Annotated in this window: 113 protein-coding genes, 12 tRNA genes and 4 pseudogenes (1 of these 129 cut by a window edge); 55 read left to right on the top strand and 74 right to left on the bottom strand. The window is 71.8% G+C overall.

Annotated features, from left to right (window positions below; translation table 11 throughout):
* Both AB0M56_RS36320 and AB0M56_RS36315 read right to left on the bottom strand, forming a co-directional pair.
* Nucleotides 1-585: the 5' portion of an enoyl-CoA hydratase/isomerase family protein gene (locus tag AB0M56_RS36320; protein WP_364184811.1), read on the bottom strand. The gene continues 225 nt to the left of window position 1, outside the view; 585 of the gene's 810 nt are visible here — the first part of the coding sequence; it begins with the start codon at nt 583-585; its stop codon lies beyond the left edge, outside the window.
* Nucleotides 582-2,162, bottom strand: a complete 1,581-nt coding sequence (locus AB0M56_RS36315) for a carboxyl transferase domain-containing protein (RefSeq protein WP_364184810.1) — start codon at nt 2,160-2,162, stop codon at nt 582-584. The genes AB0M56_RS36320 and AB0M56_RS36315 overlap by 4 nt, the downstream gene beginning before the upstream one ends.
* A gap of 213 nt (nt 2,163-2,375) precedes the next feature.
* Here AB0M56_RS36315 and AB0M56_RS36310 point away from each other — a divergent pair, with 213 nt between their 5' ends.
* Entirely contained in the window at nt 2,376-4,136 is a 1,761-nt protein-coding gene (locus tag AB0M56_RS36310; protein WP_364184809.1) for a biotin carboxylase N-terminal domain-containing protein, read from the top strand.
* 9 nt (nt 4,137-4,145) lie between these two features.
* On the opposite strand, the gene AB0M56_RS36305 is transcribed toward AB0M56_RS36310, so the two are convergent.
* Genes AB0M56_RS36305 through AB0M56_RS36270 form a run of 8 tightly spaced genes read right to left on the bottom strand, consistent with a single transcriptional unit; the run spans nt 4,146 to nt 11,674 of the window.
* The gene (locus tag AB0M56_RS36305; RefSeq protein WP_364184808.1) at nt 4,146-4,946 is read right to left on the bottom strand and encodes an SDR family oxidoreductase; all 801 of its coding nucleotides are present in this window, start codon (nt 4,944-4,946) and stop codon (nt 4,146-4,148) included.
* A gap of 28 nt (nt 4,947-4,974) precedes the next feature.
* Nucleotides 4,975-5,736, bottom strand: coding sequence for an SDR family NAD(P)-dependent oxidoreductase (locus AB0M56_RS36300; RefSeq protein ID WP_364184807.1), 762 nt, complete (start codon nt 5,734-5,736; stop codon nt 4,975-4,977).
* Nucleotides 5,733-6,566, bottom strand: coding sequence for a mycofactocin-coupled SDR family oxidoreductase (locus AB0M56_RS36295; protein WP_364184806.1), 834 nt, complete (start codon nt 6,564-6,566; stop codon nt 5,733-5,735). Before AB0M56_RS36295 ends, AB0M56_RS36300 begins: the two co-directional genes overlap by 4 nt.
* Nucleotides 6,567-6,615: 49 nt before the next feature.
* Nucleotides 6,616-7,968: an FAD-dependent oxidoreductase gene (locus AB0M56_RS36290; protein ID WP_364184804.1), complete on the bottom strand. Its 1,353-nt coding sequence runs from the start codon at nt 7,966-7,968 to the stop codon at nt 6,616-6,618.
* 22 nt (nt 7,969-7,990) lie between these two features.
* A complete protein-coding gene (locus AB0M56_RS36285) occupies nt 7,991-8,443 on the bottom strand; it encodes a VOC family protein (protein ID WP_364184802.1) in 453 nt (150 codons plus the stop codon).
* On the bottom strand, nt 8,440-10,005 hold the full coding sequence (locus tag AB0M56_RS36280; RefSeq protein WP_364184800.1) for an AMP-binding protein: 1,566 nt from the start codon (nt 10,003-10,005) through the stop codon (nt 8,440-8,442). Before AB0M56_RS36280 ends, AB0M56_RS36285 begins: the two co-directional genes overlap by 4 nt.
* A 31-nt stretch (nt 10,006-10,036) precedes the next feature.
* Nucleotides 10,037-10,447 (bottom strand): nuclear transport factor 2 family protein, encoded by a 411-nt coding sequence (locus AB0M56_RS36275; RefSeq protein WP_364184798.1) that lies wholly within the window; start codon nt 10,445-10,447, stop codon nt 10,037-10,039.
* 12 nt (nt 10,448-10,459) lie between these two features.
* A complete protein-coding gene (locus AB0M56_RS36270) occupies nt 10,460-11,674 on the bottom strand; it encodes a cytochrome P450 (RefSeq protein ID WP_364184796.1) in 1,215 nt (404 codons plus the stop codon).
* A gap of 125 nt (nt 11,675-11,799) precedes the next feature.
* Here AB0M56_RS36270 and AB0M56_RS36265 point away from each other — a divergent pair, with 125 nt between their 5' ends.
* On the top strand, nt 11,800-13,002 hold the full coding sequence (locus tag AB0M56_RS36265) for a hypothetical protein (RefSeq protein WP_364184795.1): 1,203 nt from the start codon (nt 11,800-11,802) through the stop codon (nt 13,000-13,002).
* Here AB0M56_RS36265 and AB0M56_RS36260 read toward each other — a convergent pair.
* From AB0M56_RS36260 to AB0M56_RS36250, 3 genes are read right to left on the bottom strand one after another with little or no spacing between them, the layout of a single operon-like run.
* Nucleotides 12,997-13,368 (bottom strand): nuclear transport factor 2 family protein, encoded by a 372-nt coding sequence (locus tag AB0M56_RS36260; protein WP_364184793.1) that lies wholly within the window; start codon nt 13,366-13,368, stop codon nt 12,997-12,999. The two genes, AB0M56_RS36265 and AB0M56_RS36260, sit on opposite strands and share 6 nt — an antisense overlap.
* Complete coding sequence (locus AB0M56_RS36255) at nt 13,365-14,486, bottom strand: LLM class flavin-dependent oxidoreductase (protein ID WP_364184791.1); 1,122 nt, start codon at nt 14,484-14,486, stop codon at nt 13,365-13,367. Before AB0M56_RS36255 ends, AB0M56_RS36260 begins: the two co-directional genes overlap by 4 nt.
* The gene (locus AB0M56_RS36250; RefSeq protein ID WP_364184790.1) at nt 14,487-15,905 is read right to left on the bottom strand and encodes an FAD-dependent oxidoreductase; all 1,419 of its coding nucleotides are present in this window, start codon (nt 15,903-15,905) and stop codon (nt 14,487-14,489) included.
* Nucleotides 15,906-15,997: 92 nt separating this feature from the next.
* On the opposite strand from AB0M56_RS36250, the gene AB0M56_RS36245 reads away from it, so the two are divergent.
* Both AB0M56_RS36245 and AB0M56_RS36240 read left to right on the top strand, forming a co-directional pair.
* Entirely contained in the window at nt 15,998-17,488 is a 1,491-nt protein-coding gene (locus AB0M56_RS36245; RefSeq protein WP_364184788.1) for an AMP-binding protein, read from the top strand.
* A 16-nt stretch (nt 17,489-17,504) separates the two neighbouring features.
* The gene (locus tag AB0M56_RS36240; protein ID WP_364184786.1) at nt 17,505-19,124 is read left to right on the top strand and encodes an AMP-binding protein; all 1,620 of its coding nucleotides are present in this window, start codon (nt 17,505-17,507) and stop codon (nt 19,122-19,124) included.
* A gap of 3 nt (nt 19,125-19,127) precedes the next feature.
* Here AB0M56_RS36240 and AB0M56_RS36235 read toward each other — a convergent pair whose 3' ends face one another.
* On the bottom strand, nt 19,128-19,931 hold the full coding sequence (locus AB0M56_RS36235) for an Lrp/AsnC family transcriptional regulator (RefSeq protein ID WP_364184784.1): 804 nt from the start codon (nt 19,929-19,931) through the stop codon (nt 19,128-19,130).
* 238 nt (nt 19,932-20,169) lie between these two features.
* Between AB0M56_RS36235 and AB0M56_RS36230 the strand changes: the two are divergent.
* Together AB0M56_RS36230 and AB0M56_RS36225 are read left to right on the top strand one after the other, a co-directional pair.
* Nucleotides 20,170-20,427: pseudogene (locus tag AB0M56_RS36230) on the top strand (hypothetical protein); the annotation flags it as partial.
* Nucleotides 20,428-20,518: 91 nt separating this feature from the next.
* Nucleotides 20,519-20,989 (top strand): hypothetical protein, encoded by a 471-nt coding sequence (locus tag AB0M56_RS36225; RefSeq protein ID WP_364184871.1) that lies wholly within the window; start codon nt 20,519-20,521, stop codon nt 20,987-20,989.
* Here the strand turns inward: AB0M56_RS36225 and AB0M56_RS36220 are convergent.
* The gene (locus AB0M56_RS36220) at nt 20,946-21,680 is read right to left on the bottom strand and encodes a VIT1/CCC1 transporter family protein (protein WP_364184782.1); all 735 of its coding nucleotides are present in this window, start codon (nt 21,678-21,680) and stop codon (nt 20,946-20,948) included. The genes AB0M56_RS36225 and AB0M56_RS36220 overlap by 44 nt on opposite strands.
* 129 nt (nt 21,681-21,809) lie before the next feature.
* On the bottom strand, nt 21,810-22,241 hold the full coding sequence (locus tag AB0M56_RS36215; protein ID WP_364184781.1) for an OsmC family peroxiredoxin: 432 nt from the start codon (nt 22,239-22,241) through the stop codon (nt 21,810-21,812).
* A gap of 157 nt (nt 22,242-22,398) precedes the next feature.
* Between AB0M56_RS36215 and AB0M56_RS36210 the strand changes: the two genes are divergently transcribed.
* The 3 genes from AB0M56_RS36210 (at nt 22,399) to AB0M56_RS36200 (ending at nt 25,642) form a co-directional block, all read left to right on the top strand.
* On the top strand, nt 22,399-24,159 hold the full coding sequence (locus AB0M56_RS36210) for a sulfatase (RefSeq protein ID WP_364184779.1): 1,761 nt from the start codon (nt 22,399-22,401) through the stop codon (nt 24,157-24,159).
* 81 nt (nt 24,160-24,240) lie between these two features.
* Nucleotides 24,241-25,029, top strand: coding sequence for a hypothetical protein (locus AB0M56_RS36205; RefSeq protein ID WP_364184777.1), 789 nt, complete (start codon nt 24,241-24,243; stop codon nt 25,027-25,029).
* A complete protein-coding gene (locus AB0M56_RS36200; protein WP_364184776.1) occupies nt 25,004-25,642 on the top strand; it encodes a hypothetical protein in 639 nt (212 codons plus the stop codon). Before AB0M56_RS36205 ends, AB0M56_RS36200 begins: the two co-directional genes overlap by 26 nt.
* Nucleotides 25,643-25,687: 45 nt before the next feature.
* Here AB0M56_RS36200 and AB0M56_RS36195 read toward each other — a convergent pair whose 3' ends face one another.
* A complete protein-coding gene (locus AB0M56_RS36195) occupies nt 25,688-26,575 on the bottom strand; it encodes an alpha/beta hydrolase (protein ID WP_364184774.1) in 888 nt (295 codons plus the stop codon).
* Nucleotides 26,576-26,918: 343 nt separating this feature from the next.
* Here AB0M56_RS36195 and AB0M56_RS36190 point away from each other — a divergent pair, with 343 nt between their 5' ends.
* From AB0M56_RS36190 to AB0M56_RS36175, 4 genes and pseudogenes are all read left to right on the top strand, one after another.
* Nucleotides 26,919-27,074, top strand: coding sequence for a hypothetical protein (locus tag AB0M56_RS36190; RefSeq protein ID WP_364184772.1), 156 nt, complete (start codon nt 26,919-26,921; stop codon nt 27,072-27,074).
* A gap of 15 nt (nt 27,075-27,089) precedes the next feature.
* Nucleotides 27,090-27,206 (top strand): annotated as a pseudogene (locus AB0M56_RS36185) (hypothetical protein); the annotation flags it as partial.
* A 6-nt stretch (nt 27,207-27,212) separates the two neighbouring features.
* Complete coding sequence (locus AB0M56_RS36180; protein ID WP_364184770.1) at nt 27,213-27,368, top strand: hypothetical protein; 156 nt, start codon at nt 27,213-27,215, stop codon at nt 27,366-27,368.
* A 47-nt stretch (nt 27,369-27,415) separates the two neighbouring features.
* Nucleotides 27,416-28,327 (top strand): glutaminase, encoded by a 912-nt coding sequence (locus AB0M56_RS36175; protein WP_364184768.1) that lies wholly within the window; start codon nt 27,416-27,418, stop codon nt 28,325-28,327.
* 9 nt (nt 28,328-28,336) lie between these two features.
* On the opposite strand, the gene AB0M56_RS36170 is transcribed toward AB0M56_RS36175, so the two are convergent.
* The 16 genes from AB0M56_RS36170 to AB0M56_RS36095 form a co-directional block, all read right to left on the bottom strand.
* Entirely contained in the window at nt 28,337-28,921 is a 585-nt protein-coding gene (locus tag AB0M56_RS36170) for a uracil-DNA glycosylase family protein (protein ID WP_364184766.1), read from the bottom strand.
* A gap of 25 nt (nt 28,922-28,946) precedes the next feature.
* On the bottom strand, nt 28,947-29,327 hold the full coding sequence (locus AB0M56_RS36165) for a hypothetical protein (protein ID WP_364184764.1): 381 nt from the start codon (nt 29,325-29,327) through the stop codon (nt 28,947-28,949).
* Nucleotides 29,328-29,576: 249 nt separating this feature from the next.
* Nucleotides 29,577-29,648: transfer RNA gene (locus tag AB0M56_RS36160), tRNA-Arg, on the bottom strand.
* A gap of 26 nt (nt 29,649-29,674) precedes the next feature.
* Nucleotides 29,675-29,764, bottom strand: a tRNA-Ser gene (locus tag AB0M56_RS36155).
* A gap of 32 nt (nt 29,765-29,796) precedes the next feature.
* Nucleotides 29,797-29,886, bottom strand: a tRNA-Ser gene (locus tag AB0M56_RS36150).
* An 18-nt stretch (nt 29,887-29,904) separates the two neighbouring features.
* Nucleotides 29,905-29,976, bottom strand: a tRNA-Gln gene (locus tag AB0M56_RS36145).
* Between the two features lie 10 nt (nt 29,977-29,986).
* Nucleotides 29,987-30,058, bottom strand: a tRNA-Gln gene (locus tag AB0M56_RS36140).
* A gap of 5 nt (nt 30,059-30,063) precedes the next feature.
* Nucleotides 30,064-30,137 (bottom strand) — tRNA-Leu (locus AB0M56_RS36135).
* Nucleotides 30,138-30,177: 40 nt separating this feature from the next.
* Nucleotides 30,178-30,251: transfer RNA gene (locus AB0M56_RS36130), tRNA-Leu, on the bottom strand.
* A gap of 1 nt (nt 30,252) precedes the next feature.
* Nucleotides 30,253-30,324, bottom strand: a tRNA-Glu gene (locus tag AB0M56_RS36125).
* Between the two features lie 136 nt (nt 30,325-30,460).
* Nucleotides 30,461-30,533 (bottom strand) — tRNA-Asp (locus AB0M56_RS36120).
* Nucleotides 30,534-30,546: 13 nt separating this feature from the next.
* A tRNA-Arg gene (locus tag AB0M56_RS36115) sits at nt 30,547-30,620 on the bottom strand.
* A 1-nt stretch (nt 30,621) separates the two neighbouring features.
* Nucleotides 30,622-30,696, bottom strand: a tRNA-Glu gene (locus tag AB0M56_RS36110).
* Nucleotides 30,697-30,713: 17 nt separating this feature from the next.
* Nucleotides 30,714-30,798: transfer RNA gene (locus tag AB0M56_RS36105), tRNA-Tyr, on the bottom strand.
* Between the two features lie 202 nt (nt 30,799-31,000).
* Nucleotides 31,001-31,174, bottom strand: a complete 174-nt coding sequence (locus tag AB0M56_RS36100) for a hypothetical protein (protein ID WP_364184762.1) — start codon at nt 31,172-31,174, stop codon at nt 31,001-31,003.
* A 95-nt stretch (nt 31,175-31,269) separates the two neighbouring features.
* A complete protein-coding gene (locus AB0M56_RS36095) occupies nt 31,270-32,136 on the bottom strand; it encodes a LysR family transcriptional regulator (protein WP_364184760.1) in 867 nt (288 codons plus the stop codon).
* A gap of 60 nt (nt 32,137-32,196) precedes the next feature.
* Here AB0M56_RS36095 and AB0M56_RS36090 point away from each other — a divergent pair, with 60 nt between their 5' ends.
* Both AB0M56_RS36090 and AB0M56_RS36085 read left to right on the top strand, forming a co-directional pair.
* Nucleotides 32,197-33,270 (top strand): nitronate monooxygenase, encoded by a 1,074-nt coding sequence (locus AB0M56_RS36090; RefSeq protein WP_364184758.1) that lies wholly within the window; start codon nt 32,197-32,199, stop codon nt 33,268-33,270.
* Between the two features lie 103 nt (nt 33,271-33,373).
* On the top strand, nt 33,374-34,069 hold the full coding sequence (locus AB0M56_RS36085; protein ID WP_364184756.1) for a type 1 glutamine amidotransferase domain-containing protein: 696 nt from the start codon (nt 33,374-33,376) through the stop codon (nt 34,067-34,069).
* A gap of 25 nt (nt 34,070-34,094) precedes the next feature.
* On the opposite strand, the gene AB0M56_RS36080 is transcribed toward AB0M56_RS36085, so the two are convergent.
* The 7 genes from AB0M56_RS36080 to AB0M56_RS36050 all read right to left on the bottom strand — a co-directional run bounded on the left by AB0M56_RS36080 (nt 34,095) and on the right by AB0M56_RS36050 (nt 40,087).
* Entirely contained in the window at nt 34,095-34,277 is a 183-nt protein-coding gene (locus tag AB0M56_RS36080; protein ID WP_364184754.1) for a VOC family protein, read from the bottom strand.
* 218 nt (nt 34,278-34,495) lie between these two features.
* On the bottom strand, nt 34,496-35,113 hold the full coding sequence (locus AB0M56_RS36075) for a TetR/AcrR family transcriptional regulator (protein WP_364184753.1): 618 nt from the start codon (nt 35,111-35,113) through the stop codon (nt 34,496-34,498).
* A gap of 57 nt (nt 35,114-35,170) precedes the next feature.
* Nucleotides 35,171-36,349, bottom strand: a complete 1,179-nt coding sequence (locus tag AB0M56_RS36070) for a CoA transferase (protein WP_364184751.1) — start codon at nt 36,347-36,349, stop codon at nt 35,171-35,173.
* A gap of 40 nt (nt 36,350-36,389) precedes the next feature.
* Complete coding sequence (locus AB0M56_RS36065; protein WP_364184749.1) at nt 36,390-37,487, bottom strand: ABC transporter substrate-binding protein; 1,098 nt, start codon at nt 37,485-37,487, stop codon at nt 36,390-36,392.
* A 47-nt stretch (nt 37,488-37,534) separates the two neighbouring features.
* Complete coding sequence (locus AB0M56_RS36060; RefSeq protein ID WP_364184747.1) at nt 37,535-38,404, bottom strand: ABC transporter permease; 870 nt, start codon at nt 38,402-38,404, stop codon at nt 37,535-37,537.
* Nucleotides 38,379-39,167, bottom strand: coding sequence for an ABC transporter ATP-binding protein (locus tag AB0M56_RS36055; protein WP_220242138.1), 789 nt, complete (start codon nt 39,165-39,167; stop codon nt 38,379-38,381). Before AB0M56_RS36055 ends, AB0M56_RS36060 begins: the two co-directional genes overlap by 26 nt.
* Complete coding sequence (locus tag AB0M56_RS36050) at nt 39,152-40,087, bottom strand: dienelactone hydrolase family protein (RefSeq protein ID WP_364184745.1); 936 nt, start codon at nt 40,085-40,087, stop codon at nt 39,152-39,154. Before AB0M56_RS36050 ends, AB0M56_RS36055 begins: the two co-directional genes overlap by 16 nt.
* 212 nt (nt 40,088-40,299) lie before the next feature.
* On the opposite strand from AB0M56_RS36050, the gene ligD (AB0M56_RS36045) reads away from it, so the two are divergent.
* The 3 genes from ligD (AB0M56_RS36045) (at nt 40,300) to AB0M56_RS36035 (ending at nt 42,567) form a co-directional block, all read left to right on the top strand.
* Complete coding sequence (gene ligD, locus AB0M56_RS36045) at nt 40,300-41,244, top strand: non-homologous end-joining DNA ligase (protein WP_364184743.1); 945 nt, start codon at nt 40,300-40,302, stop codon at nt 41,242-41,244.
* The gene (ligD, locus tag AB0M56_RS36040) at nt 41,244-42,107 is read left to right on the top strand and encodes a non-homologous end-joining DNA ligase (RefSeq protein WP_364184868.1); all 864 of its coding nucleotides are present in this window, start codon (nt 41,244-41,246) and stop codon (nt 42,105-42,107) included. Before ligD (AB0M56_RS36045) ends, ligD (AB0M56_RS36040) begins: the two co-directional genes overlap by 1 nt.
* Before the next feature lie 91 nt (nt 42,108-42,198).
* Complete coding sequence (locus AB0M56_RS36035; RefSeq protein WP_364184741.1) at nt 42,199-42,567, top strand: DUF5313 family protein; 369 nt, start codon at nt 42,199-42,201, stop codon at nt 42,565-42,567.
* 151 nt (nt 42,568-42,718) lie between these two features.
* Here the strand turns inward: AB0M56_RS36035 and AB0M56_RS36030 are convergent, their stop codons facing one another.
* From AB0M56_RS36030 to AB0M56_RS36005, 6 genes are all read right to left on the bottom strand, one after another.
* Nucleotides 42,719-42,958 carry a hypothetical protein gene (locus tag AB0M56_RS36030; RefSeq protein ID WP_354869601.1) on the bottom strand — a complete coding sequence of 80 codons (240 nt, stop codon included), beginning with the start codon at nt 42,956-42,958 and terminating at the stop codon, nt 42,719-42,721.
* Nucleotides 42,959-42,978: 20 nt separating this feature from the next.
* Complete coding sequence (locus tag AB0M56_RS36025) at nt 42,979-43,344, bottom strand: hypothetical protein (RefSeq protein WP_364184739.1); 366 nt, start codon at nt 43,342-43,344, stop codon at nt 42,979-42,981.
* A gap of 72 nt (nt 43,345-43,416) precedes the next feature.
* Complete coding sequence (locus AB0M56_RS36020; protein WP_364184737.1) at nt 43,417-44,202, bottom strand: nucleotidyltransferase domain-containing protein; 786 nt, start codon at nt 44,200-44,202, stop codon at nt 43,417-43,419.
* A 73-nt stretch (nt 44,203-44,275) separates the two neighbouring features.
* Complete coding sequence (gene murC, locus AB0M56_RS36015) at nt 44,276-45,661, bottom strand: UDP-N-acetylmuramate--L-alanine ligase (protein WP_364184735.1); 1,386 nt, start codon at nt 45,659-45,661, stop codon at nt 44,276-44,278.
* Between the two features lie 117 nt (nt 45,662-45,778).
* Nucleotides 45,779-46,480 (bottom strand): phosphatase PAP2 family protein, encoded by a 702-nt coding sequence (locus tag AB0M56_RS36010; protein WP_364184733.1) that lies wholly within the window; start codon nt 46,478-46,480, stop codon nt 45,779-45,781.
* Between the two features lie 116 nt (nt 46,481-46,596).
* Nucleotides 46,597-47,622 carry a LacI family DNA-binding transcriptional regulator gene (locus AB0M56_RS36005; RefSeq protein ID WP_364184731.1) on the bottom strand — a complete coding sequence of 342 codons (1,026 nt, stop codon included), beginning with the start codon at nt 47,620-47,622 and terminating at the stop codon, nt 46,597-46,599.
* A gap of 88 nt (nt 47,623-47,710) precedes the next feature.
* Here AB0M56_RS36005 and AB0M56_RS36000 point away from each other — a divergent pair, with 88 nt between their 5' ends.
* Together AB0M56_RS36000 and AB0M56_RS35995 are read left to right on the top strand one after the other, a co-directional pair.
* Nucleotides 47,711-48,640, top strand: coding sequence for a dihydrodipicolinate synthase family protein (locus AB0M56_RS36000; RefSeq protein ID WP_364184729.1), 930 nt, complete (start codon nt 47,711-47,713; stop codon nt 48,638-48,640).
* 34 nt (nt 48,641-48,674) lie between these two features.
* Entirely contained in the window at nt 48,675-49,982 is a 1,308-nt protein-coding gene (locus AB0M56_RS35995; RefSeq protein ID WP_364184727.1) for an MFS transporter, read from the top strand.
* An 83-nt stretch (nt 49,983-50,065) separates the two neighbouring features.
* Here the strand turns inward: AB0M56_RS35995 and AB0M56_RS35990 are convergent, their stop codons facing one another.
* The 3 genes from AB0M56_RS35990 to AB0M56_RS35980 all read right to left on the bottom strand — a co-directional run bounded on the left by AB0M56_RS35990 (nt 50,066) and on the right by AB0M56_RS35980 (nt 51,878).
* Nucleotides 50,066-50,482 (bottom strand): hypothetical protein, encoded by a 417-nt coding sequence (locus AB0M56_RS35990; protein WP_364184725.1) that lies wholly within the window; start codon nt 50,480-50,482, stop codon nt 50,066-50,068.
* A gap of 272 nt (nt 50,483-50,754) precedes the next feature.
* Nucleotides 50,755-51,237 carry a hypothetical protein gene (locus tag AB0M56_RS35985; protein ID WP_364184723.1) on the bottom strand — a complete coding sequence of 161 codons (483 nt, stop codon included), beginning with the start codon at nt 51,235-51,237 and terminating at the stop codon, nt 50,755-50,757.
* Nucleotides 51,195-51,878 carry an FUSC family protein gene (locus tag AB0M56_RS35980; RefSeq protein WP_364184721.1) on the bottom strand — a complete coding sequence of 228 codons (684 nt, stop codon included), beginning with the start codon at nt 51,876-51,878 and terminating at the stop codon, nt 51,195-51,197. The genes AB0M56_RS35985 and AB0M56_RS35980 overlap by 43 nt, the downstream gene beginning before the upstream one ends.
* Between AB0M56_RS35980 and AB0M56_RS35975 the strand changes: the two genes are divergently transcribed.
* Nucleotides 51,847-52,551, top strand: a complete 705-nt coding sequence (locus AB0M56_RS35975) for a hypothetical protein (RefSeq protein ID WP_364184719.1) — start codon at nt 51,847-51,849, stop codon at nt 52,549-52,551. The genes AB0M56_RS35980 and AB0M56_RS35975 overlap by 32 nt on opposite strands.
* A gap of 28 nt (nt 52,552-52,579) precedes the next feature.
* On the opposite strand, the pseudogene AB0M56_RS35970 reads toward AB0M56_RS35975, so the two are convergent.
* A pseudogene (locus AB0M56_RS35970) lies at nt 52,580-56,044 on the bottom strand (indolepyruvate ferredoxin oxidoreductase family protein); the annotation flags it as partial.
* 169 nt (nt 56,045-56,213) lie between these two features.
* On the opposite strand from AB0M56_RS35970, the gene AB0M56_RS35965 reads away from it, so the two are divergent.
* Together AB0M56_RS35965 and AB0M56_RS35960 are read left to right on the top strand one after the other, a co-directional pair.
* Entirely contained in the window at nt 56,214-56,663 is a 450-nt protein-coding gene (locus tag AB0M56_RS35965) for an Lrp/AsnC family transcriptional regulator (RefSeq protein ID WP_364184717.1), read from the top strand.
* A 79-nt stretch (nt 56,664-56,742) separates the two neighbouring features.
* A complete protein-coding gene (locus AB0M56_RS35960) occupies nt 56,743-57,231 on the top strand; it encodes a GNAT family N-acetyltransferase (RefSeq protein WP_364184716.1) in 489 nt (162 codons plus the stop codon).
* On the opposite strand, the gene AB0M56_RS35955 is transcribed toward AB0M56_RS35960, so the two are convergent.
* Nucleotides 57,223-58,092, bottom strand: coding sequence for an SMP-30/gluconolactonase/LRE family protein (locus tag AB0M56_RS35955; protein ID WP_364184714.1), 870 nt, complete (start codon nt 58,090-58,092; stop codon nt 57,223-57,225). The two genes, AB0M56_RS35960 and AB0M56_RS35955, sit on opposite strands and share 9 nt — an antisense overlap.
* 60 nt (nt 58,093-58,152) lie before the next feature.
* On the opposite strand from AB0M56_RS35955, the gene AB0M56_RS35950 reads away from it, so the two are divergent.
* Complete coding sequence (locus tag AB0M56_RS35950; protein WP_364184712.1) at nt 58,153-58,509, top strand: hypothetical protein; 357 nt, start codon at nt 58,153-58,155, stop codon at nt 58,507-58,509.
* 175 nt (nt 58,510-58,684) lie between these two features.
* Here AB0M56_RS35950 and AB0M56_RS35945 read toward each other — a convergent pair whose 3' ends face one another.
* On the bottom strand, nt 58,685-59,461 hold the full coding sequence (locus AB0M56_RS35945) for a 5'/3'-nucleotidase SurE (protein WP_364184710.1): 777 nt from the start codon (nt 59,459-59,461) through the stop codon (nt 58,685-58,687).
* A gap of 192 nt (nt 59,462-59,653) precedes the next feature.
* Here AB0M56_RS35945 and AB0M56_RS35940 point away from each other — a divergent pair, with 192 nt between their 5' ends.
* The 3 genes from AB0M56_RS35940 (at nt 59,654) to AB0M56_RS35930 (ending at nt 62,812) form a co-directional block, all read left to right on the top strand.
* Nucleotides 59,654-59,842 (top strand): ferredoxin, encoded by a 189-nt coding sequence (locus AB0M56_RS35940; protein WP_364184708.1) that lies wholly within the window; start codon nt 59,654-59,656, stop codon nt 59,840-59,842.
* A gap of 3 nt (nt 59,843-59,845) precedes the next feature.
* Nucleotides 59,846-61,003: an FAD-dependent oxidoreductase gene (locus AB0M56_RS35935; protein WP_364184706.1), complete on the top strand. Its 1,158-nt coding sequence runs from the start codon at nt 59,846-59,848 to the stop codon at nt 61,001-61,003.
* Between the two features lie 69 nt (nt 61,004-61,072).
* Nucleotides 61,073-62,812, top strand: a complete 1,740-nt coding sequence (locus AB0M56_RS35930; protein WP_364184704.1) for a PEP-utilizing enzyme — start codon at nt 61,073-61,075, stop codon at nt 62,810-62,812.
* A gap of 74 nt (nt 62,813-62,886) precedes the next feature.
* On the opposite strand, the gene AB0M56_RS35925 is transcribed toward AB0M56_RS35930, so the two are convergent.
* Both AB0M56_RS35925 and AB0M56_RS35920 read right to left on the bottom strand, forming a co-directional pair.
* Entirely contained in the window at nt 62,887-63,507 is a 621-nt protein-coding gene (locus AB0M56_RS35925) for a MarR family transcriptional regulator (protein ID WP_364184702.1), read from the bottom strand.
* 3 nt (nt 63,508-63,510) lie between these two features.
* A complete protein-coding gene (locus tag AB0M56_RS35920; RefSeq protein ID WP_364184700.1) occupies nt 63,511-65,046 on the bottom strand; it encodes an AMP-binding protein in 1,536 nt (511 codons plus the stop codon).
* Between the two features lie 150 nt (nt 65,047-65,196).
* Here AB0M56_RS35920 and AB0M56_RS35915 point away from each other — a divergent pair, with 150 nt between their 5' ends.
* From AB0M56_RS35915 to AB0M56_RS35890, 6 genes are all read left to right on the top strand, one after another.
* Nucleotides 65,197-66,414, top strand: coding sequence for a cytochrome P450 (locus AB0M56_RS35915; protein WP_364184698.1), 1,218 nt, complete (start codon nt 65,197-65,199; stop codon nt 66,412-66,414).
* Nucleotides 66,407-67,828 carry an aldehyde dehydrogenase family protein gene (locus tag AB0M56_RS35910; RefSeq protein WP_364184696.1) on the top strand — a complete coding sequence of 474 codons (1,422 nt, stop codon included), beginning with the start codon at nt 66,407-66,409 and terminating at the stop codon, nt 67,826-67,828. The genes AB0M56_RS35915 and AB0M56_RS35910 overlap by 8 nt, the downstream gene beginning before the upstream one ends.
* On the top strand, nt 67,825-68,664 hold the full coding sequence (locus AB0M56_RS35905; protein ID WP_364184694.1) for an SDR family oxidoreductase: 840 nt from the start codon (nt 67,825-67,827) through the stop codon (nt 68,662-68,664). Before AB0M56_RS35910 ends, AB0M56_RS35905 begins: the two co-directional genes overlap by 4 nt.
* Nucleotides 68,661-70,154 carry a pyruvate, phosphate dikinase gene (locus AB0M56_RS35900; RefSeq protein ID WP_364184692.1) on the top strand — a complete coding sequence of 498 codons (1,494 nt, stop codon included), beginning with the start codon at nt 68,661-68,663 and terminating at the stop codon, nt 70,152-70,154. The genes AB0M56_RS35905 and AB0M56_RS35900 overlap by 4 nt, the downstream gene beginning before the upstream one ends.
* Before the next feature lie 117 nt (nt 70,155-70,271).
* Complete coding sequence (locus AB0M56_RS35895; RefSeq protein WP_364184690.1) at nt 70,272-70,985, top strand: TetR/AcrR family transcriptional regulator; 714 nt, start codon at nt 70,272-70,274, stop codon at nt 70,983-70,985.
* Between the two features lie 150 nt (nt 70,986-71,135).
* Complete coding sequence (locus AB0M56_RS35890; RefSeq protein WP_364184688.1) at nt 71,136-72,113, top strand: aromatic acid exporter family protein; 978 nt, start codon at nt 71,136-71,138, stop codon at nt 72,111-72,113.
* 273 nt (nt 72,114-72,386) lie between these two features.
* Here the strand turns inward: AB0M56_RS35890 and AB0M56_RS35885 are convergent, their stop codons facing one another.
* Complete coding sequence (locus tag AB0M56_RS35885; RefSeq protein ID WP_364184686.1) at nt 72,387-72,842, bottom strand: hypothetical protein; 456 nt, start codon at nt 72,840-72,842, stop codon at nt 72,387-72,389.
* Nucleotides 72,843-72,857: 15 nt separating this feature from the next.
* Nucleotides 72,858-73,322 (bottom strand): hypothetical protein, encoded by a 465-nt coding sequence (locus tag AB0M56_RS35880; RefSeq protein WP_364184684.1) that lies wholly within the window; start codon nt 73,320-73,322, stop codon nt 72,858-72,860.
* A 129-nt stretch (nt 73,323-73,451) separates the two neighbouring features.
* On the opposite strand from AB0M56_RS35880, the gene AB0M56_RS35875 reads away from it, so the two are divergent.
* The 8 genes from AB0M56_RS35875 to AB0M56_RS35840 all read left to right on the top strand — a co-directional run bounded on the left by AB0M56_RS35875 (nt 73,452) and on the right by AB0M56_RS35840 (nt 80,414).
* On the top strand, nt 73,452-74,645 hold the full coding sequence (locus tag AB0M56_RS35875; RefSeq protein WP_364184682.1) for a peptidase dimerization domain-containing protein: 1,194 nt from the start codon (nt 73,452-73,454) through the stop codon (nt 74,643-74,645).
* 28 nt (nt 74,646-74,673) lie between these two features.
* Entirely contained in the window at nt 74,674-75,774 is a 1,101-nt protein-coding gene (locus tag AB0M56_RS35870) for a glutamate--cysteine ligase (RefSeq protein ID WP_364184680.1), read from the top strand.
* A gap of 96 nt (nt 75,775-75,870) precedes the next feature.
* Nucleotides 75,871-76,521: a response regulator transcription factor gene (locus AB0M56_RS35865; RefSeq protein ID WP_364184678.1), complete on the top strand. Its 651-nt coding sequence runs from the start codon at nt 75,871-75,873 to the stop codon at nt 76,519-76,521.
* Nucleotides 76,522-76,592: 71 nt separating this feature from the next.
* A complete protein-coding gene (locus AB0M56_RS35860) occupies nt 76,593-76,982 on the top strand; it encodes an ATP-binding protein (RefSeq protein WP_364184676.1) in 390 nt (129 codons plus the stop codon).
* Nucleotides 76,983-77,025: 43 nt separating this feature from the next.
* A complete protein-coding gene (locus AB0M56_RS35855; protein ID WP_364184674.1) occupies nt 77,026-78,453 on the top strand; it encodes a PAS domain S-box protein in 1,428 nt (475 codons plus the stop codon).
* Nucleotides 78,450-78,824 carry a response regulator transcription factor gene (locus AB0M56_RS35850; RefSeq protein WP_364184672.1) on the top strand — a complete coding sequence of 125 codons (375 nt, stop codon included), beginning with the start codon at nt 78,450-78,452 and terminating at the stop codon, nt 78,822-78,824. Before AB0M56_RS35855 ends, AB0M56_RS35850 begins: the two co-directional genes overlap by 4 nt.
* A gap of 182 nt (nt 78,825-79,006) precedes the next feature.
* Complete coding sequence (locus tag AB0M56_RS35845) at nt 79,007-79,426, top strand: DUF6292 family protein (protein ID WP_364184670.1); 420 nt, start codon at nt 79,007-79,009, stop codon at nt 79,424-79,426.
* Nucleotides 79,427-79,487: 61 nt separating this feature from the next.
* On the top strand, nt 79,488-80,414 hold the full coding sequence (locus AB0M56_RS35840) for a Ku protein (RefSeq protein WP_364184668.1): 927 nt from the start codon (nt 79,488-79,490) through the stop codon (nt 80,412-80,414).
* A 23-nt stretch (nt 80,415-80,437) separates the two neighbouring features.
* Here AB0M56_RS35840 and AB0M56_RS35835 read toward each other — a convergent pair whose 3' ends face one another.
* Nucleotides 80,438-81,265: an alpha/beta hydrolase gene (locus AB0M56_RS35835; protein WP_364184666.1), complete on the bottom strand. Its 828-nt coding sequence runs from the start codon at nt 81,263-81,265 to the stop codon at nt 80,438-80,440.
* A gap of 63 nt (nt 81,266-81,328) precedes the next feature.
* Here AB0M56_RS35835 and AB0M56_RS35830 point away from each other — a divergent pair, with 63 nt between their 5' ends.
* Entirely contained in the window at nt 81,329-81,784 is a 456-nt protein-coding gene (locus AB0M56_RS35830; RefSeq protein ID WP_364184664.1) for a hypothetical protein, read from the top strand.
* 121 nt (nt 81,785-81,905) lie between these two features.
* Nucleotides 81,906-82,877: a pirin family protein gene (locus AB0M56_RS35825; RefSeq protein WP_364184662.1), complete on the top strand. Its 972-nt coding sequence runs from the start codon at nt 81,906-81,908 to the stop codon at nt 82,875-82,877.
* On the opposite strand, the gene AB0M56_RS35820 is transcribed toward AB0M56_RS35825, so the two are convergent.
* Nucleotides 82,855-84,246: a pyridoxal-dependent decarboxylase gene (locus AB0M56_RS35820; protein ID WP_364184660.1), complete on the bottom strand. Its 1,392-nt coding sequence runs from the start codon at nt 84,244-84,246 to the stop codon at nt 82,855-82,857. The genes AB0M56_RS35825 and AB0M56_RS35820 overlap by 23 nt on opposite strands.
* Nucleotides 84,247-84,319: 73 nt before the next feature.
* Entirely contained in the window at nt 84,320-85,225 is a 906-nt protein-coding gene (locus tag AB0M56_RS35815) for a phosphatase PAP2 family protein (protein WP_364184658.1), read from the bottom strand.
* Between the two features lie 111 nt (nt 85,226-85,336).
* Here AB0M56_RS35815 and AB0M56_RS35810 point away from each other — a divergent pair, with 111 nt between their 5' ends.
* From AB0M56_RS35810 to AB0M56_RS35800, 3 genes are read left to right on the top strand one after another with little or no spacing between them, the layout of a single operon-like run.
* Nucleotides 85,337-86,023, top strand: coding sequence for a response regulator transcription factor (locus AB0M56_RS35810; RefSeq protein WP_364184656.1), 687 nt, complete (start codon nt 85,337-85,339; stop codon nt 86,021-86,023).
* Nucleotides 86,020-87,450, top strand: a complete 1,431-nt coding sequence (locus tag AB0M56_RS35805; protein ID WP_364184654.1) for a HAMP domain-containing sensor histidine kinase — start codon at nt 86,020-86,022, stop codon at nt 87,448-87,450. Before AB0M56_RS35810 ends, AB0M56_RS35805 begins: the two co-directional genes overlap by 4 nt.
* Nucleotides 87,447-87,929, top strand: a complete 483-nt coding sequence (locus tag AB0M56_RS35800) for a hypothetical protein (protein ID WP_354869694.1) — start codon at nt 87,447-87,449, stop codon at nt 87,927-87,929. The genes AB0M56_RS35805 and AB0M56_RS35800 overlap by 4 nt, the downstream gene beginning before the upstream one ends.
* A gap of 18 nt (nt 87,930-87,947) precedes the next feature.
* Here the strand turns inward: AB0M56_RS35800 and AB0M56_RS35795 are convergent, their stop codons facing one another.
* On the bottom strand, nt 87,948-88,529 hold the full coding sequence (locus AB0M56_RS35795) for an NAD(P)H-dependent oxidoreductase (RefSeq protein WP_364184652.1): 582 nt from the start codon (nt 88,527-88,529) through the stop codon (nt 87,948-87,950).
* A 113-nt stretch (nt 88,530-88,642) separates the two neighbouring features.
* Between AB0M56_RS35795 and soxR the strand changes: the two genes are divergently transcribed.
* Nucleotides 88,643-89,110, top strand: coding sequence for a redox-sensitive transcriptional activator SoxR (gene soxR / locus AB0M56_RS35790; protein ID WP_220242179.1), 468 nt, complete (start codon nt 88,643-88,645; stop codon nt 89,108-89,110).
* Between the two features lie 14 nt (nt 89,111-89,124).
* On the opposite strand, the gene AB0M56_RS35785 is transcribed toward soxR, so the two are convergent.
* From AB0M56_RS35785 to AB0M56_RS35775, 3 genes are all read right to left on the bottom strand, one after another.
* The gene (locus AB0M56_RS35785; RefSeq protein ID WP_354869701.1) at nt 89,125-89,631 is read right to left on the bottom strand and encodes a DUF664 domain-containing protein; all 507 of its coding nucleotides are present in this window, start codon (nt 89,629-89,631) and stop codon (nt 89,125-89,127) included.
* A 117-nt stretch (nt 89,632-89,748) separates the two neighbouring features.
* On the bottom strand, nt 89,749-90,228 hold the full coding sequence (locus tag AB0M56_RS35780; RefSeq protein WP_364184650.1) for a hypothetical protein: 480 nt from the start codon (nt 90,226-90,228) through the stop codon (nt 89,749-89,751).
* Between the two features lies 1 nt (nt 90,229).
* Nucleotides 90,230-90,895, bottom strand: coding sequence for a hypothetical protein (locus AB0M56_RS35775; protein WP_364184648.1), 666 nt, complete (start codon nt 90,893-90,895; stop codon nt 90,230-90,232).
* 182 nt (nt 90,896-91,077) lie between these two features.
* On the opposite strand from AB0M56_RS35775, the gene AB0M56_RS35770 reads away from it, so the two are divergent.
* On the top strand, nt 91,078-91,245 hold the full coding sequence (locus AB0M56_RS35770; RefSeq protein ID WP_364184646.1) for a hypothetical protein: 168 nt from the start codon (nt 91,078-91,080) through the stop codon (nt 91,243-91,245).
* Between the two features lie 16 nt (nt 91,246-91,261).
* Here AB0M56_RS35770 and AB0M56_RS35765 read toward each other — a convergent pair whose 3' ends face one another.
* Together AB0M56_RS35765 and AB0M56_RS35760 are read right to left on the bottom strand one after the other, a co-directional pair.
* Nucleotides 91,262-91,645, bottom strand: coding sequence for a VOC family protein (locus AB0M56_RS35765; RefSeq protein WP_364184644.1), 384 nt, complete (start codon nt 91,643-91,645; stop codon nt 91,262-91,264).
* 25 nt (nt 91,646-91,670) lie between these two features.
* Nucleotides 91,671-92,096: a DUF6314 family protein gene (locus AB0M56_RS35760; RefSeq protein WP_364184642.1), complete on the bottom strand. Its 426-nt coding sequence runs from the start codon at nt 92,094-92,096 to the stop codon at nt 91,671-91,673.
* A 160-nt stretch (nt 92,097-92,256) separates the two neighbouring features.
* Here AB0M56_RS35760 and recQ point away from each other — a divergent pair, with 160 nt between their 5' ends.
* The gene (gene recQ, locus AB0M56_RS35755; RefSeq protein ID WP_364184640.1) at nt 92,257-94,092 is read left to right on the top strand and encodes a DNA helicase RecQ; all 1,836 of its coding nucleotides are present in this window, start codon (nt 92,257-92,259) and stop codon (nt 94,090-94,092) included.
* Nucleotides 94,093-94,386: 294 nt separating this feature from the next.
* Here recQ and AB0M56_RS35750 read toward each other — a convergent pair whose 3' ends face one another.
* Nucleotides 94,387-94,593 carry an antitoxin gene (locus AB0M56_RS35750; protein ID WP_364184867.1) on the bottom strand — a complete coding sequence of 69 codons (207 nt, stop codon included), beginning with the start codon at nt 94,591-94,593 and terminating at the stop codon, nt 94,387-94,389.
* Between the two features lie 137 nt (nt 94,594-94,730).
* On the opposite strand from AB0M56_RS35750, the gene add reads away from it, so the two are divergent.
* A complete protein-coding gene (gene add / locus AB0M56_RS35745; RefSeq protein ID WP_364184638.1) occupies nt 94,731-95,702 on the top strand; it encodes an adenosine deaminase in 972 nt (323 codons plus the stop codon).
* Here the strand turns inward: add and AB0M56_RS35740 are convergent.
* Nucleotides 95,680-97,062 (bottom strand): VWA domain-containing protein, encoded by a 1,383-nt coding sequence (locus AB0M56_RS35740; protein ID WP_364184636.1) that lies wholly within the window; start codon nt 97,060-97,062, stop codon nt 95,680-95,682. The two genes, add and AB0M56_RS35740, sit on opposite strands and share 23 nt — an antisense overlap.
* Nucleotides 97,059-97,940, bottom strand: a complete 882-nt coding sequence (locus AB0M56_RS35735) for a MoxR family ATPase (protein WP_364184634.1) — start codon at nt 97,938-97,940, stop codon at nt 97,059-97,061. The genes AB0M56_RS35740 and AB0M56_RS35735 overlap by 4 nt, the downstream gene beginning before the upstream one ends.
* 304 nt (nt 97,941-98,244) lie before the next feature.
* On the opposite strand from AB0M56_RS35735, the gene mgrA reads away from it, so the two are divergent.
* A complete protein-coding gene (gene mgrA, locus AB0M56_RS35730; RefSeq protein ID WP_364184632.1) occupies nt 98,245-99,273 on the top strand; it encodes an L-glyceraldehyde 3-phosphate reductase in 1,029 nt (342 codons plus the stop codon).
* Between the two features lie 63 nt (nt 99,274-99,336).
* Here mgrA and AB0M56_RS35725 read toward each other — a convergent pair whose 3' ends face one another.
* The 3 genes from AB0M56_RS35725 to AB0M56_RS35715 form a co-directional block, all read right to left on the bottom strand.
* Nucleotides 99,337-100,581, bottom strand: coding sequence for a helix-turn-helix domain-containing protein (locus AB0M56_RS35725; RefSeq protein ID WP_364184630.1), 1,245 nt, complete (start codon nt 100,579-100,581; stop codon nt 99,337-99,339).
* Nucleotides 100,582-100,761: 180 nt separating this feature from the next.
* The gene (locus AB0M56_RS35720) at nt 100,762-101,217 is read right to left on the bottom strand and encodes a (2Fe-2S)-binding protein (RefSeq protein WP_364184628.1); all 456 of its coding nucleotides are present in this window, start codon (nt 101,215-101,217) and stop codon (nt 100,762-100,764) included.
* 28 nt (nt 101,218-101,245) lie between these two features.
* Nucleotides 101,246-103,507 carry a molybdopterin cofactor-binding domain-containing protein gene (locus tag AB0M56_RS35715; RefSeq protein WP_364184626.1) on the bottom strand — a complete coding sequence of 754 codons (2,262 nt, stop codon included), beginning with the start codon at nt 103,505-103,507 and terminating at the stop codon, nt 101,246-101,248.
* 516 nt (nt 103,508-104,023) lie between these two features.
* Here AB0M56_RS35715 and AB0M56_RS35710 point away from each other — a divergent pair.
* Entirely contained in the window at nt 104,024-105,172 is a 1,149-nt protein-coding gene (locus AB0M56_RS35710; RefSeq protein ID WP_364184866.1) for an ROK family protein, read from the top strand.
* 3 nt (nt 105,173-105,175) lie between these two features.
* Here AB0M56_RS35710 and AB0M56_RS35705 read toward each other — a convergent pair whose 3' ends face one another.
* Nucleotides 105,176-105,664, bottom strand: a complete 489-nt coding sequence (locus tag AB0M56_RS35705) for a polyketide cyclase (RefSeq protein WP_364184624.1) — start codon at nt 105,662-105,664, stop codon at nt 105,176-105,178.
* Nucleotides 105,665-105,841: 177 nt separating this feature from the next.
* Between AB0M56_RS35705 and AB0M56_RS35700 the strand changes: the two genes are divergently transcribed.
* The 3 genes from AB0M56_RS35700 to AB0M56_RS35690 are packed head-to-tail and all read left to right on the top strand — an operon-like array spanning nt 105,842 to nt 109,330.
* Complete coding sequence (locus AB0M56_RS35700; RefSeq protein ID WP_364184864.1) at nt 105,842-106,210, top strand: metalloregulator ArsR/SmtB family transcription factor; 369 nt, start codon at nt 105,842-105,844, stop codon at nt 106,208-106,210.
* Between the two features lie 10 nt (nt 106,211-106,220).
* The gene (locus AB0M56_RS35695; RefSeq protein WP_364184622.1) at nt 106,221-106,952 is read left to right on the top strand and encodes a beta-phosphoglucomutase family hydrolase; all 732 of its coding nucleotides are present in this window, start codon (nt 106,221-106,223) and stop codon (nt 106,950-106,952) included.
* Nucleotides 106,949-109,330 (top strand): glycosyl hydrolase family 65 protein, encoded by a 2,382-nt coding sequence (locus AB0M56_RS35690; protein WP_364184620.1) that lies wholly within the window; start codon nt 106,949-106,951, stop codon nt 109,328-109,330. The genes AB0M56_RS35695 and AB0M56_RS35690 overlap by 4 nt, the downstream gene beginning before the upstream one ends.
* Nucleotides 109,331-109,451: 121 nt before the next feature.
* On the opposite strand, the gene AB0M56_RS35685 is transcribed toward AB0M56_RS35690, so the two are convergent.
* Together AB0M56_RS35685 and AB0M56_RS35680 are read right to left on the bottom strand one after the other, a co-directional pair.
* Complete coding sequence (locus AB0M56_RS35685) at nt 109,452-109,628, bottom strand: hypothetical protein (RefSeq protein WP_364184618.1); 177 nt, start codon at nt 109,626-109,628, stop codon at nt 109,452-109,454.
* A gap of 41 nt (nt 109,629-109,669) precedes the next feature.
* Nucleotides 109,670-109,921, bottom strand: a pseudogene (locus AB0M56_RS35680) (exopolyphosphatase); the annotation flags it as partial.

Raw genomic sequence — 109,921 nt, 5'->3', positions numbered from 1 at the left:
AACCACCTTTTGCGCCAAGCCGATCCGCAGCGCCGTGGGCGCGTCGACCCGCTCGCCGCCGAACATCATGAGCTTCGTCCAGTGCCGCCCGATCACCGACGGCGCGCGCAGCACCCCGAACCCCGGCACCAGCCCGACGCCGCACTCCGGCATCCCGAACGTCGCCGTGTCGGCGGCCACCACCACGTCGCACGCCAGAGCCAGCTCGCACCCGCCGCCGAGGGCGAACCCGTTCACGGCCGCGACGATCGGCAGCGGCGACTCCTCCACCGCGGCGAAGGTGCGCATGCAGTCCTGCTGGAACTCGCGTTTGGCGACGACGTCGGTGAGGTCGGCGAAACTCGCGATGTCGCCGCCGGCCGAGAACGCCTTGTCACCCGCGCCGGTGATGATCACGGCTCGGGTGCGACCGTCGGAAGCCAAGTGGGCCAACGCTTCCCGCAGCTCCGGCCAGAAGTCTCGGCCCATCGCGTTGAGCTTGCCCGGGGTGTCCAGGGTGAGCACCGCGACCGCGCCCGAGCCGTCGCCGGTGTCGTCGACCTCGATCCGCAAGGTGCGGGCCGCGGCGGGATTCCAGGTGCTCACGCAAGTCCTCCCGAGGCGATCTCGATGCTCGTCGCGATGACGTCCCGCGTGCGGGCGGGCTCGATCACGTCGTCCAGCGACAGGTGCGCGGCGGCCTCCCACGGCTCGGCCTCACTGATCCACTCCTCGGTCAGCTCGGCGACGAGCGCCGCGTGCGCCTCGGGGCCTTCCTCGGCCAGCACACGCTCCAGCCGGCGCCGGTGGATCGTGCGGATGCCGGTCTCGGGCGCCATGAACCCGAGCTCCGCACTGGGCCACGCGTAGAGGAAATCCGGTTTGGTGGGGCGCCCGCCCATCGCGAAGTGCCCGCCGCCGTAGGCCTTGCGCAGCACCACCCCGACCTTCGGCACGGTCGTCTCGGCGATCGCGGACACGAGCCCTTCGTAGCCATGCAGAATGCCGCCGCGCTCGGCCTGGGTGCCGATCATGAGACCGGGCACGTCGTGCAGGAACACCAGTGGCAGGCCGAACGTGTCGCACAGCTTCACGAACGTGCGCTCCTTCGCCAGCGTCGGCGGCTCCAGCGCCCCGGCGCGCACGATCGGCTGGTTGCCGATGAGCCCGACCGGCCGCCCTTCGATCCGGGCGAGGGCGCACAGGAGGCTCGGCCCCCAGCCGTCGGCCCAGGGCAGCACGCTCGCCTCGTCGGCGATGCACGCGAACACGTCGCGCATGTCGTAACCCGAGCGCGGGCCGAGCGGGACGATCGACTCGAGCTCACGCGGGTCCCGGGCCGGCGGGCGCGGCGGCGCGAGCGGCGGCTTCAGCGTCGAGTTCTGCGGCAGGTAGGACAGGAACGCGGCGATGGCGTCCATCGCATCGGCCTCGGTCTCCACGACGAGGTGCGCGTTGCCCGCTTCGGTCGCCGCGGCCGGGCCGCCGAGCTCGGTGTCGGTGACCTTCTCGCCGATCGCCGGCTCCACGACCGACGGACCTGAGAGCGCGATCGAACCGCTGCGCACCATCACGACGAAGTGCGCGGTCGACGCGTGCAGGGCGGAGTCGCCGTAGCTGGGACCGAGCACGGCCGCGGCTCTCGGCACCACCGGCTGACCGGGCGGCGGCTTGAGGAACGTGGTGAAGTCCAAGGGGAGACCGGAAAACCGCCAGCCGGAGACGTCCGGCATTCGGCCGCCGTCGGCGTCGCACAGCAGGACGAGGGGGAAACCGTGGCGTTGCGCGTGCTCGATGAGCCGGCCCTGCTTGCGCATGCTGATGGGGGCGGTCGTGCCGGCCACCACGGAGGAGTCGATGCCGATCACGCCGATGCGCCGGCCGTCGAGCAGGCCGAACCCGGTCACCACGGCGTCGCCGGGGATCGGCTTTTCACGGCGCAGCTCCGGCAGCGCGAGCGCGCCGATCTCGAACCACGAGCCGGAGTCGACGAGCAGCTCGATCCGCTCGCGCACGGGCAGCCGGCCGGATTCCCGGTGCCGGCGCAGGCCTTCCGGCCCGCCGCTGGCGTGGGCGGCCGCCTGCTTCTCGCGGAGAACGGCGAGCCGGTCGGCCATCGTGACCTCGGCCGGTTCGGCGGTGTCGTCACCCGAGTCGTCGCGCACGGTGCTCCTCGTCGTCACGGGACCTCCCCTGGCCGGATCGGGTCGCGGCTGCCGCAGTCGGCGGCAGTCACGTTCACGACGGTCGTGTTCACCGCGGTGGCCCGGCCCCGGAGCCGACCCTAGACTATCAGACGACTGGTTGGTAGACAGTTCTCCACCGGGTGCCCGTCGTCCGCGACGGAACCCCCAAGACGGGTGTGCAGCGACACCACGGACGTGAGGGAAACCGACATGCCAGAGGCGACCGTCCTGGTGGCGAACCGCGGCGAGATCGCCGTTCGCATCATCCGCGCGTGCCACGAACTCGGCCTGCGAGCCGCCGCCGTCCACAGCGACGCGGACGCCGGCGCACTGCACGTCCGGCTGGCCGACGAAGCCCACCGGATCGGGCCGCCGCCCGCGCGAGCGTCCTACCTGGACGTCGATGCGGTGCTGGGTGCGGCGAAGGCAGCCGGCGCGAGCCTCGTGCACCCGGGTTACGGCCTGCTGAGCGAGGACGCCGGGTTCGCCGAGGCGGTCACCGCGGCCGGGCTGACGTTCGTCGGGCCGTCCGCCGAGGTCATCGCGCGGATGGGCGACAAGGTCGCGGCGCGCGCGGTGGCCGACAAGTGCGGCGTGCCGGTGCCGCCCGGCACCGCGGACCTCACGGCCGAGCAAGCGGCGGCCGAGGCGGACCGGATCGGCTTTCCCTTGGTGGTCAAGGCTTCCTTTGGCGGGGGCGGGCGGGGCATGCGCGTCGTGACGTCAGCCGACGGGCTCGCCGAGGCGATGGCCGCGGCCGGGCGGGAAGCGGGCGCCGCGTTCGGACGGCCGGAGGTGCACCTCGAGCGCTACCTCCGGCCGGTGCGGCACGTCGAGGTGCAGGTGTTCGGTGACGCGCACGGCACGGTCGTCCACCTCGCCGACCGGGACTGCTCGGTGCAGCGCCGGCACCAGAAGCTGATCGAGGAGGCGCCGGCGTTCGGCCTGCCGGATCGGGTGCGCGCCGCGCTGCGGGAAGCGGCCGTGACCCTGGCGCGCGAGGTCGGCTACGTCGGCGCGGGCACGGTCGAGTTCCTCGTGCTGCCGGAGACCGGCGAGTTCTTCTTCCTGGAGATGAACACCCGCCTGCAGGTCGAGCACGGCGTGACCGAGCTGGTCACCGGCCTCGACCTCGTCGCGGCGCAGCTGCGGGTCGCACTCGGTGAGCCGCTGCCGTTCACGCAGGACGACGTGGTGGTGCGCGGGCACGCGATCCAGGCCCGCATCGCGGCCGAGGATCCGTCGGCGGGTTTCCGCCCGGCGCCGGGCACGGTGACCGGCCTGACGCTGCCGCTGGGGCCGGGGATCCGCAACGACTTCGGGGTCGAGGCCGGCGACGTGGTGCCGACGATGTACGACTCGCTCTTCGGCAAAGTTCTCGCCCACGGCGCCGACCGCGACACCGCACGACGCCGGCTCGTGGGCGCATTGGGCGAACTGCGGGTCGCCGGTCCGCCGACGACCGCGCCGTACCTGCGCACGATCCTCGGATCGGCGTCGTTCACGGAAGGCAGGCACGACACGGGATCCGTCGAACGGGAGTGGGCGCCGGAACCGGCCGCGGCTCCCGCCGCTCCCCCCACCCCGCGCACCTCGGGCACGAACGCCGTGCCTGCCCGGCTGGTCCGGATCGCCACGGACCGCGGACCGGTCGAGATCGCGGTTTACGGACGCGCTCAGCGGCCCGGGGTGGTTGCCGCGCCGTCGGAACGCCCGTCGCGCGACAGCGGATCAGGCAGCACCACGGGCACGACCGCCGGTGGACCGCCGACCGCGCCGATGGACGCCACCGTGGTCGCGGTCCGGGTCGAGCCCGGGCAGGAGGTCGCCGCGGGTGACGTCGTCGCGGTGCTGGAGGCGATGAAGATGGAGATGCAGGTGCGCACGGAGGTCGGCGGGGTCGTCGGGACCGTCCTCGTCTCCCCCGGTACCTCCGTCGCCGCCGGGGCTCCGCTGATCACGCTCGGCTGAGCCCGGCGGTCACGCCTCCGGCGCCGCCACGATCGGGATGTCCGGCCCGCCGCCGTCGACGAGAATGCGTTGCGCCGTCAGGTAACCCGCGCCGGCGGAGGCGAGGAACGCCACGACGCCGGCCACGTCCTCGGGCCGCGCCACGCGGCCGAAGGGGTAGCGCGCGTCGAGGTCGGCGATCGCCCGCGCACCGGACGCCGCGGCGAGCCGCTCGCCCATGTCGGTGACCACCAGGCCGGGCGCGACGATGTTGACGCGCACGCCGTGCGGCCGTTCCTCGTACGCCAGGGTCCGCGCGGCGGCCTCCATCGCGGCCTTCGCCATCGTGTACGCGGCGCCACCCGCCGGCGTGGTGTCCACGATCGCGCTCGACACCACGATCACGTCGCTGCGGGCTGCGGCGCGCATCCCCGGCAGCAGGGCGCGGATCAACGCGAGCGGTCCCAGCGTGTGGACGCGCAGCAGCCGCAGGTATTCCTGCTCGTCGGTGTCCGCGATCGGCGTGCCGCGGCTCGCCGTCCCCGCGTTGCTCACGAGCAGGTCGACGGGGCCGAGGTCGGCGCGGATCCGCTGCACCATGGCGGCGACGGCGGCCTCGTCGTCCACGGACGCGCGGTAGGCGACCGCGGTCCCGCCCTCGGCAACGATCCCCGCCACGACCTCCTCGGCCGCGCCGGCGTCACGCCGGTAGTTGACCGCGACGGCGGCACCGTCGGCCGCGAGCCGCGTCGCGATCGCGCGGCCCACGCCGCGCGAGCCGCCGGTCACCAGCGCGATGCGGCCCGCCGGCGGCGTGGCGTCGGGGGACATCGGAAACTCCTCGTCGTCGGTGGTCGCGTCAGAGGCGGGTCGCGGCGTCGAGCCGGACCACCTCGCCGTTGAGCAGCTCGTTTTCCATGAAGCTCGCCACGAGCCGGGCGAAGTCTTCGGGGCGGCCCAGACGTTTCGGGAACACGTGCAGGTCCATCAGCGCGGCGCGGCGCGTCTCGTCGGCCCCGGCCAACATGCCCGTGTCCATGATCCCCGGGCACACCGTCATCACGCGGATCCCCCAGATCGCGAGGTCCCGCGCGAGCGGCAGCGTCAGCGCGACCAGCCCGCCCTTCGACGCCGAGTACGCCGCCTGCCCGGCCTGTCCTTCCAGCGCGGCGGCCGACGAGACGTTGACGATCAGCCCGCGCTCGCCGTCCGGTCCCGGCTCGTTGCGCGCCATCGCGGCGACGGCGTGGCGCAGCACGTCGAACGCGCCCACGAGGTTGATCTCCACGGTGCGCCGGAAGAGATCCAGCGGGTGCAGCTCGCCCTTGCGCGAGAGCACCCGTGCGGCCGGGCTGATCCCGGCCGCGTTGACGCACACGTCGAGTCGCCCGAACCGCTCCGCGACCGCGCCCACGGCCTTCTCCACCGCCGCTTCGTCGGCCACGTCGGTGGGCACGAACAGCGCGGATTCGCCCAGCTCGGCCGCGAGCTGGGCGCCGGCCGAGCTCGCCAGGTCGAGGATGCCCACCCGGCCGCCGCCCGCGACCAGCCGCCGCGCGGTGCCGGCGCCGAGCCCCGACGCACCGCCGGTGACCAGGCCGACGGAACCCTCGATCCTCATTTGATCGTGGCCCCCGCGTCGACGGGCAGCGCGACCCCGGTCACGTACCGCGCCTCGTCGCTGGAGAGGAACAGCACGGCGTTGGCGATGTCGATCGGGTCGACCCACGGCACCTGGAGCGCGTTGAGCGACAGGAAGCCCGGCATCGCCGCCTCCCGCGTCGGCGCCGGGTCGTCCGGCGCGAACATCCCCCACGTGCCGGGGTTCTGGATCATGTGGGTGTCCACATTGGTCGGGTGGACGGTGTTGACGCGGATGCGATGCCCGGCGAGCTCGTTGGCCATCGTGCGCATCAGCCCGACCATCCCGTGTTTGGCCGCCACGTAATGCCCCACCTGCATGATGCCCTTCAGCCCGCCGATCGAGCTGGTGAACACCATCGACCCGCCGCCGCGGCGCATCAGGTGCCCCACCGCGGCCTTCGCGGTGTGCCAGACCCCGGTGAGGTTGACGTCGAGCATGTCCTGCCACATGTCCTCGGTGAGCTCCCAGGACATGCCGTAGGTGGCGATGCCGGCGTTGGCCACCACGATGTCCAGCCCGCCGAACCGCTCGACGCCCTCGTCGAGTGCGGCCTGCAGGTCTTTCGCATTGCGGACATCGGCTTTGCTCGCCACGATCCGCCCGCCGGCCTTCTCGACCAGTGCGGTGGTCTCGGCCAGGTCCTCCTCGGTGGCCGGCGGGTACTTGTCCACCGTCTCGACCGCCGCGCACGCGTCGATCGCGATGATGTCGGCGCCCTCCTCCGCGAGCCGCACCGCGTGTGCGCGGCCCTGCCCGCGCGCCGCGCCCGTGATGAACGCGACCTTTCCCGCGACCCGTCCCGTCATGTCCGCCTCCTCTGCTGGAAGAAACTCGTTGCCGTGCAAAGACTTCCGGTCAGTAGCGCAGCGTGCCGGCGAACGCGTCGAGCCGCTTGCCCAGCACGGCCTCGGCCGCCGTGATGCCCGAGCGCGCGGCCTTGTCGATCCCGATGCCGCGGGCGCGCGTCGTGTCGCCGGTCAGCCACAGGCCCTCGATCCCGCGGACCACCGTGTCGGGCCGGACCGGGCCGACCAGTCCCGGTTTGGTGATCACGCCGTAGCTGGTGACGACGTGCGGCTTCGTCCACAGTGCCCCGCGCGCCGCCGGCAGCATCTCCTCGATGTCCTCCCACAGCTCGGCGAACTTCCGGTCGAGCCAGGCCCGGTCGCCGTAGTGGGTGGTCGCGTCGAACGAGGCCCCGACGCACGTCAGGTACTCCCCCGCAGGCGAGACCCCGCCGTCGTAGCCGGTGAAGTTGAGGGTGAAGCCGGGCAGACCACAGCGGGGCGTGGACAGGAACGACGCCATCTCCCGCTCGGTCATCGCGATCACCGGCTCCTTCGCGGCGATCCAGTAGCCGATCCAGCAGGCCCGGTTGCGGTTGGCCGCCAGCATGCGGATGCGCGCCGAGAGGTCCCACGGCAGCACGTCCTCGTCGAACAGCCGCAGCAGGTCCCAGACCGGGGCCGACACGACCACCTGCGGCGCCTCGATCTCCTCGCCGTCGCGCAGGGTCACGCCGCGAACGGCGCCGTCGCGCACGTCGACCCGGCGGACCGGCGCCGAGAGCCGGAGTTCACCACCGTGGGCCTCGAACGCCGCCACCATGGTGTGCCACAACGCATCCCAGCCGCCCATGGGCCAGAACGAGTAGCCGGCGGTGCGCCGCGTCGAGTAGTGCAACTTGCGCGTGTACAGGTTCTCCGAGGCCGAGTGTTCCCACGGCCGCAAGGTGATCTGCTCCAGCACGGAGATGGCTTCCCACACCGTGTACACGCCCTCGTCCGAAGTGTACTGGGCCATCCACTCCCGCAGCGAAGCGTGGTTCCAGTTCTCCAGCTCCTTGTACGACGTCTCGTTCAGCGCCTGGATGCACCGCTTGAGGCCCTGCTTCGCGCTGCCCGCGTACTGCTCCTGGATCGGCGCCCAGCCGCGGCCGTTGGTCCAGAACGGCATGGAGTCGCTGCGTTCGGAGTGCACGAGGTCGAGCCCCATGAGCGCGCACACCCTCGTCAGCGAGTCGCCGGGATCCTCGACGAGGTGGCTGCCGAGGCCGAGCTGGTGGCCCTTGTACCGGTACTCGCGCGCCCGCCCGCCGAGGTACGCGTGCTTCTCCACCAGCAGCACGCGTTGGCCCTGTTCGGCCAGCACTGACGCCGTGACCAGGCCGGACACGCCGGCACCGAGCACGATCACGTCGTAGGACAAGAAACCTCCTCCTGCCGGGTGTTCACGGGGCGACCACGTCGGCAACCGCCCGCAACGGCGCGTCGAGCAGTTCGAGCACGGTCCCGTCGGGGTCGCGCAGGTACACCACCCGCACCGGACCCCACTGTTTCGGCTGGTTCCACAACCGCTGCCCGCCGGCCGCCTCGGCCCGGGCCAACGCGGCGTCGACGTCGGCGACCCGGATGCCGAGGTGCGGCAGCCGGGCGGCCGGCTCCGGCGCGGCACGCCACTGCGGCGCCGGCTCGCCGAACTCGAACAGCTCGATCCCGCTGCCGTCCGGGAACCCGAGCAGGGCGACGCGCACCTCGCGCTCGGTGTTCATCGCCAGCGCGGCCGCACCGGGATCGAGCGTGAACGGCGGCGCGAGCGGTTCGGCGCCGAGTTCGCGGTAGAAGGCCACGGCCCGGTCCAGCTCCGCCACGCGCACGCCGAGGTGGTGCAGTCCCGCCGTCACACGGACCGGCCGCGGTCCGCCCAGTACGCGCGGCGCAGGTCGCGCTTGAGGATCTTCCCGGTGGGCGCCTTGGGCAGGGCGTCGACGAACTCGACGGACCGGGGCTTCTGGTAGGAGGCGAGGTGCTGCTTGGCCGTGGCGATGATGTCCGCCTCCGTGGCCGTCGTCTCGGGCTTGAGCACCACGAACGCCTTCACCGCTTCGCCCCACTCGTCGTCGGGCACGCCGATCACCGCGCACTCCAGCACCGACGGGTGTTTGTTCACCGCCTCCTCGACCTGGATCGAGTAGATGTTCTCGCCACCGGAGATGATCATGTCCTTGGCGCGGTCGACGATGAACACGTACGACTCGGCGTCCCAGGTGGCGATGTCGCCGGTCCACATCCAGCCGTCGCGGATCGTGTTCTCGGTGAGGTCGGGGCGGTTGAGGTAGCCGAGCATGTTGGCCTCGGACCGCACGATGATCTCGCCCGCGGTCCGGCCGTCCTTGGGCACCTCGCGCCCGTCCGGGTCGACGACGCGGACCTGCGTGACAAAACCCTCGCGCCCGCAGGACATCAGCCGTTCCGGGTGGATGCCGCGCACGGCGTCGAGGTGGTCTTCCTGCGACAGGAAGCACATCGTGGTGCCCTCGGTCTGCCCGTAACCCTGGATCAGCGTGCAGGGGAACTGGTCCAGCGCCGCCTTGACCACCGACGAGGGCATGGGCCCGCCGCCGTACTGGATGTTGCGCAGGGCCGAGATGTCGTAGGAGGAGAAGCCCGGCACGGCCATCATCCAGTTGAGCATCGTGGTGATGCCCAGGAACGCCGAGACGCGCTCCTCCTGGATGAGCTCCAGCGCCGTGCGCGCCTCGAAGTTCATCAGCACCAGCGGGCAGCCGTGGCGGTGGTAGTTCATCGAGAGCACCACCGGGATGTGGTACATCTGCCCGGTCAGCATGTAGACGTCGGTCGCGACGATGCGCTCGGCGACGGTCTGGTTGAGCATCCCGAACGACACGCTCGTGTGGCTGTGCAGCGCGCCCTTCGACTCGCCGGTGGTGCCACCGGTGTAGAGGATGAAAAACGGGTCGGCGTCACCGATCGACGACGACTGCACCGGCTCGTCGGTGCTGCTGCGCGCCAGCAGGTCTTCGTAGCTGCCGTCGCCTGATTCGCCGTACTGCAGCCAGTTCGGCACGTCCACCGTGGACTGTAGCTGCTTCGCGGTGTCGAGCCACTCGTCGGACGCGATCACCGCCTTCGGCGCGGCGTCGGCGACGATCCGGGTCAGCTCGCCCGCGCCGAGCCGCCAGTTCAGCGGCTGCGTGACGAGCCCGGCTCGCCCGGCGGCGTAGTACAGCTCCTGGTACTCGATGGAGTTCTTCGCCAGGATCGCGACCCGGTCCCCTTTGGACAGACCGAGTCCGCCTTCACTCGCCAGCCCGTTGGCGAGCCTGCGGACGCGTTCGTCGAGCGTTCTCCAGTCCATCCGCCGGCCGCTCGGGGCGTCGACGATCGCGTCCCGGGTGGGGGTGAGCGCCGCCCACTTCTCCGGGATCCGTCCGATGTTGACCATGGGTGTCCTCTGGTAGGTGCCGGTGCGGGGATCAGTAGGGCAGGTCGAGGTAGATGTGCCGGGTCGCGATCAACCAGCGGTCCCCCTGCTTCACCAGCTCGTCGCGGTACCAGCCGCTGGAGAGCACCCGCACCGCGCCGTTCTCGATCGAGAGCAGGGTGAGGTTCGCGGTCGTCGCCGCGCTGTCCGGGGTTTCCTTGGTGAGCACCAGGTTCGAGAGGTTGTGCCGGCGCTGGTCGGTCTGCGCGACGAGCGAATCGGCGTGCAGCTTGCGGATCGCCTCGCGGCCCTCGAACGGCCCGATCAGGTCGCCTTCGCGGCCGATCTGCATGGTCATCGTGGCCGTCTCGGTGAACTGGTCGGCGATCAGGCCGACGTCGTTCTCGTCGTAACCCCAAGAAGCCTTGCCCAGGACGTTTTCGATCTCGGCGCGTGCGGTCATGCGGGTGCCTCCTCAGGCGGGCGTGAAGGTCAGGGGCAGCGAAGTGGGGGCGCGGGTGAACACGCCGTGCTCCGGCGGCGCCTCACCGTCGAAACGGATGTCCCGCATGGCGTCGAGCAGGTGCGCGATGCCGGTGTCGAGCTCGGTCTTGGCCAGCATCGCGCCGACGCAGAAGTGCCGCCCCAGGCAGAACGCCGTGTGGTTGGCGCCGGCGGTGTAGGCCCGGCCGAGGTCGAGGTCGGTGCGCAGGAGGTTGAACGAGTCGGGATCGGCGTACTTGGCCGGGTCGCGGTTCGCCGCGCCGATCAGGCAGGTCACGGTCTTGCCCGCCTCGACGACTCCGCCGGAGAGCTCCACGTCTTCGGCGGGCTGGCGCATGATCATGTGCACCGGCGGCGAGAACCGCAGGGTCTCCGCGAACGCGGCCGCGATCAGCGAGTGGTCGGCGCGGACGGCTTCGAGCTGGTCGGGGTTCGCGACGAGGTTGCGCATCAGGCTGGCGATCGCCTTGTCGGTGGTCTCCCCGCCCGCGGTCAGCAGCAGGCTGCAGAAGGCCTTGATCTCCTCGTCGCTCATCCGCACGCCGTCGATCTCGGCGGAGCACAGCGTGGAAAGCAGGTCCCCGCCCGGGTTTTCGCGGCGCGCGCGGATGATCGGCAGCAGGTAGGCCTCGAACTCCTCCTTGGTGCGGATCCCTTCGGCCATCACCTGCTCGTCACCGGAGAGGTTCGACAGGAAGGCCATGATCGAGCTGTACCAGCGGTGGAAGTGCTCGTGGTCGGATTTGGGCAGGCCCAGCATGTCCACGATCACGTTGATCGGGAACCGTGTCGCGTACTGGTCGACGAGGTCGACGCGCCCGTCGCGGCGGAATGCGTCGACGAGGTCGCGCGAGTTCTGCTCGATGACGGGCAGGAACTTGGTCATCAGGTCCCGTCCGCGGAAGGCCGGCGCGACCAGGTTCCGGTGCGTGGAGTGCTCGCGCCCGTCCATCTGCAGGATGGTCCGGCCGTGCACGGGTTCGAGTTGCCAGTCGTAGTTGTGACTGGTGAACACCGGATCCTTGAAGGCGCGCTCGACGTCCGCGTACCGGCTGATCACGTAGCTCTGCGTGGCTTCGTGCCAGATGAGCGGGTGCTGCTCGCGCATCACCCGGTACGCGCGGTAGGGATCCGCAGCGAACTCCTCGGACAGGATGTCGGGTCCAGCGGTGGCGGCTACGGACATCGGCGTCCTCCATGACGTCATCGTCACTGACTAACGGCCGTTTGGTAGCGGTGAGATTAGCACCACACCGGTGCCCCAACAAGGGTTTGTCAACCAACCGTTTGACAGTGAAGGTCGGCCTTGTCATGCTGCGGACAGGACTCGCGCAGGGAGGCTCCAGTGCAGGACGACGGCAGGCCGCGACGCTTCCTCCGAACGGCCCGGGCCTGATGGGCCGCGCGCTGGTCGTCGGCGGCACGGGCCCGACCGGCCCCCCGATCGTGGCGGGACTGCTCGCCCGCGGGCACGAGGTCACGGTGTTCCACACCGGCCGCCACGAGGTCGCGGAGCTGCCGGACGTCCCGCACGTGCACGGCAGCCCCTTCGAGGCGGACGACATCGCGCGCGCCGTGGGCTCGGACGGGTCGGCCGGGTGGGATGTGGTCGTCGCGACCTACGGCCGGGTCAGGCTCATCGCCGACGCGGTGGCGAACCGCTGCGCGCACCTGGTCGTGGTCGGCGGGGTGCCGGTTTACCAGGGTTACGTCAACCCCGGTTCGCGGTTCCCGTACGGCGTGCAGCTGCCTGTGCGCGAGGACTCGCACCCGCTCGTCGCGCCGGATGAGCCGCGCTTCGCCGGCTACAGCACCGGCCCGATCCGGCGCACCGAAGACCACGTGTTCTCGTTGGGCGCCAAGGGGTCCTTCGCGGCCACCTACCTGCGCTACCCGACCGTCTACGGGCCGCGCAACCCGTATGCGTGGGAGTGGAACGTGGTGCGCCGCGTGCTGGACGGGCGTCCGTGGCTGGTCCTCGCCGACGGCGGGCACGGCATCCACTCCCGCGCCGCCGCGCGCAACGCGGCGGAGGCCGTGCTGCTGGCTGTCGACCGGCCGGCGATCGCGGCGGGCAAGGCCTACAACGTCGCCGACGACGAGCTCCTCACCGTGCGGCAGTGGGCGCAGCTCGTCGCCCGCGCCGCGGGCCGCGACCTGGAAATCCTGTCGCTGCCCCGGGAACTGCCCAATCCCGGCCTCGCGGTGTCGGCGTTCGGCGGCCAGGAGTCGCCCACGTGCATTGTGGACACAACCCGGCTGCGCGAGGACCTCGGCTACCGCGACGTGGTCTCGGTGCCCGACGGGATCGCCGAGACCGTCGAGTGGATGCGCGCGAACGAACCGGTCCTACGCGCATCGGGCACCACGGATCCCTTCGACTATCCGGCCGAAGACGCGTTGGTGGCGGCCTACGAGCAGGCATTGGCGAGTCTGGCCCCACAGGCCGCGTCGTTCGGCGCGGGCATCGAGCGGATGGACATGGTGCAGACCGCGAAAGGCCGCGCCCTATGACGCGAGCACCTGGCGGCGCACGTCGCGGGTGTCGTACCAGGTGGCGACTTTCGCGATCCGGCCCTCGCGCAGGTCGAACACGTCGAGGGCGCTGAACGCGATCGGACGGCCGTCGCGCAGGCGGCCCGTGAAGCCGATCTCCGTCACCACGGCCTCGCCGGCTTCGATCCAGCGGGTGACGCGGTCGTCGTGCTCGGCGTAGCCCGCGAGGAGCTTCGTGAAGTGCGCGATCGCCGCGTCCCGGCCGACGACCGGGGCCGCGCCGACGGTGTGGATCTCTACCTCGTCGGTGAAAACCCCGGCCAGGTCAGCGAATCGTTCGGCGTTGATCGCGGAGAAGTACGCCTGGACCGCCGCCCGGCTCACGAGCCGACCAGCTTCTTCAGCTCAGTCATCGCCTGGAATGACCACCTCGCCAGCGAAGGGTCGCCGAACGCGGTGATGTTCCACATCACGAGGTGGCGCAGCCCGGCCTCGCGGTACTCCGCCAGCTGTTCGGCCACCTGGGCCGGCGTGCCGCAGAACGCGTAGTGCCGCACGACTTTCGGCGGGATCGCGTCGATGATCCGCAGCGACTCGGCGCGCGACACGGCCGTGGGGATGAAGTCGTGGAAGCCGGATCCGCCCGGCCCGCCGTCCAGCGGCGGTTCGACGCCGAGGTCGCGGAAGACCTGAGCGGGCAGCAAAACACACAGCGCGCGCACGAGCGGGGCCTCGGTGAGCCGCTGGACCGTCTCCTCGTCGGGGCCCATGAGCAGGTACCCGAGCATGCCGGGCGTGATCGCCGCGGGATCGCGGCGCGCGTCCTGTGCCGACTGCCGGATCGTGGTGAGCGACTTGGCGTACTCCGCCGGCGACATCTTGGTGGGCAGCCACCCGTCGGCCTTGGCCCCGGTGAGCTCCAGCATCCGCGGGCCGTGCGCCGCCGTCCAGATCTCGGGCGCTTTCCCTTCGTAGGGCTGCAATCCGAGGACGGCGTTCTCCAGGGTGTGGAACTTCCCGGCGTAGTCGACGGGTCCGTCGGCCTCCCACAGCAGCCGCATCACGTCGATGCCTTCGCCCAGCTTCGCGACGGGCTTTTCGAACGACATCCCGTACGGCGTGATGTTGAGCCGCTCCCCCGAGCCGAGCCCGATGATCGCGCGGCCCTTCGTGACGTGGTCCAGCGTCAGCGCGCTCGCCGCGGCCATCGCCGGGTTGCGCCGGATGAGATCCGTGACGACGACGCCGACCTTGATCCGCTCCGTCTGCGCGCCGACGACGCCCATCACGATCAGCGGGTCGAAGTAGGCGTGCGGGTTGGGCTGCACCGCGGCGAGCGGCGTCAAGTCCTCGGTCCACATCGTGTCGGCGTGCCAGCCCATGAGGTGGTCGGGCCACCACACGGCGTCGAAGCCCTCGGCTTCACTGCGGCGCGCGAACTTCACCGCGGCGTCCGCCGGCGGCATGATCTGACCGGGCACACCGAGCTGCAGACGCTCCACTCAGTACCTCCATCCATCGCCGAACGTCGGGATCCGCGCACCGAGGTAGTCCTCGACGCACGTGAGGGCGGCGCGGGCCGCGCGGTCGGTGCCGACGCCGCGGCTGCGGAAGGTCTCGCTGGCGAACCAGAGCCCCTCGACGTTGGGCGCGCGCCAGTGCGGCCGGTACTTCCCGACCAGCCCGGGCATCTGGATCACACCGAAGCTCGGCTCGAACACCAGGTGCCGGCGCCGCCAGACCGGGTTCGCCAGGCCGGGCCACATCGTCTCGACGTCGCGTTCGAAGGCCTGCATCGTGGCGCGGCACCACTCGCGGTCGCGGCCCTTCGCGCCCGGGATGATCGCGCCCAGCACGTGCAGGTGCGTGCCTTCGGGCGAGCACGACGGATCCATCGCCGACTGGTCGAACATGAACCCGGAGCAGTCCGTCGACGGCGTCGCGGTCCACGTCGAGAGCTCACGCGGGTCGAACTGCGTGACCGGCTCCTCGGTGGCGAGGTAGAGCCCGAGCCAGGCGATGCGGAACTTGTCCTGCGCCAGGAACTCGATCTGCGAGGCGTACCACTCCGGGAGCACGCTGCGCGGCACCACGTTCAGCACGTGCCACACCGGCAGCGTGGAGATCACCGCCGGGGCCTCGAGGATCTCCTCCTCGAAGAACTCGTTGGGCAGTACCCGGGGTTCGCGGGCGACGGCGACACCTTTCACCGCACCGTTTTCGACGATCACACGCTCGACCGTGGTTCCCAGGCGCAGCTCCCCACCGTGCCCGGTGATCGCGTCGGCGAGGTCGCGCCACAGCCCGTCCCAGCCCTGGCCGGGCCAACACGAATAGGCGGCGGTGTTGCGCTCCTCGTAGTGCATCTTGCGCACGTAGAGGTTGTCGCTGGCGGAGTGGTCGTACCAGTTGTCGGTCATGCACTCCAGCACGGAGATGAACTCGAACAGGTCCACGACGCCCTGGTCGGACGTGTGCTGGTGGATCCACTCACGCAGCGACCGGTCGTCCCAGTCGTCGAGCTCGGAGTACGGCGTGTCGGCGAGTGCCTTGATGACCTTCTTCAGTTCCGCGCGGTCGGTGTAGCGGTCGCGGATCGAGCCCCAGCCCGACCCGTTTTCCCAGATCGGCATCTCCTTGCTGACCTCGCCGTGGATCAGCTCCTTGCCGACGTGCTCGAACACCTTGGTGAGGCCGGATCCGCCGTCTTCGATCAGGTGCCCGCCGAGGTTGACGGTGAACCCCTCGTCCGGCACCGCCATCGCGCGGCCACCCGGATACGGGCTGCGGTCGAGGACGACGACCCGCTTGCCTTCGCGCGCGAGCAGCGCCCCCGCGCACAGGCCGGCGGCGCCCGCCCCGATCACCACCACGTCGTAACTCGACACGGCATCACCTTTCTTCGCCGCAGTCGCGGTCAACGCACTGTCGCGGCTGGGTTTTCCGGCTTGTCCACCATCGAGTACCCACGCTAGTTTGTCAAACGGTCGGTAGATAGAGCGGGGAGTCGCCGATGACAAGCAGATCCGCCGGTTCCGTCCGGCCCGTGGCCGCCACCACGCTCGGCGATCTGGTGCGCCGTCGAGGGCTGGCGCATCCCGACCGCGAAGCCCTCGTCTTCCCCGCTGAACGCGCCACTTACGGCGCGCTCGCCGGCCGCGTCCGGGAGTTCACCCGCGCGCTGCTGGGACTGGGCGTGCAACCGGGCGAGCGGGTGGGGATCCTGCTGCCCGCGTCGGTCGATCTCCTCGCGATGCTGGTAGCCGCCACCGAGGCCGGCGCGATCGCGGTGCCGGTCAACGCGCGGTTCAAGTCGGTGGAGCTCGAAGGCATCATCACGCACTCGGGGATGCGGGTGCTCGTGACCGCTCCGCCGCGGGCCGGCGAGCCGGACTTCGCCGAGCTGCTGCGCCGGACGTTTCCGGGGCTCGCCGAGGGCGCTGCTGCCGAGCTGGAGCACGTCGTGCAGCTGGGCGGTGCGGGTGGCGGCGGGCTGATGTCCTCCGCGGAGTTCTTCGCGACTGCGTGTCCTGCTGCCGAGGCCGACCGGGCGGCGGCGAGCGTGCGGGTCCGCGACACCGCCTTGCTGGTTTACACGTCGGGGACCACGGCCGCGCCCAAAGGCGCGATGCTGAGCCACGAAGCCCTCACCCGCCTGGCCGACGGGATCGCCGGCGAGCGGATGCCACTGACCGCAGACGACCGGGCGTGGACGGCGATCCCGCTGTTCCACGGTGGCGGGATCACCTTCGCCCTCACCTGCCTCACGGCGGGCGCCACCTTTGTGCACCCGCGGTTCTTCGATCCCGCCACGACGTTGGACCTCTTGGTCCGCGAGCGCGTGACGATCGCGCTCGCGGCGTTCGAGACGATCTGGCTGCCGGTGCTCGACCGGCCCGACTTCGCCTCGTACGACCTGACGCGGATCCGGGTCGTGATGGTGGTCGGCGTGCCCGAACGCCTCCGCTCCATGGCGGCGCGGTTCCCGGACGCGGTGCACGTGTCGTGCGTGGCAATGACGGAGTCCGCCGCGTTCCTCACGCTCAACCGGCTCGACGACCCACCGGACAAACGCGCGGAAACCGGCGGGCATCCGATGCCCGGGATGCAGTGCCGGGTCGTCGATCCGTCGGGTGACGACGTGGGCCCCGGCGTGCCCGGTGAGCTGCTTTTCCGTGGCGCCAACACGTTCGACGGTTACTTCCGCGACCCGGACCTCACCGCGCGCGTGTTCGACTCCGCTGGCTGGTTCCACACCGGCGACCTGGTCGTCGAGGTGCCGGCGGCGTTCGTCCAGCTCAAACCCGGGTGTTCGGCGACCGAGCAGGAACTGATCGACCACTGTGTCGGGCGGATCGCGTCCTACCGGGTGCCGCGCTACGTCCGCTGGGTGACCGAGTGGCCGATGTCGGGGACGAAGATCAAGAAAGTGAAACTGCGCAAGAGGATCGCGGACGAGCTGGCGGCCGCCGGCATCACGGAAGCGCCGCGGGCGCGCCGATAGTCGCTCTGGAGGGGTCATGTCCACCATCCCGGATCTGCTCGACCGGTGCGCCGCCGAGCGCGAAGTCGTGTTCCCCGACGGACGGCTGAGTTATGGCGAGATCGCCACCGAGGCCCGGCGGGTGGCCGGATCGTTGTGGTTTAGCGGGATCCGGCCCGGTGATCACGTCGGTGTGCTCGTGCCCGGCGGGATCGCGAGCGTGACGACCTGGCTGGGGATCGCGCACCTGGGCGCGGTCACCGTCCCGATCAACCCTCGGCTCAAGGCGGCTGAGCTGGCCTACGTCGTGGAGCACGCGGACCTGCGGCTGTTGTTCGCCGACACCTCGCTCGGGCCGGCGCTCGCTTCGGCGCTTCCCGGGCTCGCTGATTCTTCCGCGCTTTCCCTGCGCGTGGCGCCGGTGTTGCGTGCGATCGTCGCCGTGGACGACGGTCCCGCACCCGCCGGCTGGCTCTCGCGCGCGGCGTTCTCGGCGAACTCCGCCGACGCGGCCACGGTCGCCGCGGCCCGTTCCGATGTGCGACCCGACGATCCCGCGTTGATCCTCTACACCTCGGGCACCACCGCCCGGCCGAATGGCTGTGTGCACGACAACGCTTCCCTGGTGGCGGAAGGCGAAGCCGTCGCCGAACGGCTCGGCCTCACTTCGGCGGACCGCTTCTGGACCGCCCTGCCGATGTTCCACTGCGGCGGCTACGACGTCGTCCTCGCGGCGCTGGCGGCCGGCTGCGCGATGGTCCACACCGGACCGTTCGAGCCGGGTCTGGCGTTGCGTCAGCTGTCCGAAGAACGGTGCACGGTCGCGTTTCCGGCGTTCGAGACGATCTGGCTGCGCGTGCTCGACCACCCCGAGTTTCCTCGTACCGACTTGTCCGCGCTGCGCCTCGTGCTCAACGTCGGCGCCCCCGAACGGCTTCGCGCCATGCAGGTCCGGATCGCCCCGGCCGTCCAGATGTCGTCCCTCGGCTCGACGGAGTCCCTCGGCTTCTGCTGCGTCGGCTCCCCCGACGACCCGGCTGACGTCCGCGCCACCACGAGCGGAAAAGTGTTGCGGCACATGGAAGTCCGCGTCGTCGACCCTTCGACTCGCGCGCGGGTCCCCGCGGGCACCCGCGGCGAACTCCAGTTCCGCGGCACCTCCCGCTTCTCCCACTACCACCGCGACCCCGCGCTGACGGCCGAACGCCTCGACCCCGCCGGCTGGTTCTCCACGGGCGACCTCGTCGTCGCCGACCCCGCCGGCCGCCTCTCCTTCGTCTCGAGGCTCAAGGACATGCTCAAAGTCGGCGGGGAAAACGTCTCCGCCGCCGAGGTCGAAGGCTGCCTCGCCGACCACCCCGCCTGCGGCGTCGTCCAGGTCGTCGCCGCCCCGGACGCCCGCCTCGGCGAAGTGGCCGCCGCCTTCATCCAGCTCCGCCCCGGCGCCGGTGCCACGGAACGCGCCCTGATCGACCACTGCCTCGGCCGCATCGCGACGTTCAAGGTGCCGCGCTACATCCGCTTCGTCACGGACTGGCCGATGTCGGGCACCAAGGTGCAGAAGTTCCGCCTGCGGGAGGTAATTGCCGAGGAACTCCGCGCCGCGGGCATCACGGAAGCGCCTCGGCTTTCGTCCCGTTCGACGGAGACCGGGTAGACCTCAATTTCCCGGCCGTTTCACCGCCTGCCCCACCAAAAACGTCTCCACCCGCTCCACCCCGAGCCGCGCCAGATCCTCCGTGACGAACCGGTACAGGTGATCCAGATCGCGCAGCCAGACGGCGGCGTGGAGGTTGGAGCTGCCGGTCGTGGCGAGGGCGCCGTGGACCGCCGGGTGCTGGGCGAGGGTGCGGCCGGCGTGGTCGAGCTTCGCGGGTGGGACCTGCATCGTGATGTTCGCGTCGATGCGGAGGCCGAGGTGGTGCGGGTCGACGAAGGTCTGGGTGAGGAGGCGGCCGTCGGCGCGGAGGGTGGCGAGGCGGCGGCGCACGGTGGACTCGGGGTGGCGCACCTCGGCGGCGACGGCGGCCCCGGGCAGGCGGGCGTCGCGCGCCAGCGTGGTGAGGATCGCGGAGTCGACGGAGTCGAGGTCGCCGGTGGCGGCCCGGGTCGACACCACCGTGAGGTCGGCTCGTTCGGTCTCGGTGAGCACGTCGAGGCGCCAGTCGCTCGCGTCGGAGAAGACGTGCATCACGGTTTCGGCGTGGATCTCGGTGACGGCGGTCGTCGCGGGGAGCTGGCGGAAGACGAGGGCGTTGCGGCGGCTCGGGTCGGAGACGACGGCGGCCGAGATCTCGTCGCCGGCGTGCGAGAGGTCGAGGTAGAGGACGTCGTCGCGAGCCGCGAGGGCGGCCGTGACGGCGTCGATCTTGCCGCGCAGCACCCGGATCCGCAGCAGGGTCGCGCCCGGCAACGCGGCGCGGGGCCGGGTGGCGACCACGCGCACGACGCCGTCCAGCAACACGCGCAGCCGCCGGCGGACCGCGCGCTGGTTCAGGCGAGCACGGCCGCCGCGCGCTCGATCGTCACGCGACCGTCGCACTGCAGAGCCGCGATCAGCCGCAGATGTTCGTCTCCGAGGACGGCATCGCTCACCATCACCCCATGATGGCACTGAGTTCGATCAAGAGAGCCGCCGAAACACCTCACCAGCGCCCACCCGGGAGCACGCTTGGCCCGTGACAACCACCCTGATCGACGGCATGATCACCGCGGCCCGGGAAGCCGGCCGCCGCCTCGCCGCCCGGCCCAGGCCCGCGGCCCCCACCACCTTCACCGAGTTCCGCGAGACCTTCGACGCCCTCGAACACTCAGCCGAAGGCCCGCTGCGCGCGAGTCTCGCCGCACTGCGACCCGGCGTGGAATGGGCCGACGAGATCGACACCACCCTCCCGCCCGGCGAACAACGCTGGGTCGTCGACCTCGCCGACGGCGCCGTCCAGTACCTGCGCGGCCTGCCGTACTGGTGCGTCAGCATCACCCTGGTCGAGGACGCCACCCCGGTCGCCGCCGTGATCCACAGCGAAAGTCCGCGACGAGACCTACCACGCGGTGAGGGGCCTCGGAGCGTTCCTCGACGGCGAGCGCCTCACCCCGTCGGCCACTGCCGAGCTCCCGGTCACGCTCGTCGGCACCAGCCAGCCGCCCTTCATCACCACCCAGCCGAACGCCGCCGAGCAGGCCGGCCGCTCGCTCTCGGCCGTCCTCTCCCACGTCGGCGCGGTCCGCAACTTGGGCCCGACCTCCCTGCAGATCGCCGACGTCGCGGCCGGACGCATGGACGGCTTCCGGCTGTACGGCCGCGACGCGGGCAACCTCCTCGGCGCGAGCCTGATCGCCCGAGAGGCCCGGCGCGGTCGTCACCGATGCCGACGGCACCCCCTGGCACCCGCGGGCCACCTCGTTCCTCGCCGCGCCGGCCCAGCTCCACGCCGCCCTGCTCGACCTGTTGAAGAACGCCTGATCACGCCCGCCACCCTCAGCCGACAGGGGCACCGATCAGCTGGCCGACGCCGTAGGTGACTGCGACGGCGAGCGCCCCGAGGACGAGCTGCCGCAGTCCGGAGTGAACCAACGGCCTTCCGGTCAGCTTGCCGACCGTCATCCCCCCGGCCAGCAGCGCGACCGCCGTCAGAATCAGCGACACGACCAGCGTGCTCGCGCCGAGCAGGTACGGCAGCAACGGAAGCAGCGCACCGATCGAGAACGCGACGAACGACGCGCCACCCGCCAGCAGGGCGGACGGCAGGTCCTGCGGATCGACGCCGAGCTCCTCGCGCGTGTGCAACCGCAGCGCCTGGTCCGGGTCGCGCGCGACGGCTTCGGCCATCCGGCGGGCGGTGTCGTCGTCGGCACCGTAGGAGACGAAGCGGCTGACCAGCTCGTCGTGCTCCTGCTGCGGGAAGCGCGCGTGCATGTCGGCTTCGAGCGCGACCTCGGCGTGCACGAGCTCGTTCTGGTTGGTCACCGACACGTACTCGCCCGCGCCCATCGAGAACGCTCCCGCGACCAGTCCCGCCAACCCGGTGAGCACGATCGTGTGCGGTGCGACGCCGCTGCCGCCGACGCCTGCGAGGAGGGCCGCGTTGGTGACCAGGCCGTCCACCGCACCGAACACGGTCGGGCGGAGCCAGCCGCCGGAGACGTCTCGGTGGCGGTGGGCCCAGCCGGTGGTCGCGGCCCGGCGACGGTCGGGGTCGGAGCGTTCACTCATGCCCCGATTCTCACCGGGGCGGTCCAGGCCCGCCTGCCGGAAACCGGCCGGTCTCGCTGTCGGGACGCGTCGGGGCAGCCCCGGGCTGGCCGAGAGCTCGCCCCGCGCGGGAGCGAGCGCTCGCACGGCTCAGCCGGCCAGCGACGCCTGCACGGTGATCTCGGGACCGCCCGCCAGCGCGCGGCTGACCGGGCAGCCGGCCTTGGCCTGCGCCGCGTACTCCTTGAACTGCTCCTCGTTGACACCGGGCACGCGGCCCTCCGTCACGAGCTCGACCTTGATGATCGTCGGCGCGCCGTCCACCGGGCGTAGGGTGACCGAAGCGTCCGTTTCGATCGACTCGGCCGGGAATCCCGCACTCGCCAGCGTGTTGGCCAGCGCCATCGAGAAGCACGACGCGTGCGCCGCGGCGATAAGCTGCTCCGGGTTCGACCCGGGGCCGTCCTCGAAGCGCGACTTGAAGGTCACGCTCCCGCTGATGCTTCCTCCCCCGGCGGTGAACTGCCCGGACCCGGTGGGAAGGTCGCCGTTCCAGTTCGCGTGCGCCTTAGAGACGGGCATGCGTCCTCCAGAATCGTCTTGGGTGTCTGATGCCCGGCAGAGCCGGGCAGCCACAGTCAATCAGTCGGGGGCCGCGTTCGCCAAAGTTCGGCCGCTGCCGTCCCACGGGTTCCCTAGGCTGGGCGCGGTGGCACCCACCTGAGGAGGAGCCCGGCCCATGCGCGCGATCGTCGTCCTTTTCGACACGCTCAACCGCCGGTACCTGCCGCCGTACGGGGCGACGGGTGTGCAGGCGCCGCAGTTCGAGCGGCTGGCCGAGGCGGCCGTGACGTTCGACAACTGCTACGCGGGCAGTATGCCGTGCATGCCGGCGCGCCGTGAGCTGCACACCGGCCGGTACAACTTCCTCCACCGCTCCTGGGGGCCGCTGGAACCGTTCGACGACTCGGTGCCCGAACTGCTCTCGCGCAACGGCGTCCACACCCACCTCGTCACGGATCACCAGCACTACTGGGAAGACGGCGGCGCGACCTACCACAACCGCTTCGACACCTACGAGTTCTTCCGCGGCCAGGAAGGCGACCGCTGGAAGGGCCAGGTCGCGGACCCCGACATGCCGGAACCGGCGGTCGGGGCGCGGCGGGCGTCGGCGATGATCCGCCAGCACTGGGTGAACCGGCAGCACTTCCTCAAACCCGGGCAGCACCCACAGACACTCACCGTCGACGCCGGCCTGGAGTTCCTCGACACCAACGCCGGCGAGCAGGGCTGGTTCCTCCAGATCGAGTGCTTCGACCCGCACGAACCGTTCGTCGCCACCGAGGACCACCGCGCGCGGTACTCCCTCACTCACGAAGGCCCGGAGTACGACTGGCCGGGCTACCGCAGGGTCACCGAACAGCCCGGCGACACGCTGAAGGTCCGCGACGAGTACCGCGCCCTGCTGTCCATGTGCGACAGCTCCCTCGGCCGCGTCCTCGACGCGATGGACACCCACGCGCTGTGGGACGACACCCTCCTCATCGTCTGCACCGACCACGGCTTGCTGCTCGGCGAGCACGGCTGGTGGGGCAAGAACGTCCAGCCGTGGTACGACGAGAACATCCACACGCCCCTGTTCGCCTGGGACCCGCGCAGCGGCGCCCGCGGCGAGCGCCGGGCCGAACTCGTGCAGACCGTCGACTTCGGACCGACACTGCTCGACTTCTTCGGCGTAGCAAGGCCTGCCGACATGCAAGGCCTCCCGTTGACAGGCTCCACCACGCGGGACGCCTGCCTGTTCGGCAGCTTCGGCGCCCACGTCAACGTCACCGACGGCCGCTACGTCTACCTGCGAGCCTCGGCCACCCCCGCCAACGCGCCGCTGTTCGAACACACCCTCATGCCCACCCACATGAACACCCGCTTCTCCCCCGCCGAGTTGCGGGACGCCGAGCTGATCCCGCCCCTGCCCTTCACCAAAGGCGCCCCCGTACTGCGCATGCCCGGCTACGCCTGGGGCGACCCGCACGCGTTCGGCACCCTGCTGTTCGACCTCGAAACCGACCCCGGCCAAACCCACCCCCTCCTCGACGACGACCTCGAACTCACCATGGCCACCCACCTCGTCGAGCTGATGCGAGCCGCCGACGCACCCCCGTCCCAGTTCGAACGACTCGGCCTGCCCGCCGACGGCCCTGTCACGCGCGAGCACCTCCTCGTCCGCGCCCAACGCGAGAACGCCCTCGCCGTACTCGAGGACCTCCCACCGGCGGCCGAGCTCGGCTCCGCCGTCCTGACCCCGATCGGCTCACTGGCCCCAGACGCCCACGAGATCCTCGTGCGCCACCTGCCGATGCTCGCCAACGCCGACTTCGCCGCCTCCGTCGCGACGCTGTCCGTGTGGGAACTGGCCGCCACGACCCCCAGCCTGACGGCCCGAACCCTGCGCTCACTCGACGCGGAGCTGTCGCAGCCGAAGATCCACACAACTTCCTGACAGGATCCGAAAGATCGTCACCCAGGATGGGCCCGCGTGGCGGCGGTGGCGCCGCCGACCGTCCTGGGAGGCGCAACGTCCTTGTACAAGGGAAAAGTCACAATCAGGCGGGCCCTCGCCGTGGCCGCGGCGCTGCCGGTGCTCGCGGCGATGACCGTGGCGGGCGCCCCGGCGGAGGCCGCACCCGGCACTTCGGACATCACGGGACTTCAGGCCCAGATCCACGACGGCACCTTCCTGAGCGACCACGGCGTGCGGACCGCGTGTGCGGCCAGTTGCCAGGCCGCCGTCGTCACCGAGAGCCCCGGCTCGGCGAAAGCGTTGTCGACGACGACTCCGGTCGGTCTCGGGGCCACGGACCTCGCGCGCACCTACTCGCTGCCGGCCGCGGGAGTCGGGCGCAACGGCACGATCGCGGTGATCAGCGCGGGCGCGAACACGCACCTGGAGTCGGATCTGGCCGTCTACCGCAAGCAGTACGGGCTGCCCGCGTGCACGACAGCGAGCGGGTGCCTCACGATCACCGACTTCCACGGCGGGCCGCCGGTGCGGCCCGGGACCACCGACGAGTTCAAGAAATCCGAGGAGGACTGGGCCGTCGAGACGTCGCTCGACGTCGACATGGCCTCGGCGGCGTGCCCGGCCTGTCGCATCACGGTGGTGCAGACGCCGGACCTCGACGCGACCGGTGAGCTCGATCCCGACGAGAAGGCTGCCGACTACGCCACGGCCTACCAGACGGGCGGTCCGCCTCGGCGCGAACGCCGTGCGCCTCAGCGACATCGAGGTCCTCGACTCGGCCACGATCGACGCGCCCTACAGCAAGGCCCTGAACCACCCGGGGGTGCCGCTGTTCGCGTCGATCGGTGACGTCGGCAGCACCGACGCGACGGCGGTTTCGGGTTCGGTCTCGGCTTCGGCCAAGAGCAAGGCCGACACGAGCTTCTACACGTGGCCCGCCGACCTGCCGTGGGCGGTCGGCGTCGGGGGCACGGCGCTGAAACCCGTCGACGCGGCGCGCACGAAGTTCACGGAGCAGGCGTGGCACAACCTCGGCGGCGAGTGCGCCCGGACGTTCCCGCCCGCCGCAGGCCAGCCCGCTTCGATCACCGCGAACTGCGGTGGGCACCGCGCGTCCTCCGATGTCGCCGCCATCGCCAACCCGGCGAACGGCCCGGCGGTGTACGACACCTACGCGCCCTTCACGGGCAAGCCGCAGCACTGGATCGTCAGCGGCGGTACCAGCGCTTCGTCGCCGTTCGTGGCCGCGTGGTACGTACGCAGCAGCGGCCACACCACCGGGGCGACGGGCCCGAGCGCGCTGTACGGCGCGCCGGCCTCGGCGTTCCACGACGTCACGACCGACGGCGCGGCACCGTCGGTCTGCCAGGGGCTGGGCTGGGGCCCGAAGGTGTGCCAGGCCGGCCCCGGCTGGGACGGCCCGACCGGCCTCGGCTCGCCGCACGGCCTCGGCCGGTTCTGAGCCGAAGCTGAACCCAGGGTGGCCGCGGTGGCGTCCCTCTGCGGCTTAGGTCTCCGCGAAGAAGTCCCGCAATGCTTCGGTGACAACGTGCGGTTGTTCCTCCGGCAGGTAATGGTCGCTCTCGACGGCGAGCGTGCGCAGGTCCGTCGCGTACTCGCGCCACGCGGCGGGCACGTTGTAGGAACGGCCGACGAAGCTGCCGCTCCCCCACAGCGCCAGCAGCGGGCTGGTGACGAGCCGGCCCGCTGCCGCGTCCGCGTCGTCGTGCTCGAGGTCGATGCCCGCCGCGGCGCGGTAGTCCGCACACGAAGCGGCAATCGCCTCCGGCGCGGAGAAACACCGCACGTACTCGGCGACGGCGGCGGGATCGAAGGGCGCGCCGCCGTCGTGGCGGGAGTTCATGCGCGAGGTGACCCAGAACTCGGGGTCGCCGGCGAGCAGCCGTTCGGGGATCCCGTTGCCGGCGGCGAGGAAGAACCAGTGGTAGTAGCCCAGTCCGAAGTCCTTGTCGGCGTGCTGGAACGCGTACCGCGTGGGGACGATGTCCAGCACCGCCAGCGCCTTCACCGCTTCGGGCGCGTCGAGCGCGAGCCGGTGCCCCACCCGCCCGCCACGATCGTGCCCGGCGACGGAGAAACGGTCGAAGCCCAGTTTCGCCATGACCTGGAGCTGGTCGTCCGCCATGGCCCGCTTGGCATATTCATGGTCGCCGCCGGCCGGCTTGTCGCTGTCGCCGTACCCGCGCAAATCGGTCAGCACCACGGTGAACTCCTCCGCCAGCCGCGGCGCGACGTGGTGCCAGATCAGGTGCGTCTGCGGATAACCGTGCAGCAGCAACACCGGCGGCCCCTCCCCGGCGACCGCGCAGTTGATCCGCACGCCCCCCGCGTCGACCCGCTGGTACCCGAACTTCTCCGGCAAGGGAACACTCATCGAGACCTCCGGTGGGGCGGCTTCATGATCGACTGTATCTCGACCTCGATTCGTCGCGGGCCAGGATCGGCCGGTGCATCGTGCCGGCCTCAGGCCGGCGCGCCGTCGCGACGGTGAAGACCAAGTTGAGTACTCCGACCGGGGCGAAGGTGAAGAACCACCACTTCAAGCTCTTCGGAGAACAGACTGTGATCAGTTCGTGGCCACCGCGTTTACCGAGGCTGTTGTGACGCTTGTGAGGGCGGCCAGTCGCTCGCTGCGGTCGGGACGAGGCGGTTCAGCACCGGCCAAGCCGGCCGGTGCAATTGCCCATCATGTCCGATACCCGCCCTACGCTGGGCGCATGCCCTCACTGTTCGAGCACGCCGGCGGTGAAGCCGCCCTGCACCGGCTGGAGCAGGTGTTCTACGACAGCGTGCTGGCGGATCCACTGCTGCAGCCGCTGTTCGGCGCGGGACAGCCGCGGCACGTCGAGCACCTGACGTCGTTCACGGCCTAGTCGTTCGGCGGGCCGGACCGCTTCTCGCGCGAGCTGGGGTTCGCGCACCTGATCTCCGTCCACCGGGGACTGAAGATCACCGAAGCCCAGCGGCAGCGGTTCGTCCAGCTCTACCTCGCGGCCCTCGACACCGCGGGGATGCCCCGCGACGCGCCGTTCCACGACGCAGTCCGCGAACACGTCGAGTTCGGCTCCCGGGTCGCCCTGCAGAACTCCCACGCCGAGACGGCCGCCGACCTCCACCCCCTGCGCGAGGTCCCCCACTGGACCTGGGCAGGCGACGACCCGCAGTAGCCGTGACATCATCGGAGCCGCCGTGATCACGTGTGGAAGGGCGGCCGGTGGACTACGAGCGCGCTGTCGGTGAGGTCTGGGCGGCCACGAGGCCCCACATCGGGGCCGGCAAGGTGGCGGACTACATCCCCGACCTGATCTGCGTGGACCCGGGCCAGTTCGGGTTCGCGGTGGCGACCGTCGACGGCGAGCTGCACCAGGTGGGCGACGCGGAGGTGCCGTTCTCGATCCAGAGCATCTCGAAGGCGTTCGCGCTCGCGCACGTGCTCGGGCACGACGACGCGTCGATCTGGAAGCGCGTCAACCGCGAGCCGTCGGGTACGCGGTTCAACTCGCTGATCCAGCTGGAGATCGAACGCGGCGTGCCGCGCAACCCGTTCATCAACGCGGGCGCGCTGCTGGTGACCGACCAGCTCCTCGCGGACACCGGCGACGCCTGTGGTGCCCTGTGCGCGTTCCTGGCCGCGGAGACCGGGAACCCCGGCCTCACCTACGACCCGGCGATGGCCGAGTCCGAGACGCGCACCGGGAACCGCAACCGTTCGCTGGCCTACCTGATGGCCGACTTCGGCAACGTCCTCAACCCCGTCGACGAGATGCTCGGCCACTACTTCCGCCAGTGCTCGATCATGGCTTCGTGCGTCGAGCTCGCCCGGGCGGGGCTGGTCCTGGCGCGCCACGGCGTCCGTCGCGACGGCACGCGCCTGCTGTCGAAGCAGGACGCCCGGCGCATCAACGCGATCATGCTCACCTGCGGCACCTACGACGCCGCCGGCGAGTTCGCGTACCGCGTGGGGCTGCCGTGCAAGAGCGGTGTCGGCGGGGGGATCCTCGCGATCGTGCCGGACCGCTGCGCGATCGCGGCGTGGGGGCCGGGGCTCGACGAGAAGGGCAACTCCGTGTCCGCGGCGATGGCGCTCGAGACGTTCGGCAACGTCACGGGGCTCAGCATCTTCTGATGCCTCCGCTCAGGACTTCAACGCGGCCGCCACCAGCATCCGCAGCTCCGGCACGACCTCCTGCTCGAACCATGGGTTCCGCAGGTGCCACCCGACGTTCAGCGGCGACGGGTGCACGAGCGGGATCGTCGACGGCAGGTAGTCGCGGAACGACCGGACGGTCTCCGTGAGGCTCCACCCGCGCCCGGCGTGCAGGTAGTGCTTCTGCGCATAGCTGCCGACGAGCACCGTCAGCCGGATCTCGGGCAGCTCGGCGAAAATCCGCGGGTGCCACTTGTCCGCAACCCCGCGGCGCGGCGGCGCGTCACCGGAGGCCGCCTTGCCGGGGTAGAAGAAGTCCATCGGCACGATCGCGAACAGCCCGGGATCGTAGAACTCCTCGTCGGTCACCCCGAGCCAGCCACGCAGCTTCACGCCGCTGGCGTCGTTCCAGGGGATGCCGCTCTCCTGCGCCTTCCGCCCGGGCGCCTGCCCGATGAGCGCCACCTTCGCCGACGGCTCCGCGGTGTAGAGGGGCTCGTAACCGGCTTCCTTCGCCCACGCGTTGTCGGGGTCGGCGATGAGGTCGGCGCGGATCCGGTCGAGGTTCGTCATGGTCCGGCGAGAATATCCGGGCCCCTCACGCAGGCCAGAGCTGGATCAGCCAGCGTTCGACGCGCTCGGCGAACGTCCCCTCGGCCAGCTCCGTGGTCGCGGCGCGGCCGCCCTCGTGCACCCGGGCGTGGTGCGGACCGGGCCGGGCCAGGGTGCGCACGTCGGGCGACATGGCGGCAGTGACGGACTGCAGGCGCACCTGATCGGCCAGGTCGCACACGACCGCGAGGACCTGGTCCCATTCGCCGTGCGCCGCCGGCGGCTCGGCGTCCCACAGCTCCACCCGCACGGCCTGCTTGCCCGCGACGAGCACGACCGCGCCGACGATGGCGACGACGGGCGACACGGCGTAGAGCCGGAAGGCTCCGAGGACGGTGCCGTGAGACCGGTTGTCGGATTTGTTCACGGTCCGGACTTTTAGAGCCGGTTTTCCTTGCTGCACAATGGAAAGGTCCGGACAGCGAAGTTCGGCCCTGCGAACGAGGGCAGCCGCAGCCAACCTCGTTCGCAGGGCCGAGTTCGGCCTCGGCCCACGAAGGAGCCCGCGACTACCAGCGGAGCAGAGTTCGGTCGCGCGTCCTGGTGTCGATCCAGGTGATCCGGGGATATGAGCCCCGGCCGGCCACTGGGCCCCGCGCGTCGCGGTGTGCCGCGGTGCCCCCGGCAGGAGTCGAACCTGCGTTCCCGGCTTCGGACGCCGGAGTCGTGTCCGTTGGACCACGAGGGCTTCGCCGGGTTCGCGCCGGCGAGGTGCGGAGGATGCAGGAGTCGAACCCACGCGGGTGCTCAGCACACCCGACCACCGTTTTCGAAACGGCTGCCTTACCACTCGGCCAATCCTCCCTGGCCCGGCGGCACCGTGCCGCCGTCGTACGCGGAGGGCGCGCGGATCGAACGCGCGCCGGGACGTCGCGCCCCGGACCACGGATCAGCAATCCGCTGCCTTGCCACTCGGCCGGCCCTCCTCGTCCTGCGGTGCCCGGCTGCCCGTCGAGGGTTCGAACCTCGGTTGCCGGATCCAGAGTCCGGAGTCCTGCCGGTTGGACGAACGGGCATCGCGTGGTGCTCCCGGGCCAGGACTCGAACCTGGCTCTGCGGAACCAAAATCCGCCGTGTTGCCGGATACACCACCCGGGAAAGCGTGCCCTCGCCAGGAGTCGAACCTGGACTGTCCGGAGCCTGGGTCCGGTGCCTCTGCCGGTTGGGCTACGAGGGCGTGGGGTCCCCGCGCGGGGCCCGTCTTCGATGCAGCTGCGTGCGGTTGCGGGGATTCGAACCCCGACTGGCCTGGCGCTCGACCAGGTGCCTCTGCCGGTTGGGCTACAACCGCGTAGCGCGTGCGGGAGTCGAACCCGCGTCTTCGGCTTGAGGGGCCGGTGTCCGTTCCGCTGGACCAACGCGCCGTGGTGGTGACAGTCTTTTGATCAACCTCAGTCGAGTGCCCGCGAGTCGAACGCGGTGTCTTCCGCTCCCGAAGCGGATGGGTTCCCGTCTCCCTCGCACTCGTCGGCCGGGCACCCCCCTCGGGTGCCGGGCGCGCGCTCACGACGGGACTCGAACCCGCGATCGTCTCCTCGACAAGGAGCTGCCCTGGCCGCTGGGCCACGTGAGCCTGAAAACCTGCGTACCCCTGCCGGGAGTCGAACCTGGGACCTCCGGATTCGTAATCCGGCGCTCTGTCCAGCTGAGCTACAGGGGTGTGGCAGCCGATCCGGGTATCGATCCCGGTCCTCCGCCTTGAAGGGGCGGTGACCTAGCCAGCAGTCGCATCGGCCTTGTCTTGGTGTGTCGGTGGTGGGGGACGGAGTCGAACCGTCAAAGCCGCTGTAGGGCGTCCGGGTTACAGCCGGGTGGGCTCACCTGTGCCCAGTCCCACCGTGCTCGCCGCGGCCGGCGAGCGTGTTTCTGCTCCGCTGTGTAGTTGACAAAGACCAGGTAGTCGAGAAAGAACACGCGCCAACAAAATGAGCGCAGCACATCAACGAAATGGATATCCCACCAATTGTGGGTGCACGAAATAGAGAAAGCCGCCCGAATCGGTTTCCCGATGGGCGGCTCCCGGTCATGACGTCGACGACGTCACGGTGGGGAGCCCCCGATGCTCAGCAGCCGCGCTTCAGGCAGCATCGAGCTGCTGAGCCGCTCTTGCGGCATGCGCGGCGCGGCTGATCGAAGCGCATCCGACGAGCACAGCGCATCGCGCAGATCGCCCGGATAACGGCGCTGCGACCCTCGCTTCTCCATGCTCGCCACGATGGCTCCTTCTGAGTTTCTGTACTGGTTCCGATGAGCTCTTGCGTTCAGCTCCATCACATAATCGCGAACCCGCACCCGGGTGTCAATCTTTATTACCGGACCGATTTCACCGTCCGAGCGCCGCTTCCACGAACTGCCGGAGCACCGGCCCGTTCGCGCTCGGCAGGAACGCCAGCGCGACGGGGATCGCCGGCGCACCGACGATCGGGAGGAACCGCACCGTGGGGTGGATGTTGCGCCGCACCGCGACCTGGGGCACCACTCCCGCGCCCCGCGGCGACGCTCTCGATCCACTCGTCGAAGTTGGCCGTCTCGACGACGGTCTGCGGCCGCTGCCCCTCGGGCCAGGACCACGGGCCCGTGGTGCCGTTGACGACGTTGACCACCAGCGGCCAGTTCGGCACGTCGCCCCACGCCAGCTCCGCCCGGCCGGCGAGCGGGAACGTCTCCGCGAACACGGCGACCCGGTCCTCGTCGAACAGCTGCACGACCTGCAGCCGCGACGAACGCACCTGCCCGCGTACGAGCGCGACGTCCACCTTCTCCTGCTGCACCGCCGCGAGCGGGTCGTCGATGCGCACGAGGTCGACCGAACTGCCGGTGGCGTGTTCGAACCGCGCCACGGTCTCTTGCGCCCATGGCGTGGGCAGCAGCCAGCTGAACCCCAGCTTCACGGTGCCCCGGCGCCGCGCCGCGCTGACGCCTCGGTCGAGCTCCGCCAGCACGCGCTGGGTGTGCTCCAGGAACGCGCGGCCCGCTTCCGTCAGCTCCACGTGCCGCGACGAGCGGTCCAGCAGGGTGACGCGCAGCAGCTCCTCGAGCTGGCGCACCGTCCGGCTGAGCGCGGGCTGGGTGATGACGAGCTCCTGGGCCGCGTGCGTGAACGAAGCCAGCCGGGCCACCGACGCGAACCCGCGCAGGTGCCGGATTTCGATGCCGGCCGGTGTGCCCTCAACCATGCCCGCAGAGCATAGCCGCGGCCGGACGGGCATTTCCCAACGCGGCCGCGGGTGCCTAGCGTGGAGCCGAAGGGGTTCACGCGGCGAAGAGAGAAGGCGTTCGACATGCATGGCTCGCTGTCCGGGCTCGGGGTGACCTCGCCGGTCCTGGCGGCGCCGATGGCGGGCGGGGGTACCACGCCCGCCCTGGTGGCCGCGGCGGCGAGCGCCGGGAGCCTCGGCTTCGTCGCCGGCGGATACAAGACGGCCGAAGCCCTCGCCGAGCAGATCGCGCAGGTCCGCGCGCTGGGCATCCCGTTCGGGGTCAACCTGTTCGCCCCCAACCCGGTGCCCGTCGACCCGGACGCCTATCGCCGCTACGCCCGCGCGCTGCGGCCCGACGCCGACCGCTACGGCCTCGACCTCCCGAAGGCGATCACCGAGGACGACGACCACTGGGAGGCCAAGCTCGACCTCCTGCTGGCCGGCCCCGTCCCGCTGGTCAGCTTCACCTTCGGGCTGCCGGACGCGTCGGTCTTCGCCCGGCTTCGCCGCGCGGGCACGCTGGTCGCGCAGACCGTGACCTCCGCCGACGAGGCCCGGCCGGCCGCCGACGCCGGTGCGGATCTCCTGCTCGTACAGGCCGCGGCCGCGGGCGGGCACTCGGGCACGCTCACGCCCGACCGCGTCCCGCCGGCGGTCCCGCTGCCGCGGCTCCTCGGCGAGGTCGGGGCCGCCGTGTCGCTGCCCCTGGTCGGCGCCGGCGGGCTCGCCACTCCCGAGGCCGTGGCCGAAGCCTTGACCGCCGGTGCCACCGCCGTGGCCGTCGGCACCGTGCTGCTGCGGTCCGACGAGAGTGGCGCGTCGAAGCCCCACCGCGAAGCGCTGGCCGACCCGGCCCGCCGGGAGACTGTCGTCACGCGCGCGTTCACCGGCCGCCCGGCGCGGGGCCTGCGCAACACGTTCACCGACGACCACTCGTCCGAAGCTCCCGCCGGGTACCCGGCCCTGCACCACCTGACCAGCGCGCTGCGCAAGGCGGCCGTGCGGGCCGGCGACCCCGAGCGCGTCAACCTGTGGGCCGGCACCGGCTACCGGCACGCCACCGCCGAACCCGCGGCCGACATCCTCACGCGGCTCTCCCCCCGGCTCTGACCCACCCGTCAACCGGACGGGTGAGCTCGGCGACAGGTCGCCGGCCGCCGGAACGGGTACCCCACCAAGGCAACCCCCGATCGACCAGAGGAGAACGAGAACCATGGCACGAGTCCTGTTCGTCATGACGGGCGCCGACCACTGGACGCTCAACGACGGAACTCGGCATCCGACCGGGTACTGGGCCGAGGAGTTCGCCGCCCCGTACGCCGCGCTCAAGGACGCGGGCCACACGATCGTGGTGGCGACCCCGGGCGGCGTGGTGCCGACCGTGGACCAGGGCAGCCTGAACCCGGACATGGCCGGCGGTGCGGAAGAGGCCGCGAAGCTCGCGCAGGTCCTCGAGTCCGCCGGCGAACTGCGCGAGCCGATCGTGCTCACGGACGTGAACCTGTCGGACTACGACGCCGTCTACTACCCCGGCGGCCACGGTCCGATGGAGGATCTCTCCCACGACGCCGACTCCGGTGCCCTGCTCAACGCCGCGCTCGCATCGGGCAAGCCGCTCGCCGTGGTGTGCCACGCGCCCGCCGCGCTGCTGGCGACGCGCGACGAGCGGTGCGAGTCACCGTTCGCCGGCTACCGCGTCACCGGGTTCACCAACGACGAGGAGAACGCGGTCGGCCTGGGCCCGAAGGCGAAGTGGCTGCTGGAGGACGAGCTGGGCAAGCTCGGCGTCGCGTTTGAGCGCGGGCCGGACTGGCAGCCGTACACGGTCGTCGATCGCACCCTCTACACGGGACAGAACCCCGCCTCGGCCGCGCCGCTGGCCCAGGAACTCCTCAAAGCCCTGAAGTAGGCCCGAACGCCGGCGGGGTGCGCGGCTACGCGGGCTCCGCCGGCGCCTGCGCGAGCGAGAGGCTGTTCCCGTCCGGGTCGAGGACCACGACGTGGCGCACGCCGTTGGCGTAGGTCTCGACGGGTTCGTGTGTGATGCCGTGCGTGGCGAGGCGGGTGAAGATCTCGTCGAGATCGGTGACGCCGATGGTGACCACCGCCCGGCCCACACGCTCGGCGCGCCTCCCGCGCGTCGACCACGAGCCACGCGGCTTCGCCCAGCTGCCACAGGTGCTCCTCGCCGATGACCTCGTCGGCGGGCCGGCCCAGGAACGCGATGAACCACTCCAGGGCCCGGGGCAGGTCGCTCACGCACATGATCGTGTACAGCTCCACGGAACCACTCCTCTCGACGGCTGGCAGAGGGATAGACCACCGCCGCGAAAACTCATCGGTCCCGCGGGTCGCCCTCGGTCATCGCCCCGGCCACCTGATCGTGCACGGCCAGCACGCGGGCGTCGAGCTCCTCGACCGGCACGCCGACGTCACGCGCGAGCGCCTCGCGGAAGATGAGGTAACCCTTGTACGCCGCGACCATGAACACGTGCATCGCGATCGCGTCGCCGTCGGCGGGCAGGGCGCCGGTGGCCTGGTCGCGTTGGAGGGCGGCTCTCGTCTTCTCGATCTCGGGCAGGGCGTGGTAGTCCGGGTCGCCGTCGATCGCGAGCAGGGCCTCGACCAGCGTGGGTGCCGGGTTCGCGAGCGCGCTGCGGAACATCGCCTTGCGCCGGCCGAGGAACGACGCCTCCCAATGCCGTTTCGCGCCGACCGCCCATTCCCGGGCTCGATGGGCCACGGCCGCCCTCAGCAGCGATCGCCGGTCGCCGAAGTACTGGTAGATCTGGCCGCGGTTCACCCCGGAGCGGTCGGCGACCTCCTGCAGGTTCAGCCCGGCGAAGATCCCGTCGCGCTGAAGCAGATCAAAAGTCGCCTGGAGGAGGTCGGCCTCGGTGCGGGCCCGGTCGCGCCCGCGCCGGCTCGACGCCTGCCCGGCGGTGTCGTTCACATCATCTCCCGTGTGCGCTCTGCTCACCTGCCTCCGACCTCCCAGTCTAGTGATCGCTCACACGACACCCCGGCTCCGCAACGCGTCGAGCTCCGCGGTGGACAGGCCCAGCAGGCCGCCGAGCACCTCTTCGGTGTGCGCGCCCAACGTCGTGCCGGCCCAGCGGACGCTGCCGGGAGTCGCGCTCAGGTGCGGCAGCGGCGCGACCATCGGGACCTCGCCGAACTCCGCGTCGTCCACGGTGATCACGGAGCCACGGGACCGGCAGTGCGGGTCGTTCATCAGGTCGGCGACGCTCATGATCGGTGACGCCGGGATGTCGGCGTCGCTCAGCAGTTTCACCACCTCGTCGGCGGTCAGCCGTGAGACCCACTCGCTGATGAGCGGGTACAGCTCGTCCTGGTGGCGGATCCGGGCGGGGCGGTCGGCGAAGCGCGGGTCGTCGGCCAGCTCGGGCCGGTTCATCACGGCGGACAGGCGCCGGAACAACGAGTCGGTGCCCGCGTGCAGCGACACCCGGCGGTCGTCGGAGGTCACGAAGTCCGACGCCGGGACGATGGCCGGGTTCTTGTTGCCCAGCCGTTCCCGGACCTGGCGGTCGAGGCCGTAGGCGGTCACCGAGTCCTCACTGGACCGCAACGCCGCCTCGTACAGCGCCAGGTCGATGACCTGGCCCGAGCCCGAACCGTGATCGCGGTGGTACAGCGCGGACACGACCGAGAACGCCGCGAGGTAGGCGCTCATGTAGTCGATCACCGAGTATCCGCTGCGCACCGGCGGCCGCTCCGGCTCGCCCGTGGCGTAGGTCAGTCCACTGTAGGCACTCGCGATCCGGTCGAACGCACCGCGGTCGCGGTAGGGCCCGGTGAGCCCGAACCCCGTGAGGTACAGCAGGATCGCCCGCGGGTTGAGGGGCTGCAGGTGCTCGGGCAGCATGCGGTAACGCTCGAGCGTCGGCGGGCGGAAGTTCGTGACCACCACGTCGAAGTGCGGCACGAGCCGGTGGAACACGGCCTGCCCTTCGGACGTCCGGAGGTCGAGCGCCACGGACTTCTTGTTGCGCCCCTCCTGGAGCCAGCCCGGCGACCGCCCGCCGCCGCGGGTGAAGTCGCCGACCTTCGGGTCTTCGATCTTGACCACCTCGGCGCCGAAGTCGCCCAGGATCGTCGCCGAGACCGGTCCGGCGAGGACGGTCGCGGCGTCGAGGACCCGGACACCGGCCAGCGCGTCGCTCATCGTGTGGTTGTCCTCCGTGCTCGCGTCGGGATGCGGGGGTTCACTTGCCCTGCGCCGCGTCGATCACGAGCGACAGGTCGATCAGCTCTTCGGGCTTCACCGGGGAGTCGATCTGCAGCGTGTTCGGCACGGCCTGGTACATCTTCTGCAGGCTCGCCACCGATTCGGCGGGCACGTTGAAGTCGAACGGCACCGACGGCGCGATCCGCAGCGTGTCCACGGTCGTGCCGAGCTGCTGGGCCATCTTGGTCATCACGTCGGTGTCCTGGTGGTAGTCACCGGACAGGTGCGTGTTCACGGTCCGCTCCACCGCGCGGAAGAACGCGACGCCCGCGTCGCGGTGTTCGCCGAGCAGGTCGGTGGTCGCGAAGTAGCCGGCGATCTGCATGCTGTCCGGGTACCCGCCTTCGGCGTTGAACGCGGTGCCCGGCTTGATGCTCGCGGTGAACGGCGGGCCGAGAGTGGCACCGTCGATCGAGCCGTTGTTGAGCGCCTGGACCATCGCGGCGATGTCGCTGAACGGCGTCATCCGCACGTCGCCGGGCTTGAGGCCACCCTTGGTGATCAGGTCGTACAAGCCGTACTCCGACGGAGCCGCCAGGCCACCGGGGTTGACGCCGATGTTCTTGCCCTTCAACGAAGCCGGGTTGAAGTCGTTCGCCTTGCTGCCGTACTTGGTGCTCATGTAGACGCCACTGTCCGGCGAGGACGAAGCGACGCCGGAGACCCAGCGGATCGGGACGCCGTGGCGCAGCGCGTTGAAGACCAGTGCCTGCGCGCCGGCGTAGACGAGGTCGATCTTGTCCTGTCCCAGCAACGTGAGCAGGTTCGGCACGGTGTCGGTGACGAAGGTGACGTCGAGGTTCTCCTTGCCGAACTCGCCGTAGACCTGGGCGAGCAGCGCCGGCGCTTCGAGCTCCAGTTTGGACGGGATGCCGACCTTGAGCGAAGCCCGCTGCGCCAGCGGTTTCGGCGCGGGCGTGCCGGCCTTGCCCGACAGGCTCACGCCGGCCGGCAGCACGGACACCTGCTTGGCGTCGGTGGCCTGGTTCTGCTGCGACGACGGGGCACACGCGCTCGCGAACACCAGGCCGGCCGTGACGGCGGTGGCGCAGAGCGCCCGGGTGGTTCTGGACATGGCTCTCCTGAGGAAAACACGGGAAGGGGTGGGGGACGGGGAGGGACTCAGGACCGGCGCAGGCGCGGCCGCTGCTGGGGGACGGCGAACTTCAGCGCGAGGCTGACGAGGCCGGTGAAGGCCACGCCGATCACCCCGGCGATGATCACGCCGGCGTACATCGTCGCGGGGTCGAACACCTGGGAGCGCTGGAAGATCAGGTAGCCGAGGCCGCTGTCGCCCGACACCATCTCGATGCCGACGATCACGAGGATGCCGATGCCCGCGGTCAGCCGGATCGACGTCGCGATGGCGGGCAGCGCGGCGGGGAGGATCACGTGGCGCAGCAGCTGGGTGCGTTTCGCGCCGAGTACTTCCGCGGCGTCGCGGTAGCCCTGCTCGACCGACAGCACCGCGGCGGTGGAAGCGAGTACGACGATGAAGAACACGGACACGCCGACCAGGACGATCTGCGGCAGACCACCGAGGCCGAAGATGAGCAAGAACACGGGGAACAGCGCCAGCTTCGGCAGCGTGTACAACGCGACCAGCGTGTGTTCCAGCGCAGCCCGGGCGATCCACGACAGTCCGAGGAGGACACCGAGCGCCACGCCCGCGACGACGCCGATCCCGTAGCCGATCACGAGCTTGCGGACGGTGTCGACGATGGCGTCGGTCATCACGCCGTCCTGAATGGACTGCACGCCCGCCTGCCAGATCACGCTGGGGGCCGGGAAGAACCGGGTGTCGAGGATGCCCAACTGCGCGGTGAGCTCCCAGACCACGACGATCAGCACCGGGGTCGCCCAGGCCAGGGTGAGGGTCACGCCGCGGCGGCGCCGGGCGTGCCGCTGGGGCGCCAGCTCGGCGGGACCGGGCGTGCGCCGGACGAGCTCACGACCTCCGAGCTCCTCATGCGACGTCATGAGCGTGCTCACGTTCTTCCACCTCACCTTTCAGGAGCCGCCAGATGTGGTCTTCGAGGGCGCCGAACTCGGCCGCCGAACGCGCGGCGCGGGTGCGCGGCCGGGCGAACGGGACCTCGATGTCGTCGAGGATGCGCCCGGGGCGCGAGGACATGACGACGACGCGGTCGGCCAGCAACAGTGCCTCGTCGATGGCGTGGGTGACGAACAGGATGGTGCGCCGGTGTGCCTCCCACACCCGCAACAGCTCCTGTTGCAGGACCAGGCGCAGCTGCGCGTCGAGCGCGGCGAACGGCTCGTCCATCAGGAGGATCTCGGGATTCGCCACGAACGCCCGGGCCAGGGCCACGCGCTGGCGCATGCCGCCGGAAAGCGTGGCCGGGTAGGCGGATTCGAAGCCGGAGACGCCGGCGCGCTCGATCCAGTCGCGGGCCACCTCGTTCGCCCTCGGCCGCGAGACGCCCGCGATGTCGAGCGGGAGCCGCACGTTGGCGAGCACGGTCTTCCAGGGAAAGATGCCGTAGTCCTGGAAGACCATCGAGCACAGCGGCGAATCCGCGTCCGCACGGTCGATCACGATCTCGCCGGCCGAAGGCGCGGCCAGCCCTGCGACGATCCGCAGCAACGTCGACTTCCCGCAACCGGACGGGCCGACGATGGCGACGAACTGTCCTCTTTCGACGGTCAGGTCGACCGGGCCCAGTGCGTGGACCGCGTGGCCGCGGGAAACGAACGTCCGCTCGACGCCTGTCGCGCTGATCACGACGTCGGACATGCGGCCTCCTCTTGGTGGGTGTGGTCGAGGATCGTCGGAAAGGGTGCGCTCGCGAGCCACTCCCCCGCGGCCCGGTCGCCGTGCACGTGGTCGGCGAACGCCGTGGCGACCGCGGAGATCGCGGCCGCCGTCGGGCTGTTCGCGGTGGCGTGGTGTGGGATTCCGCCGAGCTGGTGATCGCCGTCGTGGACCACGGCGAGGTGCTTGAACCGCGAGCGCGCCCGGTCGTACGGCTCGCGGCGCCATTCGACGCCCTCGCCGCGGGCGCCGAAGTCACGCGTGCCCGTGACGACCAGCAGGGGCAGTTCGACCTCGTGCCAGGAGCCCGGCGTGAGCCCGCGGTCGCCGCTTCCCTGCGGTGACAACAAGATTCCGCCTGCGACGGCCGGGTGGGTGAAGGTCTTGTGGCCGGACAGGCGCGTGCCCAGGAGGAGCTGGGCAGTGTAGGCGCCGAACGAGTGCCCGGCGAGCAGTACGTGGTCGGGCCTCAGGTTCGGCTTGGCGGCGAGTGCGTCGAGCACCGCGTGCACCCGGTCGACCCGCGACAGCCAGTGTTCCGGGTCGAACAGCAGCGCGTGCATCCGTTGCTTGGCCACGGGATCCGCGGCCCAAGTTCGTTCGTCCACACCGGACAGGCCGAGCGCCGGACCCGCGAGCTCGAAGGCGTCGCGGAACTGCGGGTGCAGCACCGCGTAGCCGTGGGACGCGAGGTGGTGGCCGAGGCCCGCGTACCCGCGGTGGCTCCCGCCCAGTCCGTGACACAGGACGACGACCGGCTTTTCCCCGGCACCGTCCGGTTCTTGCGCGAAAACGGCGACCCGCTGCCCGTCCGCGGTCGCCCATTCGTCGACTTCGCTCGTGACGACCCGATGGCGTCCCGGCCGGGCCCACCGGGGGTCCGGGTGCTCGTTGCAGCCCACGCTGGCTCCTAACTAGCGACTTGTTAGTAACGTAATGCTAATTAGCGGACGTTGACAAGACTCGTCGCGGAAGTCACGGGGCGCGAGCACTCTCCGTGGCTGCGCAGTGAGCACCAGGACGAGAGCACCGACGGCTCCGCACCGTACTGAGCTGGGGTTTCGAACGACCACGGGCCGGGCATTCCGAAGCGAGGTGTCGAAAGGAAAACGCGATGAGCACCCCGGGCTGGCGAGAACCGACCCTCGCGACGCTGACCGACCGCCGGTTCTCCGACGAAGGCTGGATGTTCGAGCGCAAGCTCGACGGCGTGCGCGCGATCTGCGTGCGCGACGGCGGTACTCCGACGCTGTATTCGCGCAATCACAAGGTCATGGACAACGCCTACCCGGAGCTCGTCGAGGCGCTTGATCGGCAGGGCGGTCCGCGGTTCGTGGCGGACGGGGAGATCGTGGCCTTCGACGGGGACAACACCAGCTTCGCCGCGCTGCAGCCGCGTATCCACCTCACGGATCCCGCGCGGGCGAGGGCGACCGGCGTGCGCGTGTACTACTACCTGTTCGACCTGCTGCACTTCGACGGGCACGACGCCACGCCGTTGCCGCTGCGCGAACGCAAGACCCTCCTCGAAGACGCGTTCGAGTTCACGGATCCACTGCGGTTGTCGGCGCACCGCAACACCGACGGTGAGAAGTTCTTCGAGGAGGCCTGCCGGCGCGGCTGGGAGGGCGTGATCGCGAAGCGGGCCGACGCGCCGTACCACTCGGGGCGGTCGGCGGACTGGCTGAAGTTCAAGTGCGCCCACGGTCAGGAGCTCGTGGTCGGCGGGTTCACCGACCCGCAGGGCGCGCGACACGGCTTCGGCGCGCTGCTGCTGGGCTACTACGAAGGCCACGAGCTGCGTTATGCCGGCAAGGTCGGCACCGGGTTCGACGAAAAGCTGCTGGCGTCGTTGCACGATCAGCTGCGCGGGTTCGAGGCGGGCCGGTCGCCGTTCTCGGATGCTGTGCGCGAGCAGGGGACGCATTGGGTGCGGCCGGAGCTGGTGGCGCAGATCGGGTTCTCGGAGTGGACGCGCGACGGGCGGCTGCGGCACCCGCGGTTCCTGGGCCTGCGCGACGACAAGAAGCCGGCCGACGTGGTGCGGGAGAAGCCGTGATCGAAGTTTCCCATCCCGACAAGGTGTTCTACCCCGCGGACGGGATCACCAAGGGCGACGTCGTCGAGCACTACCGGGCGGTGGCCGATGTGATGCTGCCACACCTGCGCGGGCGGCCGCTGACGTTGCGCCGCTACCCCGACGGCATCGACGGCCAGGGCTGGTTCCAGAAGCACCCCGGCGAGCACTTCCCGGAGTGGCTGCACGTCGAACGCGTGCCGCGGCGCGGCGGGGGCTCCGACGAGTACGTGGTCTGCGATGACGCCGACTCCCTCGTCTACCTCGCCGGTCAGGGCACGGTGGAGTTCCACGTGTGGCTGTCCGCTGTGGACAACCCGGAGCAACCGGACCGGCTCGTGCTCGACCTCGACCCGCCGGACGGCACGCCCGTGGCGCGCCTGCGCGAGGTGGCGCGCAGGATCCGCGGCCACTACGAGAAGGCCGGCCTCACCGCGTTCGTGCAGGCGACCGGCGGCCGCGGCTTCCACGTCCTCGCCCCGCTCGACGCCCGCTCGGACACCGACGTCGTGCTCGAACTCGCCCGCGCGCTCGCCGATCGCGTGGCCGATGAGGACCCGGACCACCTCACCACGGCGCAGCGCAAGGACAGCCGCGGCGACCGGATCTTCCTCGACGCCAACCGCAACGGCTACGCCCAGACGTTCGTCGCGCCGTATTCCCTGCGCGCACGCCCCGGCGCGGCGGCCGCGACTCCGCTCGACTGGCGCGAGCTCGGCAAGGCGGACCCGGACGGCTGGCCGCCCGCGAAGCAGAAGCAACGTCTGGCGCGCAAGGCCGACCCGTGGCGAGATCTGGGGAAGCACGCGAGTTCCGCGGAGGCGGCGCTGGCTTCGCTGGGCTGACGCGCATCGCACCGGCGCCCGGCGGGCAGAACACCTGAGCGACGCCGGCACCAGGTGGACAGATCTCGCCGACCGCGCCGACACTGGTGTCATGGTCAGCCCACGGCCAGGCCCGATCCGGTGGCTGCGCTACGTCTACGGCGCGCGGCTGCCCGATGAGTACCGTCCGTGGGTGCTGCACGACGCGACCGCCCGGACCTGGGTGCTGCGGTTCGCGCTCCGCGTGTTCTTCGAGGCGCTGCCCTGGCTCACCGCCGGGTTCCTGCTGCTGGTGTTCCTCACGCCGCTGCCGGCGGGTCTGGTTCTGCTCGGGTTGCTGATGGCGCTGGTGCTGGGCCTGTTCCTCACCCTCGGCAGCGCCGACGAGCTCGCCGAAGTGCGTCTCGCCAGGCACGGCTTCCCCCCGAACACCGGCAAAGAAGTCCGGAAACGTCGCGGCGGTGCCGCAACCTGGCCGTGACGCCGTGGCAGGGCCCTGTCACGCCACCCGCCCCGGCCTCTCTCCGGGACCCACGTGCCCGTGCCGGCGTGGGCGCCGGTCGTTCGTGGGGTGGGCATGGTCTTCATCGCGCTCGTCGCCATCCTCGGCTTCGTCGCCACCAGCTGAAGCGCTACCCGCCGATGGTGACGGTGCGCCGCGCCGGGCCGTTGGCACTGCGCGGCACGATCGGGACGACGCCGAGGGCGCTGAGCACGGCGACGAAACCGTTTTCGATCTGAGTTTCGGTGCTGGGCCAGTAGCCGACGGTTTCGCACATGAACTCGTCGCATTGCTCGGGTGGCGGCCCGGCGCAGCCGGTGGCGAGCAGGACGACGGCGGCGGCCGCGGCGGCCAGGCGCAAACGTGACACGGCGGAACCCCTTCCCGGGCTCAGACGACGGCAGGCTGCCGGCGGCGGACGATCAGCGTGATCACGGCGATGGCCAGCAGGATCGCCACCACGGCCTGGTAGTACCCGGTGATCACGCTGATCAGGGCGCTCACCGCGCCGATCACCTCCATGGCCACCCCCAGCGTCGCCGCCCACGCGTGCCGCGCCAGGAACGCCGCGGCCACGGCGACGAGCACCGCGATCACGGGGTTCAGCACGAGCACGAGCCACACCGGCCCCGGCACGTCCTGGCCGTGGTCGAGGCGTTCGAGCACCGTGAGCAGCTGCACCACCCAGATCCCGATCGACGCGACGGCCTGCACGGCCATCACCCACCGCGCGGTCCTGACCTGCCACCCGCCCACGACGCACCCCTCCTCCGGTTGATCACCGGGAACGGTAACCACGGACGGCGGGAGCCCTCCCGAGTGTGTCTGCTACCTGTCGCGCGACTCCAGCACGACGGCGAGGTACCGCACCGCCAGCTCCTCGGCCCGGTCACGCCGCTCGACATCGCCGCGCCAGCGCCGGTACAGCTCGATACTCGCCAGCACCGCGGCCCCGGCTTCCTTCGTGTCGTACCCGCAGACGGTGGCCCGCAGCTCACGTGCCTCTTCCGGAGCGGCGAACTCCAGCCGGCGCACGCCTCGAGGAGGAACGCCGGCGCGCGCGGCGATCAGCGGCCCCAGGACGGTTTCCCTCAGGAACGCCAGGAATCCGAGCACGTCGAACAGCTCGCCGCGCCCGAGTTTCGTGGCCGCGTAGTGGACCCACACCCAGAACCGGTCTTCGAGCCACTGTTCGTCCAGCGGTTCCTTGGCGAGGGGTGCGGCGGCGAGGGCCCGGGTCAGCGTTCCGTCGCGCTCCCACAGGATCTTCGGGTCGCTCGTCCGCTCGCCGAAATCGGCCACCCGCACGAACTTGAAGTCCACGTGCAGCAGGCGCGGCCCGGTCAGGGTGATGACCAGCCGCGGTTCGCCGACGTGCTCGCCGGTGAAGCCCGCGACGAGGTCGACCCACGAGCCGATCAACGCGAACCTCTCGGCCATCACCGCATCGAACGCTTCATCGGCGACGACCACGAGGATGTCGACGTCGGAGTAGACGTCGGGCTCGCCATGGGCGATCGAGCCACCGACGGCCACCCCGGCCACGCGTGGGTCGCGGCCGATCTTCGGGAGCACGTCGTCAAGGAACTCGCGGTGCAGCGCGGGAACGGTCATGACCTTCCTTTCGGCAGGAGCAAAGTCGAGCAAAGTAGCACGAGACCGCTCCGGCCGGCACGCGAATAAGCGCTCAGCCCTCGTGCAGCGCCTCGACGATGCGGCCGGCCAGCGCCGCCATCTCGGGCGACCCGATGGTCACCACGACGTCGCCCCGCTGCACGCGCCGCACCACCTCCGCACACGCGACGGAGCCGGACTCGGCGTACACCTTGTCCTTCTCCGGCAACGGAATCGCGGCGGTGAGCGCCTCGCCGTCATAACCCGCCGCGACGGTCTCGCCGGGGCCGAACACCGGAAGCACCACCGCCTGATCCGCCAGGCTCAGCGAATCGGCCATCTCGCCGAGGAACTGCCGCACGCGGTACGCGCGGTTGGGCTGGCACACCACGACCAGCCGGTGCTCCTGCGCGACCGACCGCAACGCCGTCAGCGAAGCGGCCATCGACGTGTGGTGGCAGGCGTAGTCGTCGTACACCCGCACACCGCGCGCGACACCGCGCAGCTCGAACCGCCTGCGGACGCCCGGAAAACGGCGTAAGGCGCGGGCCGCGCCGGGGATGCCGAGGCGCTGCGCGGTGAGCAGCGCGGCCGCGGAGTTGAGGCCGAGGTGCTTGCCCACCACCGGCACGTGCACCGCGCCGACGAGGGCGCCGTCGAGCACGGCGTCGTAGCGGATCCCCGTGGTCACCGAAGAAAGCCCCACCACGACGAGGTCGGCGTCGTTGGCCTCGCCGTAGGTGTACACGGTCCGGCCTTCCGCCCGCAGCGCCGAGGTGAGGCGGCGGCACCGCTCGTCGTCGGCGTTGGTCACCACGAAACCGCCGGGGCGCACGCGGCGGCAGAAGTCGAGGAACGCCTGTTGCAGGCCCTCGACGTCGCCGTAAGTGTCGAGGTGATCGGAGTCGATGTTCGTGACCACCGCGACCTCGGGCGTGTAGGCGAAGAACGAGCGGTCACTCTCGTCGGCCTCCACCACGACGTGCTCCCCCGACCCGACGCCGCCGGAACCGAGCGTGCGGACGTCGCCGCCGATCACGTACGACGGGTCGGCCCCACCGGCGCGCAGCGCGATCGTGATCATCGCGGTGGTGGTGGTCTTGCCGTGCGTCCCCGCGACCGTGATCGCGCGGCGCCCCGCCAGCACCGCCGCGAGCGCCTCGGACCGGTGGAGCAGCGGCAGCCCCCGATCGCGGGCCTCGACGAGCTCCACGTGGTCGTCGGGGATCGCGGTGGAGTACACCACGGTGTCGGCGTTCCAGAGGTGCCCGGCCGAGTGCCGGCGGTGCACGGTGGCGCCCAGGTCTTCCAGCAACGCCAGGGCCGGCCGGTCGCCCACCTCGCTGCCGCTCACCGGCACCCCGTGGCGCAGCAGGATCTCCGCGAGGCCCGACATCCCCACCCCGCCGATGCCGATCAGGTACACGTGGCCCAGGTCCCGCACGGTCAGCTCGTTCATCACGCACCCTCTTGTGTCCGGTGAGGACTCGCTGTCCCCGGATTCGAGGGTGCGGCCGGCATGTCCCCGGACCGCGCGCTCTCTGTCGCGGCAAGGCAACAGCCGTGTGCCGATCCGTCAGCGCGGCACGGAGAACGGCTGCCGGTCCGGGTGCCCGGGCGCGGGCTGCGGCGCGGCGAGGACGACGGTGGTGGCGTCGGCCGGCAGCCGCGGGCCGCGGCGCTCGACCACGCACGCCGAGGCCAGCGCGTAGCCGGCCGCCGCGAGGAAGAAACCGCCGAGGCAGTCGCTGGGGCGGTGCCAGCCGACGGTGAGTGTCGCGACGCCGACCGCGACGATCCACGCCACGCCCAGTGGCGCCGCCACGAACCGCCCCACACGCGGCAGCACGAGAAGCAGCGCGAACACGCTCATCGCCGCCACCGTCACGTGGCCGCTGGGGAAGCTGTTGCTCGTGGAGTGGATGCGCTCGGCCAGGTTCGGCCGGTCGAGGGCGACCTTGAGCAGCTGGGCGAAGCCCGCGACCACGACCAGCAGCCCGACGGCCGCCGTCGTGCGCCGGTACGCGCGCCGCACCAGGCCGATCACCACGACCAGCACGAGCGCGAGGGTGAACAGCACCGGCACCGGGACCTCCAGCGGCAGCGGCACCTCCCCCGAGGCGCGGGTGAACGACGGGTCGAACGTCTCCAGGACCCGCTGGTCGGCCTCCTGACCGGACTCCGTGCGGACCAGCAGCAAGTACGTCACCCCCGTCGCCACGACGAGGAGGACGGCGGCCACCAGCCGCCAGGCGATGCTGAGCACTCGGTTGTTCACCCCGTCCAGCCTGCCAACGCTTCGTCCGCGGCGGGCCCGGGAAATGTCATGGGTCTGCAACAACTGCGCATTGGTTCCGCACGGAGCAGTCCCCTGTGGACGGACGGGGCCTCTCCTCACCCCACCCGCAGCGTGGTCCCCCGCGGGATCAACGTCGGCGCGAACCGGCGCGTGGTGGCCGGCACCCCGGCGCCCGCGTCGATCAGCAGGTCCACGGCCGCACCGGCGATCTCCGTGAACGGGACCCGGATCGTGGTGAGCGGCACCGGCAGGCGCGCGGCGAGCGGAATGTCGTTGTACCCCACCACGGACAGCTCTTCGGGCACGCGCACACCGGCGCGCTGCACGGCCGAGAGCAGCCCGACGGCGGTGTTGTCGTTCACGGCGAAGACCGCGGTGGGGCGCGGGTCGAGGGCGAGCAGGGCGCGCCCGGCGTCCTCGCCGCTCTCCATGCTGAACGTCGAGGGCAGCACCACTGCCGGGAGGCCGGCTTCGCGCAACGCGTCCTCGTAACCGGCCCGGCGGCCCAGCGCGCTGGACGCATACGCCGGACCTGCGACCAGAGCGACGCGGCGGTGGCCGAGGTCCAGCAGGTGCCGCGTGGCGAGGTAGCCGCCGAGGCGGTCGTCGCCCACGGCCGCGGCGCTGTCGCCGAACGTGCGCATCGCCAGCACGTGCGGCACCCCGCGTTCGAGCAGTTCCTGGCAGAAGCCACCTTCGGTGCGTGCGGTGGTGAGGATCAGGCCGTCGACGCGGCGCCCGAGCAGCATCCGGCCGTTTTCGCGTTCCAGCTGCGGCTCGTCGTGCGAGGTCGCGACCAGCGCGTGGTACCCGCGGCGCGTGCACGCCGTGGCGACCTCCTCGTAGAACATCGCCATCACCGTGTCGGTCAGCCGCGGCACGAGCACGCCGAACGTGTTGGTCTGCTGGCGTCGCAGGTTGGCCGCGACAGGGTTCGGCTCGTAGCCCACGCCCTCGGCGATCTCGCGGATCCGCGCCGCCGACGGGCTGCGGAAGAACCGGTGCTCGGGGTTGAGCGCGCGCGAGACCGTCGACTTGCTGACGCCGGCCGCCAGCGCGACGTCGCTGATCGTCGGGCGGGCCCCCGGCTCCCGGGTGCTCTCCGGTGTTCGCTCGCTCATGCGGCTCCTTGACTCTCGGGCAACCCGCAGCCTACCGTTGTGCAACCGATTCCCTCATCGTTTGCACAGCCTGAAACAAGGGAGTGTCATGAAGTCTCTGGATCTGCGCGGCCTCGTCCCGGCGTGCGTCACCCCGTTCACCGAGAGCGGCGACGTCGACCACGAAGCCCTCGCGGTGCACGGGCGCTGGCTCGCCGGCCTGCCGGGCGTCAAGGGCATCGTGTGCAACGGGCACGCCGGCGAGGGCGCCAGCATGACCGAGACCGAGCGCGGCGACGTGGTGAAAACCCTGGTCGACACCGTGGAGGGCAAGCAGCCCATCATCACCGGCGTGATCAGCGACGGCAGCCGCGTCGCGGGCGAAGAGGCCAAGCGCTACGGCGAGGCGGGCGCGGCGGGCGTGCTGCTCTACCCGGCGCACAGCTGGCTGCGGTTCGGCTTCCAGCCCGGCGCCGCCGCCGACCGCTACCGCATCGTCGGCGAGATCTCCGGCCTGCCGCAGATCCTGTTCCAGTACCCGGACGTGACGAAGGCCAGCTACAACCTCACCGAGCAGCTCAAGATCGCCGAGCTCGACTCCGTGTTCGCGATCAAGAACGGCGTGCGCAACATGCGCCGCTGGGACACCGAGGTCCCGGTGCTGCGCAAGGAGGTCCCCGACCTGCAGATCCTCACCTGCCACGACGAGTACTTGCTGCACACGATGTTCGACGTCGACGGCGCGCTCGTCGGCTACGGCGCGCTGGCACCCGAGGGCATGTGGGAGCTGCTGCAGGCCGGCAAGCGCCGCGACTACCCGGCGGCGCGCGCGGTGCACGACCGGCTGCTCCCGCTGACCAAGGCCGTGTACCACCGCGGTTCGCACATGGAGGGCAGCGTCGCGCTCAAGCTGGGCCTGGTGCAGCGCGGGGTCATCCCCAACGCCTACGTGCGCTCGCCGCTGCTGCCGCTCGCTCCTGAGGCCGACGACGAGGTCGCCGCCGCTCTCGCCCACGCCGGTCTCGGCAAGGTGCTCTGACCCTCCCTCCCCCACCGCTTCGGAAGGCACATCAATGACCGCTGTGTCAGCAGAGGCACCACCGAGAACCGGGTCCCGCCGCGAGCTGCGTTTGATCCTCGTGTTCGCGTTCCTCGGCTCGTTGTTCGACGGCGCCGAGATCAACCTCGTCGGCTACCCGCTCACCTACCTGTCCGGCTCCCTGCACGTGTCCACGGTGGCACTGGTGAGCGTGGCGACGTTCCAGGGTTTCGCCTCGATCGCGGGCGGTTTCTTGTTCGGCTGGCTCGGCGACACGCTGGGGCGCCGTCGCACGTACGCGATCTCCGTGCTCGCGTTCGGCGTCGCCGCCGTGCTCGGCGGGCTGGCGCCGAGCTTCGGGACGTTCCTGGCCACCCGGTTGCTGGCGGGCCTGGGCATGGGCGGCCTGTTCGGCCTGTCGTTCTCGATGTTCACCGAGTGCTGGAAAACCACCCGTCGCGGCACGATGGGCGGGCTGATCCAGTCGATGTACTTCCTCGGCGAGATCGTCACGGTCGGCGTGCTCTACGCGTGCCTGTCCTGGTTCGGCAACGACCTGGGCTGGCGCACCGGCTACGTCGTGATCGGCGTGGTGAGCGTGGTGATCGGGCTCGCGGCGTTCCGGCTGCTGCCGGAGTCGCGCCACTGGCTCGAGTACCAACGGCGGCTGCGCGAGGGCACCGTGCCGCCTGAGCTGCGGCGCACGCGCGTGCCGATCCTCGACGTGTTCCGCTCGAAAGTGGTCTACGGCAGCGTGATCTTCATGGTGCTGTCCACGGCCATGTTCCTCACGACCAACTCCGTCGGCGTGTACCTGTCGACGTATCTGCTGAAGGTGCAGCACCTGCCGCTGGGCACGGCGAGCGGCGTGGTGCTGATCGGCTACGTGTTCACGATCCTCGCCTACTCGGCGACGGGCGCGCTGTCGGACCTGGTGCGGCGCAAGTACGCGTTCCTGGCCGCCTGCGTGTTCGGCGTGGCCGGCTTCGGCTGGTTCCTCGGCCAGGTGCTGAGCGGCACGGACCACGTGAGCTCGTCCTTCTGGGGCGACACCACGTTCTGGGCACTGATGTGGTCGGCCGCGGCCTGCGGCGGCTTCGGCGTGCTGGGCGTGTGGATGTCGGAGTACTACCCGACGCGCATCCGGTCCACGGGCGCGAACAGCAGCTACTACGTCGGGCGCGGCCTCGGCGCCGGCGTGTACCCGCTTTTCGCGCTGACCCTGGCGGGCGGCGGCATTCCGCTCGCGTTGGCGCTGGGCATTCTGGGCCCGTTGGCGGGGATTGTTTTCTCCGCGATAGCGCCGGACCGAACCGGACGCGACATCGTGGCCATCGAATAGGCAGTGCCGTTTGAGAGAATTGCTATTTCCGGACAATGGTTCCGGTGCCCGCCGGGGAATGACCGGCGGGCACCGGGATCAGCTCACTGGCGCCAGTCGACGATCACCGCGATGCTGCCGCCCATGCTCTTGACCCGGACCTGCGGGTTGGCGGCCGTGTTGCCCCACGGCACCGTCATCTTGCCGCTCTTGCCACAGCCGAGGCTGAACCAGCCGCCCTTCGGGTGCTTGGCGTCGAAACCCCAGCCCTGGACGCACGCGGACTGGTTGGTGCCTTCCTGTACGTTCCAGCCGTAACCCGCGCGGAAACCCGCGTGGCCGAAGATCGCGCAGCTCGACTTGCTGACCGGGCCCCACTTCCCGATGATGCCCGACGCCTGGTGCGGGTCGGTGCACGCGTTGGCAGGCGCCGCGTTCGCGACCCCCGCCCCACCCACGAGCGTGCCGGCCGCCGCGATCGCGGCGACGAGCGCACCGATCCGCGAAATCCGCTTCCCCATGTGTTCTGTTCCCTCCAGTAGGAGCGGCAAGATCATCTCGCCGCGAACCGAACGTACAACGGAACAGCCGAGCGGCGCACCTCGAAAGTGGCCATTTAGGAATGACTTAGGGTTGCCGCGAATTCCTCCGCAGAAAATGAATCGCATTCACGCCGGGGTCAGGACCGCGCGCCCGTGGCTGATCCGCAGCACGTCGGCGAGGACCAGATCGGCGAGCAGCCGCTCCTCCTCGTCCGGCAGGTCCGGCCGGGAGGGCGGCGGCGCACCGGTGGTCAGCGCCGCGGCGGCGTCGGCGGTGAAGCCGGCCGGCTCGGCCGATCCGGTGCGGCGCTGGAGCAGCGCGCCGGCCGACGCCGCGAGGCCGCGCAGACCTTCCACGGACTCGTCGAGCGCGTCGCGTTGAGTGGAGTCCGGGCCGCCCGTGCCGGTTCGGGCGCGAGCAGGCCCTGGTGCGTGCGCACGGCCGTGCGGAAGCGCGGGCCGACCTCGCGCGCGTCGCCGCGCAGGCGCGCGGCGACGGATCCGAGCAGCTCGCCCATCGCGGCCGTCGCGTCCGAAAAGCGTTGCGCCACCGGGGGTTTCGGCACCCCCGGCACGGCGGCGAACCCGAACAGCAGCGCGATCGCGACGGCGAGAGCCACCAGCAGAACGTACTCCGCGAGCGTCGCGCCGGGGTCGAGGTGCTTGGTCACCGCGTTGACGCTCACGCTCATCAGCACGATGCACGCGTTGAACACCATCGGCTGCGCCTGCATGAAAGGGAACCCGACGAGCAGCGCGACGAGCCCCAGCGGCAGCAGCGCCGAAGCGGCAGCAGCCACAGCGCGAGCACGAGCACCACCGCCCCGGCCACCGAGCCGGCCACGCGCTGCCAGACCTTCGCCAGCGTGTCGCGCCATTCGGGCTGCATGATCGCGAACGTCGTCATCAGGAACGACACCGTGAGCGGGTCTCCCGGGCGCAACGACGCGATCACGACGGCCAGCAGCATGCCCAGCGCGCACCGCACCGCGTGGCGCAACTGGGCCGAGCGCCACGACAACGCGCCGGCGGCCTCGCGGCGCAACGCCGTGCGCACGATGTGGCGTGGGAAGTCCACAAGGGACTCCTCACGCGTCGAGACGGCCTCGCGCACCGCGGCGAGCGCCGTCCACAGGTCCTCGACGAGCACGCGGGTGTCGCCGGGCAGGCCGATCTCCGGGTCGACGCGCTCGAACTCGGGTCCGCCGGCCGGGTCGAGGGTCTTGGCGCGGACCGCGTCCGCGAGCTGCGTCAGCGCCGCCTCGGCGGCCGCCAGCACCGCGGTGACGGCCGCCGCCTGGCCCGCGTCCAGCACCCGCAGCCGGTCGCGCAGCACCGCGGCCGTGCCGTGGCAGCGCAGACCCGCCGCGACCACGCGCGCCTGCCAGCGCAGCGGCCGGTCGGCCGGCCACAGCCGAACGGCGCGTTCGGCGCTCTCGCGGTCCGGTCCGGCCAGCGCGCCGGCGAGCGCGGCGCGTCGGCTTGCCCGGATCGCCCAGGCCCGTGAGCAGTCGCAGCACGAACACCACGCCGATGGCCAGCGCGGGCGCGCCGAGGATCTGCCCGACGCTCGCCGCGCCCGTGAGCTGGAAGCCGTAGCCGAACACCGACGACATCCCGAGCCCGAGGCCCACGGTCACGTACCGCGCGCCGAGAGCCGGCAGCAACGCCGAGCAGAACACCACGAGCACGAGCAGCGCGATCGCCGCGGCGTGCGAGACCTGCCCGAGCAGCCGCGGCCCGGCCGCGCCGATCACCACCGCCGGCGCGAACGCCGCCAGCAGCTTGAGGTCCGGCACGAGCGGGCCGCCGTTGGCCGCGATGAAGCAGAACAACGCGGTCAGCCCGGCGAGGATCATCGTGCCACCGAGGCCGAGCACCGCCCCGAGCCCGGCCGTGCCGCCGACCACCACCAGGATCACGACGAGCATGCCGCCGCCGCGCGCCAGAACGTTCACCCGCACCTCACCGTCTTCGCGCTTCTTCCCGCGGAAGCCTCGCACCCCGGCAGCAGCGGCGCCATTCCCGGGCCGGGCCTTTGTGGCTGAGTCCTTTGTGGAGCGGGACGGGGAGCGCTCAGGCGGTGATCGTGGCCAGCAGCTCCGCCGCGCGGGCGCGGAAGGTCTCGACGTTGGCGAGCTTGATGTCCTCGTAGCCCCGCACGACGTCGGGCAGCGCGGCGAGCTCCTCGAACGCGTCGGCGGTCTTCGGGGTGAGGTGGGCGAGGCCGCGCTCCACGAGGTGCTGGTACTCCCCCGGCAGTGCGCGCTCGACGCGGCGGACCTTCGCGTAACCGAACACGTCGGCCCGGGTGCCCCGCAGGCGGCGGGCCCCCTTCAGCGCGCGGAAGGCCACCGTGGCGGTGCGGCCGCGCAGGCGGATCTTGCGCTTCATGCCCATCGCGCGCAGCACCGGCGGGTGCAGCAGCACGGCGACGTCGGCGTCCGCGCCGAACTCCGCCGCCCGCCGTGCCTGCTCGACCGGGTCGAGGTGCAGGCGCGCGACCTCGTACTCGTCCTTGTACGCCAGCAGTTTGTGCAGCCCACGCGCGTACGCGGCGGCGATGCGAGCCCCCGTGTCGGCGTCCGTGCGCTCGGCCGCCTCCGCGGCCAGCTCGCGAACCTGGGTGGCGTAGCGGCGCGCGAGGGTCTCGTCCTGGAAGCCGATCAGGTCCGCGACGCGCGGCGCCAGCACCTGCTCGAAGTCGCCGGCGGCGATCGTCGCGGCCACCGCGTCCACCGCCACTTCCGCGACGGCCGGTGAGATCGCGGCGGCCCGCACGGCGGCCGGGTCGACGACCGCGGCGCGGCCCCAGCGAAACGCCGCCAGCGTCTTCTCCGCGGCGGTGCCGTTGAGCCGGATCGCCGCCTCGATCGCGTCGGCCGAGATCGGCACCACGCCGTGCTGGTAGGCCGCGCCGATGAGCAGCATGTTCGCCGGCATGTGGTCGCCGAAGAGCTCCTCGGCCAACTCGTTCGCGTCGAGCGCCACGAGGTCGCGGGTCACGGCGCTGATCTTCTCCAGCGCGTCGTCGTTCGAACCGGGCAGCACCACGCGGTGGGTGACCATCGCGGCCGTGGGCACCAGCGCCGTGTTGACCACGGCGAAGGTGTGGCCCGCCCGCGCGGTGGCGAGGTTGCCCGCGTCGGCCGCGCCGAGCAGGTCGAAGCCCACGAGCACGTCGGCGGTCGCGCGCGAGGCCCGCAGCGAACCGGTCACGGGCGACTTGGAGATCCGGATGTCGGAGACGACCGGGCCGCCCTTCTGCGCCAGCCCGGTCTGCTCCAGGCCGGCGGCGAACCGGCCGTCGAGGTGCGCGGCCATCTGCAGCACGGCGGAGATCGTGACCACGCCCGTGCCGCCGATGCCGGGCATCCGCATCAGCACGGTGTCCACTTCGGACAGCCGCGCCGCCGGTTCCGTCAGCACCACAGGGAGTTCGGGCACCTCGCGGCGCGGCCTCTTCGTGCCGGGCGTCACGAGCAGGAACGACGGGCAGTCGCCCTTGAGGCAGGTGAAGTCGCTGTTGCACGAGGACTGGTGGATGCGCGTCTTTGCGCCGAACTCCGTCTCGACCGGCCGCACCGACAGGCAGGTGGACACGTCGCCGCAGTCGCCGCAGCCCTCGCACACGCGCTCGTTGACGACCACGCGCTCGGCCGGCGTCGGCAGCTGCCCGCGCTTGCGCAGCCGGCGCTCCTCGGCCGCGCACCGGTCGTCGTGGATCAGCACGGTGACGCCGTCGGTGGCGGCCAGCTCCGCCTCGACCTCGGCGAAGTCGTCGCGGTGGCGCACCGACGCGATCGGGTCGAGCGTGATCGCGCGGTAGTCGGCCGGGCTTTCGGTGGTGATCACGATCCGCCGCACGCCCTCCACGGCCAGCAGGCGCGTGATGGAGGGGACGTCGAGGCGGCCCTCGGCGCGCTGGCCGCCGGTCATGGCGACCGCGTCGTTGTAGAGCAGCTTGTACGTCATGGTCACGCCGCCGGCGATGGCCGCGCGGATGGCGAGCGAGCCGGAGTGGTGGAACGTGCCGTCGCCGAGGTTCTGCACGAAGTGGCGGTCGTCGGTGAACGGCGCGAGGCCGAGCCACTGCGCGCCCTCGCCGCCCATCTGCGTGAGGCCGATCTGGTGGCCGCGGCCCGCGCCGTCGATGGCCACCATCGCGTGGCAGCCGATTCCGACGCCGACGAGCGTGTCGTCGCCCGTGCGCGTGGAGACGTTGTGCGGGCAGCCGGAGCAGAAGAACGGCGTGCGCGGCGCGGCGGCGGTGGGCAGCGCGATGCGCGCCGGGCGCGGCGGCGTGATCGCGTCCAGGTGCACGGCGGCGGTACGCGGCAGCCGGTCCGGGCCGACGACGGCTTCGATGCGCTTGACCAGCGCCTTCGCCACGTCTTCCGCGACGAGCTGGCCCCGGCCCGTGAGCAGCGGCCGGCCGGTCTCGTCGTGGCGGCCGACGACGTTGGGCGCGCCAGGGCGGCGGTAGAGCGCTTCCTTGAGGTGGCCTTCGAGGAACGGCACCTTGTCCTCGACCACGAGCACCTCGTCGAGGCCCTCGGTGAGCTCGGCCAGCACGTCGGCGTCGAGGGGGTAGGGCATGGCGAGGCGGATCAGCCGCAGGCCGAGCGCCTCCATCGCGGCCTCGTCGAGGCCCAGATCCTGCAGCGCGCGCTGCACCACGGCGTAGCCGGTGCCCGACGCGAGCACGCCGAGCTTGGCGGCGCGGGCGGTGAAGGTGACGCGGTTGAGGCCGGTCGCGCGGGCGTACGCGCGCGCGAGGTCGAGGCGGCGGGTGAACATGTCGTGCTCGGCGTCGAGCGCGGGCGCGCCGACGAGCGCGCGCCCGGTCGGGCGGAGGGTCTCGGGCGGCATCGGGATGCCGTGGCTGAGCGTGTGCATGTCGACCGTGGCCGACGCGTCGGCGATGTCCGCGACGATCTTCAGCCCGGTCCACAGCCCGCTTGCCCGCGAGAGCGCCACCGCGTGCAGGCCGAACTCGATGATCTCGGCGACGCTGCCGGGCGCGAGCAGCGGCATGGCCAGGCTCTGGGCCATCGGCTCGCACGAGCTGGGCACCGTCGAGGACTTGCACGCCGGGTCGTCGCCGATCCACGCCACCGCGCCGCCGAGCGAGGCGGTGCCGGCGAGCGTGCCGTGGCGGATCGCGTCGGCCGCGCGGTCCAGGCCCGGGTTCTTGCCGTACCAGAAGCCGGTGACGCCGGCGTGGCGGCGGCCGGGGACGTTGCCGAGCAGCTGCGTGCCGGCGACGGCGGTCGCGGCCAGCTCCTCGTTCACCCCGGGCCGGAACACGACACCGGCCGGGTCGAGGAACTTCTTGGCGCGCCCGAGCTCTTGATCCAGCCCGCCGAGCGGGGAACCCTGGTAGCCGGAGACGAACACGCGCGTGTCGAGACCACGGGCCTCGTCGAGCCGGCGCTGCTCGAGCGTGAGCCGCACGAGCGCCTGGACGCCGGAGATCAACGCTCGCCCGTGGTCGGCGACGTACTTGTCGTCCAGCGAAACCGGTTCGGTGAGCACGTGGGCGCTCCTCTCGCAGGGGCGTGGTGGGGCCCGGGTGGGACCGTTGTGGGGCGGGACACAGGAGAAACCTCAGCTTCTCACGGCGCAAGATCAGTGCGCGGTCTGGCCACAATGACGCAACTATGTAACGTGGACTGGTATCCACTTTAGTTTCTTGCCAGGAGGCGACATGGCCGGCGTCGACGACATCGACCTGCGCCTCGTGGAGTTCCTCCGCCTCGACGGCCGGCGCTCATATGCGGACATGGCCGCCGAAGTCGGGCTTTCCCTGCCCGCGGTGAAGCGCCGCGTCGACCGCCTGCAGGCCGCCGGCGTGATCACCGGCTTCACCGCGCAGATCGACTACACCAAGCTGGGCTGGAACATCGAGGCCTTCACCGAGCTGCGCTACACGGGCCGCACCCGGCCCCCGGACATCGAGCGCCTCGCTCGCGACCTGCCGGAGGTCCGGGCGGTGTACCTCATCGCCGGCGACCCGGACGCCCTGTGCCACATCCGCGCCCGCGATGTGACCCACCTGCGCCAGGTGATCGACGCGATCCGCGTGTCGGGCGGGGTGGTGGGCACGAAGACGTTCATCACGCTGGGCAGCTCGACGGAGGCCGTGGAAGCCGGCTGATCCCCGGGCGGCGGTATAGGTCGTTATACGGAAAACACCTTGCGAGCCAGGGCCGGTCGCCGCGATCGTGGACGGCGTGGTGGCGATCCGGGAACTGACGGCGGACGACTGGCGCGCGTGGCGGGCCCTGCGGCTCAGCGCACTTGCCGAGGCGCCGCACGCGTTCGGCGCGCGGCTCGCCGACTGGCAGGGCGAGGGCGACACCGAGGCTCGCTGGCGCGGACGGCTCACGGACTGGCCGTTCAACGTCCTCGCGGCCGTCGGCGGGCGCGACGCGGGCATGGCGAGCGGCACGGCCCCGGACGACGACGGTGTGGTGGACCTGCACTCGATGTACGTGGCTCCGTCCGCACGCGGCCACCGCGTCGGCGAGGCGGTCGTCGAGGCCGTCGCGCAGTGGGCCGAGAGCCAGAGCGCCCACTCGTTGCGGCTGCAGGTCTTCGAGGACAACGCGGCGGCGATCGCGCTGTACCGCCGGTCCGGGTTCCTCGAAGAAAGCACAGTGCACTACCGGCGGCCGGCACTGAAGATGGTGCGCGGCCTCAGGCGCCCGTCACGTTCAGCATGATCGAGTAGATCGACGTCGTCGCACAGACGTACAAACGTTGCGCTTCGGGCCGCCGAAGACCAGGTTCGCCACGGGTTCGGGAACTTTGAGGCCGCCGAGCAGCGTGCCGTCGGGGGCGAAGCAGTCGACGCCGGCGCTGGTGGCCGCCCAGAGGCGGCCCTGGTCGTCGAGGCGCAATCCGTCGAAGTTGCCTTGGCGGCAGCGCGCGATTTCGGCGCCACCGGTCAAAACACCGCGCGAGGTCACGTCGAAGCGGCGCAGGTGGCCGCGTTTCGTGTCGGCGACGTAGAGCTGTGAGCCGTCGCGGGAGAACGCCAGGCCGTTGGGCCGCTCGAAGTCGTCGGCCACGACGGTGACCGAGCCCGACGGGTCGATGCGGTAGACGTGGTCGCCGCCGATCTCGCTCTCGGCGCGGAAACCCTCGTAGTCACTGGAGATCCCGTAGCGGGGATCGGTGAACCAGACCGCGCCGTCGGCCGCCTCGACGAGGTCGTTGGGGCTGTTGAAGCGCTTGCCCTCGAAGCGGTCGGCGAGCACGGTGATCGAGCCGTCGTGCTCGGTGCGGGTGACCCGGCGCGGGCCCTGCTCGCACGTGAGCAGCCGGCCCAGGCGGTCGCGCGAGTTGCCGTTCGAGTAGCCCGCCGGGTGGCGGAACACGCCCACCGCGCCGGTCGTCTCGTCCCAGCGCAGCATCCGGTCGTTGGGGATGTCGCTCCACACCAGCGAGCGCGCCGCCGGGAAGTACACCGCGCCTTCGGCCCAGCGGCAGCCGTCGTGGAGCCGCTCCAGCCGCGAATCACCGCCGACGCGCGCGAACCGCTCGTCGAACCTCTCGAACTCCGCTTCGACGTACCCCGCCATCGCCCGCCCCCGGAAAGTCGGTTCCGCGCCGGAGCATAACCGTGGTGGGTTTGCCGGACGATGACTCTTCCCGACCACAGCTCCGGCCAGTTCGACGCCGACCGCCGTACCTACCCTCCGGGCGACCACGTGACCGGCGTGGTCACCCTCATCCCCCGCCCGGGGGCCATCGGCCTCGTGGTGGACCTCGGCGGGCCGCCGCAAGGATTCGTGGATGTCCTCCACCTGCCACGCGACCCCGCCGCCTGGCCGCCGGTCGGCACCGTCACCGACTTCGAGGTCCTGTGGCACCGGCCGGGGCAGGTCCGGCTGTGGCCACTAAATGCCGCTTACCACCATCCCGCCGCGTGGACGGCCGGGACCGAGTCGCGGAGTACGCGGAGATCACGCGCCGTCATCCGGTCGGTTCCGAGGTGACCGCGGAAATCGTCGACGTCTTCGCCGATCGCTCGTACGGCCTCGAATCCGACGGCGTCCGGACCGCGCTTCCGTGGGACGGCCCGAAACGCGTCGTCGGTACCCGGGCGCGCTACGTCATCGATCGGCATCTCCCGGCGACGCGGCGGATCCGGTTTCGCCCCTCTGACCTCGGTCACCCCAGCGGCAGCACGCCGTCGAGCGAACCCAGGTCCGAGACCTCCCGCGGCCCGCCCAGCAACCCCGTCACCGCGACGCACCGCGCGGCCACCAGGGCAGCGTCGGTGTCGGCGTGCTCGGCCAGCGCCAGCACGTCCTGCGCCGTCGGGAAGCGTTCCAGGCGCAGGCCGTCGGCGGCCGGTTTGATCATCAGACCGGACGAGCCCACGCGGCCGAGGCGGGCCCAGCGGACGCCGCGCACGTCGGCGAGGTCGACGTCCGGCACGTTGACGTTCAGCACGGTGCGCTTGGGCGCGTGGGCGACCAGCCACTCGAGCACGGCGACGCCCACCGCTGCCGCCGTGTCGAAGCGCGCGCCGGGGCCGTCGCCGCAGCTCACGGCGAGGGCCGAGCGGCCGGCGGTCGACGCGGTGAGCGCCGCGCCGACGGTGCTGGAGTGCAGCACGGAGCGGCCGGTGTTGTGGCCGTCGTTGATGCCCGCGACCACCACGTCGGGCGGCGGGCCGAGCGCGCCGAAACAGGCCGCGAGCACGGCGAACGCCGGCGGCGCGGACACGCGGTGCGCCGGCACGCCGTCGAGGCCGGGCAGCGCGTGCGGCTCGCACGCGACGATCGTGCCGTGGTCGATGGCGCCCAGCGACGTGCCGCTGCCGCTGCTGTCCCCCGCGGGCGCGGCCACGACGAGGTCGTGCCCCGCGTCCCGCAGGGCGTGGGCCAGCGCGAGCAGGCCCGGGGCTTCGATGCCGTCGTCGTTCGTGAGCAGTACCCGCACAGTCGCCCGCTCCCGGTTCGTCGGAGTGTTCGGATCGCTAGATTGTGACCACACGTTCGCTGTTGTGTCCACGCCCAAGCTGGACACAACGAATCTGTCCAGCCAAGATACCCACATATCCCCCTTGACCAGAAGCCCACGGGTCCGCATTATGTGATCTGCACGTCACAAACTGGCCGCGAGGAGTGACCCGTGAACGTCGAAGTCGACCCGGTGCTGTGCGAGAGCCACGGGCAGTGCGAGTTCGCCGCGCCCGAGGTGTTCAGCCTCGACGACGAAGCGGTGCTGCACATCGACCACGGGCCGGTCGAGAACGTGCGCGAAGCGGTGCACCGCGCGGCCCGCGCCTGCCCGACCCGCGCGATCCGGATCGCGGAGTAGCCCGTGCGGATCGTGGTCGCGGGAGCGGGGCTCGCCGGCTGGCGGGCCGCCGAAGCGCTGCGCGCCGAGGGGTTCCGCGGCGAGATCGTGGTGGCCGGCGCCGAAGCGCACCGGCCCTACGACCGCCCGCCGCTGTCCAAGGGCCTGCTCACCGGCGCCACCGCGGAAACCGCGCTGGCGCTGTCCGAGAGCGACACAGCCGACACCGAAGTCACCTGGCGCCTCGGCAACCCCGTCGCCGCCTTGCGCGGCCGCACCGTCGTCCTCGAAGACGGCGAAGAGCTCGACTTCACGGGTCTCGTGATCGCCACCGGCTCGACCCCCGTGATCCCCGCCGGCCTCAACCGCCCGCCCGGCGTGCACGTCCTGCGCACGCTCGACGACGCCCGCGCCCTCCGAGCCGATCTCACCGGCCGCGTCCTGGTGCTCGGCGCGGGCTTCATCGGCTGCGAGCTCGCCTCCACGTGCCGCGACCTCGGCCTCCCCGTGGCCGTCGCCGACCCGCTCCCCCACCCGCTGATCCGTGTGCTCGGCGAAGACGTGGCCCGGCGCGTCGAGCGCCTGCACCGCGAGCGCGGCGTGCGCTGGCTGCTCGGCACCCAGGTCGTGAAGTTCCTCGGCCGGGACCGCGTGACCGGCGCGGTGCTGTCCGACGGCCGTGCGGTGCGCGCCGATGTGGTCGTCATCGCCACCGGCGTCCGTCCGGCCACCGGCTGGCTCGCCGGCAGCGGCGTCGACGTGTCCGGCGGCGTCCGCTGCGACGAGTACCTGCGCGTGCTCGACGAGTCCGGCGCCGTCGTGCCGGACGTCGTGGCCGCGGGCGACGTCGCCTGCTGGACGCACCCGCTGCTCGGCGAGGCGGTGCGCGTGGAGCACTGGACCACCGCCGCGCTCGGTGCCGCCGCGGCCGCGCGCACGCTGCTGCACGGGCCGCAGGCCCCGTTCGACGCCGTGCCCTCGTTCTGGTCCGACCAGTGCGGCCTGCGCATCCAGGGCGTCGGCCTGCCCGGCCGCGGCGAGCACGTGGAGCTCGTGCACGGCAACCTCGCCGGGGACAAGTTCGTCGCCCGCTACTCGACGGACGGCCGGCACGTCGGCTCCGTCGCTTTCGGACTGCCCCGGCAACTCGCCCTCGAACGGCGGCGGCTCACGTCCGCCTGAGCCACCGCACCGCAAGAAAACCCACCACTACCACTCACCTGCCCAACTCAAAGACGAGGAGAGGTCTCCATGACCCAGTGGCCCATCTACGACGACGCGTCGGCGGTCTTCCCGATCTACTCGCGCGCCAACATCGGCGAGATCTTCCCCGACCCGATCAGCCCGCTCAACGCGTCGGCGGGCTTCCAGGCGAACCTCTCGCCCGGCTGGGACGACGCGTTCGTCGCGTGCGGGGTGTGGGACCATGCCACCTACGACTCCGCCGTGCAGCACAACGTGCTCCCCGCGTTCGGCAGCTACCTCTACATCAACATGTCCCTGATGCGCCTGTTCGGCGTGCGCGTCCCCGGCATGACGCCGGAGGCGGTGGATCTGCAGTACTTCGGCGACCTGCCGGGGATCCCCTCCTACGAAAGCGAAAAGCGCGACTTCGACGAGAACCCCGAGTTCGAGGCCACGGCCGGGCAGTGGCTGGCCGAGCAGGTCCTCGGCGCCACGGACCTCGCGGCCTACGACGCCGACCGCGGCACCGTCGAGGACATCCGCAAGAACCGCCCCGCCATCGCCGACCTGGGCAACCAGCAGCTGCGCGAGCGGATCACCTCGTTCGGCGACGTGCTCCGGCCGCTGCTGAGCCGCCACATCGAGGCGAGCCTCAAGGCCGGCGTCGGCCTGGGTGCCGTCGCGCAGTTCACGGAGGCGATCGGCCAGCCGGAGCTCGCGCTGACGCTCGTGGCCGGAATCGGCGACATCGACTCGACCGGCCCGTCCACCGGCATGTGGGCGCTCTCGCGCCTGGCCCGCACCGGCCCGGTGGCCGCGTTGTTCGACGAGGGCCAGGACAGCCTGATCGAGCGCCTGCGCGCGAGCGGCGACCCCGAGGTCGTGGCGTTCACGCGCCGGCTCGACGAGTTCCTGGCGGCATGGGACTTCCGCGGCCCGTCGGAGTGGGAGATCCGCGCGAAGACCTGGGGCGTGAAGCCTTCACTTGTCCTGTCCACTGTGGACCGCATGCGCCAGGCCGACGACTCCGCGTCGCCCGCGGTGAAGAACGCCGAACGCGTCACGCAGCGCGAAGCGGCCTCCACCGGCGTACGCGCTGCCCTGGCGGGCAACGACGAGGCACTGGGCCAGTTCGAGGCCGTGCTGCACGCGGCCGCGCTGTGGCTGCGGGGCCGGGAACGCGGCCGCACGTCGTGCGCCATGGTCATGCACGAGCTGCGCCTGCCCGCGCTCGAGCTGGGCCGCCGCTTCACCGCCGAAGGGCACCTGGAGCGCCCCGAGCAGATCTTCATGCTGTTCGCCGGCGAACTCGACGCGTTCCTGGCCGACCCGGCGAGCTTCAGCACGACGCTGCGCGACCGAGAAGCGGCATACCTGGACCTGTTCGACCGCGAGCCGCCGTTCGTGGTGGTGGGCCAGCCGGAGCCGGTGGAGAACTGGCCGCGCCGCTCGGGCCGTGAGGTGCGGCCCGCCGTCGCCGGCGAGGTCATCCAGGGCGTGCCCGGCTGCAACGGCTCCACGCGCGGGCGCGCCCGCGTGGTCACGAACGCCGACGACCCGTCGGCCCTGGAGCCCGGCGAGATCCTGGTGGCCCCGCTGACCGACCCGTCGTGGACGCCGCTGTTCGTGCCGGCCGCCGCGGTGGTCGTGGACGTCGGCGCGCCGTTCTCCCACGCCGCGATCGTGAGCCGCGAGCTCGGCATTCCGTGTGTGGTCTCGGCGACGGCCGCGTCGGCCCGGATCCCGGACGGCGCCCTCATCGAGGTCGACGGCACCACCGGCACCGTCACGGTGCTGGAAGTCTAGGCACGGCAAGGGAAAGGGCCTGCACTCCGCGTGGGGTGCAGGCCCTTTCCCTTGGGGCTCAGCGTTTCACAAAGTCAGCCTTCGTCGGCGGCCGAGCGTTCCCGGCCGGCGGACAGCAGGAGGTCCTGGTGCAGTTCCATCCAGATGTCGTGATACGAGTCGGCCATCGGCCGCGCGAACGCCGCGGTCTCCCCCGCCCGCACGCGCTCCAGCGCGCCGGCGAGGCGCACCGGGTAGGTGCCGAATCGGCCGGCGGACGCGGTGAGCTCGTCGAGCAAGCCGGTCACCTTCGCGTCCACCTCCGCCAGCGACTCGACCACGCCGGCGTCGTACCCGGCGTCGGCGTGGTCGTTCGGCTCGCCGGACGGGCGCAGCTGCCAGGCCGAGCAGACGCGCTTGAACTCGCCGTTCACGGGCAGAAAAGCTTCGTAGGCCGCGGAAATCGCCTCGGCGGAGTCCGCGACGTCGGCCGCGAGCAGCTCCGGGTGGGCGGCGCGGCCGGCCGGCGTCGGCATGGTTCCGGCGAGCCGGCCTTCCCGGCGCACGGCGAGCCCGTCCGCGACCAGCGCGGCGACCTCGGCGGCCACTTCGTCGGCGGGCAGCCCCGTGAGCGCCTGCAGCACGGGGTCGGGAGCCAGGCCCTTCACGCGCAACGCGTGGAGCACGAGGAATCGCGCTCGGGTGGACGTCGTCATGGGTCACGCTCCTTCGCCGGTTGCACCGGAGTCGACGGACAGGATTCGGTCACGCAGCAGGGTTTTGTTCAGCTTTCCCGTCGGCAGCCGGGGCAGGCTCGCCACGAACTCGACGCGCCGCGGCGCCTTGAACCCGGCAAGCCGCTCGCGGCAGTACTCGATCAGCTCGGCCCCGCTCACGTTGCCGGCGCGCTCGCCGGCCAGTTCGACGACGGCCGTCACACCTTCGCCGAACTCGGGGTCGGGCAGGCCGATCACGGCTGCGTCGGCCACCGCGGGGTGGGTGAGCAGGGTGTCCTCGACCTCGGTCGGGTAGACGTTCACGCCGCCGGAGATGATCGTGTGTCCCTCGCGGCCGACGAGGTAGAGGAACCCGTCCTCGTCGAGCCGGCCCAGATCGCCGACGCTGCGCAGGTCGGCGCCCGCGTCGCCCGCGTTGCGGTAGGCCGAGCCGCCCGGCGCGAACCACACCTTCCCGACGGTGCCCGCCGGGACCTCGCGCCCGGCGTCGTCGGTCACGTGCACGCTGCCGGACAACGGTTTCCCCACCGTGCCCGGATGCGCCAGCGCGTCGTGCGGGCCGACGTAGGTGTGGCCGTAGCCCTCGGACGCGCCGTAGTACTCGTGCAGGATCGGCCCCCACCAGTCCATCACCGCCGCCTTCACCTCGGGTGGGCACGGCGCGCCGGAGGTGAACGCGACGCGGTGGCTGCTCAGGTCGTGGCGCGAGCGGGCCTCCGGCGAAAGGCGCAGCAGCCGCAGCAGCATCGTGGGCACCCACTGCGAATGCGTCACGCCGTGCGCCGCGATCGCCGCGAGCGAACCCTCCGCGTCGAAGCGGTCGAGGCACACCACGGTGCCGCCGAGCGAGAGCGTGATGAGCTGGAAGGTGAACGGCGCGGCATGGTAGTTCGGCGCCGGCGAGAGGAACACGGTGTCAGCGGCCAGCTCCAGCTTCGCCGCGAGCCCCGCGTGGCGGGCGGGCGCGTCGCCCGGGTGCACGCCGAGCAGCTGCTGGCGGAACGCCTTGGGCCGCCCGGTGCTGCCGCCGCTGTAGAGCACCCGCGCGCCGAGCAGCTCACCATCGATCGGCGTCTCGGGCAGGCCGGCCACGGCGTCGCCGAGGAACTCCGGCTCGCCGCCGGGGTCCACGGACAGCAGCAGCGCCGGCTTGCCGACCTCGCGCAGGGCCTCGGCGACGACGTCGGCGCAGCGGGCGCTGGTGACGATCGCGCACGAGACACCGTCGCCCACCGCCTCCGCAAGCAGCGGGCCGAGCTCGCCGCTGCGCAGGTGCCAGTTCACCGGGGTCACGTAGAGTCCGGAGCGCATTCCCGCGGCGACGAGCACCGGCCACTCCAGCCGGTTCTCGAGCACGAGCAGCAGCGCGCCGCCGGGGCCGATCCCCCGCTCGCGCAGCAGGTGCGCGACCTGGTTGGAGCGGGCCTCGAGTTCGGCGTAGGTGAGGCTCGCGCCGCTCGGCGCCATCACGTACGCCCGGGCGCCGGGCCGCTCGCGCGCAATCGGGGCGGGGTACACGCCATCGACCTCCTTCTAGATTGTTTGTGAATGCTATGTCACGAACGAGCGCCACCGCAACGCTCTTGCTTAGCCCTTCCGTTCTCCGACGCGATGTGATGTAGTGATTGAGCGTTCGCAATCCAGCAAGGCGCAACAGAAGGGACAGCGGTGTCCGAACAGACGTCCGGCGCGACAGCCGTCGACCTCATGGATCTGGACCTGTTCGCATCGGGCTCCGACCACGAGGCGTTCCGTGAGCTGCGTGAGCACGATCCGCTGCACTGGAACGACGAACCCGGCGGCCGCGGTTTCTGGTCGGTGACGCGGTACGCGGACATCAAGCGCATCGCCGCCGACCACGAGAGCTTCTCCTCCGCCGAAGGGACGCAGATCCCGGACCGCCGCGCCGAGGGGCACGGCGAACCCAGCATCCACAACATGGACCCGCCGCGCCACGGGGCGCTGCGCAAGCTCGTGGTGCCGCACGTGCGGCCCGCGAAGGTCCGGCCGCTCGAGGGCGACATCGTCACGGTCATCGACGAGCTGCTCGACACCGCGCTGGCCCAGGGCGGCACGTTCGACTTCGTGCACACGGTGGCCGCCCAGCTGCCGCTGCTGGTGATCGGCCGCCTGCTCGGCGCGCCGCCCGAGGCGTGCCCGCACATGCAGCGCTGGACCAACCAGATGGCGTCCGACGACCCGGAATACAGCACGGGCCCGGAGACCGCCGCCCGAGCGCGCGACGAGATCTTCTCGTTCTTCCACGAGTTGGAGGCGCAACGGCGGGCGAACCCGGCCGAGGACCTGGTGAGCGTGCTCGCCCACGCCGCGCCGGGCGGTGAGCCGCTCAACCGCGGCCAGCTCGACGCGTACTACCTGCTGCTCATGGTCGCCGGCAACGAGACCACGCGGAACCTGCTCACCGGCGGGATGATCGCGTTCGGCGCGTTCGAAGAGCAGTGGGCCGCACTGCGCGCCGACGCGGACCGGATCCCGGGCGCGGTCGAGGAGATGGTGCGCTGGGTGTCGCCGGTGCTGTGCATGCGGCGGACCGCGACGCGTGACGTCGAGCTGCACGGCCGCACGATCGAGGCCGGGCAGAAGGTGGTGCTGTGGTTCGCCTCGGGCAACCGCGACGAGACGGTGTTCGCCGCGCCCGACGAGTTCCGCGCCGAGCGCGCGCCCAACGAGCACCTCGGCTTCGGCTGGGGCGTGCACGCCTGTCTCGGCGCGCACCTCGCGCGGCTGGAGGCGCAGCTGTTCCTGCGCCGCCTGCGTGAGCGCAGCCTGCGCGTGGACGTGCAGGCGCCGCCGGAACGACTGCGCAGCAACTTCTTCCGCGGCGTGAAGCGGCTGCCGGTGCGGCTGGTGAACGACCGTGGCTGAGCAGTGGCTGGGGCGCGCGGCCTGCCTCGTCGGCGGTGAGTGGCGGACGCCGAACGGCCCGGCGATCCCCGTCGTCGACCCGTACACCGCGCAGCCCGTCGGCGAGACGGCCGAGGCCGGTCCTGGCCTCACCGCCGAGGCCGTCGCCACGGCCGAAGCGGCGCTCCCGGCGTGGGAACGGACCGGCCCGGCCGATCGTGCGGACCTGCTCGACCGGCTGGCCGACCTGCTGGAGGCCCGCTCGGGCGAGCTGGCGGCGCTGATCACGCGCGAGATGGGCATGCCCGCCACGCTCGCGACGGCGAGCCAGGGCGACCTGCCGCCGCGGGTGCTGCGCGCGTTCGCCACGGCCACGCGGGCATTCGGCTGGACCGAGAAGATCGACGGCGCGCACCTGCACCGCGTGCCGCTCGGCGTGGTCGGCGCGATCACGCCGTGGAACATGCCCGCGCACCAGATCATCGCGAAGGTCGGCGCCGCGCTCGCCGCCGGCAACACCGTGGTGCTCAAGCCGAGTGAGGCCACGCCGTTCGACGCGAACCTCATCGCGGCCGCCGCGCTGGAAGCCGGGTTCCCGCCGGGAGTGTTCTCGGTCGTGCAAGGCACCGGGCCGGTCACCGGCGAGGCGCTAGTGGCCGATCCGCGCGTGGCCCACGTGTCCTTCACCGGCAGCGTCCCGGCCGGGCAGGCGATCGCCGCGCTCGCCGCTGGGCACACCGCGTCGACCACACTGGAATTGGGCGGGAAGTCGGCCGCGGTGCTACTGCCGGACGCGGATCTGGCGCGCGCCGTTGCGGCGGCGGTGAAGAGCGGCCTCGTGAACTCGGGCCAGGCTTGCAACGCGACCACGCGGATCGTGGTGCCACGCAGCGCGCTCGCCGACGTCGAAGCACTCGTCGTCGACGCGCTCGACGCCGTGGTCGCCGGCGATCCGCGTGACCCGGCCACCACGTTCGGGCCGCTGGCCTCGGCACGCCAGCGCGACCGGGTGCGCCACCTGCTCGACACCGCCGGCGACGACCGCGCGGTGACGCCGCCGCTTCAACTGCTGCCCTCACGCGGGTTCTTCGTCGGCCCGCGCGTCTACTTCGGACTCGACGCCCGGCATCCGCTGGTGCGCCAGGAGGTGTTCGGTCCCGTGCTCGTCGTGCAGTCCTACACCGACGAGGCGGACGCCACCGCGGTCGCGAACGACAGCGACTTCGGCCTGTCCGCCGAGGTCTGGTCGGCCGACCCCGACCGGGCCGAGAGCTTCGCGCGGACGCTGCGCGTGGGCCAGGTCAAGATCAACGGCGTGCGCACCCGCGAGCGCCCCGGCGTGCCGTTCGGCGGCCGGAAGTCCTCCGGCTACGGCCGGGAGCTCGGCGCCGAGGGCATTGCCGACCTCACCGCGGTGCAGGCGGTGCTGCGATGACGCGCCGGATCCTCGTCACGGGCGCCGCTTCCGGCGTCGGCCTCGCGCTGGCCCGGCAGCTGACCGACGAAGGCGTGGCTGTGATCGGCGTCGACCGCGCCGAGATCCCCATGCCCGTGGACCGGGCCCTGCGGGTGGACCTCACCGATTTCGCCGCCGTGCGCGAGGTCGCGGCGAGCGTCACCGAGCTGGACGGCATCGCGAACGTCGCCGGCGTGCCCGGCACCGCGCCCGCCGCGACCGTGCTCGCGGTGAACGTGGTCGGCACCCGCGTGCTCACCGAAGCGCTGCTGCCACGCCTGGCCGAGGGCGGCGCCGTGGTGACGGTGGCGTCCATCGCCGCCCACCGCAACACTCTGCCGGCCGAAGCCCTCGACCGGCTGTGCACTGTGGACAGTGACGTCGAGCTGGCGGACTGGCTGGCGGAGTACCCGTTGTCGGGCGCTGCCGCCTACGACACGTCGAAAGCCGCGCTCGTCGCGTGGAGCGCGCGGCTGGCCGCCCGGCTGCTGCCGCGCGCCCGCGCGGTGAGCGTGAGCCCCGGCCCCGTGCACACGCCGATCCTGGCCGACTTCCGCGCGTCGATGGGCGCCGAGTCGATCGACCGCGCCGGCGCGGTGGTCGGGCGGCACGCCCAACCCGGCGAGGTAGCCGCAGCGGCCGCGTTCCTGCTCAGCCCCGCGGCCTCCTGGGTCAACGGCATCAACCTGCCCGTCGAAGGCGGCCTGGCCGCCGCGCGCACGCACCTGGCCGCGGTGCCCCCATCCAGCACCGTCGAGCCCAGCACCGTCGAGCCCAGTGCCGTCGAGCCCAGCACCGAAAGGACCACCCGGTGACCACCACGGCGCCTCCCGAGCCGACCGAGACCGTGCTCCCCCTCGACGGCACGCGCCCGCTGGGCCGCGACCTCGTGGGCGGCAAGGCCCACAGCCTCAACCGGATGCGTTCGCTCGGCCTGCCGGTGCCGCCGGCGTTCGCGATCACCGTGGACGTCTGCACCGCCTACCACGCGGGCGGCACGCTGCCCGACGACGTCTGGGCGCGGGTCCTCGACCGCCTGGCGCACCTGGAGGAACGGACCGGCCGCCGCTTCGGCGGACCGGGCTGGCCGCTGCTGGTCTCCGTGCGCTCCGGCGCCGCCCGCAGCATGCCCGGGATGATGGACACCGTCCTCAACCTCGGCCTGACGCGGGAGCTGCGCGACGCGCTGGCCGAGCAGTCGGGCGACCCCGAGTGGGCCGCGGACACGTGGGAGCGGTTCGAGCGCTCGTACTCCGGCATCGTCGGCGGCCCGCCGCCCGAGGACCCGCGCGAGCAGCTGCGCGCGGCGATCGGCGCCGTGTTCCGCTCGTGGTTCTCGCCGCGCGCGGTGAGCTACCGCCAGCACCACGGCATCACCGATCTCGGCGGCACGGCCGTGACCGTGCAGGCCATGGCGTTCGGCAACCGCGACGCCGAGTCCGGCACCGGGGTGCTGTTCAGCCGCGACCCCGGCACCGGCGAGCCCGGCGTCTACGGCGAGTGGCTGGCCCGCGCGCAGGGCGAGGACGTCGTGTCCGGCGAACGCACCCCGGCGCGGCTCGACGAGCTGGCGCGCACGCAGCCGGGCAACCACCTTGAGCTGCTCCGCCTGGCCGGAGTGCTGGAGCGTGAGTACCGCGACATGGTCGACGTGGAGTTCACGATCGAGTCCGGCACGCTCTACGTGCTGCAGGCCCGGGCCGGCAAACGCACACCCGGCGCGGCGGCGCGCATCGCCGTGGACCTCGTCGGCGAAGGCCTGATCGACACCGACACGGCGCTCGCGCGCGTCACCCCCGCCCAGGCCACGCAGCTGCTGGAGACGGCCGGCGCGGCCGAGGGCGTCGAGCTGGCCCGCGGCACCGGCGCGGGGCCCGGCCTGGGCGTGGGCAAGGTCGTGACCGACCCCGACGAAGCGCTGGACGCCGCCGACGACGGAACCGCGGTGGTGCTCGTGCGGCCGTTCACCTCCCCGGAGGACGTGCCGGCGATGTTCGCCGCGGCCGCCGTCGTGACTGAGCACGGCGGGTCGACCTCGCACGCGGCGCTCGTGTGCCGCGAGGCGGGCATCCCGTGCGTGGTCGGCTGCGGCGACGGCACCCTCGACGCGCTGCGCGGCCGCCTCGTGACCGTCGACGGCACGACCGGCGCGGTGCTCGACGGAGACCGGGCGAGCGGAGCGGGCACGACCTCCGACGGCCCCGCGGCGACGCTCACGGAGTGGGCCTCCGCGCGGACCGGCGGCGACGGCGCGCTGCCCGAGCTGCTCGCACTGGTGCGCAGTACTGATCCGGCCAAAAAGTAGGCCCCCCGCGGCACGTAGCCGTTGCCGCGAAGCCATTCGGCCGTGACTGTGGTCGGATTAGTAACGATCGGCACAGTAAGGTCAGCGGACGCGAATGACCGGTTGGGTGAGCAGAAGATGAGCAGTAGCACGCAGGAAACGACCGGCGAGGACCGGGCGGAGGCCGCGCGCGTGCGCGTCCGCGAGCTGATCGCCGCGCTGCAGCCCGACGCGGTGGACAAGCGCCCCAACAAACGCGGCGCGCAGACCCGGGACAAGCTCGTGCAGGCGGCCACGGCGTGTTTCTCCGAGTACGGCTACACGCGCACCCGCGTCTCGGACATCACCAACCGGGCCGACACCGCGCAGGGAAACTTCTATCGCCACTTCACCAGCCTCGACGACATCTTCCTCGCGGCCCTGCAGCCGGCGCTGGAAGAACTCGCCGCGGCCTCGGCCACCGCGCCGCGCTCCGGCGACGAACAGCACCACCTGGTGGAGCAGACCATCGCGTACCTGCACTCGTATGCGCGCAACCGCCACCTCCTGCGCGTGATGCGCGAAGCCGCGGCGGCGAGCGAGAACGAGGGGTTCCTGCAACTGTGGCTGCAGGTGCGGTCCGGCTTCGTGCACCGCACCGAACGCTGGCTGCGGCGGCTGCACGAGAACGGCGTGATCGACGAAACCCAGTACGAGCTCCACGCCGAAGCGCTCGGCTCCCTCATCGAGCAGATGGCCTACGTCCACATCGGACTCCTGCCCGTGACCCCGCGGCCCGAGCGCATCCAGGACCTCGGTTCGGTGATCGGCCAGATCTGGTACCGATCTCTACCGTTCGTGGCCGACCGCTAGACGGATCCGAGGCTTGGCCCGAGGATGGGCCAATGGCGACCACCGAGACCCGCGCGGACGCCCTCGCGGCCGACTTCGGAATTCCGCGAGCCAGGCGCGAGGCGATCTCGCACGCCTCGGCGGAGCCGAGGCAGACAACACGGCGGGGCGATGACCGAAGTCCTCGCCCGTCACATGGGCCGCGCGGGCGAGCTGCTGCGTGCGGACGGTCCGTTCGCGCTGCGGATCGTGGTGACGGCGGCCGTGGCGTGGCAGATCTGCGTGTGGCTGGGTGCGCGGCAGCCGCCGGTGTACGCGGTGATCGTGCCACTGGTGTCCATGCGGGACGCCCCGTACTCGACGTTCAACGTGTCCCTGGCGCGCCTGGCCGGCGTGGTGTGCGGGCTGTCGATCGGGATCCTCGTGCTGCGGGTGGTCCACCCGTCGGCCGGGGCGCTCGCACTCGTGCTGGCCCTGGCACTCGCCGTGGGCATCGTGCTGCGGATCGGCGGCACGCTCAACATCCAGGTCGCCGTGTCGGCGCTGCTGGTGTTCGCCAGCACCGACCCGGACTCCTACGCGGTGTCGCGCCTGTGGGAGACGGCCGTCGGCGCCGGGGTCACCGTGGTGCTCGCGCCCCTGCTGCTGCCCGCGAACCCGGCCCGCACGTTCGTGAAAGAACTCCACGAGACCGCGGCCGAGCTGGCGCAGAACCTCCGGGCGCCGGTCGGCGAGGAATCGGTGCGCGCGGTCGAGACCCGCGCCCGAGCGTTGCCCGGAAAGCTCGCCCTGGCGCGGAAAGCCGTGCGCTGCCACCCGTGGTGGCGCCGGACCGAGACCGACCACCTCGCCACGCTCGTGCCCCTCGCCCGCACCGCCGCCGACATCGGCACCCTCGTGCGCATCCACTTCGAGGACACCACCGAACTCGCCGCCCGCGGCGAACCGATCGACACGTCCGAAGTCGCGGGCTCCCTCTCCGATGCCGTGACCGCCGTCCTCACCGGCACGCCCGACCCGTCGGCCCTCGCCACCGCCAAAGCCGCCATCCTGCACAACGCCGAAACCGACGGCACCCGCCTCGGCGCCATCGCCCGTCGGCCCCTGCGGCGCATCGCCGCTCTCCTGCGCGAACCACCCACCGAGTGACCCCCCATCGCGCCGCCCTCGCCCGCCCCACCCCACACGCGAGATCACGCCGGCTCCCGCCCCACCCCACACGCGACATCACGCCGGCTCCCGGCGCAACCCCCACGCGAGATCACGCCGACTCCCGGCGCAACCCCCACGCGAGATCGCGCCGGCTTCTGGACTGAGCGATTTTCACGCGGCCCCTGGGCCGCGTGAAAATCGGGAGGGAAGAAGCCGGCTCGAAGCGATCTCGCACGCCTCGGCGGAGCCGAGGCAGACAACACAGCCGGCTCAAAGCGATCTCGCACGCCTCGGCGGCGCCGAGGCCAAATTACCGAACTCCTGCTGTTCACGGTCGTAGCGCTGCGTGAGGCCGTTGCCGTAGCGGTCCCACCAGTTCTGGGTGTGCCCGCCCTGCGTGGTGGTCGTGGCGCCGTAGACCTGGCGGTCGTACTCGATGCGGGCGTCGTGGAAGTCCTGTTGGAACTGCTCGGGGGTGAGGCCCTGGATGTGCTGCACCGCGGCCGGGTCGAGGGTGCCCGCGCTGCGGACGATGTCGGCGCCGCCCATGTGGTTGAGGATGGCGCGCACGCCGCCGGCGCCGCGCATGTGCGCGCCGGACATCACGGCGGCCTGGGTGCCGGGGTCGGTGAAGGCGAGGGCGCCGGCCGTGCGGGCGTTGGCCGACATGAGGCGCGCGACGACGGCGTGTTCCTCGGCGCTGCCGATGCCGTACTGGTTGCGCACGGCCGTGATCTCGTCCTAGCCGTTGTGCATGTTCTGGCGGAAGCCGTAGACCTCGGGCACGCCGCCCTGCTCGCCGGTCGCGCCTTCCAACCGCATGATCGAGTCGACGACGCGGTCGTCCAGCTGCGTCGGCGCGGCAGCCGGAGCGGCCGCGCCGCCACCAGCAGCAGCCTGCGTACCGCCGCCAAGCCCCTGCGCCACGGCCGTGTCGGCGTCGGTGTACCCCTGCACCGCCGACTGGACCTTGCCGCTGACCTCGCCGATGAGGTTCACGAACTTGCCGAGCGAGGAGACCAGCTGCGATTGCAGCGTCGAGTTCGCCGCGGCCACCCCGCTGCCGATCCCGGCGAACGAGAGCGCGTCGATCACGAGTGACTCGAGGTCGCGCGTCGAGGACAACGCCGAGGAGCCCAGGCTCTCCACGTCCTTCACGATCGACGACACTTCGGGCGAGCTCACCCGGTAACTTCCCGCTGTCATGCCTGCTCCGTCCGACTCGGCTGCTTTCCCGTCGAGAATTCCCCACCCACCGCGCCGGGCACACGGCCGAATTACCCACTCGCGGACCCCGCCCGTATCGAATCGGAGCCGGGTGGGTATTTGTGGCACATGGAGGCGGACGAAACCCGGCACGAGCGGGTCGACGAGGAGATCGAGCGGCTGGACGAGCGGCTGTGGTCGATCGCCCGCGCGCTCCACGCCGGCCCCGAGCCGGCCAACGCCGAGCACGAGGCCGTCCGCGCGCTGACCGGCGAGCTGGCCGAGGCGGGCTTCGCCGTCGAGCCCGGCGTGGCGGACCTGACCACGGCGTTCACCGCGTGCCACGGCGAAACCCGGCCGTGCGTGGCGCTGCTGCTGGAGTACGACGCGGTGCCCGGCCTCGGGCACGCGAGCGGGCGCAACCTCGTCGCGGCCGCCGGGCTCGGGGCCGCGCTTGCCGCGCGGGCCGTCACCGGCGACGAACGCGGCTCGATCCTCGTCGTCGGCTGCCCCGCCGCGGAACCGGCCACGGGCAAGGCCGCCCTCGCCGCCGCCGGGGTGTTCGACGACGTCGACGCGGCACTGGTCTTTCACCCAGGCACGCACTCCTGGACGTGGGCGCCGCTGACCGCCCGTACAGACGTACGGGTGACCGTGCACGGCCGCGCCGCACACCCGACCGCCGTGCCGCGCCGCGGTGTCGACGCGGTGGCCGCGCTCGTGCAGACGTTCACCGCCGTCGCGGCACTGCAGTCGCGCCTGCCCGCCGGCTTCCACGTGCAGGGCATCATCACGCGCGGCGGCGAGTCCACCGCCGTCGTGCCCGACCTGGCCGAGGCGTGGTTCGGGCTGTCCGCGCCGACCACCGCCGCGCTCGAAAAACTGGTGTCCGACGTGACGGCGTGCGCCGAGGGCTCGGCCCTGGCCACAGGCGCGAAAGCCGAGACCGAGCGGCTCGGCCCCGGCTGCGCGCACTTGCGCGACAACCCTGTGCTGTCGGCCCACTTCGCCCGCCACCTCGTCGCGCGCGGCATCCACGCGACGCCGCCGGATCCGGGTGTGTTTCCCGGTTCCTCCGACGTCGGCGACGTCAGCCTGAAGGTGCCCACGATCCACCCCTTCATCGCGATCCTCGACCCCGGCCACGCCGAGCGCACGCCGGAGTTCGCCGCGGCGGCCGCGTCCCCGCGGGCCCGTTCGGTGCTCCTCGCGGCGGCCGCGGCGCTCGGCAGGACCACGGTGGACCTGCTGGCGCACCCGGCGCTGGTGAGCCAGGCGTGGGACTGCTTCGCCGACCAGGCCCGCGCCGAGCGCACGAGCTGACCCCGAAAAGGACGCGGAAAGGACCACCATGGCCGACGTGCTCACCTTCGGGATCGAAGAAGAGTTCCTCGTCGTCGACGACCGGGGACGCCCGGTGCACGCGGCCGACGCCGTGCTGGACTCGGCCGGCGACAGCGGCGTGGGAGATCTCCAGCAGGAGCTCACCAAGTCGCAGGCCGAGACCGCGACCGGCATCTGCGTGACCCGCGACGAAGCCGTCGAGCAGCTGCAGGCGATGCGCACCTCGCTCGCCCGCGCGGCCGACCGGCGCGGGCTGCGGATCCTGCCCTGCGCGAGTCCGCCCGTCTCCGCCGGCGAGCTCCCGGCCATCACCGCGACCCCGCGCTACCGGCGGATGGCCGCGCACTTCGGCGCCACCGCGCGCGCCACGCTCACCTGCGGCTGCCACGTCCACGTCGCCGTGCCCGACCCGGAGACCGGCACGCGAGTGCTCGGGCACGTGCGGCCGTGGCTGCCCGCGCTGCTCACCGTCACGGCCAACTCGGCGATCGCGGACGGCATCGACACCGACTACTGCAGCTGGCGCAACCAGGAATGGGCGCGCTGGCCCTCGGCCGGGCCCCCGCCGCGCTTCGCCTCGCACGCCGACTACGAGGGCGTCGTGGACGCGTGGCTGCGCGCGGGCGCGATCCTCGACCGCGGGATGGTCTACTGGGACGTGCGCCTGTCGGAGAAGCAGCCGACAGTCGAGTTCCGCGTCGCAGACGTCGCCGCCACCGCCGAAGAGGCCACGCTGCTCGCCGTGCTGTGCCGCGCACTCGTGGCCACGGTGCTCGACGCCGGCGATCCCCCGCACCTGTCCAACGAGGTGCTGCGCGGCCAGCTCTGGCGCGCCGCCCGCGAAGGCGTCACAGGCCATTGCCCCGACCCGGCCACCGGCGACCTCCTGCCTGCCGTGGAGGTGCTCAAGCGGCTGGCCGAGTTCTGCGCGCCCGCGCTCCGTTCTGCCGGCGACACCGAGTTCGTCCTCGAAGGCCTCGCGCGGCTCGCTCGCGACGGCGGCGGAGCCGACCGCCAGCGCCGGCTCTTCGCGAACCGGGAAAGCGCCCTCGACGTCGTCGACCGCTTCGCCGTGCCGACCGGCGCGGCGAGACCGTCGACGGCCTGACCCGCCCGGACGGTGGCCGGGCGGTCACCCGGTTACGATGAGTGGTCAGCTTCGAGACCCGCCCCAGTCCCCGGTCCCAAGTGGAAAGGCAGCGACATGCCTGTCGAGCCTCGGTTCGCCGGCCCGGTGCGGGTGCTCCTCGTCGAAGACCACGACATGGTGGCCCAGGCTCTCGAGCTCGCCCTGCAACGCTCCCCCGCGATTTCCGTGGTCGGGCGCGCCAGCTCGCGCGAGGCCGCGACAGCCGACACGGCCCGGCTGCGGCCGGACGTCGTGGTGCTCGACCGGCGCCTGCCCGACGGCGACGCCGTGGCCGCGATCGGCGACCTTGCCGCGCTGGGCTCGCGCGTCCTCGTCCTCACCGGCGACGCCACCCCCGCCGTCGCCGCGCGCGTGGCCGAGGCCGGCGGCCAGGGGCTGCTGCTCAAGTCCGCGCCGCTGGACCAGCTGGAGTCGGCCGTGCAGCGCGTCGCCAAGGGCGAGGTCGTGTTCGACGCCGCGCTGCTGCCCGGCGTGCTCGACCGGCTCACCGGCCGGGCCCGCGGCAACGGCTCGGCGCTGACCGCACGGGAACGGGAAACGCTGCAGTTGCTCGCGGAAGGCGCCAGCACGGAGGAGATCGGCGACCGCCTCGGCGTCACCCGCAACACCACGCGCAACCACGTGCAGCGCGTGCTGGAGAAGCTCGGCGCGCGCTCGAAGCTCGAAGCGGTCGCCCTCGCACGGCGCGAGGGCCTGCTCGATTGATGCACCTGCGTCAGTGACGCGGTCTTGATCTGCGTCTGCCACTCGACGGGCGTTTCGCGCAGAGTGGCGACGTGGAGGTTCCTGCGCCCGTCGATGCCGAGTGCGCGCTGCCCGAGTCGGTGGCCGGTCTCGCGCTCGCGCGCGACTTCACCCGGGCGACCCTGACCGGCTGGGGCTTCGGTGCCGTGGCCGACGACGCGCTGCTGATCGTGACCGAGCTGGCCACCAACGCCGTGCAGCACGGCGAGGGGAAACCCGTGCTGCGGCTCAAGTACGGCGACGCGGTGGTCCGGCTCGAGGTCACCGACGAGAGCACCGCGCTGCCGGCGACTCGCGAGTCCGGTCCGGACGGCGGCTGGGGCCTTCGGCTGGTGCAGGAGCTCTCGCTCGCGTGGGGCGTCACGCCCGGCGTGTCGGAGAAGGTCGTCTGGTGTGAGCTCGGCCGGGCTCCGCGCGAGTGAACCGGAGGCTGCCCGCGTGAGCCGGATGAGGCAGAGTTGGGGCATGGACGACCCCGCGGTGGACGACCTCGGCCTGCTGGTGCGGGGAGTCCTCGACTACGCGATCTTCATGCTCGACCCGACCGGCCGCGTCGTCACCTGGAACGCGGGCGCCGAACGCATCAAGGGCTACCGGGCCGAGGACATCATCGGGCAGCACTTCTCCGTGTTCTACCCGCCGGAGGAGATCGCCGCTCGCAAGCCCGAGCGTGAGCTCGAAACCGCGCTCGCCGAAGGCCGGCTCGAGGACGAAGGCTGGCGCCTGCGCAAGGACGGCACCCGGTTCTGGGCCAACGTCGTGATCACCGCGCTGTTCGACGACGAGCGAAACCACCTGGGGTTCGGCAAGGTCACCCGCGACATGACCGAACGCCGCGCCGCCGAAGAGGCCCTGCGCGAGAGCGAGGAACGCTTCCGCCTGCTGGTTCAGGACGTGGTCGACTACGGCATCTTCATGCTCGACACCGGCGGCCACATCATCAGCTGGAACGCCGGCGCCCAGCGCATCAAGGGCTACCGCGCCCACGAGATCATCGGCCGGCACTTCTCCGTGTTCTACCCCGCCGAGGACATCGCCGCCCGCAAACCCGAACGCGAGCTCGAAACCGCGCTCGCCGAAGGCCGGCTCGAGGACGAAGGCTGGCGCCTGCGCAAGGACGGCACCCGGTTCTGGGCCAACGTCGTGATCACCGCCCTGTTCGACGACACCGGCACGCACCGCGGGTTCGGCAAGGTCACCCGCGACATGACCGAACGCCGCACCGCCGAGCAAGCCCTGGTGCAGCGGCGCCGGCTGGTCGGGCACCTCGTGGACGCCCAGGAGGTGGAGCGGCGGCGCATCGCGTGGGACGTGCACGACGACTCGATCCAGTCGATGGTCGCCGTCGGCATGCGGTTGCAGCTGCTGGCCGACCGGCTGCCTGAGGAGCACCGTGAGGGCGTGCACGCGCTCGACGAGTCGGTGCGCGCGGCGGTCGACCGGCTGCGCACGCTCGTCTCCCGGCTGCGACCGCCGGACCTGGACCGCCACGGGCTAGTGGTCGCGCTCACCGGTTACCTCGAAGAGGCCCTGCCCGGCTGGGGGCTCCAGTACACCCTGCGCCACGGCCTCACGGCCGAGCCCACCTCGGAAGCCGCCGTGACGGGGTACCGGATCTGCCAGGAAGCGCTCACCAACGTGCACAAGCACGCCCGCGCGTCGCGAGTGGAGGTTTCGTTGTCCACAGTAGACAGGGGCACGCTGTTCCGCTTGACCGACGACGGGGTCGGCACCGCCGTCACCGGTACCGACCCCGGCCGCGACCACTTCGGACTGATCGAGATGCGCGAACGCGCCGAGTCGGCCCACGGCTGGTGGTCGATGTCCAGCGAACCCGGTGAAGGGACGACCGTGGAGTTCTGGCTGCCGAGCGCCCCGGACGAGCAGCGGTGACCGGCCCCCTGCGCGTCGTGATCAGCGACGACGACGACATGATCCGCGACGCCCTGCGCGAGGTGCTCGACGAGCAGCCCGACATCGAGGTCGTCGGAGTCGGGCGCGACGCCGAAGACGCGATCACGCTCGCCGAGCGCCACCGGCCCGCCGTCGCGGTGCTCGACGTGCGCATGCCCGGTGGCGGCGGGGCCCGCGCCGCGCGTGAGATCGCGGCCCGCTGCCCGGGGACGGCGGTGCTCGCGTTCTCCGCCTACTCCGATTACGCGTCCATGGCCTCCATGGAGAGCGCGGGCGCCGTCGAGTACCTCGCGAAGGGTGTGCCGAACCGCGAGATCGTCGCGGCTGTGCGGCGGCTGGCCGGACGGTAGCCGCGCGCTCACGAGGGGTTCCGGTCGCCGGACCGGGGCGCGTCCGATCGGAGCCACTCACGCCGGATCGCCCGTATGGCAGGAAAATCACCCGAAAATGGGGTGTGACGCGACCCGGAACCGGGTAGCCGATGCTCGCCCCAGGGCGATCCCCTTCCCCGGCGACAGAGAGGGTGTCCGTCGTGAGCAGCTTCGTGGATACGGACCTCGGCGTGGACCACGGCTTCGACCGCGCGTTGCGCGGCTACCTCTCCCGGGTGGCCGCCGCGGTCGGCGTGGGACTGGAGTCCTGCACGGTCGACCTCGACGTGCCCGTCTCGGCCTACGTCGCCCTCGACCGGCGGCTCGAGCGGTTCCCCGACCGGGACCTGGCGCTGCTGTGGGACGAGGTGCACGGCTGGTCGGCGGCGATCGAGGCCTCGTGCGGGGAGGACCTGATCGTGCTGGCCTACCTCGACGCTGACGACGTGCTCGCCGAGCCCGCCGCCGTCGAGCGCTTCCTGGTGGCGCTGCGCGCGGCCGACCACTCCCTCGGCCGCCCCGACCCGCGCAAGCTGCGCCGCGCGGGCGGGCACGACGAGCTGCTGGAACGCCTGGCCTGACGCGGGCGATGCGTCGGCGCGGGCGAAAGCGGGTAGTCCCCAGTCGGGAAAGGAGTGCGTCATGGCACCGAAACGGCCCGTCTGGAGCGGCTCGCTGACCCTCGGCCTGGTGACGGTGCCGGTGCGGCTCTACAGCGCGATCGAGGACCACACCGTGCACTTCCGCCAGTTCGAGCGCGGCACGAGCGACCGCATCCGCTACCGGCGGGTGAACGAGCGCACCGGCGACGAGGTGGAGCTGGCCGAGATCGTGAAGGGCTACGAGCTCGACGACGGCGACTACGTGCTGGTCGAGCCCGAGGAGCTCGACGAGATCGCCCCCGGGCGCAGCAAGTCGCTCGACGTCGAGGCGTTCGCCGACCTCGCCGGCATCGACCCGATGTTCTTCGACCGCACCTACTGGCTCGCCCCCGCGAGTTCCGACTACGACAAGCCGTACTCACTGCTGCTCGCGGCGATGGCCAAGACGGACAAGGCGGGGGTTGCCAAGTTCGTGCTGCGCGGGCGCGAGTACCTGGCGCTCGTGCGGGCCGGCGACGGGGTGATGCTGCTCGACACGCTGCACTTCGCCGCGGACCTGCGGGACCGGGAGAAGTCGCTGCCGGACCTGCCGGAGAAGGCGCCGGCGCGCGGCAAGGAGTTCGACATGGCCGTGGACCTCATCGAGGCGCTGACGGAGGACTGGCGGCCCGAGGACTACCGCGACACCTTCACCGACCGCGTCCACGAGCTGATCGAGGCCAAGCGCAAGGGCGACAAGGTCACGCCGGCCACCGAGGCCGCGGAGCCGACGAAGGTGGTCGACCTGTTCGAGGCACTGCAGCGCAGCGTGAAGAACGGGAAGCGGCGTGGCAAGAAGGAGAAGGGGCCGCAGCTCGCGGACCTCACCAAGGCCGAACTCGACGAGCTGGCCAAGGAACGCGAGATCAAGGGCCGCTCGAAGATGAAGCGCGCGGATCTGGAACGGGCGCTGGAAGAGGCATCCTGACCGTCCGCCGGCGACACCGGGAGTCACCGGGGTTGCGCGAGCAGCCAGTCGAGCGCGGTGGGCAGCGCGTTGAGCACCGAGATGTGCCCGTCGCGGGGCCGCAGCCACAGCTGGGCGTCGGGCAGGTGGGCCAGCAGGTACTGCGCGTGCGACGCGGGGACCACGCGGTCGGCACCGCCTTGCACCAGCAGGACCGGCGTGCGCACGTCGGCGAGCTCGAAGGCCCAGCCGGACGCGTAGGCGACGTCGTCGTCGACCTCTCCGTCGTGGCCGGCGCCGCCGGCTTCCCCGGCGTCGGCGCCCAGCGGTCCCCACGCGCCTTCCAGCGCCGCCCAATCGGTCGCGACGAAGCTCGCCGGGTCGAACTCGTGCGTGAGCGCGTGGGCCATCCGCGCTTCGCGGCCTTCGCGGGCCGCACGCAGCGAAGTCGGGTCGGCCATCCCGGCGAACCAGTCGAACTCCTCGGTGTACGGCGCGACCCCGGCCAGGGCCACGGCCGCGGTGACGCGGTCCGGCAGCTGCGCGGCGGCCGCCAGCGCGTGCGACCCGCCGCCCGAAGCGCCGACCACCGCGAAGCGGCCGAGACCCAGCGCGTCGGCTGCCAGGCGCACGTCCTCGGCCGCGGACCCGATGGTGCGGCCCGGCACCGTGCTCGAACCGCCGTAGCCCGGCCGGCCGTAGGAGACGACCCGGATCCCGCGGGCGTCCGCGGCCTGCAGGACCGGTGCCAGCAGCGTCCCGGTCTGCGGCGTGCCGTGGAGCCAGACCACCGTGCGGGCGTCGCCGCGGCCGCTGTCGTGCACGCGCAGCACGCGGTCGCCGGCGAGGGTCAGATCGTGTGAGGTCCCCATGCGCCGCGACTCTAGCGGCCCGCGCGCGTGAGGGAACGGCGTTCACGGGGTACCTCGCGAGGTATGGACTCAGACGCGAACCCCGACCTCCGGCTCGACGACACCGCGGCCGAGCACCTCGAACCCGACCGCGCGACGCTGGACGCGGTCGGCAAGATCACCGAGGCGCTGGAGACCGTCGAGATCGCTCGCGGCCACCTCTACGAGTTCCACCAGCTCACCGGCTCCGCGGACCGCAAGCTCGCCGACGGCATCGCCATGCTGCGCGACGCGGGCCACGCCGCGCACGCCGACCGGCTCACCGAGCACCTGCTGGGCCGCAACGTGCTGCACGGGCGCTGGACGTTCCAGATCGTGGAGGAGTACGACACCACCTACTACCGGGCGTTTCACGACCACGAGACCCGCGTGCGCGAGCTCACCCGCGGCGTCCGCCACCTCGCCGAGGCCCGCGTGAAGCGCGAGAACCGCACGGCCGGGCTGCCGGGCCACGAAGCCACCCCGAACTCGCAAGACTGAGCCTCGAACCCCCACCGCGCGAACCCCCACCGATTGAACCCACAGCGCCTCGGAAACGACGCGGCACAAGCCTTCCCGCTAAGGTTTCGGTGAACCGACCGCGCGAGTGGAGGCACCAGGAATGAGCAACGTTGAGACCGAGCCACCCGTCCTGGACTGCGGGGACGACGCGGCCGGCCACGGCGGGGTCGAGGTGCTCGGCGCGCGGGACGTGCCGCTGGGCGGACCGCGCGCTATGAAGGTGCGCCGCACGTTGCCGCAGCGCAAGCGTTCGCTCGTCGGCGCCTGGTGCTTCGCCGACCACTACGGGCCCGACGACCCGAGGACGACCGGCGGCATGTCCGTCGGCTCGCACCCGCACACCGGCCTGCAGACGGTGAGCTGGCTGTTCGCCGGTGAGATCGAGCACCGCGACAGCCTCGGCTCCCACGCGATGATCCGCCCGGGCGAGCTGAACCTCATGACCGGCGGCCACGGCATCTGCCACTCCGAGGTCTCGACGCCGGAGACCACCACGCTGCACGGCGTGCAGCTGTGGGTCGCGCTGCCCGACGCGCACCGCCACGCCGAGCGCGACTTCCAGCACTACGCCCCGCCCGTGACCGACCTCGGCGGCGCCACCGCACGCGTTTTCCTCGGCACGCTCGCCGGTGAGACGTCGCCGGTCAAGACGTTCACCCCGCTGCTCGGCGCGGAGCTGGTCCTGGAGCCCGGCGCCCGCGTGACGCTCGACGTCGACCCCGAGTACGAACACGGCGTGCTCGTCGACACCGGCGAGGTCACCTTCGCCGGCTCGACGCTGCACACCACCGACCTCGGTTACCTCGGCACCGGCCGCGGCACGCTCGAGCTCGCGAACACCGGCGAAGGCCGCGCTCGCGTGATGCTGCTCGGCGGGCCGCCGTTCGGCGAGGACATCGTGATGTGGTGGAACTTCGTGGCCCGCACGCACGAGGAGATCGTGGAGTACCGCGAAGCGTGGCAGGCCGAGTCACCGCAGTTCGGGGCGATCCCCGAGGTGCCGGGCGACCCCGCGCGGCTGCCCGCTCCGGTCCTGCCCAACGTGCGGATCAAGCCGCGCCGCAACCCCTGACGAGCGCCGCGAAGATCCGGTCCACGTCCTCGCGCCCGGTCCGCCAGTTGCTGAACGCGGCCCGCAGCGCGGGCACGCCCGCGTAGACCGTCGGCGTCACGAACGTCTCGCCCTCGGCGGCGACGGCGCGCACCACGGCGTCGATGCGGTCCTGCGTCGGGCCCTCGGCCAGCGTGAAGCAGACGACGTTGAGCCGCACCGGCGCGAGCAGCCGCCACTGCGGCGTGCCGGCCAGGCGGTCGCCGAGGTCGCGGGCGTGGGCGACGCAGCGTTCCACGATCTCCCGGTGCCCGGCCCGCCCGTACGCGGCGAGCGTGCACCACGCGGCCAGCGCCCGCAGCCGCCGCGACGATTCGGGCGTGCGGTGCACGAAGTCCGGGTTGTCGCCCGGATGGCCGAGATAGGCCGCCGAGTTCTGGAACACGCGCACCTGCAGGTCGAGCCGGCGGCTGAACTGGATCGCCGAGTCGTAGGGCACGTTGAGCCACTTGTGCAGGTCGACGCACACCGAGTCGGCCAGCTCCAGCCCGTCGACGAGCCCCGCGTGCTCGGGCGAGAGCGCGGCGAACCCGCCGAACGCGGCGTCGACGTGCAGCCAGAACGGGTACTTCTCCTTGAGTGCGGCGATCGCCCGCAGGTCGTCGAAGTCGACGGTGTTGACCGTGCCCGCGTTGGCGATCACGATCGCGGGCCGCCCGCCCAGCTCGGCGAGCGCCCGGTCCAGCGCCTCGACGTCCACGGCCTCACGTTCGGGCTGCACGGTCACCGGCCGCAGCGCCGAGCGGCCCAGTCCCAGCACGGACATCGCCTTGAGCGCGCTGGAATGCGGCGACCCGCTGAGTACCTCGACCGGCCCGAGTGCGGCGACCCCGGCGTCGGCGACCGTGACGCCGAGCCGCTCCCCCAGCCACTCGCGCCCGATCGCCAGACCGACCACATTGGACATCGTCGCGCCGGACACGAACGCGCCGCTGAACGCGGGTCCCAGCCTGAACAGCTTCGCGAGCCAGCCGACCGTCTCGCGTTCGAGGTCCGAAGCCGAGGAATCCAGCGACGACACGGGGTTCTGGTCCGCCGCGGCCGTGAGCCAGTCGCCGGCCACCGCCGCGGGGGTCGCGCCGCCCGTGACGAAGCCCAGGTACCGCGGCCCGGCGCTCGCGGCGAACCCGGGCGCCCAGCGTCGCCCGAACTCCGCGAGCGCGGCCCGCGCGCCCACGCCGTCCTCCGGCAACTCGGCGGGTTCGAACGTCCCCGGCGGCACCGCCACCGGACGGTCCGCCACCCCCGCGAGCAACTCGCCGGCCTGCTCACGCGCGGCGTCGAGCAGCGCGGGCAGGCCGGCGAGGTCTTCGGCCAGCTTCGAGTACACAGCCACCTCCTGCGGCGACCCTAGCCGCGCACGGCCACGCCCGTCGCAGGCCAATCCTGCGGAACTGGCCCGCTCAGCGGCTCAGGCGCGTCCGCGCCCGCCCCGGGTCGAAGTTCACCTTCCGCAGCGGACCGGCGACCAGCAGCACCAGCGCCACGGCCGACACGCCCGCCAGCAGCAGCGCGGCCACGAACTGAGCCGCCTCCGACGTCGCCGAGGCCAGCACCGCGAACCCGGCGAGCACCACGACCGTCGGGCCCGCCAGCGCCGCCGCCGTGGCCGGCACCGGGACCCGCCGCCCGTCGGGCCGCCGGGCCGAGACGACCGCCGCGCCGGCACACACCACCGCGGCCACGAGGAGGCAGCCGCCCACGGTGTCGGAAAGCCGGTGCCAGCCGAGCGCGACGGTCGCCGCGGCTACCCAGGCGACGCCGAGTGAACCCACGGCGAGCACCCAGGTGCGCATCCGTGCGGGCAGCACCACCGCCAGCGCGAACAGCACCGCCGTCGCCGCGCTGACGTGCCCGCTCGGGAAGCTGTTGTGGCTCGCGACCGCGTAGCCGTCGTGGCTCCCGGGCCGGTCGAGCACGTAGATCTTGAGCAGCTGCGCGGCGACCAGCGGGGTCGCGAGGAGCACCAGCGCCGTCACGCCCAGGGCGAACCGGCGCCGTACCAACGCCAGCGCGAGGACCAGCACGGCGACCGCGCCGAGCAGCACCACGAGGTCCACGTCGCGCAACGGCACCGCCCAGTCCACAGTGGACGGGCCGGTGGCCTGGGCGCTGTGCACCACGCCGTTCTCCGCCTCCTGGCCCGCTGCCGTGCGCACGAAGAGCAGGTACGCCACGAGGAACGCGACCGCGCAGCCCACCGCGCTCGCGACGAGCAGCACGGTGCGCGACGGTGTCCGCGCCTCGAGCGCGTGGCGCGGGGAGCCGGACGGGGTGATCGGGGGTGCCTCGGGGAACGTCACTGCCATGGACCCGAGTCTCGGCGGGAGATTTAGCGGTCGGGTCAGTGCCGTGTCATGGTTTTGCTACAAGATCGCCCCGGTTCGCCCCACGCTGCGGTTTTCCGAATAATGGCCGGGGTGGCAGAGGTGTTGGTGTTCGAGGACGACGCGGCCGTGCGGGAAGGACTCCAGCTGGCCCTGCGCAGGCAGGGTCACGTGGTGCACACCGCCGGCTCGGGCGAGGCGGGGCTGGACCTGGTGCGCAAGCACCTGCCCGACATCGTGGTGCTCGACCTGATGCTGCCCGGGATGGACGGGTTCGAGACCTGCCGCCGGATGCGCTCGCTGGGCGAGGTGCCCATCATCATGCTGACCGCGCGCAGCGACGACTTCGACGTGGTCGCGGGCCTGGAGGCCGGCGCCGACGACTACGTGGTGAAGCCGGTGGAACCGCGCATGCTCGACGCGCGGATCCGCGCCGTGCTGCGGCGCGCGGTCAGCGATCACGACGGGCGCGCGGGCGAGGTCGAACGCCACGGCGAGCTGGTGATCGACCGTGCCGGCATGCTCGTGAAGAAGCGCGGTGATCAGGTGGCGCTCACGCCCACCGAGCTCAAGCTGCTGCTCGAGATCTCCCGCACGCCGGGCCAGGTGTACAGCCGCCAGCAGCTGCTCACCGCGGTGTGGGACCACGACTACCTCGGCGACTCCCGCCTGGTCGACGCCTGTGTGCAGCGGCTGCGGTCCAAGATCGAGGACGTGCCGGCGCGGCCCGACCACGTCCAGACCGTGCGGGGCTTCGGCTACCGGTTCGGCCGCTCGTGAGGCGTCCGCGGCTGCGGCCGTGGCTCTCGGGGCTGCGGCCCCGGCTGGTGCTGTCCTTCGCGGCGATGACCCTGGTCGGCGCGGCCGCCGCGGCCGGCGCCAGCTACGTGACGGCGCGCACGACCATCCTGCAGGGCGTGCAGGACCCGGCCATGGTCCAGCTGCGCGACCAGGTCACCGCGTACCTGCCGCAGATGACGCTGCCGCCGGACCAGCGCCAGCTCGACAACCTCGCCGACAACCTCAAGGGCACCACCGTCGCGGTCTACCGGGACCTGCGTTCGCGGTCGGGGCTCGACCCCTCGGAGCTGCCCGCCGACCTGCGCGAGGAGGTCGCCGCCGGCGGCACGATCCAGTTCAAGCGGGTGATCAGGGGCGACACCCCGCTGCTGATGGTCGGGATGCCGGTGCTGCAGCGCGCCGACAACGGGGTGGCACACACGGGCGTCGAGGTCTACTCCATGGTGTCGCTGGCCGCCCAGCAGACCGCGATCGACCAGTTGGCGACCCGCGCGTGGCAGACGGCCGCCCTGGCGCTGCCGATCGCGGTCGCGCTGGCGCTGCTGGCCGCCCGGCAGGTGCTGCGCCCGGTGCGCGCGCTGAACGCCGCGGCGCGCAAGCTCGGCCACGGGCAGCTCGACGTCCGCCTGCGCGCCAAGGGCTCCGACGAGCTGGCCCAGCTCGTGACCACGTTCAACAGCACCGCGGCGGAGCTCGAACGCACCGTGGGCACGCTGCGGGAAATGGAGGCCGACGCGCGCCGCTTCGTCGCCGACGTCTCCCACGAGCTGCGCACCCCGCTGGCCGCGATGAACGCGGTGACCGACGTGCTCGACGAGGACGCCGAGCAGCTGCCCGCCGACACCGCCGTCGCCGCGCGCCTGGTGTCGACCGAAACGCGCCGGTTGACGCGGCTCGTGCAGGACCTGGTGGAAATCTCGCGGTTCGACGCCGGGCGCGCCGAGTTGCGGTTGGAGGAGTGGGACGTGGCGCAGGGCGTGACCGACAGCCTCGCCGCGCGCGGCTGGACCGCCGCCGACGGGATCGTCACCGACCTGCCGGCCGGCGTCGTCGCGACCGTCGACCCGCGCCGGCTCGACATCGTGGTCGCGAACCTCGTCGGCAACGCCCTGCGCCACGGCGAAGCGCCGGTCGAGGTGCACCTGGCCGCCGACGCGCACACCGTGACGCTGGAGGTCACCGACCACGGTCCCGGCATCCCCGAACCCGTGCTGCCCCACGTGTTCGACCGCTTCACCAAGGCCGACTCGGCGCGGGCGCGCTCGGAGGGCAGTGGGCTCGGCCTGTCCATCGCGCGGGAGAACGCCCGGCTGCACGGCGGCGACGTCGAGGCCGCGAACACCGGTTCCGGCGCGCGGTTCACCCTGTGGCTGCCCCGCCACCCCCGGCCAGGAGAGGCGCGATGAAGAAGCTCGTGACCGCGCTCGCCGTGCTCCTGCTCGTGAGCGCGTGCGGCATCCAGCCCACCGTCGTCGTGCCCGCCGGCCCCGCCCCGACCGCGGTCGGCCCCGGCGCCCGCGCGAACCAGCTGACGCTGTACTTCCTGGTCGACGGCCAGCTCGCCCCCGTCGTGCGCAGCTGGGGCAGCCCGGTGTCGCCGGAGCTGGCGGTGAACGAGCTGTTCCAGGGCCCCAGCCCGGTCGAGCAGAAGAGCGGGTACTACTCGCTCCTGTTCCCCGGCGACGGCCAGGTCACCATCGACACCGGCAGCGTGCCGCCGACGGTGTCCATCCCGTTCTCGATCAAGCCGCTCTACCTCGGCGTGGACCAGGTGGTCTGCACCACCGTCGCCGCGATGTCGGCGGCGGGGCTGCCCGTGGACCTGCGCGGCGTTTCGGTGGTCACGCCCGATTCGCGCATCGGTCCGACGCTCTGCACGTTTTGAGCCGCTGACAGAAGCCGGTCAGGCGGGGTAGGCGCGCAGAGCCCGCGCGTCGGCCAGCGAACGCGCCCACCATTGCAGCTGGTCGAGCAGCTTCTTCACCGCCGCACCGGTGGCTTCGGCGTCGGTGGGGCTGCCGGACTCGTCGAACCGGCCGTGGGCACCGTGGAAGCTCACGGTGTCGCGGATGGTCACGGCGTGCAGCTCGGCGAAGACCGGGCGCAGGTGCTCCACCGCGCGCAGGCCGCCGGAAAGTCCGCCGTACGCCACGAAAGCGACCGGTTTGGCCTGCCACTCCGAGCGGAACCAGTCGACGGCGTTCTTGAGCGACGCCGGGTAGCTGTGGTTGTACTCCGGCGTGATCACGACGAACGCGTCGGCCGCGGCGAGCCGGGCCGCGAGGCGCCCGGCCTCCGGCGCGGGCTCGGACCCGAACGCGGGAAACGCCAGCGGCAGAGCCAGATCGGCGCAGTCGACCACGTCCACCTCGAACCCGCCGTGCGCGGCGGCCTCGCGGGTGAACCAGTTCGCGACCGTCGGCGCGAACCGTCCTTCCCGGACACTGCCGACGATCACGGCAACCCGGACCGGAACTTCTGACACGATTATTCTCCTCGAATCACCGTGCGGAACCGGGTGTCCCGCACCGGAACCGAGTCTGGAACTTCAAGCTCACTTGAAGTCAAGCTGTCCTCGCTCCCTCTATCCTCGCTGCCATGACCAAGACGGAGCTGCCCGAGCTGACCGTGGGCGAGCTGGCGCACCGCACCGGGGTGCCCGCCTCGGCCCTGCGGTTCTACGAGGACGAGAAGCTGATCCGCAGCCGTCGCACGGCGGGCAACCAGCGCCGTTACCGCCGCGACACGCTGCGGCGCGTCACGTTCATCCGGATGTCGCAGCGGGTGGGCATGCCGTTGTCGCAGATCCGCGAGGTGCTCGCGCTGCTGCCGGACGACCGCACCCCCACCCGCGCCGACTGGGCCCGCATCTCCCACTGCTGGCGCGAAGACCTCGACGAGCGCATCCGGCAGCTGGAGCAGCTGCGCGACCAGCTCACCGACTGCATCGGCTGCGGCTGCATGTCGCTCACCAAGTGCCGGCTGGCGAACCCCGGCGATCGCCTCGGCCGCGAGGGCCCGGGGCCGAGGCGGCTCCCGGACCACCGCGGGGACGGCTACCCGTGAGCCTCAACCCGGCCTTAGCCCAGCACGAGGCCGCGTACGTAGGCGGCCTGCCCGGCGTGCTGCAAGTCGTCCGAAAGCACACTGATCAGCCGCACGCCCAGGGTCACGGGCGGGTCCCAGCGCTCATCGACGACGGCGTCGAGCGCCTTGCCCTCGAGGCCGCCGACCCACGCCACGGTGTGCTCGTGCACGGCGTCGTAGTAGCCGGTCAGCAGCTTGGGGTCGTCGATCTGCACGGCGGCGACGTCGTCGCTGCTGTGCGCGTAGCCGGTGTCCGCCGGCGGGAAGGGCAAGCCGAAGCGGCGGTGCCAGTCCTGCGCGGTCCAGATCTGCCCGGTGCCCGCGACGTCGGCCACGTGGTCGTCCTGCACGCGCGTGAGGTGCCAGACGAGCCAGGCGATCGAGTTGGCGCCCGGCCCGGGCCGGGCGACGAGTTGGTCGCCGGTCAGGCCGTCGACCGACTGGTGCACGACCTCCTGGATCCGGCCGAAGCCGTCCACGAGCAGATCGGCCACGTTCATCCGTAGTCCTCCTCGGTTCGTTCCTGCCTGCTACCCCGATCCTGCCGTACGCAAACCGCCGTGCCGCCACCGAATTCCGGCGGTCTGGCGCGGCGGCGGGCCGGCTCCGCGGTCCGGCTACGCTCCGAGCAGCTGGTCGAAGAACGAGCGGTAGCGGCGCAGCGCGATCCGCAGGTCCTCCGTGGCGGGCTCGCCGTCGCGCCACTGCCCTTCCAGCTCACCCTTGTGCTCGGCGAAGGTCTCGGCCAGCGAGCTGATCACCGAGGCGACGAGCTCGTCGGCGTCACGCACGGCGCGGCGCGGGTCGTCGACGAAGTCGGTCTGCACCTCCTGCCAGCGGTTGCGGAAGCGGTCGACGTCGCCGGCTTCGAACAGCGGTGGAGCGCCGTCGGTGCGGGCGCGCTGGTCCACAGAACGTCTGTCCGCGGCACGGTCGTCCACGTCGCCGGCCTCCCTCGCACCGGTGTCCACATCGGACGCTTCGCGCGAGCGTTCGCCGGGAACATCCCGGCGTTCCTCGGTGCGGGGCTTTTCGGCCGCACCCGCCAGATCGGCCGTGCTCAGTCCCCGGGTCTCCTGGTCGGTCATGTCGGTCATGTCAGCGGTCTCCGTTCCGCTCGTCGGCGCCGCGGTGGTTGCCGCCGCGCGCGGCGGTGTGCTCGCGGCGGCGCTCGACGGTGTCCTCGTCGGTGCGGCTGTCGGCACGGGTGTCCGTGCGGCTTCCGGCGCCGGTGTCATCGGTCAGCAGGTCCTCGAACACCGTGCGGTAATGCACCATAGCCGAGCGCAGTTCCTCTGTGGACAGTGCTGTCTCCGAGTGGCGGCGGTGCGTCTCGTGCGCCGCGCGGTAGTGCTCCAGCGTGCGCGAGTGGCGCACGGACAAGTCGGAAATCTGCTGGTCGTAGCCCTCGGTCGGGTAGCCGCGCTCGGACATCACGGCCACGAGCAGGTCGTCGGCCTCGTCGAGCGCGCCGGCGGGCTGGTCCACGAACTTCTCCTGGATCAGCCCCCAGTGCTGGGCGTAGCGCTCGCGCGCCGAGGCCGAGAGCGGCCGGATGTCGAGGTCACGGTGGCGGCGTTCGCGTTCGGCCAGCTCCCGTTGCGCCGCACGCGGGCTGTCGCTCTCCTCGACCGCGCGCGAGTATTCCGGACCGAACTGCTGCTGCAGTCGTTTTCGCTGCCGTTCCTGGACGACGAGCCACGCGACGGCGCCGATCACCACGACGGCGACCACCACGATCACGACAATGAGCCAAGTGGGCATCGCACGAACTCCTTCACGGATTTTGTCGAGCCCCCCGTACCGGCCGGGTGCCCGCCGCTGCCCAGGCGAAACGCGAATGCCGCCGGATGAACGGCGTTTTCGGCCGAGTGGCGGAGCGCGAGCCGCCAGATGAGGTACGGTTCGGACGTCAGGGCGAAACCCGGCGGACGGGAGGACGGCGCGTGGACACCACCGTGCGGCTCGCCTCCAGCGCGCTCCGCGTCGTGCCCGGCTTCGACACCATCGCCGGCGTCCCCATCCCCGGCTGGGCCGGCACGCTGCTGGCCGTGGTGTGCATCGTCGCGGCGCTCGCGGTCCTGCTGCTGATCGTGCGCAACCGGCGGCGCTGAGCCGTTTCGCGACTGCTCAGCGGAGGTAGTTGCTGACCTCGATGAGGTTCTCGTCCGGGTCGCGGAAGTAGACGCTGCGGATCTCGCCCGTGGCACCGGTGCGCTCCACCGGCCCCTCCTCGATCGGCACGCCCGCCCGGCGCAGTTCTTCGATCACGTCGTCGAGCACGTCTTCGGTGATGAGGCACAGGTCCGCACTGCCCGGCGTCGGGCGCAGTGCCTTGGGTTCGAACTCGTGGCCCGCCTGGTGCAGGTTGATCTTGCCGGCGCCGAACGCCAGTGCCTTGCGCCCGCCCTTAAACGTCACCTCGGCCATGCCGAGCACCCGCGTGTAGAAGGCCACCGTGGCCTCGACGTCGGCGACGGTGAGCACGAGGTGGTCCAGGCGGTCGATGCGCATCGGGTGTCCCCTTTTCGACGGCGGATCAGGCGCGCGTGAAGCGGGTGGTGATCACGTGGTCCTTCGCCGGGCCGGCGACCACCCACTCCTGGCGCCAGTGGTCGGCGTCGAGCACGCGGTACTCGCCGCGGTAGAGGTCGTCGCGGCACGGGTGGTCCGTGCTCCACCGGCCGGTGGCCAGGTCGAGGTCGTGGAAGAACCCGCCGTGGTCGAAGTGCACGGCGGCGCGGGCGCCGTCGGGGTGGTAGAGCAGGGTGCGGCTCACCGGGCCGGTGTAGCCGGCCAGCCGCAGCTCGCCGGTCTCGTGGTAGACGAGCACGCCTTCGCCTCGGGTGAACGTCGCGGTGCCGGTGACCTCGCCCATCGGCTCGCCGTCGGCGGCCACGATGTCGCGCGAGAGCCGCCAGGTGCCGGCGAAGTGCGCGGCGAGGTCGGTGATCGCGAAGTCCACCCCGCCATTCTGCGCCCGCGCGTGCGGCGTGACGCGGCGGCGGGGCGGGGATCACACACAGCGTGACCGGTGCGGTGCGAGCGGGACACTCGTTCCGGAAACGCGCCGAGGCGCCCGGGGTGGCACCGCGGTGTCGGTGCCGGCGCCTAGAATCGGCCGGGTGGCTCACCCCGACCAGGCCCAGCGCTCCCCCGCCGTCGAGACCCTGCAGCGCGTGTTCGGCTATGACGCGTTCCGCGGTGATCAGGCGGACATCGTCGAAACCGTGATCTCCGGCAGAGACGCGCTGGTGCTGATGCCCACCGGCGGCGGGAAATCGCTGTGCTACCAGATCCCCTCGCTCGTGCGGCCCGGCGTCGGCGTGGTGATCTCGCCGCTGATCGCGTTGATGCAGGACCAGGTCGACGCGCTGCGCAACCTCGGCGTGCGCGCGGGATTCCTCAACTCCACGCAGGATTTCGGCGAGCGCCAGCGCGTCGAGGAAGCGTTCGTCGCGGGTGAGCTCGACCTGCTCTACCTGGCGCCGGAACGGCTCTCGGTCGAGTCGACCGTGCGGCTGCTCGACCGCGGGAAGATCGCGCTGTTCGCGATCGACGAGGCGCACTGCGTGTCGCAGTGGGGCCACGACTTCCGGCCCGACTACCTGATGCTGTCGTCGCTGCACGAGCGCTGGCCGGACGTGCCGCGCATCGCGCTCACCGCGACGGCGACCGAGGCCACGCACAAGGAGATCTCCGCGCGGCTCAACCTCGACGGCGCGCGCCACTTCGTCGCGAGCTTCGACCGGCCGAACATCCAGTACCGCATCGTCGGCAAGAACTCGCCGCAGAAGCAGCTGCTGGAGCTGCTGCGCACCGAGCACAAGGGCGACGCGGGGATCGTCTACTGCCTCTCGCGTGCGTCGGTGGAGAAGACGGCGGAGTTCCTGGTGCAAAACGGAATCCGTGCGGTGCCTTACCACGCGGGGCTCGACAAGCGCACCCGCGCGGAGAACCAGTCGCGGTTCCTGCGCGAGGACGGGCTCGTAGTGGTGGCCACCATCGCGTTCGGCATGGGCATCGACAAGCCGGACGTGCGGTTCGTCGCGCACCTCGACCTGCCGAAGTCCGTGGAGGGCTACTACCAGGAGACGGGCCGCGCGGGCCGCGACGGGCTGCCGTCCACGGCGTGGCTCGCCTACGGGCTGCAGGACGTGATGCAGCAGCGCAAGATGATCGAGAACGGCGAGGGCGACGAGGCCCACCGCCGCCGGCAGGCCGCGCACCTCAACTCCATGCTGGCGCTGTGCGAGACCGTCGAATGCCGCCGCACGCAGATCCTCGCCTACTTCGGCCAGACCGGCCAACCCTGCGGCAACTGCGACACCTGCCTCGCCCCACCCGAACGCTTCGACGGCACCATCCCGGCGCAGAAGCTGCTCTCCACCGTCGTGCGGCTGCGCAACGAACGGCGCCAGAAGTTCGGCGCAGGCCAGATCATCGACATCCTGCTCGGCAAGACGACCCCGAAGGTCACCCAGCTCCAGCACGACACGCTCAAGGTTTTCGGCATCGGCACCGAACTGCGCGAGCAGGAGTGGCGCGCGGTCGTCCGGCAGCTGCTGGCGCAGAACCTCCTTGCCGTGGAAGGGGACTACGGCTCCCTGGTCCTGACCGACGGCAGCACCTCGGTGCTCAACGGCTCACGCACCGTGTCCCTGCGCCGCGAACCGGAGCGCCCGGCCCGCGCGGCGCGCACTTCCCGCCGCAGCACCGCCGCGGCCGTGGAAATGCCCGCGGAAGCCGCGCCACTGTTCGAACGCCTCCGCGCCTGGCGCGCCGCCACCGCCAAGGACCAGGGCGTCCCCGCTTACGTGATCTTCCACGACGCCACGCTGCGCCAGATCGCCGCCGAGCGCCCCGGCTCGCTCTCCGACCTGGGCACCGTCAGCGGCGTCGGCGAGGCCAAGCTGGCGAAGTACGGCGAGGGCGTGCTGGCCGCGTTGGCGGAGGAATAGGTGCCGCCGTACATCATCTTGGCTTCGTCACCCAGACGAGCCGCACGTCGCGACGGGCTCCGAAGCCGGCGACTGCGACTTCCACTTCGGCGGCTTCGCCAAGCGCCGCCCTGAACTGGACGAAAACGAAGCGGCGCCCGGCCGCGGCGGTGACCGCAGGCGGTTCGAGAACGCATCCCCGGACGTCAGCAGGCGGTGATGACCCTGGTCTGCCGCCGCGGCCGGTTCCGGTGACCGGCGTTCACCAGGTGAGCATACGGTCGATTCGGCACCCGCCGGCTTACCTCGCGTCGGTCAGTGGCCCGGCTTCGGCTTGGTCACGTCGGAGACCTTCTGGGTCACACCGTTGATCTTCGCGTGGTACTTGCCCTTGGTCTTCTGGTCGACGAATTGGGCGGCCTTGCCCACGGCCTGGTTGACCTTCTCCGGGTTCTTCTTCACGTACGACGTGACGGCGCTGGCCGCGCCGGCCAGTACGGTGAGTCGTTTCAGCATTGCCATGGAGTCCTCCCGCGGGTTGCTCGTCATCCCCTCAACGCTGCGATGAGTACCCGGAGTTCCCCCGATTCGAACATTCCGGGCGCGGGCCCGGCGAAATTCCCGCGTCCCACGACGGCTGACCAGGCATGATCGGCCCCATGCGAGATCTGGCGGCGCTCCCGAAGGCGCACCTGCACGTCCACCTGGAGAGCACCGTGCGGCCGGCGACGCTGCGCGAGCTGGCCGACGTCAACGGCGTGCCGTTGCCGGGTGCGGCACGGGCGTTCACCGGGTTCCGGGACTTCGCCGACTACAACTCCCTCATCCGTGCCTGCCTGCGCACGCCGGAGGACTTCGAGCGTGTCGCCCGGGAGTTCTGCGTGGACGAAGCCGCGCAGGGCACGCGGTACGCCGAGGTGACGTTCACGGCCGCGTCGCACGGGGAACGGCTGGGGGACCTGGAGATGCCGCTCGCCTCCGTCCTCAAAGGACTGTCCCAAGGAGACCTCGAGACCCGCGTGCTCCTCGATCACTCGCGCCGCCGGTCCGTCGAACGCGCCGAGCGCACGCTGCGGCTCGCCCTCGCCCACAACGAGGTGCCCGGCCTCGGCATGGCGGGCGAGGAGCGCCACTCGCTCGCCCCGTTCGCCGGCGTCTTCGCCAAGGCGCGCGAAGCCGGGCTCCACCTCGTGCACCACGCGGGCGAGGACGCGGGGCCCGAGAGCATCCGCGAAGCCCTCGACGTCGGCCTCGCCGAGCGCCTGGGCCACGGCATCCGCGTCCTCGACGACCCCGAGCTGGTGGCCGAGGTCCGTGACCGCGGGATCGCGCTCGAGGTGTGCCCGACGTCCAACGTCGTCCTCGGCCTGGTGCCGGCCCTGGCGAAGCACCCGCTCCCCCGCCTCGTCGCCGCGGGCCTCGCCGTCACGCTGAACACCGACGTCCCCTCGGTCACGCACACCACGCTGACCGACGAGTTCACCGCCGCGCGCGACACGTTCGGCTACGACGACACCGCTCTCGCGGCCCTCGCCGAAACCGCCGTCACGGCGTCGTTCGCGCCGGAGGAGACGAAAACCGCGCTGCGCAAGGAGATCGCCGCGTGGCTCACACCGGCAGCAGGCGCGTGACCAGCGTGCTCAGCTGCTGCACGTTGCGGCACTCGTGCATCTCCACGAGCTCCGCGTACGCCAGCGCCGCGGAGTCGCCGGTGGACCACAGGGCGCGACGCTCGGGGTTGAGCCAATAGACGTGCCGCGCGCGGTCGCGGATGGCGCGGACGGCGTCGAGGTTGGGGTCGCCGCCGTTGGTGCGCGCGTCGCCGAGGATGAGCACCGACGTGCGCGGGCCGACGGCGTCGAGCCACTTGCCGGTGAACCCGCGCAGGGCGCCGCCGTAGTCGCTGTGCCCGTCCCAGCGCACCACGGCCGCCTCTTCGAGGATGCGCGCGCCGAGATGCTCCGGGTCGGCGACACCCGCGGTGACCAGGTGCGTGACCTCGTCGGTGCTGTCCACGAACGCGAACACGCGGATCTTGCTGAACTGATCACGCAGCGCCTGTACCAGCAGCACCGTGAAGTTCGCGAACCCCGCGACCGAACCCGACAGGTCGCACAGCAGCACGATCTCGGGCCGGCCGGGCCGCCGGTGCCGGAACGCCGGACGCACCGGCACACCACCCGTCGACAACGACCGCCGCAGCGTGCGCCGCAGGTCGATCTGCCCGCGGGTGGTGCGCTTGCGTCGCGCGGCCAGCCGGGTCGCGAGCTTGCGCGACAACGGCTGCACGGCGCGGCGCAGCTCGGCCAGCTGCGCCCGGCTGGCGATCAGGAAGTCCACGCGGTCCGCGGCCGGCGCGATCGCGTGCTTGGCCACGCGGTCGCGGCCCCGCACCTCGGCCGCGCGCCGGCGGGCCTCCGTGCGGACGTTCCCGCGGAAGTCCTCGACACGGCGGCGGACCTCGTCGCGCGTGAGCCGGTCGGTGAACTCGCCGCCCTCGTCGGAGCCGCCGCCCGCCGCCCGGATCGCGGCGAGCACGCGCACGATCAGCGTCTGCGGCTGTAGCCGATCCAGTGTCTGGTGCGCGGAGAACCCGCCGCCGGCGCCGGAACCCGCGCCGTACCCGCCGAGCATCTCCACGGCGACGCCCGCCAGCTGCGCCAGCGCCTGCTGGTCGCCCTCGGCGAGCGCGGCCGCCACGGCCTCCCGCAGCTGTTCGAGGTCCCGCGGCCGGTCGTCGCGCGCCAGCTCGGGCACGCCCACGCCGGCCGGGAAGTACAGGTCGAACGCGGCGTCGAACACCGCCCGCTGCCCGCCGCGGCGCACGAGCGCGGCGGCGAGGCCCTCGCGCACGAGCTCGCGGTCGTCGAAGCCGAGCACCTCCAGCGCGGCCCCCGCGTCGACGGTTTCGGCCGGGCCCGCGGGAATGCCCTGCGCCCGCAGCGCCTGCACGAACGCCGTGAGCCGCTCGGTGACGCCGGGCGCGCTCAAGACGCGTCCAGCACCTGGTCGAGCTTGAGGCCCGCACCGGCCTTGGTGATGTCGTCCTGGTGCTTGAGCACCACGCCGAGGCTCTCGCGCACGATCTGCTCGTCGAGCGTGCCGGCGCCGAGCTCCAGCAGCGTGCGCGCCCAGTCGATGGTCTCGGCGACCGACGGCAGCTTGCGCAGGTCCATGGCGCGCAGCGCGGCGATCACGCGGACCACGGAATCGGCCAGCGCGGCGTCGATGCCGGGCACGCGCAGCTTCACGATCCGCAGCTCGAGCTGCGGGTCGGGGAAGTCGATGTGCAGGAACAGGCAGCGCCGCCGCAGCGCCTCGGACAGCTCGCGCGTCGCGTTGGACGTGAGCACCACGAACGGGTCGCGGGTGGCGGTGATCGTGCCCAGCTCGGGCACGGTGACCTGGAAGTCGCCGAGTACCTCCAGCAGCAGGCCCTCCACCTCGACGTCGGCCTTGTCCGTCTCGTCGACCAGCAGCACGGTGGACTCCGTGCCGGAGATGGCCTGCAGCAGCGGGCGGCGCAGCAGGAACTCCTCACCGAAGATGTCGGTGCGCGCGTCCTCCCACGTCTCGTCGCGCCCGGCGGTGATGCGCAGCAGCTGCTTGGCGTGGTTCCACTCGTACAGCGCGCGGGCCTCGTCGATGCCCTCGTAGCACTGCAGGCGCACGAGCCGCGAACCGCTCACAGCGGCCACGGCCTTGGCCAGCTCCGTCTTCCCCACGCCGGCCGGGCCCTCGACGAGCAAGGGCTTGCCCAGCCGGTCGGCGAGGAACACGGTGGTCGCCACCGCCGTCGAGGCGAGGTAGCCGGCCTCGGCCAGCTGCGCCGACACGTCGTCGACGGACGAGAAGAACCCGGTGCCCACGTGACCTCCTAAGCGGATGCTCACCTCGCACTGTACTGGCCGCGCCTCAGTCCGTCTCCACGATCCGGTCGAGTGTGCGGTTGAGCTCCGCCACCGTCTCCTCCCCAGCCGCTCGGGCTCCAGGTGGACATCGCGTTCCCGCTGGGCCTCGACCGGACACCGGCCGGCTGGCCGGCGCCGATGGCGCGCTCGTCGCGGGACAGGTCACGGCGGCGCTGACGCTCGCCGCGGGCCGCACCGCGACCGTGGCCCGGCCGCATGGTGCGGGAGCCGAGCGGCTGATCGCGAGCTAGCATCTGGCCACGTGACCTACGTTGCGGCGACCAGCCGATACGACTCGATCCCCTACCGGCGCTGCGGGCGCAGCGGACTCAAGCTGCCCGCCATCTCCCTGGGCCTGTGGCACAACTTCGGCCACGACCGGCCGCTGCAGGTCCAGCGCGACATCCTGCGCCGCGCCTTCGACCTCGGCATCACGCACTTCGACCTGGCCAACAACTACGGCCCGCCCTACGGCTCGGCCGAGTCCAACTTCGGCCAGATCCTCGCCACGGACTTCAAGCCCTACCGCGACGAGCTGGTGATCTCGACCAAGGCCGGCTACGACATGTGGCCGGGCCCGTACGGCGACTGGGCCTCGCGCAAGTACCTGCTGGCCTCGCTCGACCAGTCGCTGGGCCGCATGGGCCTGGACTACGTCGACATTTTCTACTCCCACCGCTTCGATCCGGAGACGCCGCTGGAGGAGACCGTCGGGGCGCTCGACCGCGCCGTGCGCTCGGGCAAGGCGCTCTACGTCGGCATCTCCTCCTACAACTCCGAGCGCACCGCCGAGGCCGCGCGCCTGCTGCGCGAGCTGGGCACGCCGCTGCTGATCCACCAGCCCTCGTACTCCATGTTCAACCGGTGGACCGAGGACGACCACCTGCTCGACACGCTCGAAGAGGCCGGCGCCGGCTGCATCGCGTTCTCTCCGCTCGCCCAGGGCCTGCTCACCGACCGCTACCTCGGCGGCGTGCCGGCCGACTCGCGCGCGGCGCAGGGCAAGTCCCTCGACCCGGACACGATCACCGAGGACCGGCTCGCGAAGATCCGCGGCCTCGGCGAGATCGCCACCCGCCGCGGCCAGTCGCTGGCGCAGCTCGCGCTGGCCTGGGCCTTGCGCGACCCGCGCATGACGTCGCTGGTGATCGGCGCGAGCAGCGTCAAGCAGCTCGAGGACAACGTCGCCGCGCTGGACAACCTCGAGTTCACCGCCGAGGAGCTGGCCGAGGTCGACCGGTACGCGACGGAGTCGGACATCAACCTCTGGAAGCAGTCGAGCGACAGCTGACGGTCCGCCGGTGGCCGGTGGCGATGTTCGCGTCACCGGCCACTGTGGACGGTCGTCGGCAGCTCACCCGGCGCGCGTCGGCCGCGGTGCCGGCAGGTGCGAAGTCTCCGGGAACAGGTGCAGCGCGCGCAGCGCCGCGCCCAGCTCCGCGATGTCCGCCGGGTCGGTGAGCGAGCGGCCGAGCTCGTCGGTGATGCGGCGCAGGCGGTGGCGGATCGTGTTGGGGTGGCAGAACATCCGTTCCGACGTGAGTTTCGTGGAGCCCTGGCAGTCGAACCATGCGCGCAGCGTCAGCAGCAGCACGTTGCGGTCGTCGCCGGGCAGGTCGAGGATCGGGCGCAGCACGTGGTGCGCGAGCTGCACCGACGCCTCCGGCGCGCTGGCGACCAGGCCCGCGAGCGGCGACTCCGTGAACTGCACCAGGCCCGTCGAGCCGGGCGCCATGCTGGACAGCGCCACGCGGGCGAAGTGCAGTGCCCGGGAGGTGTTGCCCAGGCCCGAGAACACCGGGCTCATGCCCACGCGGCCCACCGGGGCTTCGCGCAGCAGGTCGATGGTCACCTTGCACGCCGACGGGTCGCGCAGCGACACCACACCCACCTGCAGGTCCGGCGTGAGCCGCCACGCCGAAGCGTGCTGGGCTTCGCGCAGGCGCTGCTCGATCTTCGGCAGCGGTTCGTGGCCCAGCCGCGGCGTTTCGGCCGCGACGACCACGAAGCTGCCGTCCACGGTCAGCTCCAGCACGCGGGCGATGTCCCACAGCGTGCCCTCGGTCGCGGCGCCGCCGGCGAACAGCGCCTCCACCAGAGCGGAGCGCCGGTTCTGGTGCGCCACCACGACTTCGGCCGCGGTGTCCCGATAGGACGAAGTGAGCGCCTCGGCGTAGTCGTCGACCAGCGCCCACACCGCGGATGTCGCGGCGACGAGCCCGGCGAGGTCCTGGTGGTCGCCGCGCGCGGTCAGCAGCACGAACCGGTGCCACACCTCGGTGAGCCCGATCCGGTAAGCACGCAGGACTTCCGGCAGTGGCGCGCCCTGCAGCGCCCGCGCGCGGCCGGTGGCCCGCGCCTGGGACAAGTCGGGCACGTCTTCGCCGCGCAGCGTGCGCATCACGTAGTCGAGGTTGGCGCGCACGGAGTTGCGCAGTTCGGCGTGGGTGACGAACCGCTCGTCGCGGTAGACCGGCATCTGCTCGAGGATCTGGTGCGTGGTCGCTTCGATCAGCTCGGGCATGGCGGTTTCGACCTCGGCGGCCAGCACCGAGACGACGGGGGCGAGCCCGTCGCGCAGAACTGTCTGGTAGTGCATCAACGCCCTCCAGGCCTGGGCGAAGGGCGCTCGCGCGCCCCTCGCCCGTGACCGTACGGGGACTCGTCGTTGAGCCCTCGGGAAGGTCATCTAACACGACACCCGCTCACTCGGCCGGGTGAACCTGTGACACTTGCCGCGAATGCGGAAGAACTGATGTAGAACTTCCGCATTCGCGGGTCACATCTTCGCGGCGGCCGCCTTGATCGCCTCGCGGATGCGGAAGTACGAACCGCAGCGGCACACGTTCTCGATCGCGTCGATGTCGGCGTCGGTGGGGTTCTTGGTCTTCTTCAGCAGCGCGACGGCGGCCATGATCTGGCCCGGCTGGCAGTAGCCGCACTGCGCGACGTCCTGCTCCAGCCACGCTTCCTGCACCGGGTGCAGCTTGTCTCCGTCGGCGAGGCCCTCGATCGTGGTGACCTCACGGCCCTCGCACTCCGAGACCGGCGTGACGCACGGGTTCATCGCCTCGCCGTCGAGGTGGCTGGTGCAGGCCTTGCAGACGTTGATGCCGCAGCCGTACTTGAGGCCGCGCACCTTCAGCTTGTCGCGCAGCGCCCACAGCAGCGGCAGGTTGGCTGGCGCGTCGACGGTGACGGTCTTCCCGTTCACCACGAAGGTGTAGTTGGGCATGCGAGAACTCCTTGGTGTGGTGGGGAGATCAGCGGGGGAACGGGTCGAAGTCGACCGGGAAGTTGATCGGGAAGCTGCGCGGCTTGATCCCCGTGGCGCGCGCGTACGCGTTGGCGATCGCCCCCACCGGCGCGGGCAGGCCCAGCTCGCCCGCACCGCCGATTTCGCTGCCGTTGGCCGGCATCACGAACACGTTCACGTCCATCGGCGCGTTCTTCTGCCGCGCGTAGTGGAACTGCGAGTAGCTGCCTTCGAGCGGGAGTCCGTTGTCGATGTGCAGGCCCGCGGTGAGCGTGGTCGAGATGGCGTCGGTGAGGCCGCCGAGCATCTGCGACTGGATGCCGCGGGGGTTCACCGGCTTGCCGACGTCCACGGCGATCGTCGCCTTGGTCACGCGCGGGTTCTTCGGGTCGCGCGCATCCATCTCGACCAGGCAGGCGGTGTAGGACTTGTACTCGCCGTGCACCGCGATGCCCTGGGCGAAGCCCTTCGGCATCTTCTTGCCCCACTCGCCGAGCTCGGCGACCTTGTCCAGCACCGCCTTCTGGCGCGGCTCCTTGATGAACTCGCGGCGGAACTCCAGCGGGTCCTTGCCAAGCTTGGCCGCGATCTCGTCGGCCATGATCTCCTCGGCCCCGCGGGTGTTCGCGGAGTACACCGAACGCCACGCCGAGGTGTGGAACTTCAGCGGCACCTCGTTGAGCAGCTGCGTTGTGACGGCGTAGTTGTAGGGCGACTTCACCGTCAGCAGGAACACCGTCTGCGCGAAGCTCAGGTTGCCGCCCACGGGCAGCTTCGCGGCGAACGCGGTGAGGATCTCGCCGAGGCCGTGGCCCCAGTCGGTCTCGACGCTGGCCACGCGGTGCTCGAACGTGAGCACCTGGCCGAGCGCGAACGTCGCGCGGATCTTGTGGTGGCTCGCGGCGCGGGCGCGGCCGTGGCGCATGTCGTCGATCCGGCTCCACATGAGCCGGACGGGCTTCTTCATGGCCTTGGAGATGTGCGCGGCTTCCAGCGCGGCGTCGAAGAACAGCCGGCGGCCGAACGAGCCGCCGCCCTGCTGGACGTGCACGGTGACCTTGTTCTCCGGCAGCCCCAGCTCCTGCGCGATGGTCTGCTTCGCGACGATCGGCGACTTCAGGCCGGCCCAGATGGTGGCGCTGTCCTCACGGACGTCGGCGACCGCGGAGTTCGACTCCATCGGCGCGTGGCTGACGAACGCGAAGTCGAACTCGCCGTCCACGTACTGCGTCAGCAGCGGCGGCACCACGAACGGCAGCGCCGCGGCCTGCAGCTTCTTCGTGATGGACGCGTTGTTCTCGCCGTCGACGGTGCCCGCGTTCCAGGTGACGTCGAGGGCGTTCTTGCCGTCGAGCGCCTGGCCGAAGGTCTCGGCCATCACCGCGACGCCGGTCTGCACGACGGCGATGTCGATGATGCCGGGCATCGCGCGCACGGCCGCCTCGTTGTTGACCTTCTTCACCGTGCCGTTGATCGTCGGCGGGCGCCGCACCATCACCGGCATCGCGCCGGGGATGTCGAGGTCGAGCGTGTAGACCTGCTTGCCCGTGACCATGGCGAGCGCGTCCTTGCGCGACGTCGGGGTGCCGACCAGCGTGTGGGCCGACTCGGCCTTCGGCTTCACGGCCGCGGTGGACAGGTCCGCGCGAGCCGCCGGGCCGGCGAGCACGCCGTAGGAAGCCTTGCGCCCGTCCGGGGCGCGCACGAGGCCGTCGCGGGTGGTCAGGCGCGCGGCCGGGACGTTCCACTGCGAGCTGGCGGCGGACACCATCCGGGCGCGGGCCGTCGCGGCGGCGGTGCGGATCGGGTCGTACAGCGAGCGCATGGTGTTGGAGCCGCCGGTGAGCTGGTTGAACAGCAGCTCCGGGCGCGCGTCGGCCAGCACCACGTCGACCTTGTCGAGCGGCAGGTCCATCTCTTCGGCGACGAGCATCGCGCTGGCCGTGTTGATGCCCTGGCCCACCTCGGCGCGCGGCAGCTGCAGGCGCACGCGGCCGTCGGTGGTCACCTCGAGCACCAGCATGCCGGCCGTGGGCGCGTTCGAGAGCGTGAGCACGTCGCCGAGGTCGAGGATCTCGGCGGGCTGCGGCAGCGTGGGCACCACGGCTTCGGCCTTGTCCGGCACGAGGGTGTCGAACGACAGCTTCGTCGCGACGGTCAGCGTCGGCGCGGCGACCAGGTAGGTGAGGAAGCGGCGGCGGCCGACGCGCCCGTCGTCGTCCGGCGCGGCGTCGCCCTGTGGTCCGGGGCTGGTGGTGGGACTGGCCATCGGGAATCCCTTCGAGGCACTCGCGCCGGTGCGGACGGCGCGGCCGGGCGAGCGCCGCGGCGGTGCCCGGGTGGTGGGGTGGTGGGGTGGTGTGACGCAGTGGTGGAGCGGGAGGTCTGGCGCGCCACGCTAAGGACGTGACAGAAACGACGCAACGCGCAGTAGTCGTGTCGACTGATGTCTGTGATGAGGTAACAGGCGACCGCCTTCGAATGTGCGTCGTGACACATTCACCACTGGTCGGATCGGGCGTTCACGGGGGCGCCTACGGGTGAGCGCGGGCTGCGCCGGATGGCCGTTCGGACACTCGCCTGGTCTCGGCTCCGCGCGCCGCGCGCCGGGATGGCGCCGACAGCCCGTATCGTCGTCTGGACGCTCTGCCGCTGGTCACCGAACGGGTGAAAAGAAGGTTTCCTGCCGAAGTCGGTTACCTTGGCAGTGGTGACATCGGCACGAGTAGGAAGCGGGCGGCACGTGGTGGGCGCGGGGACTCCGCCGGTCGGCACGCCGGCCGGGATGCGCAGGATCAACCAGCGGGCGGTGCTCGACCTGCTGCGCCGCGGCGGGCCGGTGACGCGGCCGCAAGTCGCGAAGGACACCGGGCTGTCCAAGCCGACGGTGAGCCAGGCACTGCTGGCGCTGGAGGCCGCGGGCCTGGCGCGGGCGACCGGGCACACGTCCACCGGCACCGGCCGTTCCGCCGTGCTCTACGAAGCCGACCCCACCGCGGGGTACGTGCTGGGCGTGGACATCGGGCGCGAGCACATCCGCGTCGCCGTGTCGGACCTGGGCCGCACGACGGTGGCGCGACGCGACGCCCGCAACACGGCCCGCTCCGGCAGCGCGCTCGTCGCCTCCGTCGGCCGGCTGGCGCGCGAGATCGTGGCCGAGGCCGGGCTGACCGACGCCGACATCGTGGTGCGCGTGCTGGGCTCCCCAGGCGTCGCGGACCCGGCGAAGCGCTGCTTCCGGCACGCGCCGAACCTGCCGGGCTGGGGCAAACCCGGCCTGCTCGACGACCTGGAGGCCGCGCTGGGCGCCGGCCTGGTCGTGGAGAACGACGCCAACCTCACCGCCGTCGGCGAGTGGGAAAGCGGCGCCGCCCGCGGCGCGTCCGTGGTGGGCTGCCTCATGATCGGCACCGGCGTCGGCATGGGCCTCATGGTCGACGGCCGCGTCTTCCGCGGCGCGACGGGCGCCGCGGGCGAGATTGGCTACCTCCCCTACGGCCGCACGCAGTCCGGCGGAGAGGTCCCGGCCCGCGGCCATCTCGAAGAGGCCACCGCCGCCCAGTCCGTGGTCCGCGGCGCCCGCGAACTCGGCCTGGGCACGGCGAAATCGGCCCGCGAGGTCTTCCGCCTGGCCCGCGAGGGCGACGAACTGGCCCAGCGCGCGGTGCGGACGGAAGCCGACCGCCTCGCCTACACGGTCGCCTCCGTGGCCGCCGTGGTGGACCCCGAACTCATCGTCCTGGGCGGCGGCATCGGCACCGCCGCCGACCTCCTGCTGGACCCCATCGACCGCGCCCTGCGCTCCTTCACCCCTCTCGTCCCGACCGTCGTCCAAGGCGAACTGGGCGACGACGGCGTGCTGACGGGGGCGATGAGCGTGGGGTTGCGGGCCGCGGAGGGGTTGGTGTTCGAACGTCGGGTCGGGGCGGCCTGAGCCTCACTGTGACCCGGCCGCGAGCCGGGATGCCTCGGCCAGCTCGGCCAGGTGGTGCAGCGAGTTGACGAGGTGGTCAGGGGGGAACGGCGGGAACCGGATACCGCGATCGCGGATGGACTGCGGTACCGCCGACCAGTCGTAGGTGAGCGTGACTTCGGTGCCGGACGGACCGAGCGGCGTGAGGTCGTAACGCCACGTCCAGCCCCCGAACTCCAGCTCGCCGTCTTCTTTCTCCTGCCCGGTGAACCAGCCGACGACGCGCGGCGGCTCGAACACGTGAACCTTGTTGACCACCCGATAGCCCGTGCCGTAGTACATGTCCATCCAGAACAGCTGCCCCACCTCGGTGAGCAGCGCCCGGTCGACGGGTTCCCGGACCCAGCCGGTGCCGTCGATCGCGGAGTGGGCCGCCGGGTCCGCCAGGATCGCGAAAACCGTGCCGGCGGGTACTGCGATGGTCAGGGTGGCGCTCACGTTCTTCTCGGTCATGACGGGCACGCTCCTCATCGGCTCGTCTCGGGCTTCCTCCGGTGTGAAGCCCTGTGCGCCCACTCGACGAACGCACCGGCGCCGGTTCGACACCGCGACTGAACATTCCCGCGCGGCCGACAGCTCGGCCGCGGTGGTCGGCGGGCGGCCGGGGTGGAATCATCGGGCGTTGTGAGCATCGAGCCGGACCGGCGCCTGATCGACCCGGAGCGCGTGGCCGCCGCTGTCGCCGGACTGGGTGACAGGGCGGTCATCGAAGAGTGGGCCGGGCGGTTCGCCGTGGTCGCCGATCCGTCGCGGCTGGCGTTGCTCGTGTCGATCCACTACGCGCGCGAGATCAGCGTCACCGACCTCGCGGCGGCCACGGGCATGACGGACACCGCCGTTTCGCAGGCGCTGCGGCTGTTGCGGGCCCACGGATTCGTGACCGCGCATCGCGACGGGCGCGTGGTGCGATACCGGCTGGCGGACGCGACCGTGCACGAGCTGATCCACCGCGTGCGCCCCCACGACACGGGTGCCGCGGAACCGGATCCGGACCGGTAGGTTTGCACGCATGATCGGACTGCCGGACACCATCACCGCCTGTCTGTTCGACCTCGACGGCGTGCTGACCGGAACGGCCGTACTCCACCGTGAAGCGTGGAAACGGACGTTCGACGAGTTTCTTCGCGGCCGGGACGGCGACACGTTCCGGGAGTTCACCGACCACGACTACGCGGCGTTCGTCGACGGCCGCCCGCGCGCCGACGGCGTGCGCGAGTTCCTGCGCTCCCGCGACATCCGGCTGCCCGAAGGCTCCCCCGACGACGGCGTGAACGAGCCGACCGTGAACGGCGTCGGCAACCGCAAGAACGAGCTGGTCCTGAAGATCATCGAAGAGCGCGGCGTGAACCCCTACTCCGGCTCCGTGCGCTACCTCGAAGCGGCGAAGACGGCCGGCCTGCGCATCGCCGTGGTGACGTCGTCGGCCAACGGCGCGAAGGTGCTCGCCGCCGCGGACCTGACGAAGTTCGTCGAGGCCCGGATCGACGGCCTGGTCATCCGGCGCGACAACCTCAAGGGCAAGCCCGCCCCCGATTCCTTCCTCGCCGGCGCGAAGGCGCTCGGTGTCGAGCCCGCGCACGCGGCCGTGTTCGAAGACGCGCTGTCGGGCGTGCAGGCCGGGCACGCCGGCCACTTCGGTTACGTGGTGGGCGTGAACCGCGCCGATCAGGCCGACGAACTGAAAGCCCACGGCGCCGACGTTGTGGTCGACGACCTCGCCGAACTCCTGGAGAAGGCATGACCGAAACGCAGTTCGGCTACGAGTGCTCGCCGTGGGAGCTGCGCTGGCGCGGCCTCGACGTCGACGCGCTGCAGCGCACCGAGTCGGCGTTCGCGCTGTCCAACGGCCACATCGGACTGCGCGGCACGCTCGAGGAAGCCGAGCCGCGCGGGCTGCCCGGTACGTACCTCAACGGCTTCTACGAGCAGCACGAACTGCCCTACGCCGAAGGCGGCTACGGCTACCCCGAGGAGGGGCAGACCGTGGTCAACGTGACCGACGGCAAGATCCTCCGGCTGCTGGTGGAGGACGAGCCGCTCGACATGCGCTACGGCACGGCGCTGGAGCACGACCGCGTGCTCGACTTCCGCAGCGGCACCCTGACCCGCTCCACCGAGTGGTCCTCCCCCACGGGCCGCCGCGTGCGCGTGAAGACCGAGCGGCTCGTGTCGTTCACGCAGCGCGCGATCGCGGCGATCCGCTACGAGGTGGAGCCGCTCGACGAGGACCTGCAGCTCGTGGTCCAGTCCGACCTGCTGGCCAATGAGCCCATCGAGTCCGACGCCCGCGACCCGCGCGTCGCCGCCGCTCTCGACACGCCGCTGGTGTCGCAGTTCAACCGCGCGGCCAACTACCAGGCCGTGCTCGTGCACCAGACGCGCAACTCCGGCCTGCGCATGGCCGCCGCGATGGACCACAAGATCGAGGTCGACGACGGCATCCGCACGCGCATCCACAGCGAGGACGACCTCGCGCGGCTCACGGTCGCCGTCGACGTCCCGAAGGGCGGGCGCCTGCGGATCACGAAGTTCCTCGCCTACGGCTGGTCCGCGCAGCGGTCCGTGCCCGCGCTGCGGGCGCAGGTCGAGGCCGCGCTCGCCGGCGCGCGGCAGACGGGGTGGAAAGGGCTGATCAGCGAGCAGCGCCAGTACCTCGACGACTTCTGGGCCACCTCGGACATCGAGATCGACGGCGACCCCGAGCTTCAGCAAGCCGTGCGGTTCGCGGTGTTCCACCTGCTTCAGGCCGGGGCCCGTGGCGAGCAGCGCGCGATCGCCGGCAAGGGCCTGACCGGTCCCGGATACGACGGACACGCGTTCTGGGACACCGAGACCTTTGTGCTGCCCGTGCTCACCTACACGATCCCGGGCGCGGCAAGGGATGCGCTCAGCTGGCGGCACTCCACAATCGACAAGGCCAAAGAACGCGCGAAGCAACTCGGCCTGAGCGGCGCGGCGTTCCCGTGGCGGTCCATCACCGGCGCCGAGTGCTCGGCGTACTGGCCCGCGGGCACCGCGGCGTTCCACGTGAGTGCCGACATCGCCGACGCCGTGCAGCGCTACATCAACGCGACCGACGACGAGGAGTTCGAAAGCGGCTGTGGCGCCGAACTCCTGGTGGAAACCGCGCGGCTTTGGGCTTCGCTCGGGCACTTCGACCGCCACGGGCACTTCCGCATCGACGGCGTGACCGGCCCGGACGAGTACTCGGCGGTGGCGGACAACAACGTCTACACCAACCTGATGGCGCGACGGAACCTCCTTGCCGCGGCGCAGGTGTGCGAGAAGTACCCCGCCGCCATGCAGCAGTTCGATGTGGACATCGCGGAGATCGACAGCTGGCGCTCCGCGGCCGAGGCGATGTTCCTGCCGTACAACCAGGAACTCGGCGTGCACCCGCAGTCGGAGGGCTTCCTGGAGCACGACGAGTGGGACTACAAGGGCACCGACCCGGCGTTCTACCCGCTGCTGCTGAATTACCCGTACTTCGACCTGTACCGCAAGCAGGTCGTGAAGCAGGCCGACCTCGTGCTGGCGCTGCACCTGTGCGGCGACTCGTTCAGCCCCGAGGAAAAGGCCCGCGACTTCGCCTACTACGAGGCCCGCACGGTGCGCGACTCGTCGCTCTCGGCCGGCACGCAGGCCGTGATCGCGGCCGAGGTGGGCCACCTGGACCTCGCGTACGACTACCTGGCCGAGGCCGCGCTGACCGACTTGCACGACGTGCACAACAACGTCCGCAACGGCCTGCACATGGCCTCGCTCGCCGGCGCGTGGCAGGGCACCGTCGCCGGCTTCGGCGGCCTGCGCGACCACGGCGGGCAGCTCTCGTTCGCCCCGCGCCTGCCCAGGCAACTCGGCGGCATCACCTTCCGCCTGGCCTTCCGCGGCACGCGCTTCCAGGTCGCCATCCGCCCCGGCGAGGCCACCTACCACGTCCTCGAGGGCGAGCCCCTGGAACTCGTGCATCACGGCGAGCGCTTCACGGTCACCACGGACCCCGTGACGCTCCCCATCGCGGACGTCGACCCGGGCGACCCGCCGCTGCAGCCCTACGGCCGCGCACCCCAACGCCGGGACGGGTCGAAGCTGCGCCAGTTCGTGGCCCCGGAGGCCTGAGTTCCCCGGCCCCGCGGGCGCTCAGGCTCCGCGGGGCTCTACCACCGGCTCGACCACCCGGCCACCACCACACCTGCGCCTGCGGCCACCCCGAATCCGCCGGCGCACCACAAACCGACGCTCAGGAGTCTTCAGCGTCTTCGGTGCCCGGTGGCGGCTCCACCTCCGCCGTATGACTCGGCGTCAGATCCGGCCCCGGAGCCGTGGGCACCTCGGAGTGCACACGACTGGGGTCGGGCAGCGTCAGGTCGTCTTCGTCGTCTTCGGAGCGGTCGCGCGGGAAGAGCTCACGTGTCATGGGTCCGGGATACCTCGTTCGGCCTGGTCGCACCAGGGGTGTCACGCGGCCGGACGCGAACCCGTGCTGTCCGGCGTCGTGGCGAGGGCGTCGAGCAGGGTGAGCAGGAGGCCGTCGCGGGTGGACCAGGGGCAGATGGCCATGCGGCCGCCCGTGATGGTGAGCAGGGCTTCGGCCACGACGGCGCCGCCGAGGGCTTGCTGCGCGCGCTGGCGCGAGATGCCGGGCAGTTCGGCGCGTTTGGCCGAGGGCATGGCGGCCAGGCGCGGGATCCAGACGCGCAGATCGTCGAG

This window comes from Amycolatopsis sp. NPDC051372 (genome assembly GCF_040682095.1).
Lineage (GTDB): Bacteria > Actinomycetota > Actinomycetes > Mycobacteriales > Pseudonocardiaceae > Amycolatopsis.
This window is presented reverse-complemented; position numbering and strand designations above follow the sequence as displayed.

What these genes read in the sequence shown, in the direction of transcription:
- AB0M56_RS35775 (WP_364184648.1), bottom strand. Translation starts at nt 90,895, where the DNA reads ATGCCCACTTGGCTCATTGTCGTGATCGTGGTGGTCGCCGTCGTGGTG.
- AB0M56_RS35875 (WP_364184682.1), top strand. Translation starts at nt 73,452, where the DNA reads ATGGAGGCGGACGAAACCCGGCACGAGCGGGTCGACGAGGAGATCGAG.
- AB0M56_RS36095 (WP_364184760.1), bottom strand. Translation starts at nt 32,136, where the DNA reads ATGGTTGAGGGCACACCGGCCGGCATCGAAATCCGGCACCTGCGCGGG.
- soxR (WP_220242179.1), top strand. Translation starts at nt 88,643, where the DNA reads ATGACCAAGACGGAGCTGCCCGAGCTGACCGTGGGCGAGCTGGCGCAC.
- AB0M56_RS36280 (WP_364184800.1), bottom strand. Translation starts at nt 10,005, where the DNA reads ATGGTCAACATCGGACGGATCCCGGAGAAGTGGGCGGCGCTCACCCCC.
- AB0M56_RS35720 (WP_364184628.1), bottom strand. Translation starts at nt 101,217, where the DNA reads ATGCCCAACTACACCTTCGTGGTGAACGGGAAGACCGTCACCGTCGAC.
- AB0M56_RS35710 (WP_364184866.1), top strand. Translation starts at nt 104,024, where the DNA reads ATGCGCAGGATCAACCAGCGGGCGGTGCTCGACCTGCTGCGCCGCGGC.
- AB0M56_RS35950 (WP_364184712.1), top strand. Translation starts at nt 58,153, where the DNA reads ATGACTCTTCCCGACCACAGCTCCGGCCAGTTCGACGCCGACCGCCGT.
- AB0M56_RS35965 (WP_364184717.1), top strand. Translation starts at nt 56,214, where the DNA reads ATGGCCGGCGTCGACGACATCGACCTGCGCCTCGTGGAGTTCCTCCGC.
- AB0M56_RS36000 (WP_364184729.1), top strand. Translation starts at nt 47,711, where the DNA reads ATGAAGTCTCTGGATCTGCGCGGCCTCGTCCCGGCGTGCGTCACCCCG.
- AB0M56_RS35930 (WP_364184704.1), top strand. Translation starts at nt 61,073, where the DNA reads ATGACCCAGTGGCCCATCTACGACGACGCGTCGGCGGTCTTCCCGATC.
- AB0M56_RS35725 (WP_364184630.1), bottom strand. Translation starts at nt 100,581, where the DNA reads ATGCACTACCAGACAGTTCTGCGCGACGGGCTCGCCCCCGTCGTCTCG.
- AB0M56_RS35985 (WP_364184723.1), bottom strand. Translation starts at nt 51,237, where the DNA reads ATGCAGGCGCAGCCGATGGTGTTCAACGCGTGCATCGTGCTGATGAGC.
- AB0M56_RS35880 (WP_364184684.1), bottom strand. Translation starts at nt 73,322, where the DNA reads ATGACAGCGGGAAGTTACCGGGTGAGCTCGCCCGAAGTGTCGTCGATC.
- AB0M56_RS35750 (WP_364184867.1), bottom strand. Translation starts at nt 94,593, where the DNA reads ATGGCAATGCTGAAACGACTCACCGTACTGGCCGGCGCGGCCAGCGCC.
- AB0M56_RS35705 (WP_364184624.1), bottom strand. Translation starts at nt 105,664, where the DNA reads ATGACCGAGAAGAACGTGAGCGCCACCCTGACCATCGCAGTACCCGCC.
- AB0M56_RS35990 (WP_364184725.1), bottom strand. Translation starts at nt 50,482, where the DNA reads ATGGGGAAGCGGATTTCGCGGATCGGTGCGCTCGTCGCCGCGATCGCG.
- AB0M56_RS36020 (WP_364184737.1), bottom strand. Translation starts at nt 44,202, where the DNA reads ATGACCGTTCCCGCGCTGCACCGCGAGTTCCTTGACGACGTGCTCCCG.
- murC (WP_364184735.1), bottom strand. Translation starts at nt 45,661, where the DNA reads ATGAACGAGCTGACCGTGCGGGACCTGGGCCACGTGTACCTGATCGGC.
- AB0M56_RS36310 (WP_364184809.1), top strand. Translation starts at nt 2,376, where the DNA reads ATGCCAGAGGCGACCGTCCTGGTGGCGAACCGCGGCGAGATCGCCGTT.
- AB0M56_RS36245 (WP_364184788.1), top strand. Translation starts at nt 15,998, where the DNA reads ATGACAAGCAGATCCGCCGGTTCCGTCCGGCCCGTGGCCGCCACCACG.
- AB0M56_RS35835 (WP_364184666.1), bottom strand. Translation starts at nt 81,265, where the DNA reads ATGGGGACCTCACACGATCTGACCCTCGCCGGCGACCGCGTGCTGCGC.
- AB0M56_RS36210 (WP_364184779.1), top strand. Translation starts at nt 22,399, where the DNA reads ATGCGCGCGATCGTCGTCCTTTTCGACACGCTCAACCGCCGGTACCTG.
- AB0M56_RS36270 (WP_364184796.1), bottom strand. Translation starts at nt 11,674, where the DNA reads ATGTCCGTAGCCGCCACCGCTGGACCCGACATCCTGTCCGAGGAGTTC.
- AB0M56_RS36085 (WP_364184756.1), top strand. Translation starts at nt 33,374, where the DNA reads ATGGCACGAGTCCTGTTCGTCATGACGGGCGCCGACCACTGGACGCTC.
- AB0M56_RS35870 (WP_364184680.1), top strand. Translation starts at nt 74,674, where the DNA reads ATGGCCGACGTGCTCACCTTCGGGATCGAAGAAGAGTTCCTCGTCGTC.
- AB0M56_RS35780 (WP_364184650.1), bottom strand. Translation starts at nt 90,228, where the DNA reads ATGACCGACATGACCGACCAGGAGACCCGGGGACTGAGCACGGCCGAT.
- AB0M56_RS35890 (WP_364184688.1), top strand. Translation starts at nt 71,136, where the DNA reads ATGACCGAAGTCCTCGCCCGTCACATGGGCCGCGCGGGCGAGCTGCTG.
- AB0M56_RS36305 (WP_364184808.1), bottom strand. Translation starts at nt 4,946, where the DNA reads ATGTCCCCCGACGCCACGCCGCCGGCGGGCCGCATCGCGCTGGTGACC.
- AB0M56_RS36035 (WP_364184741.1), top strand. Translation starts at nt 42,199, where the DNA reads ATGGTCAGCCCACGGCCAGGCCCGATCCGGTGGCTGCGCTACGTCTAC.
- add (WP_364184638.1), top strand. Translation starts at nt 94,731, where the DNA reads ATGCGAGATCTGGCGGCGCTCCCGAAGGCGCACCTGCACGTCCACCTG.
- AB0M56_RS35815 (WP_364184658.1), bottom strand. Translation starts at nt 85,225, where the DNA reads ATGGCAGTGACGTTCCCCGAGGCACCCCCGATCACCCCGTCCGGCTCC.
- AB0M56_RS36300 (WP_364184807.1), bottom strand. Translation starts at nt 5,736, where the DNA reads ATGAGGATCGAGGGTTCCGTCGGCCTGGTCACCGGCGGTGCGTCGGGG.
- AB0M56_RS35905 (WP_364184694.1), top strand. Translation starts at nt 67,825, where the DNA reads ATGACGCGCCGGATCCTCGTCACGGGCGCCGCTTCCGGCGTCGGCCTC.
- AB0M56_RS36295 (WP_364184806.1), bottom strand. Translation starts at nt 6,566, where the DNA reads ATGACGGGACGGGTCGCGGGAAAGGTCGCGTTCATCACGGGCGCGGCG.
- AB0M56_RS36265 (WP_364184795.1), top strand. Translation starts at nt 11,800, where the DNA reads ATGCTGCGGACAGGACTCGCGCAGGGAGGCTCCAGTGCAGGACGACGG.
- AB0M56_RS36055 (WP_220242138.1), bottom strand. Translation starts at nt 39,167, where the DNA reads ATGTCCGACGTCGTGATCAGCGCGACAGGCGTCGAGCGGACGTTCGTT.
- AB0M56_RS35955 (WP_364184714.1), bottom strand. Translation starts at nt 58,092, where the DNA reads ATGGCGGGGTACGTCGAAGCGGAGTTCGAGAGGTTCGACGAGCGGTTC.
- AB0M56_RS36275 (WP_364184798.1), bottom strand. Translation starts at nt 10,447, where the DNA reads ATGACCGCACGCGCCGAGATCGAAAACGTCCTGGGCAAGGCTTCTTGG.
- AB0M56_RS35800 (WP_354869694.1), top strand. Translation starts at nt 87,447, where the DNA reads ATGAAGAAGCTCGTGACCGCGCTCGCCGTGCTCCTGCTCGTGAGCGCG.
- AB0M56_RS35715 (WP_364184626.1), bottom strand. Translation starts at nt 103,507, where the DNA reads ATGGCCAGTCCCACCACCAGCCCCGGACCACAGGGCGACGCCGCGCCG.
- AB0M56_RS36180 (WP_364184770.1), top strand. Translation starts at nt 27,213, where the DNA reads ATGCCCCGCGACGCGCCGTTCCACGACGCAGTCCGCGAACACGTCGAG.
- AB0M56_RS36070 (WP_364184751.1), bottom strand. Translation starts at nt 36,349, where the DNA reads ATGAGCGACGCGCTGGCCGGTGTCCGGGTCCTCGACGCCGCGACCGTC.
- AB0M56_RS35895 (WP_364184690.1), top strand. Translation starts at nt 70,272, where the DNA reads ATGAGCAGTAGCACGCAGGAAACGACCGGCGAGGACCGGGCGGAGGCC.
- AB0M56_RS35690 (WP_364184620.1), top strand. Translation starts at nt 106,949, where the DNA reads ATGACCGAAACGCAGTTCGGCTACGAGTGCTCGCCGTGGGAGCTGCGC.
- AB0M56_RS35865 (WP_364184678.1), top strand. Translation starts at nt 75,871, where the DNA reads ATGCCTGTCGAGCCTCGGTTCGCCGGCCCGGTGCGGGTGCTCCTCGTC.
- AB0M56_RS36170 (WP_364184766.1), bottom strand. Translation starts at nt 28,921, where the DNA reads ATGACGAACCTCGACCGGATCCGCGCCGACCTCATCGCCGACCCCGAC.
- AB0M56_RS36005 (WP_364184731.1), bottom strand. Translation starts at nt 47,622, where the DNA reads ATGAGCGAGCGAACACCGGAGAGCACCCGGGAGCCGGGGGCCCGCCCG.
- AB0M56_RS36195 (WP_364184774.1), bottom strand. Translation starts at nt 26,575, where the DNA reads ATGAGTGTTCCCTTGCCGGAGAAGTTCGGGTACCAGCGGGTCGACGCG.
- AB0M56_RS35695 (WP_364184622.1), top strand. Translation starts at nt 106,221, where the DNA reads ATGATCGGACTGCCGGACACCATCACCGCCTGTCTGTTCGACCTCGAC.
- AB0M56_RS35840 (WP_364184668.1), top strand. Translation starts at nt 79,488, where the DNA reads ATGGCACCGAAACGGCCCGTCTGGAGCGGCTCGCTGACCCTCGGCCTG.
- AB0M56_RS36220 (WP_364184782.1), bottom strand. Translation starts at nt 21,680, where the DNA reads ATGAGTGAACGCTCCGACCCCGACCGTCGCCGGGCCGCGACCACCGGC.
- AB0M56_RS36065 (WP_364184749.1), bottom strand. Translation starts at nt 37,487, where the DNA reads ATGTCCAGAACCACCCGGGCGCTCTGCGCCACCGCCGTCACGGCCGGC.
- AB0M56_RS35855 (WP_364184674.1), top strand. Translation starts at nt 77,026, where the DNA reads ATGGACGACCCCGCGGTGGACGACCTCGGCCTGCTGGTGCGGGGAGTC.
- AB0M56_RS36240 (WP_364184786.1), top strand. Translation starts at nt 17,505, where the DNA reads ATGTCCACCATCCCGGATCTGCTCGACCGGTGCGCCGCCGAGCGCGAA.
- AB0M56_RS35825 (WP_364184662.1), top strand. Translation starts at nt 81,906, where the DNA reads ATGAGCAACGTTGAGACCGAGCCACCCGTCCTGGACTGCGGGGACGAC.
- ligD (WP_364184743.1), top strand. Translation starts at nt 40,300, where the DNA reads ATGAGCACCCCGGGCTGGCGAGAACCGACCCTCGCGACGCTGACCGAC.
- AB0M56_RS35785 (WP_354869701.1), bottom strand. Translation starts at nt 89,631, where the DNA reads ATGAACGTGGCCGATCTGCTCGTGGACGGCTTCGGCCGGATCCAGGAG.
- AB0M56_RS35830 (WP_364184664.1), top strand. Translation starts at nt 81,329, where the DNA reads ATGGACTCAGACGCGAACCCCGACCTCCGGCTCGACGACACCGCGGCC.
- AB0M56_RS36190 (WP_364184772.1), top strand. Translation starts at nt 26,919, where the DNA reads ATGCCCTCACTGTTCGAGCACGCCGGCGGTGAAGCCGCCCTGCACCGG.
- AB0M56_RS35685 (WP_364184618.1), bottom strand. Translation starts at nt 109,628, where the DNA reads ATGACACGTGAGCTCTTCCCGCGCGACCGCTCCGAAGACGACGAAGAC.
- AB0M56_RS36215 (WP_364184781.1), bottom strand. Translation starts at nt 22,241, where the DNA reads ATGCCCGTCTCTAAGGCGCACGCGAACTGGAACGGCGACCTTCCCACC.
- AB0M56_RS35925 (WP_364184702.1), bottom strand. Translation starts at nt 63,507, where the DNA reads ATGACGACGTCCACCCGAGCGCGATTCCTCGTGCTCCACGCGTTGCGC.
- AB0M56_RS35765 (WP_364184644.1), bottom strand. Translation starts at nt 91,645, where the DNA reads ATGCGCATCGACCGCCTGGACCACCTCGTGCTCACCGTCGCCGACGTC.
- AB0M56_RS35995 (WP_364184727.1), top strand. Translation starts at nt 48,675, where the DNA reads ATGACCGCTGTGTCAGCAGAGGCACCACCGAGAACCGGGTCCCGCCGC.